Source organism: Chelatococcus sp. GCM10030263, from assembly GCF_042666455.1.
Classification (GTDB): domain Bacteria; phylum Pseudomonadota; class Alphaproteobacteria; order Rhizobiales; family Beijerinckiaceae; genus Chelatococcus.
Genome location: NZ_JBHTDB010000003.1, coordinates 565102 through 677283 on the forward strand (window position 1 = coordinate 565102; position 112182 = coordinate 677283).

Sequence of the window (112182 nt, forward strand, 5' to 3'; positions counted from 1 at the left end):
GCCGACTTCCGCCGGCCCGATCCGGCGACCATTCCCTCCAAGGCCAAGGCCTCCGGCCTCTACATGATCTGCACCATTTCCAAGCATAAAGCCGAGCGCAGGGGCTATGCCGACGCGCTGATGCTGGACTGGCGCGGCCATGTGGCCGAATGCACCGGCGCCAATATCTTCTTTGTGAAGGACGGCGTGCTGCATACGCCGACAGCGGATTGCTTCCTCGACGGCATCACCCGCCGCACGGTGATCGAACTCGCCAAACGCCGCGGCATTGCCGTCAACGAGCGCACGATCCTGCCGGAGGAGCTCTCCTCCTTCAGCGAATGCTTCATCTGCGGCACCGCCGCCGAGGTGACGCCCGTCGGCGAGATCGGCCCCTATCGTTACACACCCGCCGCCATCACGCAGACGCTGATGGAAGACTATTCGCGCGAGGTGCTGCCCAAAGCGAAGGCGGCGTAACACAATCCCGCCCTGGGCGCGCATGTGCAGCCCAGGGCGGAAAGCTAATGCGCCGGTGCGAGCTCAACCGGACGCCTTATACCGCCGACCAGGCCGAGCCGGTCGCGCCGCATCCAGCGCCACATCAGCAGGCTCGCGACAATCGCCAGGCCCGTCGCGAGCCCGATCCAGATGCCCGCTCCGCGCATGCCGAGCGGAAAGGCCAGCGTAGCGCCGAGCGGCAAGCCCAGCACCCAGTATCCCGTCGCTGCAATCATCATCGGCACGCGCGTGTCGTGCAGGCCGCGCAACATGCCGATGGCGACCGCCTGCCCGCCGTCCACCACCTGAAACAGCGCGGCGAAGGCGAGGAAGGTGACGGCGAGGCTGACGACCCGCGCGTTGGCCGGATCGCGCACATCGAGAAAGGCGCTGACCAGCACCTCCGGAATGGTGATCATGGCGGTCGCGGTGAGCAACATGAAGCCGAAGACGAGCGCGAAGGCCGTCCAGCCGGCCCGAGTCACGCCATCGGGATCGCCGGCGCCATAAGCGCGGCCGACGCGCACCGTCGCCGCCTGACCGATGCCGAGCGGCACCATGAAGGTGAGCGAGGCGATCTGGATGGCGATGGAATGGGCGGCGAGTTCCGCTGCGCCCAACAATCCCATGAGGAAGACGGCGGCGTTGAAGATCGTCACCTCGAAAGCGAGCGTCGCGGCGATCGGCAGCCCGAGGCGCCAGAACTCCACGAAACGCGGCCAATCCGCCCGCCAGATCCGGCCGAACAGGTGATAGCGGCGGAAGCGCCGGTCGGTGAGCGCGACCGTGGCAAGCCCCGCGAAGAGCAGCGTGCTCGACAGGCTCGTGGCGATGCCGGAGCCCGGCAGGCCGAGGGCCGGGAAGCCGAGATTGCCGTACATCAGGCACCAATTGGCCCCGATATTGAACAGAATGGCCGCCGCCCCGATGGCGAGCGACCACAGCGGCCGCTCCAGCGCCGACATGAAGGAGCGCAGCACGAGATAGGCGAGGAAGGGCAGCACCGACCACTGCAACGTCCGCAGATAGTCGCCGGCCGCAGCCGCGAGGTTCGGCTGCTGTCCGAAGGCGAGCAGGATCGTTTCTCCATTCCACAGAATGAGCCACGCAGGGATCGAGATGAGACCGGCCGACCACAGGCCCTGCCGTACCGTGCGGCGGACCTCGCGCACGGAATGGCGGTTGCGGCCGATCTCGCGCGCCACCATCGGCGCCGTCGCGGTGACCAGACCGATGCAGAAGATGAGCACGGCGAAATAAAGATTGGTGCCGAGCGCGCCGGCCGCGAGCACATGCGCGCCGAGCCGCCCGGTCATGATGACGTCCGTCGTCGTCATCGCCGTCTGCGCGAGATTGGTCAGGACGAGCGGCCACCCGAGCGACAGGGTCGCGCGGAGCTCCGCGCGCCAAGCCTCGCGGCCGGCCGCCGTATGGTACCCGTGGATGGTCATGCACAGGGATGTAGCGCAAGCCGGCGATTGCCGCCAGATTGAGCAGTAATGAAGTCTTTTTATACGTGTCTCAGCGCACGCTCATGAGTTTGCCGGCAAACTAATACCGCCAACGCTCCGCAGCTTCGTCGTCGCTCGCCTTGGCCGCGACCCAGCCGTCGCTGCTGCCGTCCGCCCGGTGCTCCTTCTTCCAGAAGGGGGCGGAAGTCTTGAGATAGTCCATCAGAAAGGACGCCGCCTCGAAGGCCGCCTGGCGATGGGCGGAGGCCGTGACCACGGCGACGATCACCTCGCCCGGCCGAATAAGGCCGTGGCGATGGACGACGCTTACGCCCTGCAGGGGCCAGCGGCGCTCCGCCTCGGCGACGATGCGCGCGATCTCCTCCTCCGCCATGCCGGGATAATGTTCGAGTTCGAGCGCCGCGAGCTCTCCGCCCTCGTCGCGGCAGAGGCCGGTAAAGGTCACGACGGCGCCGATATCGGTCCGGCCTGCGGTGAGCGCGCCGGCGATTTCGGCCGGATCGAAGGGCGCTTCCTGGACGCGGATGCTGGCCATGATCAGCCGCCCGTCATCGGCGGGAAAAACGCAATCTCCTGCGCTCCGGCCAGGGAGGCATCACCGCGCACATGCCGACGGTCGATGGCGGCGCGCACCACGTCGCCCTGCGCGAAGGCGGCCGCGTAGCCCTCCCCGCGGGACTTGAGCCAGCCGATCAGGCTGGCGACGGTCGTCACCTCGGGCGGCAGAGCGACGGTTTCCGATGCGAGACCGACGCGTTCGCGCAGCCAGGCGAAATAGACGAGCTTGACTTCCGACATGGTCCTTGGGGCCTCATGCTTGCCGGTTCCGTTGTCATCCCGGGGCGACCTGAAGGGTCGAGCCCGGGATCCAGAACCGATGAGGCCGGCCGAAGAGGCACGACATCGGAGTGCGCTCAATTGCATGCGCATCGTTTCTGGATCCCGGACAGCGCCTGCGGCGCTTCCGGGATGACGACAGCCCCGTTTACTGCCCGCGCCGGTCTTCCTCCAGAAGGTGACGCAGCCCGGCACGGAAGTAATCGAAGCCCGTATATAGGGTCAGCACCGCGGCGATCCAAAGGAGGCCGAGGCCGATGCGCGTGATGCCGGTGACGACGTCGTCGCCGGCGGGCCCCGCGACGAGAAAGCCGAGCGCGACGAGTTGCAGCGTCGTCTTCCACTTCGCGACTTTGGTGACCGGCACGCTGACCTGCAGCTCGGCGAGAAATTCGCGCAGGCCCGACACCAGGATCTCACGGCACAGAATGATGATGGCGGCCCACAGCGACCAGCTGTTTATGGTGCCGCCGGCGACCAGCATGAGGAGGCTCGCGGCGACCAGGAGCTTGTCGGCGATCGGGTCGAGCATGCGCCCGAGCGCCGACTGCTGTTTCCACGCGCGGGCCAGATAACCGTCGAAATAATCGGTGATCGCCGCGGCGATGAAGATCGAGAAGGCGAGCCAGCGTGTCCAGGCATCCTGTGGCCAGAACAGGCAGACGACCAGCGCGGGCACAGCCAGGATGCGCCCGTAGGTGAGCATATTGGGCAGATTGAAGGTTCGCGCGCGATACATGGGCTGCCCGTCGTTACTCTCGGTGGGATCACGAATATCCGCCGAGGTCAACGGTTTCGATGCGGCGCCATCGGCCATGCCAGTCAACCCTGATTCTCGTGAAAGAAATCGTAAACGATCTTGGCCGTCGCTGCATTGATGCCCGGCGCACGCTGCAAGTCCTCGAGAGAAGCTCGCGAAACCGCCTTGGCGGTGCCGAAATGCATCAAGAGCGCGCGCTTGCGGGCCGGACCGATGCCGGCGATCTCGTCGAGCGGGCTCTTGGTGAAGGCGCGCTTGCGCTTCGCGCGGTGCGTGCCGATGGCGAAACGATGCGCCTCGTCACGCAGGCGCTGGACGAAATAGAGCGCGGGATCGCGCGGCGCGAGCTTGAAGGGCGCCCGGCCCGTCATCACGAAGGTCTCACGGCCGGCATCGCGGTCGGCGCCCTTGGCGACGCCGACGAGCGGCACGTCCGTCACGCCGATCTCGGCGAGTGCACCGCGTGCAGCCTCCAATTGCCCACGCCCGCCGTCGATCAGCACGAGATCCGGCCAGGCGGGAAATTCCTCGTCGTCGAGCCCCTCCTCGACCTCCATCTCGCCCTCGAACCCGGTGCCAACCTCTCCCCGGCGGGGAGAGGTCGGCCGCGAAGCGGCCGGGTGAGGGAGGTCGAACTCATTATTGGAGGGAGAAGTTTCCCTCACCCCGTCACTCTCCCCGCCGGGGAGAGGGGACGCGATCTCCGATAGTGCTGCGTCCGTTGCCGACGTTGAAGCGACGTTCCCACGCGGCGCTTCCTTGAGCAGCCGCGCGAAACGCCGGTGGAGCACCTCGCGCATCATTCCGAAATCGTCCCCTGGGGTCAGATCCTCGGACCGTATGTTGAAGGTGCGATAATGCGATTTCATGAAGCCCTGGCGGCCGGCGACGATCATCGCCCCGACCGCGTTGGTGCCCATGATGTGCGAATTGTCGTAGACCTCGATGCGGCGCGGCGGCGCGGTCAAACCGAAGGCCTCCGCGAGCCCGGCGAGCAGCTTCTCCTGCGAGGAATCTTCGGCGAGCCGCCGCCCCAGTGCCTCGCGCGCATTCTTCAGCGCATGGTCGACCAGATCACGCTTTTCGCCGCGGCGGGGCGTGGCGGCCTCCACCCGCTGGCCGGCGCGGGTCGACAATGCGTCGGCGAGAAGTCCCTGCTCGGCGAGATCATGTGAGATGAGCAGCAGCTTCGGGCAGGGCTTGTCGTCGTAGAACTGCACGATGAAGGAGGCGAGCACGTCCGCCGGCGACATTCCGGCGTCCGCTTTGGGAAAATAGGCGCGATTTCCCCAGTTCTGGCAGTTCCGGAAGAAGAAGACCTGCACGCAGAACTGCCCGGCCTGGAGATCGATGGCGAAAACATCGGCCTCCGCTACGGACTGGGGATTGACGTCCTGGCTCGCCTGTACGGCCGAAAGAGCGGCAAGGCGGTCGCGATAGCGCGCCGCGCGCTCGAATTCGAGCGCTTCGGCGGCCTTCTGCATCTCATCGGCGAGCGACCGTTTCACCGCCGTGGAGCGCCCGGACAGGAAGGCGCGCGCCTCGGCGACGAGCCCGGCATAGTCGGCGGGGTCGATCTCGCCTGTGCAGGGGGCTGAGCAGCGCTTGATCTGATAGAGCAGGCAGGGCCGCGTGCGGTTCTCGTAATAGCTGTCGGTGCAGGTGCGCAGCAGGAAGGCGCGCTGCAGGGCATTCACGGTGCGCGTCACGGCGCCGGCCGAGGCGAAGGGCCCGTAGTAGTCGCCCTTGCGGTTGCGCGCGCCGCGATGCTTCACCAGCTGCGGCGCGGCATGGTCGCCGGTGAGCAGGATATAGGGAAAGGACTTGTCGTCCCGCAGCAGCACATTGTAGCGCGGCCTCAGCTGCTTGATGAGATTGGCTTCGAGCAGCAGCGCCTCGGTCTCGGTCGCCGTCGTCACGAATTCCATCGCCGCCGTTTCAGCGATCATGCGCGCCGTGCGGTTGCCGCCATGGCCGATGCCGCGGACATAGGCCGCAATGCGTTTCTTGATGGACCGTGCCTTGCCGACATAGAGCACGTCGCCGGTGGCATCGATCATCCGGTAGACGCCGGGGCCGTTCGGCGCCGTCTGCCAGAAATCCCGGATGATCGCCGCGCCGGCCTTCAGCGATGCGGGAGCCTTGTCGGCGAAGCCGAGATCGATTCCCGACGCGACATCGTCCGCCTCCTCAGGGGATTCCACGATGAGCGCTTCGTTCCGCGCTTCCTCGCCGGGATCGATTTCGCGTCCGATAGCCATGGCCATGACGTGACCCCGGACAGGCGCGAGGTCAAGGGGTGGCGCTCCTTCGCCGCGGCCCGACTTGATTTTCAGCGCCGAACGTTGCCGATAGGCGTCCCTGTCGATGTGTGTTTCTGAATAACCGATGGCCTGGAGAATTGATGATCTGGAAAATCGATGACTGAACCGAAAATCCTCCCCCTCCTGCCCTCGCTCTTCCGCGAACCTCTCGGCTCGCAGGCACCGTTGCTCCTCCTGAACAACGCCCACGCAACGGAACTCTCCTTTGTCAGCGCCGCGCGCATGGCGCAACTTGTCGAGGAGGCCTTTCTCGCCTGCAGCATCGGTGATGCGGATGCCCTCCTTCTCGCCTTCGATCAGGACGCGGACTACGACAGCCCGAACTTCCTGTGGTTCCGCGAACGCTTCCCGCGCTTCGTCTATGTCGATCGCGTGGTCGTCGCCCCGGCGATGCGCGGCCGCGGATTGGCCCGCATGCTCTATGACGCTCTGTTCCAGCGCGCGGCCGCGGCTGGGCATGAGCGGGTCGTCTGCGAGGTGAACAGCGATCCGCCGAATCCGGCTTCCGATGCGTTCCATGCGGCGCTCGGCTTTGCCGAGGTGGGCAAGGCGCAGCTCGCCCATTCGGGCAAGACGGTGCGCTATCTCTGCCGCGACCTGATCGTCGGTGTCCCGTTGGCGTGAGCGTGCCTTAGGCGACCTGATCCCGCACCGGCTTTGCCAGCGTTGTTGCCGCGGCTCCGGCGCTCTCCAGCTCAACGGCCTGCGCTGACGCGTTATGGCCCTGTACGACGACCGCATTCGAGGCGAATTCGATACCGTTCTGGCTAAACGCCCGGTGGAGACGCTTGACCGCCTCGCGCTGGATCATCGTCTGCTTGCCGGGCCTGACCGTGAATTTGAAGCGGCACAACAGCGCCGTCGGCTCGATGTCCGTGACGCCCTGCATCTTCAGGGGAGCGAGGAACTCCTCCGCATATTCAGGCATCTCCGCCAGTTCCACACCGACCGCCTTGGCGAGCTTGCGCGCCTTCTCGACGTCGGCGTCGCGCGCCAGCCGCAGGTTGAATTTCAAGGTGGCATAGTCGCGGCTGAAATTGGTGACGGCACCGAGCTGGCCATAGGGGATGGTGTGGAACTGGCCGTTCTGGTGGCGCACGCGCACCGAGCGGATCGAGAGACGCTCCACCGTGCCCTTGTGGCTGCCGGCCTGGATATATTCGCCGACCCGGAAGGCATCATCGGCCACGAAGAAGATGCCGGAGACGATATCGCGCACCAGCGCCTGCGAGCCGAAGGAGAAGGCGAGCCCGAAGATGCCGGCGCCGGCAAGGAGCGGCGAGATATTCACCCCCAACCGGTCGAGGCCGAGCAGCACCGCCGTCGCCACGATCAGCACGCCGAAGAAGCCGCGGAGAATGGGCATGATGCTCGACAGCCGCGACGTGACAGGCGCCCCTGCCGGCGCGCTGTCGTCGGCATGCATGCCAGGCAGGGCGAGCATGGCATGGCCGAATTTCCGCGAGGTCCACAGGCCGAGGAGCTCATAGGCGAGATAGCCGAGAAGGAGAACGGTGAGCACCATCACCATGGCCTGGTCGAAGACGCGGAACTCCTCCCAGGTGAAGATCCCGAGCACGTCCACCAACCAGGATCGCGCGAGCATCACGAGCACGGTGGCACTGGCAACCGCCACCAGCATGCGTCGGGCGACGTGCAGGGGCGAGAACTGATGCTTGCCGTGCACCGCCGATAGGTCCGCACGCCCCCTGATGGCGAATGACAGCATGCGCTCGATGATGAAGGCGATGAGAACGACCGCCATCGCCCAGAAGGCGATGTTATAGGCGTTGAACCGCAACATGCTGAGGCCGATCGTCCACAGCCCCCAGGCGACCACCACCATGACTTTGCAGGCGTTGCCGACGGCCTTGCGCCAGCCATGCGCCCCGGCAAAGAAGCGCTGCAGCGCCAGCAAGGCACCAAGCGCGATCAGAGCGCCGACCACGAGGCTCGCCGCCTGAGCGCTCGGCACCGTCATGCCGGCATCGACCGCCAGCGGCAGATATTTAGCGATGAGGAAACCGAAAGCGAAGCAGACCCCGGCGGCGAGATAGGCTTGCCGCGCCCGCGCGTCATCCGCAGCGACGAGCCGCAAGCTGGGCTCCCCCGGCCGCAGCAGGATGCGGAACGGCAGCATCCAGATGCGCCATTGCACCGCCGCCGTCACGAGCCCCACAGCCAGGAGGTCGATGAGCGCCGCGCCTTGCAGAAGCCTCCGCCCGAGCGGAACGGCAATCACCATAGTTAGCGCCAGCGCGAGGATATCCAGAAGCGCCCGCCGGGCGATCGCCCCCGCATCGGGACCTGCGGAGCCCCATGTTCGAAAGCGAGCCACGGCAAAGCGACTGAGCAGGAGCGGCAGGAAAAGAACAACGATCGCGACGGCGAGCGCCTTGGCCATGGCCCATTCCGGATCGACGGCCTGGTCGAATATCCTATCCGTCGCGGTGACGAGATCGGCCGGCGCGAAGGGCAGCGCCGCGACAATGGTCTCCAGTCTGTCAGCCGCGGTATCGAGATTGCCCCACATCCGATTGAAGCCGCTGTCGAGTTCCGCGCGCAGCGGATTGACTGCCGCCTGCTCCGGTGTCGCGGCTTCGCAGCGTATCGGGAGGACGACAGCGGCCGCCAGCAAGATCAACGGTGCGAGCCGTCGTGCCCAGCTCAATCGCGACACCCGTCCCATCATCGTCATCCCCGTTCCCGATATTGCTAAGTTGCGCTTTCACATGACGCACGCAAGCATTTCCGGCAGTCCGGGGCTCGGAATTGCGCTCAATTCCGCCGACGGGATTAACGGTTAACGCTCAACATGTTGCCTCAAGCTGGACCTGGAGCGTTCCGAGGCGTAGAGTTTAACATTCCATTAAGTGTTCAGTCGGTGATTCGGAGGCTGCGAGCTGCATGATGCAGACAAGATCGACGTCGCTCCGGATGCTTGTTATCGGCGCGATGCTGGGTCCGGTGCTCGGCGCCTGCCAGACGAATACGGTGGCGATGAACGCTCCGCCCGGCATGCCGGTCGCGCTCGAAAGCATCGAGGGCGCTCCCGACACGGTGAAGACCGAACTCACGTCGGCGCTCGCCACCGCAGCCGCCGCCCGCAAAATCGAGCTCGTTCCAAGCCAGGATGCGCGTTACCGGATCAAAGGCTATGTCACGGCCTATGACCGCCAGGACGGCCATACCGAGATCGCCTATGTTTGGGACGTGTTCGACGGCGACAAGCGCCGGGCGAAGCGGATCGAGGGCGTGAGCCCCGTGCGAACCGCGGCCGGCGGCAATGCCTGGACCGCACTCGATCAGGCGACCATCGCCGGTGTCGCCACGGCGAGCATGAACCAGGTCGCCGGCTTTCTCGCCTCAGATGCGCAGACGAGCACGGCTGCTCAGCCAGGGACGACATCGACGAGCGTTGCGGCGACCACATCCGTCACGACTTCGGGAACGTCGACGAGCGCCCTGGGGTTCGCCGACGAGTAACTGACCGGCGAATAACCGGCCACGCGTAATGGCAGAGCACCTCCAACGGCAGTCGGCCCTGCCGGCCATTTATGTTAGGATGAGACATCTTGCACGAGCATTTCGTGCACCGCTGCTATTGTTCGCGCGCGCCGTGGCTGGTATGAGCCCGGCGGGATCGAATATGTCTGCATTATGACATCAAGCGCCCCGCTCAAGTCGCGCCGCATCATCAAGCACGGAACCGGCCGTATGAAAGCCTCGATCAAGCTTGTCGCGGGCAACTCGAATCGCCCGCTCACTGAGGCCATCTCGAATTATCTCGAGGTTCCGCTCACCGCCTGCCAGGTCAAGCGCTTCGCCGACATGGAGGTCTTCGTCGAGCTGCTCGAGAACGTGCGCGGCGAGGATGTTTTCGTCGTCCAGTCGACGTCCTTCCCGGCCAACGACCATCTGATGGAGCTGCTGATCATCATCGATGCGCTGCGCCGCTCCTCGGCACGCCGCATCACGGCGGTGATGCCCTATTTCGGCTATGCGCGGCAGGACCGACGGGCGACGGGCCGCACGCCCATCTCGGCCAAGCTGGTCGCCAATATGGTGACCCATGCCGGTGCCGACCGCGTGCTCACCGTCGATCTTCATGCCGGTCAGATCCAGGGTTTCTTCGATATCCCGACGGATAACCTGTTTGCCGCCCCGGTGATGGTGCGCGACATCAAGGAACGGCTCGACCTCGACAATGTCATGGTGGTCTCGCCGGACGTCGGCGGCGTGGTCCGCGCCCGCGCGCTCGCCAAGCGCATCGATGCGGCGCTCGCCATCGTCGACAAGCGGCGCGAGCGCCCCGGCGAGTCCGAGGTCATGAACATTATCGGCAATGTCGAAGGCCGCACCTGCATTCTCGTCGACGATATCGTGGATTCCGGCGGCACCTTGTGCAATGCCGCCGAGGCCCTGCTCCAGCATGGCGCCCGCGAGGTCTATGCCTACTGCACCCACGGCGTGCTCTCGGGCGGCGCGGTTGCGCGCATCGCCTCCTCGCAGCTCAAGGAAATGGTGATCACCGATTCCATCCTGCCGACCGAGGCGGTCAAGGTGGCGCGCAACATCCGCACCATCACCGTTGCGCCGCTGCTGGGCGAAGCGATCGGCCGCACCGCGACGGAATCGAGCGTCTCCAGCCTCTTCGACTGACATGAGCTGAGGATTGCGGGAGGCGAAGCGGCCATGGCGCATCTCGCCGACGACCGGGCCCTTGTCCTCCTCTCCGGCGGTCAGGATTCGACCGTCTGCCTCGGCTGGGCGCTCAACCGCTATGCCCATGTCGAGACGATCGGCTTCGACTATGGCCAGCGCCACCGCGTGGAGCTCGCCTGCCGGCAAGTGATCCGCGAGCGCCTCGCGGGCGGGATCTGCGGTCCGGGCGAACTCGGCGAGGATCACCTCGTCCAGCTCGATGCGCTCGGGGCGATCTCCGAAACGGCGATGACGCGCGACGTCGCGATTGCCACGGACGAGACCGGCCTTCCGACCACCTTCGTGCCGGGCCGCAATCTCATCTTCCTTTCCTTTGCCGCCGCCCTCGCCTACCGCCGCGGCTGCCGCCATATCGTGCTCGGCGTCTGCGAAACGGATTTCTCGGGCTACCCGGATTGTCGCGACGACACCATCAAGGCGATGCAGGTGGCGCTCAATCTGGGGATGGACGCCCGATTTGTCCTTCAGACGCCGCTCATGTGGCAGGACAAGGCGGCGACCTTCGCGCTCGCCGAGAAGATCGGCGGAGCCCGCTTCGTCGACCTCGTGGTCGAGGAGACCCACACGTGCTATCTCGGCGACAGATCGCTGCGGCACCCTTGGGGCTACGGCTGTGGAACCTGCCCCGCCTGCAGCCTGCGCGCCGCCGGCTGGGCACGCTGGCAGGGCGAAACGCCCGCTGATTGATCCGAACCGGATTTTCGCATGAACACGCTTGCTGATGCCTCCATCGCGCGCCGACGCCTCGTCGAGGGTCTTGTCGCCCTCTGTCTGTTCGGCCTGACGATACCGGCCGCCAATTGGCTCATCGGTCATCTCGGCACGACTTGCGTGCCGAACGGCCCATGCCTCATTCCCGTTGCACCGGGTATCGATGCGCCGAGCGGCGTGCTGATGATCGGCCTGGCGCTCGTGCTGCGCGACATCGTGCAGCGCCGCCTCGGCGCGGGGATGGCGCTTGCGGCAATCATCGCAGGGGCGGTGATCTCCGCCTTCCTCGCGCCGCCGGCGATCGTGATCGCCTCCACCCTCGCCTTCCTGCTGTCGGAACTCGCCGATTTCGCGGTCTATACACCCCTGCAGCGCCATCGCTTCGTGCTCGCAGTCGCGCTATCGAGCCTGGTCGGCCTCCTGGTCGACAGCGCCGTCTTCCTCTTCATCGCTTTCGGCAGCCTGGATTTCCTCGCCGGCCAGGTGATCGGCAAAGCCTGGATGGTGCTCCTCGCCATGCCCATCGTGCATTGGCTGCGCCGCCGCGACGCGCGGCTTGGCCTCGTCCCGGCCTGAAGGCTCGCCGCCGCGGGCTTTGCTTTCCTGCCGATCGGCGCTATAAGCGCGGCGCGCCCGCCAGACACCCCTGGAGGCACGGGCGCGCTCTCAGGACCGGGTGCAATGGCGCCCACCGGGACGGCGAGGCCGCGCGATGGCGCGGCTCTTTTGCGTTCCGACCACCATGTAAGGACCGTCAAGCCATGACCGATACGAAACAGATCAAGGCTGTGGCGCGCGAACGGGTCGGCAAGGGGGCCGCCCGTGCCGTTCGTCGCCAAGGCCAGGTTCCCGCCGTGATCTACGGCGCCGGCCAGCCCGCCACCCCCGTGGCACTCGATTTCAACGAGACGAAGCGCCTCATCTTCGCCGGCCATTTCCTCACGTCGATCTTCGAGATCGATCTCGATGGCGAGAAGACCCGCGTCATCCCGCGCGACTACCAGCTCGATCCTGTCAAGGATACGCCGGTGCATGTCGACTTCCTGCGGGTGACCAAGGATGCGACGATCAGCGTCGAGGTGCCCGTGCACTTCATCAACCAGGCTGCTTCGCCCGGCATCAAGGCCGGCGGCACGATCAATATCGTCCATCATGCGATCGAGCTGATCGTACCGGCCGATGCCATCCCGGAAGCGATCGAGGTCGATGTCACGGGTCTCGAAATCGGCGCCTCGATCCACTTGACCGACGTGAAGCTCCCAGCGGGCGCACGCGCGGCAACGAACGAGCGCGATTTCACGGTGGCGACCATCGTCGCGCCGGCCAAGCTCGACACCGAGGCGGCGGTTGAGGCTGCCGGCGCCGAAACGACGGCCGAGTGAGAGCCGCATGCGGAAGGGATTGCCCTTCCGCAAACGGTTGACGAGGGAGGAAGCGGCCCGCCGCCTCCTCCCCTTCATGCAGCACCAGGCAGGCCTCCGGATGCCCTGATGGGCCCCGTCCGACCACGCGAGATACGCCATGCTCATCTTCGTCGGGCTCGGCAATCCCGGAGATCGCTACCGGTTCAATCGTCACAACATCGGCTTCATGGCCGTGGAGGCGATCGCCCGCGCTCATTCCGCCGGGTCCTGGCGCCAGCGCTTTCACAGCCTCGTCGCGGAAGCGACCATCGCCGGCGAGCGCGTGCTGCTCATGGAGCCGCAGACCTACATGAACGAGTCCGGCCGGGCGGTCGGCGAGGCCGCGCGCTTTCTCAAGGTGCCGCTCGAGCAGATCGTCGTCTTTCACGATGAGCTCGATCTGGCGCCCGCCAAATTGCGGATGAAGACGGGCGGCGGCAATGCCGGCCATAATGGGCTGCGCTCCATCACCGCCCATCTCGGCAATGATTATCGCCGCGCCCGGCTCGGCATCGGCCATCCCGGCGACAAGGCGCTCGTCCTGAACTATGTGCTCAACGACTTCGGCAAGGGTGAGATGGCCTGGGTCGAGGATCTGACGGCAGCGATGGCCGAGCACGCCGGCCTGCTCGCCAAGAGCGAGGACGCGAGTTTTCAGAACAAGGTGCATCTCGCCATGGATGCGCGCGGCTGGACGGATGTGAAACGCGTGGGCGAACGCGACGCCGCGAAGGAGTAGGATATGGGTTTCAAATGCGGCATCGTCGGCCTGCCCAATGTCGGCAAGTCGACGCTCTTCAACGCCCTGACGCAGACGGCCGCCGCGCAAGCGGCGAATTACCCCTTCTGCACCATCGAGCCCAATGTCGGCGAGGTGGCTGTGCCCGATCCGCGGCTCGACACATTGGCGGCGATCGCCACCTCGGCGCAGATCATTCCGACGCGGCTCACCTTCGTCGACATCGCCGGGCTGGTGCGCGGCGCCTCCCAGGGCGAGGGCCTGGGCAACCAGTTCCTCGCGAATATCCGTGAGGTCGATGCCGTCGCCCATGTGGTGCGCTGCTTCGAGGACAGCGACGTCACCCATGTCGAGGGCAAGATCGACCCGCTCGCCGATATCGAGATCATCGAGACCGAGCTCATGCTCGCCGATCTCGAAAGCCTCGAGCGCCGCCTGACCACGCTCGACAAAAAAGCGCGTGGCGGGGATAAGGAGGCCAAGGAGAGCCTCGACCTGATCAACCGTTCGCTCGTGCTGCTGCGCGAGGGCAAGCCCGCCCGGCTGGTGGAACGCAAGCCCGAGGAAGAGAAGCTCTTTGTCGGCCTCGGCCTCCTCACCTCCAAGCCCGTGCTCTATGTCTGCAATGTCGAGGAAGCATCCGCCGACAAGGGCAATGGCTTCTCCGAGAAGGTCATGGAGCACGCGCGCCAGGAAGGCGCCAAGGCCGTCGTCGTCTCCGCCAAGATTGAGAGCGAGATCGCCGTGCTGCCGCCCGAGGAGCAAAAGGACTATCTCGATGCCATCGGACTTGTCGAACTCGGCCTCAATCGGGTGATCCGGGCGGGCTACGAGCTTCTCGGTCTCGTGACATTCTTCACCGTCGGTCCGAAGGAAGCTCGCGCCTGGACGATCACCCGCGGCACGCGCGCGCCGCAGGCGGCGGGCGTCATCCACACGGATTTCGAGAAGGGCTTCATCCGCGCCGAGACCATCGCCTATGACGACTATGTCGCCGGCAAGGGCGAGGCCGGCGCGCGCGATGCCGGGCGCCTCAGGCTGGAAGGCAAGGATTATGTCGTCGCCGACGGCGACGTGCTGCACTTCCGCTTCGCCAACTGACGTGGTGCAGCTCCATCGCCGCCACGACTGGAACCTGACGCCGCGCGACGCTATCGCGCTGCAGCAGCGGCTCAGGGGCGACGTGATCCTCGACCGGCCGCTGGATCTCACCGCCATCCGCCTCGTTGCCGGCGTCGACGTCAGCGTGCGCAATAATGTCTCCCAGGCGGCTGTCGTCGTCGTGAGCTTTCCCGATCTCACCCACGTGGAGACGGTGCTGGCGCATATGCCGACGCCTTTCCCCTACGTGCCCGGCCTCTTGAGCTTTCGCGAAGGCCCGGTGCTGGAGGAGGCCTTCGGCAAGCTGCGCCACCGACCGGACGTCTTCATCTTCGACGGTATGGGGATTGCGCATCCGCGGCGGCTCGGCATTGCGAGCCACATGGGGCTGTGGCTCGATTTCCCCACCATCGGTTGCGGCAAGACGCGGCTCTGCGGGCAGCACGACGAACCCGGCCGAGAGAAGGGCAACGCCGCCCCGCTCGTCGACAAGGGCGAGACCATCGGCGTCGCCTTGCGCACGCGCGCCGGCACGAAGCCCGTCTATATCTCGCCGGGCCATCTCTGCGATCTCGCCTCGGCCGTGGAAATCACCCTCGCCTGCACGCCGAAGTTTCGACTGCCCGAGCCCATCCGCCTGGCGCATAACGCCGCCGGAACCTTAAGCTGACGTCCGGCTTGAGGCTGTTGGTCAAGTCGCCGTAGCACCTGCACCGCACCGGTTCCCGTTATTGGATCTCGCCTGCACAGCAGCCGGTGACCCTGATCGCCGGCGACGCGCGGGCCATCGACGACTTTTTGCCCCCGGAAAAACGGAGAGGGCTGAAGAATAGGAAAAAAATCAACTGAAATATTCGCTAATTTTTTAGTATTTGCAAGTCATTGACCAATCTCTCACCTCAATGCCATCATAGGCGGCATGAAGTGGCAAAAATACTTTGTCGTCAATCTCAGCGCAGAGGACGTTCATGCCTGCAAGCATGTGACAGCCTGGAAGATCCGCTACGGGATACCGTATCATCGCTGCTTTTCGCTGGGAGTGCCAAGCCGAAGTGATTGTCTGCCGCTATATCCTCTCACCAGCGGATCATTCGCCGAAGCCGACTACTTTTCCAAGCTCATCATCGTCTCTCATGGAAACGAATGGTCGATCAACTACTGGACGCCGCCCGAACTTGCTCAACATCTATATGCATGGGGCTTGCGGCAGGTCGGCTTGATATCGATCAAGTCGTGCCATGCTGGCCGGGGCAGGTATCTCGACGAGCTCGCCTGCGGCCTCGCCTTCCAAAGTATCGGCTTCGGCTGGCTCATTGGCTATCGCGGCTTCAGCAGGCTGGAGGGCCCTTCTCTGGGGAAGGCCTACGAGGTGACGAGTGAAGAGGACGCCTTTTGCCGCAGCCTCGGCATCAAACTGCCGGATCCGCTGCGCATCCGGACTGTGCGTGGCAATGTCGCAGTGAGCAATCCGTACAGCCCCCGTTTCATGTGATCCGCGAACGAGCGAACTGGCTGCTAATGCTGCGCAAGTGGAGCAAATATTTCATTTTGAACCTATCGATGTACGACCGCCAGACGGCCGCGCACGCCTATTGCTGGAGCCGTCGTTACCAAGTCCCGGTGGAGCGCATCTTCGTCTTGGCGAGCCGATCGCGAGGAACCGGCCTTCTCCGGTCCTCGCCCCTGGCTTCGGTCGACCTGAGATCGAAATTGATCGTCATAGGTCACGGCAATGCCTCTCTGATCGAGGGATTGAACGTGCAGCAGCTCGCAGACAAACTATGTCAATACGGACTGGCCGAAGTCGGCCTGATATCGCTCAAAGCGTGCTATCTCGGCATCGGCCCCTTTCTCAATCAGTTCGCGGGCGCTCTCGATGCGCGTGGCATGCGATTTGGTTGGCTCGTCGGCTACAGGGGACGCGTCCGGATGGTCAGGGGCCCGTCTGGCCTCGTCAATCACGAGGCGGTGGGCGAGGAAGACGTCGCTCTGCATCAGTTTGGGCTGAAGAATTCGGATTACGACCGGGTCAAGATCGTCCGTGGCAATGCCGATATTCTCATCCCAGGTAGCCGGCGCTTCGGCCGCCAGCCGCAGACTTTGGACGAGCATTACGTGCTGCGCAGCATCACCTAGCCCTCTAATGAGCCGACGGCGCTCAGTCCACGGCTGTCGTTCCCAGTCGCGGAAAAGCCCTTTAGACTTGGGCAACCGGCCGGCACGGCACAGGGCGCCTTGCCGGCCTTATCATGATGCAGAGCAAGGCTGACGGTCGACATGTCCCTTCTGTTCTTCGAAGATTTCATCCCCGGCAGCGCTATGACCTACGGCGCTCGAACGGTCAGCGCTGCCGATATCATCGCCTTTGCCCGTGAATATGACGCCCAGCCGATGCATCTCGGTGAGGCCGAGGCGAAAACCTCTTTTTTCGGAGAGCATATCGGCTCCGGCTGGCATCTCTGCTGCCTCACCATGCGTGCCATCGCCGATGAGCTTCTCGCGAAGGCGCATTCCATGGGCTCTCCCGGCATCGAGCAGGTGGAGTGGCTGGCGCCGCTGCGTCCCGGTGACAGCATCACCGTGCATCAAGAGGTGTTGGAGACGCGGGCATCGCGAAGCCGGCCGGAGATGGGGCTCGTGCGCTTCCGTTTCACGGTCGTGAATCAGAACGCAACACCGCTGATGCGCCAGACCAACTGGATCATCTTCGGAACACGTATAGCCCCACCAGCAATCCCTCGGCAGCCGGAGGAACGCAAGCCGGTCGCCGCCGACAGCCCATCCGCATCGACAGTCGTTGAACCCCAACGCTATTTCGACGAGCTCGAGGTCGGCGCGACACAGGTGCTGGGCGACTATCTCTTCACGGCCGAGGACATCATCCGCTTCGCGCGCGCCTTTGATCCCCAGCCGTTTCACCTCGACGAGGCGGCAGCCCGCGCGAGCCATTTCGGCGGGCTCTGCGCCTCCGGCTGGCATACGGCCGCCGTCTGGATGAAGCTCATGGGGGCGTGCCGCAGCGTCGCTGCCGTCGAGGCGATCGCGCGGCGGGGGCACGCCGCCCGGCTCGGCCCCTCACCCGGGCTGCGCCATGTGAAATGGCTGAAGCCTGTCTATGCCGGCGATCGCCTGACCTACAGCACCGCTATCACCAACAAGCGACCATCGGCCTCGCGGCCGCAATGGGGGCTCGTGTTCCATCACAACACCGCCCATAACCAGCTCGGCGAGCAGGTCTTCGCCTTCGACGGCGTGGTTTTCTGGGAGAGGTCGGTCGAACACCCGGCTTGAAACTGCCAGCCGCTATTTCGCGCGACAGACGATCAGCAGCGGTTGCGATGCCCGCTTTGGCAATGAGCGGCATTGTCGTTCAGTGATATGGGCGCGATGTTGCCGCCTACGTATCGCTTAAAATGACGGGCTGCCGATGAGATGGACCGGCTACTATCTCATCAATCTCGATGCGGATGACGATCGGACACGGGAGACAGCCGATCAATGGCGCGAAAAATACGCTATCGATCGGGAGCGATTCTTTGCGCCGCAGGGCCAGCTTTGGCCGCCGGCACAAGCCAGCGGCGCCCACAAGCTCTATTCGCCGCTCATCCGGCACCGCTCGCTCGCACCCCTTGATCGCCAGGCAAAGCTCATCATCGTCGGTTGCGGCCAAAGAACGTTGACGGTTCCCTGGGCGACCACGGCCCTGGCGCGGGAGCTCCATGGATGGGGCATGCGGGAGGTTGGGCTCATTGTCATGCAGACCACCTTCACGAAGCCGATCCGTTACGTTCATGACCTCGCAATGGCGCTCAACGAGCGTTCGATCGGCTTCGGCTGGCTGGCGGTCTATCAGATTTGCCGGCGCTGTCGGTGTGCTCGTCGCGATCCGGCTCAGATCGTCGGCCGCCCGGCCGCTGCCCTGCGCGGCAACATCATGACGCCCGAAGCGGATAAGTGGTATTTCCCGAAGTACCGATAAGGAAACGGGGCACGCAGGGGAAGCCTGGTCCCTCGTCCTAATGTCCCTCGAAGGCCATCAGCGTGCGCACGGTCACATCCATGCCGCGCAGCCTCTCCGCGCCGCCAAGGTCCGGCAGGTCGATGACGAAGACGGCGGCGACCACATCGGCGCCGAGGTTACGCAGCAGCTGGACGGCACCGGCCGCGGTCCCGCCGGTCGCGATGAGGTCGTCGACGAGAATGACACGGTCGCCAGGCGTGATCGCATCGCGGTGCATCTCCATCTCGTCGATGCCGTATTCCAGCGAATAGGCGACCCTGACGGTCTCGTGCGGCAGCTTCCCTTTTTTGCGAATGGGGACGAAACCGGCCGAGAGCTGATGCGCGACCGCCCCGCCGAGAATGAAGCCGCGCGCCTCGACGCCGGCGATCTTGTCGATCTTCGATCCCGGCCAGGGCTGCACGAGTTCATCCACCGTGCGGCGGAAAGCGCGTGCATCGCCGAGAAGCGTGGTGATGTCGCGAAAGACCACACCCGGCTTCGGATAGTCCGGAATGCTGCGGATGGTCGATTTCAAATCCGTCATGAGGCGCTGGTCCATGCCGTCCCCTGTTTCGGGCCAACCGCCCGCTTCATGTAATCAAACGCTCGAGGGCGCGAAAGCTGCGCCTCGAATGGAGCAAATCGACTGGCGATAGGCAATGCGCAATCCGCCACGCCCGTCGTCAGCCTGTTGGGGCTCCTGCGCCGAGAACCCGGCCGGCGACAACGGCGAGTTTGGCGAGAAGGACCGGATCGCGCGACGCCGGCGCGGTGATGACGGCATGTTCGAGGGCGCGATCGGATCCAGCCGGGCACGCCTCACGCTCGGCCGGAAGATCCCGTGCGAGCCGAGCAATCAGCCGGTTGGCCTTGTCGCCGTTCGCCCGCAGAACATCGATCACGGTCGTGACGTCGACGGCTTGATGGTCGCCGTGCCAGCAGTCGAAATCCGTCACCATGGCAACCGTGGCATAGGTGATCTCGGCCTCACGGGCGAGCTTGGCCTCCGGCATCGCCGTCATGCCAATCACGTCATAGCCGGCCGCTTTGTAGCCCAGCGATTCGGCGAGCGAAGAAAACTGCGGCCCTTCCATGCAGACATAAGTGCCACCCTCGACGACGGCGATGCCCTCGGCCAGCGCGGCAGCCGCGATCCGCCCCTTGAGCCGCGGGCCGACCGGCTGGGCCATCGAGACATGCGCGACGCAGCCCGCTCCGAAGAACGAGCTCTCGCGCCGGACGGTCCGGTCCACGAACTGGTCGACGAGGACGAAGGTGCCGGGCGCGAGCTCCTTGCGGAAGGAGCCGCAGGCCGACAGCGACACGAGATCGGTAACACCGGCCGCCTTTAGCGCGTGGATGTTGGCGCGATAATTGATGTCGCTCGGCGAGAAGCGATGACCCCGGCCATGGCGCGGCAGGAAGACCACCTCGGTCGCACCGAGCCGCCCACGGCACAGCACGTCCGACGGCTCGCCCCAGGGCGTCGTGACCGCTTCCTCGCGCAGATCCGTGAGGCCGGGAAGGTCGTAGATGCCGGAACCGCCGATGATGCCGAGAACAGTCCTGGCCATGGAGCCTCACTTGCCTTTTCGGGAGTGATTCCCCCGCGCCCCGGCGATCGCGGAAGGCTAAGGCTCCCGCCCTCAAAAAGCATATGGCCGGGATGAGCCCGGCCATATGGTTCTATTCCGTTCCACGCGTCTGGCCGCAACCCTCAGGCATGCGCCTTTTCGTCGTGCAGTTTCGCCCAGATCCGCTTCTTGGTGAAGTAGACGAGCCCGGCGAAGATCAGAAGGAAAACCATGACCTTGAAGCCCATCTGCTTGCGGGCTTCCATATGCGGCTCGGCGGCCCAGACCATGAAGCTCGCCACGTCGCGGCTGTATTGCTCGACCGTCTCAGGCGCCTGTGCTTGTCCGTCCGGACCCTTCGGATATTCCACCTGGCCGTCGTTGATCGGCTTCGGCATCGCAATGCGATGGCCAGGGAAATATTCGTTGTAATGCTGGCCCGGATTCAGCTCGAATCCCTGCGGCGGATCCTTGTAGCCGGTCAGGATGGCGTGGATGTAATCCGGCCCCTGCTCCTGATACTGGGTGAAGGCGTCGAAAACGAACCAGGGAAAGCCGCGCTCATAGGTGCGCGCCTTGGCGAGCAGCGAGAAATCCGGCGGCAGGGCCCCACCATTGGCGGCACGCGCCGCCTGCTCGTTGGGGAATGCCGGCGGAAAGCGGTCGGCCGGCCGGCCCGGGCGCTGGAACATGTCGCCGGCATCGTTCGGACCGTCGGTCACCTGATACTCGGCCGCGAGCGCCTTCACTTGGGCCTCGCTGAACTCCGGACCGCCGGGCTCCGACAGGTTGCGGAAAGCAATCAGGCTCAAGCTGTGGCAGGAGGAGCAAACCTCGCGATAGACCTTGAAGCCGCGCTGCAGCTGCGCCCGATCGAAGGTGCCGAAAGGCCCGGAGAAGCTCCACGACTCCCGCGGCGGATGCGGCATTTCTTCGGCGGCGCGTACGGGGGTGATCGCGGAGATCGCGGCCATCGCCGCCAGCGCACCGACGATGAGAAGACCAGGCTTCGACATATCCCTCACAATCCCTCGGCGATGGCCATCGGCCGCCCCAATTGACTCGTCTCGCTCAGCCGCAGCGCAGGGCTGCTGCGGCCGGACTGCGTTGCGCAGCAGCCGCACGATGCCACATCGGCTCATCCCTTGGCGCTCCGCCCGGCCGCGGCGCCCGCCGCGACCGCCCCTTCGCTGCGGCCCGTCGCCAGCACGGCCTCGGCGATCGAGTTCGGCACCGGCCTCGTCTTCTCGAAGAGCCCGAGCGCCGGCAGGAGGATCAGGAAGTGGATGAAGTAATAGGCGGTGAGCAGCTGGGCTGCGATCACATAGCCGCCCTCGGGAGGCTGGGAGCCGAGATAGCCGAGCCCGAGGCAGACCAGCACCAGCACCCAGAAGAGCTGCTTATAGATCGGGCGATAGACGGCCGAGCGCACCTTCGAGGTGTCGAGCCAGGGCAGGAAGGCGAGCACCGCAATGGCGCCGAACATGGCGATGACGCCGCCGAGCTTCGACGGGATCGAGCGCAGGATGGCGTAGAACGGCAGGAAGTACCATTCCGGCACGATATGGGCCGGCGTCACCAGCGGATTGGCCGGAATATAGTTGTCCGCATGGCCCATGTAGTTCGGCGTGTAGAACACGAACCAGGCGAAGACCAGCATGAAGCAGACCATGCCGAAGGCGTCCTTGACGGTCGCATAGGGCGTGAACGGCACGGTGTCCTTCCGCAGGTCCTTGACCTCGACGCCGGTCGGATTGTTCTGGCCGACGTGATGCAGCGCCCAGATATGCAGCACGACGACGCCGGCGATCATGAAGGGCAGGAGATAGTGCAGCGAGAAGAAGCGGTTCAGCGTCGGGTTGTCGACCGAATAGCCGCCCCAGAGCCACGTCACGATCGGCTCGCCGACCAGCGGCAGCGCCGAGAAGAGATTGGTGATGACGGTCGCACCCCAGAAGCTCATCTGTCCCCAGGGCAGCACATAGCCCATGAAGGCGGTTGCCATCATCAGCAGGAAGATGATCACGCCGAGGATCCACAGCACCTCGCGCGGCGCCTTGTAGGAGCCGTAATAGAGGCCGCGGAACATGTGGATGTAAACGGCGATGAAGAACATCGAGGCGCCGTTGGCGTGCAGGAAGCGCAGCAGCCAGCCGTAGTTCACGTCGCGCATGATCTGCTCGACGGAATTGAAGGCGAGTTCCGCACTCGGCGTGTAGTGCATGACGAGCACGACGCCGGTGATGATCTGCACGATCAGCATGAAGGAGAGAATGCCGCCGAAGGTCCACAGATAGTTGAGGTTCCGCGGCACCGGAAAGGCGATGAAGGACGAGTGGATGAGCCCGCCGAGCGGCAGCCGGCTCTCGAACCACTTCATGAAGGCGCTTTTCGGAACGTAGGTCGAATGTCCGCTCATGGCTCTCTCAGCAGGCTCTCTCGGCTTCAGCGCTTCTGCGGCATCTCAACCGATACGTACAGTCGTATCGGAGATGAACTCGTAGGCGGGGATATGCATGTTCTCCGGCGCGGGTCCATGGCGCACGCGGCCTGCCGAATCATATTGCGAGCCGTGGCACGGGCAGAACCAGCCGTCGTAATCCCCCTGCTGGCCGAGAGGCACGCAGCCGAGATGGGTGCAGATGCCGATCATCACGAGCCAGGGCTCCTTGCCCTTGGCCGAGCGGTTCTCGTCGGTGGCGGGGGCCTCGGCGGGCAGGTTCTCGTTGCGCGCGACCGGGTCGATGAGCTGGTCCAGCGACACCGCCTTGGCTTCGCTGATCTCCTGGGCGGTGCGGTGACGGATGAACACCGGCTTCCCGCGCCATTTCACGGTGATGCTCTGCCCTTCGGCGACCTGGGAGATATCGACCTCGACCGTGCTCAGGGCGAGCGTCGACGCGTCGGGGTTCATCTGGCTGATGAAGGGCCAGATCGCTGCTCCCAAACCGACGGCGCCGACCGCCCCGGTTGCGATATAGAGGAAATCCCGCCTGGTCGGCTCGGAACTTGCTATCTCAGCCACAATGGCTCCCCAGTCCTTCACATTCCGGTCTGCCCGGCTCCGTATAGGCAAACCGAGGCTCCAGCGCCACCCCCGGCAAGGCCGGGATCGACGCCTCGAGAGGCTTTTCCGGATCGAGGCTTCCCGCGGCCCGGACCCTCACCGGACAAGCAACAAACACGGCGCGACCATGGCCGCAATGCGACCCGGAGTCGCCCATGAGGTCACGATGCGGCGGCTCTTTGGCATGGTTCCAGAAGCATGTCCATAGGCCGAGCCGTCGCAGTCCCGCCGCTCCGCGGCGCCGTGTCGCGCAATAAGCGTGCCGGGTTTATTCCACCAGCTCTTCTGACATCGTCTCGGCGGCTTCCGAGGCCAGAAATCCGCCCGACTGGCGGTGCCACAAACGCGCATAGAGCCCGCCGCTGGCGATGAGTTCCTCATGCGTCCCCTGCTCCACGATGGCGCCCTTGTTCATGACGACCAGCCGGTCGAGCGCGGCGATGGTCGACAGGCGGTGCGCGATGGCGATGACGGTCTTGCCCTGCATGAGCTGCGCGAGCTGGCTCTGGATGGCCGCCTCCGCTTCGGAATCGAGCGCCGAAGTGGCCTCGTCGAGCACGAGGATCGGGGCATTCTTCAGGAGCACGCGGGCGATGGCGATGCGCTGGCGCTGGCCGCCTGAGAGCTTCACCCCCCGTTCGCCCGCATGCGAATCGAGGCCACGCCGGCCGCGGTGGTCCTCGAGCCCGGCGATGAAATCCTCCGCCTCCGCGAGTTCAGCCGCACGCTTCACGGCTTCGTCGGACGCATCCGGCCGGCCGTAGCGGATATTGTCGCGGATCGAGCGGTGCAGCAGGGACGTGTCCTGGGTGACGACGGCGATCTGCGCCCGCAACGAATCCTGGGTGACCTCGGCGATGTCCTGCCCGTCGATGAGGATGCGCCCGCCTTCGAGGTCGTAGAGCCGCAGCAGCAAATTGACGAGCGTAGACTTGCCGGCTCCGCTCGGGCCGACGAGGCCGATCTTCTCGCCCGGCTTGACCACCAGATCGAGCCCGTCGACCACGCCGGAGCTGCGCCCGTAGTGGAAGCGCACGCGCTCGAAGCGGATCTCACCGCCGCTGACGACGAGCTGACGGGCGCCCGGCCGGTCGACCACCCCGTGCGGGCGGACGATCGTCTGCATGCTCTCCTGCACCGTGCCGACATTGTCGAACAGGCTGCGCACCACCTGCATCACCCAGCCAGACATGGTCATGATGCGCAGCACGAGCCCGAGCGAGGCGGCAACTTCGCCGGGCGACATCCGCCCAAGCGACCACAGATAGATGGCCGCGCTCGTCGAGACGACAAACAGCGTCGCATTGAGGAGCGCGAGGGCGACGCTCGCGCCCGTCATCAGCCGCATCTGCACGAGCATCGTGCGGGTGTGGTCGGCGATGGCGTCGCGCACGGCCGAGCGTTCTTCCGCATCGCGCGCGAAGAGCTTGACCGTCAGGATATTCGTATAGGTGTCGACGACGCGGCCGACGAGATAGGACCGCCGGTCCGCGACCGCTTGCGACCGGGCCTGGGCGCGCGGCACGAAATACCAGAGGAGCGCGACATAGAGCCCGAGCCAGACGACCACCGGCAGGGCGAGCAGCAGGCCGATATGGCCGAACACGGTGACGGCGGTGAGGGCATAGACGGCGACGAACCAGAGATTGTCGACGATGCCGGTCGCGATCTCGCGCAACGCCGGCCCCATCTGCACGATGCGGTTGGCGAGGCGGCCGGCGAAATCACCCTGGAAATAAGCGAGCGAATGGCGGAGCGTATAGAGATGCGCCCGCCAGCGGATCATGTTTGTGAGCTGCGGCACCACCACCTGATCGACGAGAATGTCGTTGATCGCCGTGAACAGCGGCCGAAACACCAGGATGAGCGCCCCGCCGGCAAGCACGATGGCGCCGCTTTCTGCGAAGAACTGGGCGGGCGTCGTCCCTGTCAGCCGATCGACCAGCCAGCCGACGATCAGAAGGAGGGACGAATCGATGACGGAAATGACGAGTGAGCTGAGAAGAACGAGCACCAGCCAGCCGCGCACCGGCCTGAGGTAATACCAGGCGAAGGCGAGAAAGCGGCCGGGCGGCATATAGGTGTCGTCGAAGGGCGCGAAGACGTCGACCCGCCGCTCGAACCAGCCGAGGCACCTATCCAACCAGGTTTTGAGCACGTGACGATCCTCGACTTGGCCCCGCACCCATACGGCGGCCGCGGCGCCGGCGAAAGCCGACCAGAATACAAGGGCCGGCCCGAATGAACCAGTACGGCACCCGGTGAGAGCGCGGGAGCCCCGATCGCGGCCGCCTTCCATCATCCGCTTGACGGGCGCTGCCAAGGCGTGCAGGGCGATGTCATGACCCGCACCCCATCGGCCCCCGTCGATCTCGCCCTCTACCAGCCTGACATTCCGCAGAATGCCGGCACACTTCTGCGGCTCACCGCCTGCCTCGCCGTCCCCGCCCATATCATCGAGCCGGCCGGCTTTCCCGTCAGCGATCGCGCCTTTCGGCGGGCCGGAATGGATTATCTCGACCATGTGGCGCTGACGCGGCATGCGGCCTGGTCAGCCTTTGAGAACTGGCGGGCAGCGGCGGGCCGGCGGCTGGTGCTCGCCACCACCCGTGCTGCAACGCCCTATACGGCCTTTGCGTTCCGGACGGGCGACATCCTGCTCGTCGGCCGCGAGTCGGCAGGTGTGCCCGACGCGGTGCATGCGGCCGCGGATGCCGCGGTCGCCGTGCCGATGGCGCCCGCCTTGCGCTCGCTCAATGTGGCTGTGGCCGCCGCCATGATCCTGGGCGAGGCGTTACGTCAGACGAACGGCTGGCCGGCAGCCGGGGAGACATCGAGATGACCGACAGGATCATCACCGACGAGGAATGGACGCAGGCCCGCCTCTGGTTCGAGGATCTGCGGGACCGGATCTGCGCGCGGATCGAGGCCCTGGAGGACGCCGCGACCGGTCCGTTCTTTCCGGAAGCGGATCAGCCCGGCCGCTTCGACCGCAAGCCCTGGCGACGCACCGACCATACGGGCGCGGACGGCGGCGGCGGCACCATGGCGATCCTGCGCGGACGGGTGTTCGAGAAGATCGGTGTTCACGTGTCCACGGTCTATGGCGAGTTCGCCCCGGAGTTCCGCCAGCAGATCCCGGGCACGGAAGCCGATCCACGCTTCTTCGCCTCAGGCATCTCGGTCATCGCCCATCCCTGGAACCCGCATGTGCCGGCCGTGCACATGAACACCCGGCTCGTCGTGACCAGCAAGAGTTGGTTCGGCGGCGGCGCGGACCTGACACCGATGCTGGAGCGGCGTCGCCGCCCGTCGGATTCCGACGCTGTCGCCTTTCATGCCGCATTGCGCGCAGCCTGCTACGCCCATGCGAGCGTCGCCCCTTATGCGCGCTACAAGAAATGGTGCGACGACTATTTCTTCCTGCCGCACCGCAACGAGCCGCGCGGTATCGGCGGCATCTTCTACGATCGCCATTGGTCGGGCGACTTCGCCGCCGACATGGCCTTTACGCGGGCAGTCGGCGAAGCCTTTCTCGACGTCTATCCCCGCATCGTGGAGGCCAATGTCGCCACCGCCTGGACCGCCGCCGACCGGGAGGAGCAGCTCGTGCGCCGCGGACGCTATGTGGAGTTCAACCTGCTCTACGACCGCGGCACGCTCTTCGGCTTGAAGACGGGGGGGAACGTGGAGTCGATCCTCTCCTCGATGCCGCCGAGCGTTCGCTGGCCTTAAGATTTGCGATTGGCCATCCCCGGAGGTGGTAGGCCCGAGATCAAGAACGATGCCTTCGATCGCCAGCCGACCGTCACCGCTCAGCAACTTAACCGCTTGGGCCGGGCACCGGCATCGGTTCTGGATTCCGGGCTCGCGCCTGTCGCGCGCCCCGGAATGACGGCGATACGGTGTCGGACACGTCATCCCGGGGCCGAGCAGCGCGAGGAGCCCGGGATCCAGAAACGTTGTCGCGCATCAAAAGGGCGCAATCTGCCATACTCTGCTGGGCTTCTGACTTCGCCCCGCCGGCGTCCCGAAACAGCAAAAAATCAGTCGGCGCTCGGCAGGCAGCGGATGGTGAATTCGATGCGGCCGTCGTCGAGCTCCCGCCAGTTCTCGACCTCGGTCATATAGGCCGCCTTCGGGAAGCGCTCGAACCATTCACGCGCCTTGGCGCGGGCGGCCTCGCGCGGCAGGGTGAAGGTCTCCCTCCGCCAGGGCGAGTTGGTCGCGTCGCGTTCGCGCCGCTGCATGACATCGCGCCGCGCCGCGAGGCGCAGGGCGACGTCGGAGGGACGCTGAACATTACGGGCCATGGTCGGGTCCGGTTACGGCTTTCGGGAGCGGGCCACTTCCCCAATCTACCGCCGGTTGGCTCAGGAGGCGAGTCGCGGATTAGTCTTGCGACGATTCGGCTGATGTTTCGTACGCCGCTTGGCGGAGGAAGGGCAGCGCAGCCTCTCGCCCGGACGGGCAGTCGGCATCGAGCCACAGCGCCCGCGCCCGGGCGAGGATGCGGCCGACGGCGGGGCCCTTGTCAATGCCGAGGGCGAGCGCGTCCCGACCCGACAGCGGGAAGACGGGCGGTGCGGCCCCCGCGCGGTAGGCGCCGAGCTGATCCCGGCCGCCCTCCGTCAATTCCGGGCGAGGCTCCCCGGCAAGAACGGCGAAGGCGTCGGTGAGCGGTTGAAGGCCGCGGATGACGGCAAGCCGCCGGACATCCCTCCCGTCAAGCCGCTCGGGCAGACCGCGCAGATGCGCGGCGAGATCGGCGAAGGCGGTGAGCCGCGTGTGCTCCTCATTGGAGAGCCTCAGCCGCTCCTTGAGCCGCGCCGCATCTTCGGAGGTCGAAACGGCAAGCGCGCCGAGCCGCAGCACCGCGTCGCACACACCGCCCGCGGCCTTCTCACACGCAGCGACCCGGTCGAGCCGCCCGAGTTCACCGACGCCGGCCAGGATCCGCGTGAGATGGCCTGCTTCGGCCATGGCCGCGAGCGTCTCGGCGGCGCGCCGGGCCACGAGCAGCTTCATCAATTCCGCGCGGATGCGCTCGCGCGACAGGCCGTCGAGCCCCGCCCGCTGGCGGATCGTCGCGGCGAAGCCTTCACGATCGAGCGGCCCCTCTGCGTAATCGGCATGAAAACGGAAGAAGCGCAGGATGCGCAGATAATCCTCCCGGATGCGCTGATCCGGATCGCCGATGAAGCGCAGGCGCCGCGCCGCGATGTCGGTGAGACCGCCTACGAAGTCATGGATGCGGCCGTCGCGGCTGAGGTAAAGCGCATTCATCGTGAAGTCGCGGCGGCGCGCATCGGCGGCGAAATCGCGCGCGAAGGCGACTGTTGCGTGCCGGCCGTCGGTGGCCACGTCCTCGCGCAGCGTGGTGACCTCGTAGGGCGTGCCCTCCACGATAACGGTGACGGTGCCGTGGTTGAGCCCCGTCGGCACGCTCTTGAGGCCCGCCGCCTTCGCCCGCCGGATCACCTCGGCCGGTGGCATGGTGGTCGCACAATCGACGTCGTTGACCGGCCGATCGAGGAGCGCATTGCGAACGGCGCCGCCGACGACGCGGGTTTCCTCCCCGCCCCCGTCGAGGGCGTCGAGAAGGCGCCTCAGAGACGAGCGGGCGAGCAGGGCCGCAGAGGCCGCCTCCGGCGTCATTCGAAATGACCGGGCACGAGAACCCCGTTCTCGATGTGGGTCGGCACATAGGCTCCGGTGTTGCGCTCGGAGACAAAGCCCGTATAGACGATCCCGGCGATCACCACGGAAAGCCCGGCGAGCACGAGCCACGGAACGTTCCCGTCCCAGGCGTGGCGCGTGAAGGGATTGCGCCGGCGCAGCCCGAGATAGATCGCAAACAACAGGAACGGTGCCAGAAACAGCACCAGTCCTTCAAAAAATGCTCTGCTCATGCCTCGCCATAAAGTTTCTCGTAGAGGTTTCGGATGATACGTGCCGTGGCTCCCCAGATATGGCGATCGCCATAGGGCATTGCATAGACCTCCCAAGGGCCTCCCGGCCCATCGCGCATATGGCGCTGATGATTGCCGACATCCATGAGAAACCGGAACGGCACCTCGAAGACCTCGGCCACCTCGGCGGGATTGGGAACGAGCGTGAAGCCGGGCTCCACCCAACCGACCACCGGCACGACGCTGAAGCCGGTCCCCGTCCGCAACGTGTCGAGATAGCCGAGCGGTTCGACATGGCGGCGGGCGAGGCCCACCTCCTCTTCCGCCTCGCGCAGCGCCGCGTCGAGCGGCGAGCCGTCCCCGGCGTCGACGCGCCCGCCGGGAAAGGCGATCTGTGACGCGTGCCGCCGGAGATGGGCGGCTCGCTGGGTCAATAGCACGGTGACCTCGTCGGGCCGGGCGATGACCGGCACGAGCACCGCCGCCGGCCGGTCTTCGGTGAGGCGCTCGCGCGGCACGGGCTTGCCGGTGAGCGTCTCGCCGGCGCGTCCCGCGTTATCCGGGTCGGGCGGCACCGGCCAAAGCCGTGCACGGACGAGCGCCAAGAAGCTGGCGCGGTCCAGGATTTCCGGCTGCGCGGCGTCAGCCATCGTCAAGACCTTGAATTTCCACCACCGGCGCGATCGGGAAGAAGGACGTGCCGGACGCGACGCCGAACGTCGCGACCCCGGCGACCTCCCGTTCCTCGGCCTGCGCCACGAGATCGTGAACGAGCGCACGCGTCATCCGTGCCCAGAGATCGCCACGGATCTTCACATAGGGTTTGAGGCCGCCATCCGCCGCGACATCGAAGCGCAGGGGATGGTCCGGCCCGATCGCGGCGACATCGTCCACATTCGTCCGCACGTGGATCACGCCGGCTGCGTCGCTCGCCATCTCGACGACCAGGAACGGCACGTCCTCCACCGTGATGCCGACGCATTCGACGGGCGTGACGAGCACATATCTGTCCGGATCCTTGCGCAGGACGGAGGAGAAGAGTTTGACGAGCGCCGGCCGGCGGATCGGCGAGCCCTGGTAGAACCAGGTGCCGTCGACGGCGATGCGCATGTCGATCGCGCCACAATAGGGTGGGTTCCAGCGCTCGACGGGCGGCGTCTTCCTGCCGCCCCCGAGACCGTCAAGGCCCTGCAAGAGGGGGCCTTGTCCTGTCGCATCCTGCATTCCAGCCCCAACTCGGCCGCAGTCTGAATCCATTTTCAAGCGTTGCGGCCTAATTGTCATATAGGTGCCGTTGCCGATCGGTCTCGGCTGACCGATTTAACACAAGCGGCGATCGAGCTCATTGTGATCTAATGGCCTCGCGAAGAGTCTGAAAGTCGGAAATGACCGTGTGATGAAAGATGCTCCGCTCGCGGCATCGTGCTTGCATGGTCCTTGATCGGCACTCCGCTCTACGACCAGAGTAGCTGATCGGGGCATGAAGGAGATGAAGAATGACGGCAGGGACACGTTCTGAGGCCGCTGCCTTTGCGCCGACGACCATCGACGAAGCTGTCGTGGCCGCGGCCGAAACGGCGCTCGAGTCGATCGGCAAGGCCAAGACGGCGATCGGCTCCGTGATCTTCGGCCAGGAGAATGTGGTCGAACTGGCCTTGGTCACCATCCTGTCGGGCGGCCACGGTCTGCTCGTCGGCGTGCCCGGCCTCGCCAAGACGAAACTCGTCGAGGCGCTCGGCACCGTGCTCGGCCTCGATGCGCAGCGCGTACAGTTCACGCCCGACCTCATGCCGTCGGATATCCTGGGCAGCGAGATACTCGACGAAGCCGCCGACCACAGGCGCAGCTTCCGCTTCGTGCGCGGGCCGATCTTCGCCCAGTTGCTGATGGCGGACGAGATCAACCGCGCGAGCCCCCGCACCCAGTCGGCGCTGCTGCAGGCCATGCAGGAGCACCATGTGACAGTTGCCGGCGAGCGCCATGACCTGCCGCGGCCCTTCCACGTGCTCGCCACGCAGAATCCCATCGAGCAGGAAGGCACCTATCCCCTGCCGGAAGCCCAGCTCGACCGCTTCCTCCTGCAGATCGACGTCGGCTATCCCGACCGCGCGGCGGAGCGGCGCATCCTGGTGGAGACGACGACCGCCGAAACGGTAGCCCCGTCGACCGCCATGACCGGCGAAGGACTGCTCAATATTCAACGCCTGGTGCGGCGCCTGCCGGCCGGCGACAGCGTCGTCGAAGCGATCCTCGACCTCGTCCGTTCGGCGCGGCCCGGCGAAGGGCCGGCGGAAATCACCGATCTCCTGGCCTGGGGTCCCGGTCCGCGCGCGAGCCAAGCGCTCGTGCTGGCGGCGCGGGCGCGGGCGCTGGTCGAAGGCCGGCTCGCCCCCACGCTCGACGACGTCGCGGCGCTTGCCGAGCCCGTGCTCAAGCACCGCATGGCCCTGACTTTCGCTGCACGGGCGGATGGCGAGACGATCACGGGCCTCATCGGGCGGCTTGTGAGCCGGCTCGGCTGAGGAGCCCGGAATGGCACGTGTCAGGATTCTGCCGGTAGAGGAGCGGTCGCCGGGCCGGCAGGAAGCCGACGCGTCGCTCACGCTCGCCGAGCGACTGCCTCGTATCGTGCTGGAAGCGCGCCGCGTCTCGGCGACGGTCGCCCATGGCATTCACGGCCGCCGCCGCGCCGGCACGGGCGAGAGCTTTTGGCAGTTCCGCCCCTTCACGTCCGGCGAGGCGATGGCGCGCATCGACTGGCGCCGCTCGGCGCGCGACGATCGGCTCTATGTGCGCGAGCGGGAATGGGAGGCAGCCCAAAGCGTTTGGCTGTGGATCGACCGCTCGGCGTCCATGGGCTTCGCCTCGACCCTGGCCGCCGCCTCGAAAATCGAGCGCGCGCTCGTCGTCGGCCTGGCGCTCGCCGATTCGCTCGTTGGTGCGGGCGAGCGGGTCGGCCATATGGGCGCCATGCAGCCGCGTGCTTCGCGCCGCATCGTCGAACTCATGGCCGAAGCGCTCGTCGCCGACCGCGGCGGCTTGACCGCCGATCTGCCGCCGCCGCAGGCGCTGCCGCCGCTCAACGAAGCGATCGTCATTAGCGATTTTCTCGTTGCGCCGGAGAAGCTGCGCGGCGCCGTCGAAACCATTGCTGCGCGTGGAGCGCGCGGCCATTGCGTCATGATCATCGATCCCGTGGAGGAAACCTTTCCCTTCGCCGGACAGGCCGAGCTCGAGGACCCGGAAGGCGGCCGCCGCCTCAGGGTGGGCGATGCCGCGGCCTGGGGTGAGGACTACCGCAAGCGCATCGCCACCCATCGCGAAGCCGTGCGCGCCGTCCTCGCGAGCCGCGGCTGGACGCTTTCGCTGCATCACACCGATCAGCCGGCGAGCGCCATCCTGCTCCGCCTCCTCAACCTCATAGCGACGAGCCGCGGCGCCTCGGCGCTCTCTCCACAGGTAGCGAGGGCTTAAAGCCATGTTCGGTCTGCCGCTCGCCTTCGCCGCTCCGCTGGTGCTTGCCGCGCTTGCCGCGCTGCCGGCGATCTGGCTCCTGCTGCGCGTCACCCCGCCGCAGCCGCGGCGCATCGCCTTTCCGCCGCTCGCCATTCTCGCCGACATCCTGCCGAAGCGCGAAACCCCGGCGCGCACGCCCTGGTGGCTGCTGCTGCTCAGGCTCGTCATCGCCGCCCTGCTCATCCTGGCGGCCGCCGGACCGGTGTGGAATCCGCCGGTCGGCGACAGCGCGGCGCGGCAAGGTCCGGTGCTTCTCCTCGTCGACAATGATTTCGCGGCAGCCAACGACTGGCAGCAGCGCCTGGACGTGGCCAATGGCGTGATCGCCACGGCGGCGCGGGACGACCGCCCGGTCGCGGTCGTCGCCCTCGGCGGACCGGCGACGACGGATGTCGCCATGAGCGATCCCGGCCAGGCGCAGGAGCGCCTGCGGGCGATCGCGCCCCTGCCCTTCTCCAGCCAGCGCGGCGATCATCTCACGACCATCGGCGCTTTCCTCCAGGCGCAGCCGGAGGCCGATATCGTCTGGATCACGAGCGGCATCCGGGTGGACGAGGATCGCTTCGTTGAAGGGCTCGCGGCGATCAAGGGCGATCATCCGATGACCATTTACCGACGCGATGCCGCCTCGCCCTTCGCGCTCGCGGGCACGGACAATGTCAGCGCCGGCTTCGACGTGACGGTCGTCAGGCCGACCGGTCAAGGGCGCGACCGCGGCACGCTGCGTGCCGCCGACCTGAAGGGCCTGCCGCTCGGCGACACGCCTTTCTCCTTCGCCCCCGGCGCCACCGAGACGACGGCGCGCTTCACGTTGCCGGTCGAGATCCGCAACGCCATCGCCCGCGTCGAAGTCGTGGACGAGAATTCGGCCGGCGCCGTGTCGCTGGTCGGCGACGACGGCAAGCGCCGCAGCGTCGGCCTCGTCTCCGGCGCGAGCTCGGACGTCGCTCAGCCCCTGCTCGCCCCGACCTATTATGTCGCGCGCGCGCTGCAGCCCTTCGCCGAGCTGCGCGAACCGCGCGGCGGCGTGGCCGAGGCGCTCGATGCCCTCATCGAGCAGAAGGTCTCCGTGATCGTATTGACGGATGTGGGCGTGCTCGACGGCAATACCGTCGAGAAGCTCACGCGCTACGTCAACGACGGCGGCGTCGTGGTGCGCTTTGCAGGCTCGCGGCTTGCGGCCGGCAATGACGCGCTCGTCCCCGTTCGACTGAGGCGCGGTGGCCGCAGCCTCGGCGGCTCGCTCTCCTGGGACTCGCCGAAGACGCTCGCGCCTTTCGGCGAGCAGAGCCCCTTCCATGGCCTCGCCATCCCGTCGGACGTCAGCATCCAGCGCCAGATCCTGGCCGAGCCGGACGGCAATCTCGCCAGCCGCACCTGGGCGACGCTTTCGGACGGTACGCCCATCGTCACCGCCGAGCGCCGCGGCGACGGACTCGTCGTGCTGTTCCACGTCACCGCCGATCCCGCATGGTCGAACCTGCCGATGTCGGGCCTCTTCGTCGAGATGCTGCGCCACATCGTCCAGCTCTCCGGCGCGCCGAGCAAGGCGGACGTCAATCCGGAGCAAGCGGAGACCGTGGCCCCGTCGCATATTCTCGACGGTTTCGGCGTCTTCACCGAGCCGCCGGCGACCGCCAAGCCCGTGGCGCGCGGCTATTCCAGCCGGGCCACCCCCGATCACCCGGCCGGGCTTTATGGCCCGAACGAGGCCCTGCAGGCCGTCAATGTGCTTGCCCGCCAGGACCGCCTGCACCTGCTCGACGTCGCACCCCTTGCGGCCGATGTGCGGGCGATCTCCCGGCCTTCGGCAATCGACCTGCGCGGCAGCCTGATCACGGCAGCGCTCCTGTTGCTGGCGCTCGACACGCTGATCGCCGCCTGGATGGGCGGCCTTCTCGGCCGGCTCGGCGGCCGCCGCCCGACGCGGCCGCAACCGACCGCCGCCCATACCGCAGCCCTCCTCGTTCCGCTCGCGTTGGGAGCCGCGCTCGCTCTCATCGGGCCGGCGCCCGCCCACGCGCAGGGTGCTGCGCCCCCGCCGGCGGCCGGTGCCGCGGCGCAACCGACGCCGCCGCTCCGCCAGCAGGATATCGAATCCGCCCTCCACACGCGGCTCGCCTATGTGATCACCGGCGATCAGCAGGTCGACGCAACGAGCCGCGCCGGCCTCGTCGGCCTCTCCGATGCGCTCATCGCGCGCACCACCTTCGAGCCGGCCGAACCGATCGGCGTCGATCCGTCCCGCGACGAGCTCGCCTTCTATCCGGTGCTGTACTGGCCCGTCGTGGCGGGCCGGCCGCTGCCCTCGCAAGCGGCGCTGCGCCACCTCGACACCTTCATGAAAAACGGCGGCACGGTGATCTTCGACACGCGTGACGCCCTCACGTCGGGTGGCGGAAGCTCGCCCGAGACGCAGCAGCTCAGGCGCATGCTGGCGACCCTCGACATTCCCGAGCTCGAGCCGGTGCCGCCGGATCACGTGCTCACGAAGGCATTCTACCTGTTGGACAATTTCCCCGGACGCTATGGCAGCGGCCAGACCTGGGTCGAGGCGCTGCCTCCGGCCACCGATGACGGCACGCGCCGGCCGGCGCGTGCCGGCGACGGCGTCTCGCCGATCATCATCACCAGCAATGATCTTGCAGCGGCCTGGGCGATCGGGTCGGACGGCATGCCGCTCTATCCCGTGCTCGGCGCCGACCCGCGCCAGCGCGAGATGGCCTATCGCAGCGGCATCAACATGGTCATGTACGCCCTGACCGGAAATTATAAGGCCGATCAGGTGCATGTGCCTGCCCTCCTCGAACGGCTCGGGCAGTAGGAATCGACATGCTGAGTTTGAGCTTCTCGCCGCTCGTGCCGATGGCCGTAATCTACGGCCTCGCCGTGCTCGTCGTGATCGCGGCCGTCGTGGCCATCATCGCCCGCGGCCTCACAGCCGCCGTGCGGGCGCTCGCACTCGCCCTCCTGCTCGCCGCCCTCGCCAATCCGGCGCTCGTGCAGGAGAACCGGGAAAAGGCCAAGGACATCGTCGCCCTGGTGGTCGATCGGTCGGGCTCGCAGCAGCTCGGCGACCGCCGCGCGCAGACCGACGCCGCCGTGAAGGCCCTCGAAGATCGCCTGAGCCAAGTGCCCGACATCGAGACGCGGGTGGTCGACGTCACCGATGGATCGGGCGACGATGGCACGCGCCTCTTCACCGCGCTCGGCCGATCGCTGGCCGACGTGCCTGCCGAGCGCGTGGCCGGTGCCCTCATGGTCACCGACGGGGTCGTGCACGACATTCCCGGCAGCGCCGACCAGCTCGGCTTCAAGGCCCCGATCCACGGGCTGATCACCGGCCGGCCGGACGAGCGCGACCGCCGGGTGGCCCTCATCGAGGCGCCGCGCTTCGGCATCGTCGGCCGCGATCAGATGCTGCGCGTCCAGACCTTCGAGCGGGGCGGCACGGGCACCATGCGGCTCACCGTGCGCCGTGACGGACAGACGCTGCTGACGCGGGACGTCGTCGCCGGCGCGCCGATTTCGGTGCCCGTCCGCATCGAACACGGCGGGCCCAATATCGTCGAGGTGGAGGTCGATGCGCTTCCCGGCGAGCTCACCACCGCCAACAACCGCACCGTTGTGACCATCGAAGGTGTCCGCGACAAGCTGCGCGTGCTGCTCGTCTCCGGAGAGCCGCATCCGGGCGAGCGCACCTGGCGCAATCTCCTGAAGTCGGACGCCAATGTCGATCTCGTCCACTTCACCATTCTGCGCCCGCCCGAGAAACAGGACGGCACGCCCATCAACGAATTATCGCTGATCGCCTTCCCGACTCGGGCCTTGTTCCAGCAGCGCATCAAGGACTTCGACCTCATCATTTTCGATCGCTACGCCAACCAGAGCGTGCTGCCGTCGATCTACTACGACAATATCGTGCAGTTCGTGCAGGACGGCGGCGCCCTGCTGGTGGCCGCCGGCCCCGAATTTGCCGGCCCCGCGAGCCTGGCGCGAACCTCGCTGGGCGAGGTGCTGCCGGCCGAGCCGGACGGCCGCGTCGTCGAGCGGCCGTTCCGGGCCGCAGTCACCAATACCGGCCAGCGCCACCCGGTCACCCGCAACCTGCCGGGCGGCAACAGCAATCCGCCCGCCTGGGGGGACTGGCTGCGCCTGCTGGGCGCGGATGTGCATGGCGGCTCGGTGGTGATGTCCGGCGCCGACAATAGCCCGCTGCTCGTCCTGCAGCGCGAGGGCAAGGGCCGCGTGGCGCTTCTTCTCTCCGACCACGTCTGGCTGTGGGCCCGCGGCTTCGAGAACGGCGGTCCGCAGGTCGACCTCCTGCGCCGTCTCGCCCATTGGATGATGAAGGAGCCGGAGCTCGAGGAAGAAGCGCTTCGGGCGAGTTCGCGCGGCAACACGATCACCGTCGAACGCCAGACCATGGCGGACCAGCCGCCGCCGGTGCGCCTCACCAGCCCGAGCGGCCAGGAGAGCGAGCTCGTGATGCGGCCGTCCGAGCCGGGGCTCTTCACCGCCAGCCTGACAGCACCGGAGCTCGGGCTCTATCGGCTGGCGAGCGGCGATCTCACCGCCTTCGTCAGCGTGGGTCCGGAGAACCCGAAAGAACTGGCTGATGTCTTCAGCGACACCGACCGGCTCGAGCCCATTGCGACGGCCACCGGCGGATCCGTGCGGCGGGTGGCGAGCGCCGGCGGCGGGCTGGACATTCCGCGCATCATGACCGTGTCCAGCGGCTCACGTTTTGCCGGCAGCGACTGGATAGGCCTCAAGCCGAGCGACAGCGCCATCATACGCGGCGTGACCGTCGTGCCGCTCGGTCTCGGCTTCGCGGGTCTTGCCTTGCTCGCCGGCGTCGTCCTGGCGGCCTGGCTGGTGGAGGGCCGCCGCACGCGCCGGGCGTGATAGCGGCTGTCCAGTTTAGGTCACACCTCGGCCGTCGCCGGCAGCAGCATGCCTTCAGCCGCCTCCAGGGCGCCCGGCTTCAGGGCGCAATAAAGGAAGCGCCGCGCATCCACCGGGCCGGGCAGCTTGAGACGGCCGGGCGGGACGATCTGAAAGCCGAAGCGGCTGTAGTAGGGCTCATCGCCGACAAGCACCACGAGGCCGTGACCGTCGGCCCGCGCGGCGTCGAGCGACATGCGCATCAAGGCGGCCCCGATGCCGCGGTTCTCGAAGGCCGGATCGACCGTCAGCGGGCCGAGCACCAGCGCCTTGGCGCCGTTCGACGCCTTGACCTCGGTGAGGCGCACGGAGCCGACGATCAGGGTGCCGACGAGCGCCGTGAAGGAGAGATGGGCAAGATGCGGCACGCCCTCGCGCAGGCGATAGGCCGTGCGTGCGAAGCGACCCGGCCCGAAGGCCCGTTCATGGAGCTTCTCGATCGCACTGCCGTCTTCAGGCAGTTCGTGGCGCAAGTTCAGCGTGAGATCGGTCATCGCGAGGTCTCGGAAGCCGTCGAAAACGGAATGGGATTTGGACAGGACGGAAGCACCGGCTGCCGCGTTGCACCGTCTCGGCGCGCGCTGCCGGTCCAGCAAGGCTTATCGTCGTCGCAGCAGTCCCATGAGGCTCACGGCCGTCGCTTCCCGGTGACATAGGGGCAAAACCGCGTGGCCTCTAGCACGCGCGGCCCGGCGCGTCCACAGTTCCAGCCGCGCAGCGGGCGTGGAATCGTGCGAGACTGTTCTCTGTGCGGAAGGAGTGAACCATGGGCGTTTTGGTGAATGGAACTTGGCAGGACCGCTGGTACGATACCGCCAAAACCGGCGGCCACTTCGAGCGCGAGACGTCCCGCTTCCGCAACTGGGTGACGGCCGACGGCGCGCCTGGCCCGAGCGGCGAAGGCGGCTTTACCGCCGAGCCCGGCCGCTACCACCTCTATGTCTCCCTGGCCTGCCCCTGGGCGCACCGCACGCTCATTCTGCGCAAGCTGAAGAAGCTCGACGACGTGATCAGCCTGTCGATCGTCGATTCCTTCATGGGATCGGACGGCTGGAGCTTCAGCGATGCGCCGGGCACCCTGCCCGACACCGTCCACCATGCGGCCCATCTCTACGAGGTCTACGTAAAGGCCGATCCGGGCTATTCCGGCCGCGTCACCGTGCCGGTGCTGTGGGACCGCCGACGCGCGACGATCGTGAACAACGAATCCGCGGAGATCATCCGCATGCTCAACACGGGCTTCGCCGCCTTCACGGATGTCACCTACGATCTCTATCCGGAAGATCTCCGGGCGGAGATCGACCGCACGAACGCCTTCGTCTATGACGCGATCAACAACGGGGTCTACAAGGCGGGCTTCGCCACGACCCAGGCGGCTTATGAGGAGGCATGCAAGGCTCTCTTCGCGGCCCTCGATGACATCGAGACGCGTCTGTCAGGCCAGCGTTATCTCGTCGGCTCCCGGCTGACCGAGGCCGACTGGCGGCTCTTCACAACGCTCGTGCGTTTCGATGCCGTCTATGTCGGGCATTTCAAATGCAATGTGAGGCGCATCGCGGACTACCCGAACCTGTCGAGCTATCTGCGCGAGCTCTACCAGATCGACGGCATCGCCGAGACTGTGAACTTCGATCATATCAAGCAGCACTACTACCGCAGCCATCGCACCATCAACCCGACCGGCATCGTGCCCATCGGGCCTGAACTGGATCTCGCAGCCACGCATGATCGCGCGCGGCTCCCCGCCGAAGGCTCGCCTTTCACCACAGCGGGCTGATGACGGCGCCCTCACCGATTTCCTTTAGGCGGCGGCGCGTGGCCTGCGAGGTGTCCGCCGGCAGGGCATCCAGCGGAAAGAAACCCGTTTCGACGATCTCCGCATCGCGCGCCTTCGGCGTGCTCTGGACGAAATGTCGCGCTACGAAAACCGCCACATGGTCGCGGCTCGGCGCGCGTCCATTGAAAAAGACGCCATGCAAGGCGGGCGGCTGCGTCAGCGTGATGTTGCCCTCCTCCTGAAGCTCCCGCGAGAGCGCTTCGAGCAGGGTTTCGCCCGGTTCCACCCCGCCGCCGGGCAGATGCCAGCCCTTCACGTAACTGTGGCGGACGAGGAAAACCGCATTCCGCTCGTCGATGACGGCAGCCCGCACCCCGAGCGTCAGCCCCCGCGACAAACGCCAGTACAAATGCATCAGGCGGTAGATCAAGGTCAAAGCTGCCCATCCACTTCGGTCGAAGCCAACTCAACCCACCACATTCTATGCAGAGATCGCATAGCGCCAGCATCCGGTTCGAGACATTATTTCTCTATATTTAAATCGATTTGATTCACAGACGATATTGCGACGCAGCCATTGCACGAACGGGCATTCATAGCGTTGAATTGGTGATATTTCGGTCAACAGATGCCGATGTTCGGCAGGGACTCTCGCGGTGCGGGTGCCCTGCCGATGGTTGTCGCTGTGGTCAGCTTCGGCCGATCATCGGCATCTGCTCAGACCGCGCTCACGGTCCCCAGTTTAGGGTTTCCTAGACTGGGGACTTCTCACAGGCAAGCAGCCGTTGTACGACACGGAGCCTGATCTTTCGCGACTCTCCCGCAAGATCTGGCAAGCTTGACCTGTGCGGCGCGACGGCCGCCAACATGATCGAGCCATTGGCCTCGGGAATTGGTATTTTCGCCGCGCATGCTTCTTGCTCACATCTCCGATCCGCATATTGGTCCCCTGCCCGCGCCGAAGCTGCGCGAGCTCATGGGCAAGCGCTTCACGGGCTATGTCAATTGGCGTCGCGGCCGGGCGGCGATCCATGACATGCCCCTGCTCGACCGGGTGCTGTCCGATCTCGCCGCGCAGAATGTCGACCATGTTGCCTTGACCGGCGACATCACCAATATCGGGCTCGCCGCTGAATTCCCTATCGCACGCGCCTTCCTCGAGCGCCTCGGCACGCCCGACCACGTCACCTTCGTGCCCGGCAACCACGACGCCTATGTACGCGGCTCGCTGAAGGCGCTGACACGTTCCGTCGCGCCTTGGATGCAGGGCGACGACATGAAGCAGGACGCATTTCCCTTTGTGCGGCGGCGTGAGGGCGTGGCGCTCGTCGGCCTGTCCTCGGCCGTGCCGACGCTGCCCTTCGTGGCGAGCGGCACGCTCGGCGCCAAGCAGCTCGAGCGCTTCGCCACCATCATGACCGCACTCGGCCGGGAAGGGATCTGCCGGATCGTCCTGATCCATCACCCGCCCTATTACGAAGGCGCCAAAGCCGGCCGGCAGCTCACCGACTCCGACGCCTTTCAGGCGATCATCGCCGCGACCGGGGCCGAGCTCATCCTGCACGGGCATAATCACCGCACCTCGCTGGTGCGCATCAAGGGGCCGAAAAAGCCGGTGCCGGTGCTCGGCGCGCCCTCCTGCTCGGCGATCCGCGGACTTTTCACCCATCGCGCAGGCTACCACGTGATTAGCGTTGAGCCGGACGGCCCCGAGACACGCTTCGTGGTGCGCACGCGCGGGCTCGACGCTTCGAAGACCACCATAGGGCCGGTCGGCGAAATCGCCGTTTCCTGAGCATCGACGTTCTTACCCCGCCCTCGCAAGGCGGAATTTTCGGCTTTGCGCAAGCGATGTCCTGTCAACGCTCCCGCATTGCCACCTAAATCGACGTCGGTCCGAACAGCCGCTCCAGAAACGCGGGCACGGGCATACCGGATGCCAGAAACCACAGCACGGCTTGGAAGATGGCAGCGCCGATAAGCCCTCCGAAAAGGAAGGTGAAGATGATGTCGCCCCAATCGAACCGCCGGGCGGGACGCGCGGGTGGCACCGCCGCGGCAGCCGGCTCCTCCGTCGGGAGCTGAGCCGCCGGCGCTGGCAGCGCGTGCTGCCGGTCCGGGCCCTCATCGGCCGGCGCGAAGACCATACGGCTGTTGGAAAGCGCCCGTTCACGCTCGACCAGACGGCGGGCGACGTAGTCGGTGACCGCGGTGGCGATGACCTCCACATCTTCGCTTATTGCGACGACGACGCGTCCACGACGGGTATCGACCTCGAAGCGGTAGGTGCGGCGGTCGCGCTCCATCTCGACGAAGGCGAGAACGTCGATGTAGCAGCGCGGCCGGTCGCCCGCGACGATGCCGTGGTCGAAGAGATCGACCTCGGCGGGAATCTGGGCGAAGATCGCCTCCAGCCGCGCCTGCAGGAGGTCGAGCCGCGCGAATTCCTCCTCGCGCAGGTCCGCGACGATGCCCGCCCGCTCCACGTCGTCGAGCCGCGCCCTGCGCACCGCCTCGCGCAGGTCATGAGCCTTCTTTTCGGTCGGGTCCGACACGCAGCAATGCCCTCGTGATCTCGACAGTCCACCGGCGAGGCGCCGCCTCGCCTTCCCCTTTCGCGCGTTGCATCTTATAGGCTTGAGGTCGGCTTTGGTTCCCCGCCGCCTCCATTGATGTCGCGCCACCGGCGCCCATGCAAGCCTGAAAGACCGAGCGATGGATGCACCCTCCTCCACATTGCCCGCCAGCGCCCTCAAGGTCCAGGAAGCCGCCGAGAGGCTCGGCCTCCCCATCGCCATTCGCATCATGAACGAGCCGACGCGCACGGCGGACGAGGCCGCCGCCGCCTGCGGCACGACCGTCGCGCAGATCGTGAAGTCGCTCGTCTTCGAGGGGGCGACGAGCGGCGATCCCTATCTCCTCCTCGTTTCCGGCAAGAACCGGGTGGACGAGAAGGGCGTCGCCGCCATCCTCGGCGAGGGTCTCACGCGCCCCGACGCCGACCGGGTGCGCGCATGGACCGGCTTTGCCATCGGCGGCATCCCACCCTTCGGCCATGCGACGGCGCTGAAGACCTATATCGACGAAGATCTCATCGCCTTCGACGAGGTCTGGGCGGCCGCCGGAACCCCCTTCAGCATCTTTGCGGTGTCGCCGAAGGCGCTGGCCGAGGCGCTCAACGCGCCGGCGATCCAAGTCGCCTGAGGCGGTCGAGGAGCGGTCGCTCGCCCCAGCGATGGGCGGCGAGCGCGAGCGCCACCGCGGCGAGATAGGCGAGCGCGACGAAGCCCCAGGGCCCGAGAAGAGCGCCGAGTGGCGTCCGCGCCTCAAGCTGCCCCAATGCGCGAATGGCGAAGGGATGCAGCAGATAAAGCGCGTAGGAGGCATCGCCGAGCGCAACGAGGAAGCGTTCGAAGACCGGCGGCCGGCCCGTTTCGCGCCCGAGTACGGCGGCCGCGACGATAAAGGCGGCCGGAATGCCGTAGCCCAGGAACTGCGGCACGACGCCGCCATCCGCGGCCGAAAGGTCCAGATGCAGCAGGAAGAAGCCTGCAGCGATAAGGGCAAGCCGCAACAAGCCCGGCAGCCGCAGCCCCTGCGCCCGGAGGAGCGCGAGCCCCATGCCCAAAGCGAATTCGAGCACGATGGTGTCGCCCCAGAAGCCGAGCGGTAAAGGCCAGGGTCCGAGATAGCGGTTCCCGGCCACAAGGAGGGCGAGACCGGCCGAGGCCGCCGCCACCGCCCAGCGCCGCGGCAACGCAATGGCCGCCGCGAAGACGAAATAGAAGAGCATCTCGAAATTCAGCGTCCAGCCGAGCGAATAGACCGGCTGCACGAAGCCGTCGGCGCGCATGAAGGGGATGAAGAGATAGGAGGCGATGATCTGCCACAGGCTCGGCGCATCGCTGTTCAGCACGCGCGGCGCAATCAGCGCAACGGCGAGATAGATCGTGGTCGCGATCCAGTAGAGCGGCACGATCCGAATGAGCCGCCGCGTCAGGAACACACGCCGGGCACCGACGCGGCCGAAGAGATTCGCCGAGGCATGCACCATGACGAAGCCGGAGATGACGAAGAAGATGTCGACGCCGGAAAGCCAGGGCAGAAGGTCGCCGCGCGTGAAGGCAAGGCCGAGATGCGCCGCCACCGCCTCTGCATCGTGCTGGGCATGGTGCACCACCACCATGGAGGCGGCCATGGCGCGCAGCATCTGGACGAGGAGAAGCCGTTCAGCCGGACCCTGATCGGGCTTGCCGGGCGGGGCGATCATGGGGCGACGTCGATGACGTGGAAGAAGGAGCCGGAGACGGGGCCGACCTTGTGGCCGGCCGGCCCGAGCGCCTGGCCATAGGCGTCGGTAATCTCGGCGAGCGCGGCGCCCTCTCCGGCGGAGAGGACGCTGGCATAGTGGAATTCGTGGCCGCGCGCCGTGGCGCCGGCCGGCGCGAAGGTCGTCGCCGCCGTGAAGGTCGCGCGGCGGTAGCCGAGATGGAGCTTGCGCTTGGCAAAGCTCGTGGCGAGCGGCAGGAGCCCGGCCATGGCGTGGCTCGCGCCGGTTGCATCCACCAGCGCTTCGCCGAGCACCATATAGCCGCCGCACTCCCCATGCACCGGCCTTGTCGTCGCAAAACGGCGAAGGCCGTCCAGAAACCGGCTATTAGCGGCGAGACGCCCGGCGTGCAGCTCGGGATAGCCGCCCGGCAGCCAGCAGACGTCACCATCGGCGGCCGGCGCCTCATCGGCGAGTGGCGAGAAGGGCAGGATTTCCGCGCCGGCCGCCCGCCAGCCCGCGATCACATGCGGATAAACAAAGGAAAAGGCGGCATCGTCGGCGATGGCGATGCGCTGTCCGGGCGGCGGCACAGCGGGCCGGGAGCCCGTCGAACCCGCAGAGATCTGCGTCGGCTGCGCCAGGGCGACGACGCGATCGAGATCGATATGTGCCGCGACGAGGTCGGCGAGCGCATCGAGCCGGGCGTCCAGGGCTTCCGTCTCGCGCGCCTGGACGAGGCCGAGATGCCGCTCCGGCAGCGCCACCTCACCGCGCGGCAGGGCGCCGAGAACCGGCAGACCGATCGCCTCGATCGCCTCGCCCGCCAGCCGCCGGTGGCGCTCGCTGCCCACCTTGTTGAGGATGACGCCGCCGATCACGATGCGTGGGTCGTAGCGCGCAGCCCCTAGCGCCATTGCCGCCGCCGACTGCGACTGGCCGGAGACATCGAGCACGAGGATCACCGGCCAGCCGGCGCGAGCCGCGATATCGGCGCTCGATCCGGTATGCCCCGCGGGTCCCGGCACGCCGTCGAAGAGCCCCATCAGGCCCTCGGCGACGACGAGGTCGGCGCCCGTCCCCTGCTGACGGAGCAGCGCACCGAGCAGATCCTCGCCCATGGCCCAGCTGTCGAGATTGACGCCCGGCCGGCCGGCGGCGCGGGCGTGAAAGGCCGGGTCGATATAATCGGGCCCACATTTAACCGGCGCGACGGCGAGGCCCCGCCGGGCGAGCGCACGCATGAGGCCGAGCGCAACAGTCGTCTTGCCGGCGCCGGAGCGCAGCGCCGCGACGAGGAGGCCCGGCGTCATTCGTCCGCCCCGTCCTGCGACGCATCCGGCGCGATGCCGGAACGCAGCTGTTCGCGCAAGCTGACGATCGCCCCGATGGCCACGATGGCTGGCGCCTCGAGCCCGGCTTCCGTCGCATCGGCCACGGCGCGGGCGAGCGTCGTTTCGACGACGCGCGCATTCGGCAGGGTCGCCGAGGAGACAACGGCGACCGGCGTTGCGCCGTCGGCGCCGCCCGCCATCAGCGCCGCGGTAATGCGCGGCAGGTTGGCGAGCGCCATATAGAGCACGATCGGCTGGCCGAGCCTCGCCAGCGCCGCCCAGTCCGGATCCTCGTCCGAGCCTTCGGCCGCGTGGCCCGTGGCGAGCACCACCGCCTGGTTGGTGCCGCGGGTGGTCGCCGGGATCTGGACGCTTGCAAGCCCGCCGAGCCCGGCCGTGATGCCGGGGATGATGCGATAGGGCACGCCCGCTGCAACGAGCGCCAGCGCTTCTTCGCCGCCACGGCCGAAAACGAAGGGATCGCCTCCTTTGAGACGTAGCACCCGCTTGCCTTCGCGCGCCAAGGCGATCAACCGCCGGGTGATGTCGGCCTGCTGTGGCGACGGCTTGCCGCCGCGCTTGCCCGCATATTCGAGCACCGCCCCGGCCCGCGCCAGCGCGAGCACGCGCTTGTCGACCAGTGCATCGTAAATGACGATATCGGCCTCGGCGAGCGCATTGACCGCATGCAGCGTCAGCAGGCCGGGGTCGCCCGGCCCCGCGCCGACGAGCCAGACCTCTCCCGGCCGGAAGGGCGGGGTGAGGGAACGCAACCCGCCGCCGTTCTGTTCGCTATCGAAGTTGGTGTCGGTCATTTAGCTTTTGACGACGGCTCGCCCGTAGGACCAATGTCCACCGTCATGGTCGGGCTTGTCCCGGCCATCCCGATGCGGAGAGCGACAGCGTCAATCCGATCAGGACCCTGGGTCTCTTCAACCGAAAAACAGGCAAGCCCGATTTCGGCACAAGGCCGGGGATGACGGAGTGTTTCTGGCGTCTCGCGAACGGCTCTACCCTCAAGATGACGCGACGGCAAGGAGGCGCTACAGAACTTGCCATGAAGGACGATGAAACGTCTGGCTCACGGCCTGATCTGCGCCGAGGCTGGACGACGGGCACCTGCGCCACGGCCGCGACGCGCGCCGCCTATGAGGCGCTCGTGACGGGCCGCTTTCCCGATCCCGTGACCGTGCGCCTGCCCGGCGGCGGCGAGCCGGCCTTTGCGCTCGCCACGCAGCGGCTGATGGACGATGCGGCGGAGGCCGGCATCGTCAAGGATGCGGGCGACGACCCGGACGTGACGCACGGCGCCCTCATCCTGTCCACTGTGCGGCGTGGCACTCCCGGCAGCGGCGTCACTTTCCGGGCTGGCACCGGCGTCGGCACGGTCACCCTGCCCGGCCTGCCGCTGCCGCCCGGCGAGCCCGCCATCAATCCCGTGCCGCGCGCCATGATGGCCGGCGTGATCGAGGAAGCCGCGAAGGCGCTCGCCGGTCCGACCGACATTGTCGTGGAGATCGCGGTGCCCGGCGGCGAGGCGCTGGCAAAGAAGACCATGAACCCGCGGCTCGGCATTCTCGGCGGCATCTCCATTCTCGGCACGACGGGCATCGTCGTGCCGTTCTCCTGCTCGGCCTGGATCCATTCCATCTACCGCGGCATCGATGTCGCGCGCGCTCTCGGTATCGACCATGTGGCCGGCGCGACCGGCGCCACCTCGGAAAAGGCCGCGCAGCAGTTTCATGGCCTGCCCGAACAGGCGCTGATCGACATGGGCGATTTCGTCGGCGGGATGTTGAAATATCTCCGCCGCCATCCCGTGCCGCGCGTCACGGTGGCGGGCGGTTTCGCCAAGATGACGAAGCTCGCGCAAGGCAGGCTCGATCTCCACTCGCGCGCCGGCGAGGTAGATCTCGACTGGCTCGCCGGCCTTCTCGCAGCGACCGGCGCCCCGGCCGATCTCATCGCCCATGCGCGGCGGGCCAATACCGCGCTCGAAGTGCTCAATGCGGCGAAAGCCGCGGGCATACCGATCGGCGAAGCGATCGCCCGCCATGCCTGGACGACGGCCGCCGCCGTCCTCGCCGGCAGCGGCATGATGCTCGAAATCCTCGTCTTCGACCGCGACGGTGGGCTCGTGGGGCGATCGCCATTTCAAGCGGTAGAGTAGCCGTCCCGCGAAGAGCGCGGTTCGCCCCCCAGCGCTGCCTCACCTCTCCCCGGCGGGGAGAGGTCGCGCCGCAGGCGCGGGTGAGGGGTCACCAGGTCGCACGTCTTTCCAATGCGACAAGGATCGTTTCGAGCACAAGTCGATGTGCTCGTAGATCTCCGCATTCGTGACACGAAGGATCTCGTAGCCCGCAGCGCGGAGCATCGCTTCGCGCCTGTGGTTGGAGGCGAGTTCTGCGTCCGTCGAAGGATGTGTTTTTCATCGACGATGTCCCCCTCACTCAGCCCTTCGGGCCGACCTCTCCCCGCCGGGGAGAGGTGGGCGCGCGCTTTATCCCGCCTCCCCACCGCGAAAGCGCCGCACATAATGCGCGCCATAAAGCGCGCTTTCGGAAAAGTCTTGGGCCGCGAGTGCGGGCCCGACGAGGATCGTCGCCGTGCGCTCCACCGGCTCGGCCGCCATGGCGGCTGCGATGGTGGACAGCGTGCCGCGGATGATGCGCTCGTCCGGCCAGGTCGCCCGCGCGACGATGGCAACGGGACAGTCCGGCCCGTAATACGGCGTCAGCTCCGCGACGACGCGGTCCAACACATGGATCGAGAGATGGATGGCGAGCGTCACGCCGGTCGCGGCGAAAGCCGAGAGCTTTTCGCCCTCGGGCATGGCGGTGGCGCGGCCGGAGGTGCGTGTCAGCACGACGGATTGCGCGACCCCCGGCAGCGTGAGCTCCCGTCCGAGCGCCGCCGCAGCCGCCGCGAAGGCCGGCACGCCCGGCGTGATGCTGTAGGGAATGCCGAGCCGATCGAGCCGGCGCAACTGCTCGCCCATAGCGCTCCATATGGAGAGATCGCCGGAATGGAGCCGCGCCACATCCTGGCCGGCGGCATGGGCCTCGGCCATCGCGGCGATAATGGCGTCGAGCGCGAGCGGCGCCGTATCGACGATGCGCGCGCCCTCCGGGCACCAGCTCAGCACCTCGCGCGGCACGAGCGATCCTGCATAGAGGCAAACCGGACAGCGCGCCACGAGATCGCGCCCGCGCACGGTGATGAGATCGGCCGCGCCGGGCCCGGCGCCGATGAAATGGATGGTCATGACTTACCGTTTCTTCGCAAGCGCGCAGGTGACAACCGCCGTCGCGACCCGCGCCTGAATGAGGTCCGCCCCGGTGCCGGCGCCCGCCAGCGCTGCCGCCTCCGCCACGGAGGGCACACCCTGCGCCGCCTCGCTGCGCGCCGAATGCGTGGCGCAGCCAGGGGCCGCGCGCTGCATGTCGTCCCGGCTCACTGCCATGAGCGGCAGAGCCCGCATGGCGGCAAAAACCTCAACGGCCGGGCTGTGCTTCGCCTCGGGCACGGCGATCGCGCCGACCACCGCCACCGGCATGCCGGCCGCCGCGAGCGTCGCTGCAAGCGCCGCGTCAAAATCCTCAGCCGTCGCCGCTTGGCGAAAGCCGAAGCCGGCGACGATATCCCCGACTGTGCTCACGACTTGCGCGCCCGCCATTGCACCACCGGCCGTGCCGGCCGCCAGCCCTGGAAGCGGCCGATGGGTTCCGCCCGCTCGATGCCGATGCGCGTGAGCTCGCCGCCATGGAGTCCCTGGCCGGCCACGAGCGCCGCCTCCCCTTCGAGCGTCACCGCATGGGCGACGAGCCGCCCGCCGGCCGGCAGCGCCGCCCAGCAACGGGCGATGAGGCCCTCGCGGCTGGCGCCGCCGCCGATGAAGATTGCCTTCGGCGGTGCGAGCCCGTCGAGCACCTGCGGCGCCTCGCCTTCGACGACCGCAAGCTCCGGCACGCCGAGCGCTTCGGCATTGCGCGTGATGCGGCCGGCGCGGTCGTTGCGCGCCTCGACGGCAATGGCGCGCAGCGAGGGATGGCACAGCATCCATTCGATGGCGACCGAGCCCGAGCCGGCGCCCACGTCCCACAACAGCTCGCCTTGGCGCGGGGACAGGGCGGACAGGGCGAGCGCGCGCATTTCGCGCTTGGTGATCTGCCCATCATGCTCGAAGAATCCGTCATCGACCCCGCTGGCGAGGGGAATGACGCCGGCATCGGGTGCGGCGATGACCGTGAGCGCGATCGTGACGAGCGAATCGATATCCTGCAGCGCGAAGGAGGCGGCGACGCCGGTGCGCACCCGCTCCTGCGGCCCGCCGAGGCGCTCCAGCACCGTGACGCGCGAGGCGCCAAAGCCGCGGGCGGAAAGGAGCGCCGCGATCTTGCCCGGCGTCGTGGCGTCCCAGGCGAGCGCCAGGATGCGCGCGTCCGGCTGCAGCAGGGGAATGAGTCGGCTGAGCGGCCGGCCGTGCAGCGAGACGGTGGCGACATCCTGCAGCGCCCAGCGAAGGCGGGCGGCGGCAAGACTGAAGGCAGAGGGCTGTGGCAGCACCGTCATATCCGCGGCAGGCACAAGGTCGGCCAGTACGCTGCCGATACCGTAGCAGAAGGGGTCGCCGCTCGCGAGGACGGCCACCAGCGTGCCACGCCGGGCGAGGATAGCGGGAAAGGCATCGGAGATCGGGCTCGGCCAGGAGAGCGCCTCCCCCTTGACGAGGCCCTCCACCAGCGCGAGATGACGCCGGCCGCCGACGACGAGCCCGGCCCCGCCGATCAGCCGGCGCGCCTCGGCGGTGAGCCCGGCGATGCCGTCCTCGCCGATGCCGATGACGGCAAGCCATGGCGACGCGACTTGGGAAGGACCCGACGACATGGCCTTAAAGCTCCTGCTGCTCGGCGGCACCACCGAGGCGAGCCGCCTCGCCGCCCTGCTCGCCGGCCGGCCGGATGTGGCGCCCATCCTGTCGCTGGCCGGGCGCACGCGCGACCTCGCCCCCTCGCCGATCCCGCGCCGCATCGGCGGCTTCGGCGGCGTGGACGGGCTGATACGCTTTCTGCAGAACGAAGGCATCGCGGCCGTTGTCGACGCCACCCATCCCTTTGCCGCACAGATCTCCGCCAATGCGACCAAAGCTTGCACCGCGCTCGACCTGCCGCTCGCCCGCCTGACGCGCCCGGCGTGGACGTCGCAAGCCGGCGACCGCTGGCAGGAGGTCGCGAGCGCCGAAGCGGCCGCCGCAGCCCTCGGTGAAGCGCCGAAGCGCGTGTTCCTGACGGTCGGGCGCCTGAGCCTGCACGCTTTCGCGGCAGTGCCGCAGCATCATTATCTCGTGCGCACCATCGACGCGCCGGATGGGCTCGCCTTGAATGTCACACTCATCCAGGCGCGCGGCCCCTTTTCGGCCGACGCCGAGGAGGTGCTGATGCGGCGCGAAGGCATCGAGATCCTTGTGACTAAGAACTCCGGCGGCGAGGCGACTGCGGGCAAGCTCGTCGCGGCACGGCATCTCGGGCTTCCCGTGATCATGGTCGCCCGGCCGGACAAGCCTGCCGTGCCGACATTCTACGCGCCGGAAGAGGTGATGGGGTGGCTGGAAACCGCAGCCGCATCCAACCTCCCACTCGAGGGGGGAGGTCGGTCGGCATAGCCCTCCCCCTCGAGGGGAGGGTGGTGGCGCCGCGTCACACCTCATGCCCCACCCCATAGCTGCGCGGCGTATAGACAGCCGGCCCGACCGGGCGCTCGATCACACGGGTCTGCGACGAGCCGACGATGACGAGGGTCGCCATGTCGGCCACCATTCCCGCCGCCTCATCGAGCCGGCAAATGGTGATCGCCTCATCCGGCCGCCCGACCGCACGGGCGAAGACGACCGGCGTCTCGGCCGCACGGATCTCGCCGAGCGCCGCAAAAGCCTCCGCGAGGCGATGCGGCCGGGCGCGCGAGGCGACATTGTAGAGCGCGAGCACGAAATCAGCCTCGGACGCCAGGCGAAGGCGCTTGAGCACGACATCCCAGGGCTTCAGATTGTCCGAGAGCGACACGGCAGCGAAATCATGGCCGAGCGGCGCCCCCAGGCGTGCCGCGGCGGCCAGCATCGCGGTGACCCCCGGCTCGACGACGACCTCCAGCGCCCGCCAAGCGGCGGGGCCAGCCTCGATGGCCTCGAAGACGGCAGCCGCCATCGCGAAGACGCCGGGATCGCCGCCCGAGGCGACCACGACGGCGCGCCCCTCGGCGGCGAGCGTCAGCGCATGCTGCGCCCGCTCCAGCTCGACCCGATTGTCGCTCGCATGCAGCACGCGGCCGGGCTTCGCAGGAAGGCGGGCGAGATAAGGTCCGTAGCCGACCACGTCGGTGGCCGCGTCGAGCGCGGCGCTCGCGGCGGGCGTGATCCAGCGCTCCGGCCCCGGCCCGAGCCCCACCACGGTGAGCCGCCCCGTCACGGCCGCCTGCCCTCCCCCGGCACCAGCACCATGGCGAAATAGGGCGCGGTCTCATCGGTGACAGCTTCGAGCGGCAGGATGCGCTCTTCGCTCATGGTGCCGCGCTCCACATAGACCGCGCGGCTGCCAAGTCCCGCCGCCGCGAGCGCCCGCCGCACCTTCGGCAGGTGCCGGCCGAGCTTCATGATGACGGCCGCATTCGTTGCCTGGAGGCGGTCGGTCAGCATCTCTTCGGACAATGTGGCCGGCAGCACGGTGAGGATGTCGTCACCCCAGGTGATGGGGGTTGCCGCACGCGTCCAGGCGCCGGCCATGCCGGTGACGCCGGGCACCACCTCGATCGGCCAGCGGCCGTAGAGCCGCCGCCAAAGATGCATGAAGGAGCCGTAGAAGAAGGGATCGCCCTCGCAGAGCACGGCAACGCTCGCGCCCGCCTGAAGCTCGGCGGTAATGGCGGCCGTGCTCTCCTCGTAGAAGGCCGCGAGCTGCGTTCGGTATTCCTCCGTATGCGGCGCGATCTCCGTGGTCAGCGGATAGACGAGCGGCATCTCGCGACAGTTGCCGGAGAAGAGGCCGGCGGCGATGGTGCGCGCATGGCCCGGCCGGCCGCGCTTGGCGAAGAAGGCGACGACCTCCGCCGCGCCGATCACCTTCGCGGCGCGCAGCGTCATATAATCGGGATCGCCGGGGCCGACCCCGACCCCGTAGAGCGTGCCGCCATTGACCGCCTCGCTCACTCCGCATCCCTCGCGAGTGCATTGACCGCCGCCGCCGCCATGGCGCTGCCGCCCTTGCGGCCGGCAACGATCAGCGCGGGCAGGCGCCCGTCGGCCATCAGCGCCTCTTTCGACTCGGCCGCACCGACGAAGCCGACCGGCAGTCCGATGACGGCGGCCGGCGGCGCGACGCCCTCGTCGAGCATTTCGAGCAGGCGAAAGAGCGCCGTCGGCGCATTGCCCACGACGACGAGCGCGCCGGCCAGTCGCGGCCGCCACAGCTCCATGGCGGCGGCCGTGCGCGTATTGCCGAGCTTGCCGGCCAGTTCCGGCACGGCCGGATCATCGAGCGTGCAGATCACAGCATTGTCGGCCGGCAGGCGTGCCCGCGTGATGCCGTTCGCCACCATCTTGGAATCGCAGAGTATCGGCGCACCGGCATGCAAGGCGGCCCGCGCCGTCCTGGCGAAATCCGCGGACATGCGAATGTCGCGCGCCACCTCCACCATGCCGCAGGCATGGATGATGCGCACGGCGACCCGCTCCTCGAGCAGCGAGAAACGCGCAAGATCCGCTTCGGCGCGGATGATGGCGAAGGAACGCCGGTAGATCTCGGCGCCGTCGCGAATGTAGTCCCGCTCAGCCATCGGCGGCCTCGAACATGCTGCAGAGTTCCTTGTCGGTGAGACGCACGAGCGTCGCCGCGCCGCCGGAGGCGGTCAAGCGCGCGAGACCGGCGGCGGCACGCGCCGCGTCCATGTGAACGAGCGGCCTAGCACGGGTCGAGCGCCCGCGCACGAGGCCATAACGGCCATTTTCGCCGATGAAGGTCAGCGCCGCGTCAGCCGGCCGGGCGCAGCCCTTGGCGCAGCCGGAGATGTGCAGGTTGAGGCCGGCGGCTGCAAGGGCCGGTACGGTGGCGGCGATGAGCGCCGCGTCGGCCTGAGTGGCGGTCTCGCCGCTCGTGCAGGCCGACTTGCCCGGACAGGCGGCGATCGCAAGCCGGGGATCGCCGGGATCGGTGATGAAGCCGGCGGCTGTGGCGTCCTCCAGCGCAGGCGCCATCACTGCGCCGGCGCGGCCGGGAATATGGATCTGCCGCCACGGCCCGAAGCGCATTTCGCCGATACCGTATGCGTCGGCAAGGACCGCAAGCCGGTCGAAGCCGTCAGCCGTCATACGCCCGAAGGGGGCGGCGACCGTGAGAACGCAGCGGTCATCAAGTGGCCATAGGCCGACAACCGGGGGGCCTCCCCGGGAGACCTCCCCCTCCGCGCAGGCCGAAGGGCGCGCGTTCACCTCTCCCCGGCGGGGAGAGGTCGGGCGCACAGCGGCCGGGTGAGGGGGTGATAGGCTCATGCAGGGAGAAACGTTCCCCCTCACCTCAGCATTTTCCCCGCCGGGGAGAGGGGACCACTCGCCCGCTCGGCGCGCCCGCTCCGCGGCCGCTGCGCTCTGGCCAGAAGCATCCAGTCCCGCACGCGCGACCAGCCGCGCCCGCGCCGCGGCGTCGAGTTCGCGCATCCGCCGCGCGGAGCCGGCAACGGCGACAAAAGCGCGGGCCAGCCGCTCGGCTGTCGCCGGCAGCGCATCGGCGGCGCAGAAGCCGATCCAAGATGGGCCATCGCCGCTGTCGAGCCCGATGGCCCAGCGGTCACCCCCGCCATTGCGCTCCGCTCGAAAGCGGACATCCGCGGCGACATCGTCGAGCGCCACCGCCCCGCCGTCGTCAACGAGCCACAGGAACTTGTCGGGAAGGGCGGATCCGTCCCCGGCTCCTGGACTGGTCGCGGCGATCCCGTCATCCCCTCTCCCCGCTTGCGGGGAGAGGGTTAGGGTGAGGGGGGAAGCCGGGACAGCTGGAGAACAGTACCCCTCACCCGTCCGCTTCGCGGCCGACCTCTCCCCGATGGGGAGAGGTAAACCAGCGCCCTTCCCAAGAAGCGTGGGAAAGCTTGTCAGCGCGGCCTCCAGCGCACGCGCCGGACCGCTCGCATCGCAGACTGCGGTGGGATCGAGCCCGGTGAGCGGGCTCACCAGCATATTGCGCATGGCCTCCGCTTGCGTCGTGGCATCGAGAAGGCCGGCCGCGGCAAGGCTCGCCTGTGCATCGTCGAGCGTTTCCGGCTTGAGGCCCCGGAGCTGCAGATTGCCGCGGCTCGTCAGGTCGACGAGGCCGTTGCCGTGGCGCCGCGCGACATCCGCGACGGTGTGTGCCTCTTCGGCGGTGAGCCGCCCGATGCGCGGGCGGATGCGCAGCAAAAAGCCGTCGCCGGTCGCCATTGGGCGGAGCGCGCCGGGGCACCAGCCGCGGCGCAGGGATGCTTGCGTTGGCGCGCTCATTCCGCGGCCTCCGCCGGTTCGCCCAAGGCATTCGCCAAGCGCGCGAAGACCGAATTGCGCCGCGGCTGCCAGAGCCCGCGCCGCAATGCCTCGCTGAAGCGTGCGGCCATCGCCTTGCCGGCTGACGGGTTCACGGCCATCACGCGGCTCCACACCGCCTCGTCGCCGAGATAAGCGTCGAACACCGCCTCGAATTGCCTGGAGGTCACCACATCGGTCGTTGCGGCGAAGGCATAGAGCGCATCGACCCCTTGCGCGAGCTCGGCGGCGCCGCGATAGCCGTGCCGGAGCTGGCCCTCGATCCAGCGCGGATTGGCGAGCCGGCCGCGTACGATGCGCGCGATTTCCTCGCCCATGAGGCGGGCGCGCGGCGCTTCGGGCCGGCTGGTGTCGAGATGGATCAGGGCGGGCGAGGCTCCGAGCGCCGCGGCTGCGGCCGCGAAGCCGCCGACGAAATCGGCCACATCCTCGGTATCGAGTGCGTCGCGCTCGCGATCGTCCTGGGCGTGGACGAGCGCATCCGCCGCCTGCACGCGGGCGCGAAAAGCCGCGGCCGCCGGGCGCGCGCCGCCATCGGCCTGAAGTGCATAGGCGCCGGCCGCGAGATAGGCCTCGCCGAGCCCGGCGCGGCTCTCCCATTCCCCATCGAGCACGGTGCCGGAGACGCCCGCGCCATAGGTGCCGGGCGCGCCGGAGAAGATGCGGTCGAGGCTCGCGCGACGCCGGCGCGCCGCCGCCAGCGGATTGACGTCATCGCCCTCGTCGAGCGCGGCGATCGCCTGCACCGCCTGATCGAAGAGCGTGATCTGCGCCGCGAAGGCATCGCGGAAGAGGCCGGAGACGCGCAAGGTCACATCGATGCGCGGCCGGTCGAGCTTCGGCCCGGGCACGATCGCGACGCCTGTGACACGGCTCGACGCATGATCCCAGGTGGGACGCGCGCCCATCAGCACCAGCGCCTCGGCGAGATCATCGCCCCCGGTGCGGAGCGTCGCCGAGGCCCAGAGGTCCATGACGAGGGCGCGTGGCCACTCGCCATTGTCCTGGAGATAGCGCCTGAGCACCTCGGCCGCCGCCCTCTCGCCCACGACGAGTGCGGTGCGCGTCGGGATGGACCGTGGGTCGAGCCCGGTGAGATTGCGCCCGGTCGGCAGCACGTCGAGCCGGCCGCGCGTCGGCGCGCCCGCCGGGCCCGGCGGAACGAAGCGCCCGTCGAGCGCCGCGAGCAGCGCCTGCCGCTCGGCGCCCGGCGCGGCAGCCAAGCGCAGCGCAGCTTCCGCCCACGCCTCCCCTGCCATGGCGGCCATGGCGGCCGCCGCCTCGGCGAGCGGTGCCTCGCCGAAAACATGAAGCCCGTCGCGAATGGCGAATTCCTTGAGGTCGCAGAGCCAGGCATCGAGCGCGGTGATCAGCGCCTCGTCGTCGGCCGCCTCCGCCCCGCATTCGGCGGCGAGCCCGCTCGCCCGTGCCTTCTCGACGATCGCCGCCCTGAGCAACAGCTGGCGCTTGCCGTCGAGGCCGTCGGCCGCGGCATATTCGTCGATCAGCGCTTCGAGCTCGGCGGCCGGACCGTCGAGCCCCGCCTCCATGATGGGCGGCGTCAGATGGCCGATGGTCACGGCGCCAATGCGGCGCTTGGCGACCGCCGCCTCCCCCGGATTATTGACGATGAAGGGATAGATCACCGGCAAGCCGCCGGTCAGCACCTGCGGCGCACAGGCGGGAGATAGGGCTACCGTCTTGCCCGGCAGCCATTCGAGCGTGCCGTGGGTGCCGAGATGGACGATGGCATCGAGGACTTCTGTCTGGGCAAGCCAAGCATAGAAAGCGCAATAGCCGTGGCGCGGCGGCAGCGCCGGGTCGTGGTAGCTCGCCTTGCGCTCGGCGGTGCGGCCGCGCTCGGGCTGCAGCGCGATCACCACATGGCCGGCACGCAGAACGGGGAAGCTGAAACCGTCGTTGAAGGCCGGATCGTCCTGCGGCTGCCCCCAGGCGCCGATGACGGCCTCGCGAAATGGGGTGGACGTGCCGGCGAGCCACTTTTCATAAGACGCGAGCGAGAGCTGCGCCCGTTCCCGGCCCGCTTCGAGCTGCGGCAGCACGGCCGTCGCGTCGACAGTCTCGACCGCATAGCCGGCCTCGCCGAGGAGCTTCAGAATGCCGGCCGTGCTGCGCGCCGTGTCGAGCCCGACCGCATAGCCGGTGCGGCCACCGCGCGAGGGATAATCGGCGATGACGAGGATAAGCCGCCGCTCGGCAGGGGGTTTGCGCGCGAGCTTCATCCAGCCCGCGGCACGATCGGCGACGAGCGCGATCTGATCGGGGTCGGCTTGATGGCGGATATGCGCGAATTCGAGCGCCGGATCGCGCTCGGTCTCCGCCTTGAAGGAGATGGCAGTCGTCGCGATGCGCCCGTCGATCTCCGGCAGGGCGATATTCATGGCAACATCGGCGGGGCCGAGCCCGCGCGGGCTCGCCTCCCAGGCCTCGCGGCGCGCACCGGCGAGCACGACCTGCAGGACCGGGCAATCGGCGCGGTCGAGCACGCTCGTGCCGTCCTCACGCAGCGCCGAGAAGGCGGTGGTGTTGAGGATGATCGTCGGCCGGTGGCGAGCGATCAGGTCCTCGACCACCGCGATCGCCGCCTCGTCCTTGAGGCTCGTTACATAGACCGGCAGGGGCATGAGCCCCCGTGCCGCGAGCGCCTCGCCGAGCGCGTCGATGGGCGCGGTATCGCCCGCGAGATGGACGGAACGGTAGAAGAGGATGAGCGCGACGGGGGCTCCCCCTCTCCCCGCTCGCGGGGAGAGGTCGGCCGCCAAGCGGCCGGGTGAGGGGCGTTGATTTTCCTGTTGAACTCCCCCCTCACCCTGTCCCTCTCCCCGCAAGCGGGGCGAGGGGACCAAGCCGTGAACGTCACGCGCCTGTGAGGGCGCGTCCCCCCCCTCCCTACCCTCCCCCACGAGGGGGGAGGGAAAGGCGGCCGTAGTGCCTTCTTCGTTAGCGAGCGAAGCAACACCCGCCGCAGGCACGGGCTGCAGCGGCCGAACGGCGAGCGCCCGCCCGAGCCCATTCGCCATCAGCCTGAGCGCCTGGCGCAGATTGTCGACGCCGCCAGCGCGAAAATAGCCGTCGAGCCCCGCATAGGTCTCGCCGGGAACCGTCGAGAGTTCTTCGAGCCGCGGGTCGGGCCGGTCGTCGCCGGAAAGCGCCGTGAGCAGTGCGCCGCGGCGGCAGCAGCTTGCGGCGATCTGGTCGAGGCCATAAGCGAGATAGTCGCGCCCGCCGAGGCAGCGCAGCAGCACGACGCGCGCATGGTTGATGACGGCCTCGACATAGAGGTCGACGGAGAGCGGATGGCGGAGATGCTTGAGGCTCGCCAGCCGCAAGGTCGGCAGATGCGCCTGCTCCAGCCCGTAAGCGACGGCGAGCGCCGACAGATCCGTGTCGGTGAAGGAGAGCACGACCATCTCGGCCGGCGACTGAGCGAGATCGACCGGCGTTTCCGCCTCGTCGAGCCCGACCGTGGTCACCGGCAGGAGATGCATCGCCCTTCCCTCAGCCCGTGATCGCTGTGGTGATCGCCGCGCGGTCGAGGCCCTTCTGGCCGATCACCACGAGGCGGCCGAGGCGCGCTTCGTCCTGGCGCCACGGCCGCTCGAACTGCTGCTGGAAGCGTTCGCCGACACCCTGCACGAGAAGCCGCAAGGGCTTGCCCGCAATCGCAAGGAAGCCTTTGATGCGCAGGATGTCGTGCGTCGCCGCGGCCTCGCGCAGCCGGGCGACAATGGCTTCTGCTGCCCGCTGTTCGGGGATTTCCACGATGAAGCTGTCGAAGTCGTCGTGGTCGTGCTCGCCCGCCGCGTCGTGATGCGAGTGACGGGCGTCGAGATCGCTCTCGGCGGCGGCATGAAGGCCGAGCAGCACCTTGGGGTCGACCACGCCGTCGCGCGTGGTGATGACCTTCACCGCCCGCGGCACCGTCTCGGCGATCTCGGCGCGCACCCGCGCCTCGTCCTCCGGGTCAAGGAGATCGGACTTGTTGAGGATGACGAGATCGGCCGACAGAAGCTGGTCCTCGAACACCTCCTCGAGCGGATTGTCGTGATCGAGCGAAGGGTCGGCAGCCCGCTGTCTGGCGAGTTCCTCGGGATCGTCGGCAAAGCGCCCTGCCGCCGTCGCCGGGCCGTCCACCACGGTGATGACGCCGTCCACGGTGACGCGCGAAGAAATCGCCGGCCAGTTGAACGCCTTCACGAGCGGCTTCGGCAAGGCGAGCCCCGACGTCTCGATCAGGATATGCTCCGGCGGCCGCTCCTTGCCGAGGAGGCCTTCGAGCGCCGGGATGAAATCGTCCGCCACAGTGCAGCAGAGACAGCCGTTGGCGAGCTCGACGATGTTGTCCTCCGGGCAGGCCTCGACGCCGCAGCCCTTCAGGATCTCGCCGTCGATGCCGACGTCGCCGAATTCATTGACGATCACGGCGAGCCGCCGGCCGTCGGCCTGGCCGAGCACATGGCGCAACAGGCTCGTCTTGCCCGCGCCGAGAAAGCCCGTGACGATGGTGCAGGGAATTTTCGCGCTCGCCGCATCGGGACTTGTCATCGCGGTTCATCCATCGGTTTGAAATCGAGCGGCGGCACGCGCGCCACGACGCTCTTGCGGAAGGGCAGCGGGCGCTCGCGCCAGGGTATGATGCCGTCGGCGGTCGCCGCAAACTGGCGCGCGGCCGTGACGATGTCGTCGACATTGCCGTCGGCGTCGAGATCGCCGACGACATAGGTCCATTTGCCGGGCGCAGCGAGCGCCACCGTGCAGGGCCGACGGCAGACGGAGAGGCAGGCGACGGGCGTGACCGTGACCTCCGCGTCGGCTGCTAGACGGTCCGCGAGCCTGGCGGCAAGCCCGGGCCCCGGCTCGTCATAGGCCTTGCCGTCCGCATCCGCTTCGGCGATCGGCCGCCGGCAGGTCACGCAGACATAGAGCGTGACGCCGGGCTGTGCGGCGCTCATGACGCGTGCGGCTTGAACCGCTGCCAGAAGAAGCCGACGGCGACGGCGACGCTCGCCCAGAGCGCGGCATTGACTACGAGCGAAGTGGCCGCGAAGGCGCCGGCGAGTTCGGCCGGCGCGCCGCTCGCATAGACCTCCGGACGCGGTGCCCCGATCACATGCGGCGCGAGCAGCAGCAAGAGGCCGGCGGCCTTGGCCCAGAGCCCTGGCGTGCGGATGAGAAGCCAGAGCGCGGCGGCAGTGGCCACGGCGGTCCCCATCCACCAGATCTGGCGGGCGAGCAGCGGCGCGGCGGCGCTGCCCGGCAATTCCGGCGCGAGCCCCAGCGCCGGCGCGAGCCCGGTGGCGATGAAGGCGGCCGCCGCCCAGGCGAGCGCACGCCTCCCATCGATCGGATCGCCCGAGAGGACGAGGCCGGCCATGAGAATGAGGGCAAAGCCGATCGCCGTCACGACGGTCGCGAGGCTCGTGAAGGCGGTCCGCTCCAGGCCGTCGGTCGGGCTCCAGCCCGCCTCGTCATGGGCGCCTTCGCCATGGGAATGCGCGAGAATGATGGTGGCGCCGGAAAAGCGAAGACCCGCCGCCGGATCGAGCGATGCATGTCCCGCCGGCTTTTCGAAGGCTTCCCCCGCGAGGATCAGCGGAGTCGTGGTGAAATGCTGTAGGACCGCAATCGCAAGTCCCGCAACAAGGCCGGCCGCAAGTGCGACCGCCAGCACGCGATTGAGCATGTCGCGGTCAGTGGCAGGGAAAGCTCAGCGCATGCCGCGTGTCGTGTGCGGCATTGTGGATCGCCTCGGAATGGGCGAAGCCCGTCACGAAGACGAGCGCGACGCCCATCGCGAAGGCAACGAGCGCGATCTTGAGAGCATCGGTCCGCGAACCGGCGCGGGTCTCGGCATAAACTTGCATGATAACCTCCTTGGCCGCCCCACCGGCAGCCGCCCGAGTTGACACAGGCGAAGGCAGGTCTCCTGGCTCACGGTTCGCCGCCTCGTGCCGCCTTCCCGGACCCTCGGATCCAGTGGCATCGTGGCGCGAGACTTACCGCTCACAGTTGCGGGGGCAGCTCCGGCATTGGGTCATCGACCCGCACCGGAATTCCCTTTCAACCTCTCGCGAGGACCTTCGCGGGCTCAGCTAGACGTGGTCTCGCCGCAAAAGTCAATCAGGCCGCATATCCTCGATCAGCCTGTCGCGGTGGAGGAGCGCTGGAAAGACGCGCGTCCACAAAAGCGCGATGAGGATGGTGCCGGCGCCGCCGACGACGACCGCCGGAACGACACCGATGAAGGCCGCGAGCGTCCCCGATTCGAACTCGCCGAGCTGGTTGGAGGCGCCGATGAAAACGGTGTTCACGGCCGCCACGCGCCCGCGCATGGCATCGGGCGTGTCGGCCTGCACCAGCGTCTGGCGCACGAAGACGCTGATCATGTCGGCTGCACCGAGCACGGTGAGCGCGCCGAGCGAGAGGAAGAAATTGGTCGAGAGCCCGAAAACGATAGTGGCAAGGCCGAAGATCATCACGGCCGTGAACATGCGATATCCCGCACGCCGCGCCAGAGGCCTGTAGGCCAGAAGAAGCGCCATGGCGGCTGCGCCGACCGCCGGCGCGCTGCGCAGCAGCCCGAGCCCGACCGGCCCGATACTGAGGATCGTCGCCGCATAGATCGGCAGGAGCGCGGTCGCGCCGCCGAGCAGCACGCCGAAGAGATCGAGCGTCACGGCGCCGAGAATGACCGGCTTGGCGCGAATGAAGGTGAGGCCTGCGATCAGCGTCGCCCAGTCGACCTTCGGCGGCGGGACCTTTTCGGCGCGCAGGCGGACGGCGGCCATGCAGATAGCGGCGCAGGCGAAGAGCAGGCCCGCGCCGGCCAGCGCGACCTCGGAGCCCGCCACATAGAGCAGTCCGCCGATCGCGGGGCCGGTGATCACCGCGACCTGAAAAATGGACGATCCCCAGGCGATCGCCCGGCCGAAGAGCTCCCGCGGCACGAGATTGGGCAGGAAGGCCTGGCTCGCCGGCTGATAGAACGCGCGCGAAACGCCCATGAGGACGACGAGCGCATAGATCGGCCAAATGACCGGCGGCTTCATGAAGGCAAAAGCGGCGAGCCCGAAGGCGATGACCGCATTGAGCCCGTAGCAGGCCAACATGATGAGCCGCCGGTCCACCCGGTCGGCCGCATGGCCCGTGACAAGGACGAGGCTGATGACCGGCAGAAAGGCGGCGAGCCCGACGAGCCCGAGCGCGAGCGCGCTGCCGGTCAGGTCATAGACGAGCCAGCCGACGGCGACATCGGTGATCTGCTGGGCGACGGACCCCGAAAACCGCGAGCCGAGAAACCACGTGAAATCCCGTTGTCTGAAGATGGTCCACGGGGAACTCGGAGAAATCGCCGTCATCGGTCCTGCATCGGCCGTGGGAAGTTACATGAGGCAAAAGGCCGGCACCGCTGCCGGCCGTGCAGCGGTGCCATGACGAGAGGTTGGTCGCGGCTTAAGCCGCCGTCTTGCCGGTGATGCGGTCGATTTCGGCGAGGTCCTCGGCCGACAATTTCCAGTCGACCGCCGCTACATTGGCCTCCACCTGCTCCGGCTTGGTCGCGCCGGCGATGACGCTCGTCACGATCGGCCGCGCCGCGAGCCAGCTGAAGGCGAGCTCGAGCAGGCTGCGTCCCCGGGCTTCCGCGAAACTGCGCAGTCCCTCCACAACCGTCCAGGTCTCGTCCTTGAAGTAGCGGACGGCATAGCGATCTTCGGTCAGCCGCGTGCCGCTCGGCGGCGGCTGGTCGCGATGATATTTGCCCGTGAGAAGGCCGCTAGCCAGCGGGAAGAACGGCAGAAGACCGAGGCCGTAGCGTTCGGCGGCCGGGATGAGCTCGGCCTCGATGCCGCGGGTGATGAGGTTGTATTCGTCCTGAATGGACGTGAAGCCGGTGAGGCCACGGTCGCGGGCCGTCCAATGGGCCTCGACCACCTGCCAAGCCGGCAGGTTGGAGCAGCCGATATAGCGAACCTTGCCGGAGCGTATGAGGTCTTCGAGCGCGCGCAGCGTTTCCTCGATCGGCGTCAACGGATCCTGCGTATGCAGCTGGTAGAGGTCGATCCAGTCCGTCTTGAGGCGCTTCAGGCTCGCCTCGACCGCCTGCATGATGTAGCGCCGCGAGCCGCCCTTCAGCCCCCGGCTCTCATCCATGACCATGCCGAACTTGGTGGCGAGCACGATCTCCTTGCGCCTCTCGCCGAGAATCTCGCCGAGCTGCGTCTCCGAGCCACCGCGGTTGCCGTAGATATCGGCCGTATCGAAGAGGGTGATGCCCACATCGATCGCCTTATGGACGACGCGGCGCGTCGCCTCGACATCGAGGCGCCCGCCGAAATTGTTGCAGCCGAGGCCGACGAGCGAAACACGAAGGCCGGAATGGCCGAGATTGCGGTATTCCATGGCATCCTCCGATGGAGCCGTTGCGGGACGCATGCCGGCGCGGCCGGCTGCGGCAGGAAAATCGCGAGCCTTGTCTGTTCGTTTTAAGCGTCCCCTTCGCAAGGTGGTATGCGAATCGGGAATAGCGCTGCGCTTGGCTGAGCGGCCTTCGCGCTCATGCGGCCGCGGCCGGCCGCAAGCGGGCGCTCATCACCCAGCTGACAAAGGTCATGATCGCGACACCGATGACGATGCCCGTCAAGCGGTTGATCGGCGCCTCGATGCTGTCTGGCGGCCCCGAGCCGTTGATCAGCGTGACGAGGAAGGCAAGGCCTGCCTGCGTGCCCACATAGGCGTGCGGATGCGGGCTGAGATGGAGCCGGCTCATCAGGAAGATGCCGGCTGTCAGCGCGAAGGCCCACCACCAGAAATTCGCCGCATCGATGATGATGACGAGAAGGCCGAGGCAGCCCCCAAGGATACAGCCCATGATGCGCTGCAGTCCGCGCAAGCGCGTGCCGACGATGTCGGCACTGACGATAACAAGGCTGGTGATCATCACCTGCAACAGGCTCGGAAGATTGAAGAGCGCCCAGAGCCACGCGATCAGGACGATAGAGAGGCCGGCACTGAGCGCCTGATGCCGGGCCACGTCGTGGCTGACGGTCACCGCCACCGGCTCGAGACGGAGATGGGCCAGCGGCGTGAAGGCAAAGCTGAGCAGCGTCGCCACCACCACGCCGGTGAGGATCTCGTAGAAGCGGTACCAGGCGAAGTCGTGCAGTTCGGTCGGCTCCGTGATGCTCGTGGCGATGAGCATCAGGATGCTGACGGCGCCGAGAATCCAGGCGTAGCTGTAGCGGCTGCGAAAGCGCCAGTAGGTGCCGACGGCGGCGGCCATGAACATGACCAGCGCCTGCAACACCGGAAAGCCCTCGGTCGCGATGGCGAGAACATAGCCGAGAATGCAGCCTGCGACCGTGCCCGCGACGCGCAGAACGGCTTTCGTGGCCAGCGCGGAAGGGTCGACATTCGCGACCATATAGGCGGTGATCGCCGCCCAATAAGGCTGATCGAGATTAGCCGCGATCGCGATCAGTGTCGCGAAGAGGCAGGCGAAGCCGGTGATGAGGCCTTGGCGCGTGATGGCATCCATCGCCGCCTCTCGCCTCAAAAGAACACGAGAACGCGGGCATCCGCGCCAAGATAGAAGCCGAGATCCTCCGGCCAGTTGTCGAGCACGAGTTCCACCGGGAAGCGCCGCGGCAGCCGCACCCAGTCGGTGGCCGGATCGACATAGGGCACGGTGAGGGGTGCGTTCTGCGAGCGGGCAACCCCCGGGGCGATGCTCGTGACGCGCGCCCTGTGCAGCACCCAGGGCTGCGAGCCGAGCGTCACCCAGGCGTGCTGGCCCGGGCTGAGGCGCGCGAGATGGCGTTCCGAGAGATTCGCAATAATGCGTCTATCGCTGTTCGTAACGAGGGTCATGACCGGTGTGCCGACCGCGAGATAATCGCCGATCCGCGTCCGGAAGGGCGCGACCCGTCCCGCCTCCGGAGCCGTCACTGCCGTTTTTGAAAGCTGGTAGCGGGCGCGGTTCAGCGTCGCCCGCGCCTGCTGCACGCTTGCGATATTGACGGCGATGGTCTGGCGCGCGATCTCGACATTGGCCGCCGCGGCAGCCGAGCGTGCCGTCGCGGTGGCAAGATCGCGCGTTGCGTCATCGATGGCTTGACCCGAGGCGAACTCCGAGCGCGCGAGATTGCTCACGCGGTCGAAAGTCTCCTTGGCATTGGTCTGGCCGGCCTGGACGGCGGCGAGATCGGCTTCTGCCGCTGTCAGCCGGTCGCGGGAGAGCGCGAGCGTCGCCTCGGCATTGGCGAGCGCTGCGGTGGCCTCATCCACAGCGAGCTGGTAGGGCGTCGGATCGATCGTGAAGAGCCGCGCGCCCTTGGTGACGGTCTCGTTGTCCTTGACGGCGAGTTCAGAGACCGGCCCCTCGATCTCGGCAGAAAGCGTGACCAAGTCACTGGTGACATAGGCGTCGCCGGTATAGGCGAACACGAGCACCGACAATTCATAGAGGGCGAAGAGCGCGATCGCGGCCCCGAAGACGGTGCGTGCCGGCCGCTTCATCAGCCAATCGATCATCATCGCCCCGAAGCTGTGCCGTTGCGATCATCTTAGGTGATCGCAACGGTACCCGGCAACTGGCCGTCAGCGCACGAGAATGGCGCGGAAGTCGTTCACATTGGTCAATGTCGGGCCGGTGATGACGAGCCGGTCGAGCGCGGCGAAGGCCGAATAGGCGTCGTTCCTGGCGAGATGCCCGGCGAGGTCGATCCCGCGCGCAGCCGCATCGGCGGTGAAGGAACCGTCTATGAAGGCACCGGCATTGGTTTCGGAACCGTCGATGCCGTCCGTGTCGCAGGCGATCGCCGCAACCTGGTCAAGACCGGCGACGCCAAGCGCCAAGGCGAGCAGGAATTCGGCGTTGCGCCCGCCGCGGCCCTGCCCGCGCACCGTCACCGTGGTCTCTCCGCCCGAGAGCAGCACGCAGGGCACCTTGGCCGGCATGCCGTGTTCGACGACGGAGCGGGTGACGCCGGCCATGACGGTCGCGACCTCGCGCGCCTCGCCTTCGAGCGCATCGCCGAGGATGAGCGGCGTCAGGCCGAGTTCCCGCGCCTTCGCGGCAGCGGCCTCGAGCGCCATGAAGGGCGTCGCCAGCATATGCATTTCGCCGGGTGGGGGGACGTCCGCGACCACATTGGCGCGGATCGCGGCCTCCACATGGGCCGGCACTTCGATAGCGTATTGGCGCAGGATGGCGAGCGCCCCTTCTGCGTCGGAGGCCTCCGGGACGGTTGGGCCCGAGCCGATGCTGCGCGGATCGTCGCCCGGCACGTCAGAGATGAGATAGGTCACGAGCCGTGCCGGCGCGGCGGCCGCCGCAAGCCGCCCGCCCTTGATGGCGGAAACGGCCTTGCGCACGCGGTTCATGACACCGATCGGCGCGCCGGATTTGAGCAGCGCCTTGTTGAGGCTCTGCTTGTCGCCGAGTGTGAGGCCCGGCGCCGGAAGCATCAGCAGTGCCGAGGCGCCGCCCGACATCAGACACACGACGAGATCGTCCGGCCCGGCCGATTGCGCCAGCGCGAGAATACGCCCGGCCGCCGCCATGCCCGCCTCGTCCGGCACGGGATGGGCCGCCTCGACCACCTCGATGAAGCGGGTCGGCATGGCGTGACCGTAGCGCGTCACGACGAGGCCCTCGCAGGGCCGGCCCCACTCGCGCTCGAAGGCGGCCGCCATGCGCGCCGCCGCCTTGCCGGCGCCGATGACGATCGTGCGGCCTTTCGGCGGCTCCGGCAGCCGCCCGGCGAATTTGCCGTCCGGATAGGCCGCATCCAGCGCCGCGCCAAACAATGCCTCGAGGATCGCCCTGTCGTTCACCGCACGTCTCCTGCACCCAGTCCCGCTCGCCGGCGGCCTGCCTCGAAGGCAACTGCTAGATGAGGCTGCGGACGCCGTCCAGGGGTGCGGTGGCCCGGTGCTCCTCTCCCCAAGGCGGCTGACGCATGATACGTCTTCATTTCTAAAAACATGAGCCGCCGGTCCGCGGGTCGGCGGCAGCCTATCCGCAGCGGGAACGAGCCATGAAAGCCATCATCGTCGGCGGCGGCATCGGCGGCCTCACCACCGCCCTCATGCTTGACGCACGCGGCATCGATTGCGCGGTCTACGAGCAGACGGCGGCCATCCAGGAACTCGGCGTCGGCATCAATGTGCTGCCGCACGCTATCCGGGAGCTCGCGGCGGTCGGCCTCATGGAGCGGCTCGACGAGGTGGCGATCCGCACCTATGAGCTGTTCTACCTCAACCGCCATGGCCAGGAGGTGTGGCGAGAGCCCCGCGGGCTCGATGCCGGCCATGACGTGCCGCAGTTCTCCATTCATCGCGGCCGGCTGCAATCGGTCATTCTGGAGGCCGTGCTGGAGCGGCTTGGCCCGGCCCATGTGCGCACCGACCGCCGGCTGATCGCTTTCGCGCAGGACGCGGCGGGTGTGACGGCACAGTTCAGCGACCGTTCCGGCGCGGCGGTGGAAACGGCGCAAGCCGACATCCTGATTGGAGCCGACGGCATTCACTCTGTCGTGCGCCGGGAGCTTTACCCGGACGAGGGCGGGCCGATCTGGAACGGGCTCGTGCTGTGGCGGGGCGCGCGCGAATGGCCGCGCTTCCTCACCGGCCGCTCCATGGTCATCGCCGGCGGTCTGGCCTCCAAGATGGTGGTCTATCCGATTGCCGATGGATCGACCTCGGAGACGGCGCTCACCAATTGGGCCGTCATCGGCAAGCTCGGCGACGCGGCAAGCGTGCCCGCGCGCGAGAACTGGTCGCGTCCCGGCCGATGGGAGGATCTCGCGCCGAATTGCGCCGGCATCACCATGCCGCATGTGGATATACATGCGCTGATCCGCGCCACCGAGACCTTCTGGGAATATCCGCTCAGCGACCGCGATCCCCTGCCGCGCTGGTCGCATGGCCGGGTGACGCTCCTCGGCGATGCGGCCCATCCCATGTATCCGGTTGGCTCGAACGGTGCCTCGCAGGCCATTCTCGACGCCCGTTCGCTTGCCGATCAGCTGGCGAAAACAGATCCGGTCGCGGCGCTTACCGCCTATGAGGCCGAGCGCCTGCCGATGACCGCCGACATCGTCCGCTCGAACCGCAAGGGCGGCCCAGAGGGGGTGATCGACGTGGTCGAGGAACTCGCGCCCGATGGCTTCGCGGATGTGGAGGCCGTGCTCAGCTATGCCGAGCGCGAGGCGATCGTGCGCGGCTACGCGCAGCGCGCCGGCTTCGCGGCCAAGGGCCGGGCCGCCTGACGCGCCGCTCACCCCTCCCGCCGGGGAGAGGTGGGGAGTGCCAACTCGGGCATGGCTTCTGACGACACGATGCTCACGGCAACCGCCGCTCACCTCTCCCCGGCGGGGAGAGGTCGGCCCGGAGGGCCGGGTGAGGGGGAAGATCGTCAATGAGGAATACGATCCTCCGGGCTCGGCGCCTCCGCTCCGACGAGACGACCGCTGAGGGCAAGCTTTGGCACGCCTTGCGCAACCGTAACCTCGGCGGCCGCAAGTTCCGCCGGCAGCACCCGATCGGCGGTTGCATCGTCGATCTCGCTTGCCTCGATGCCAAACTGATCATCGAGATCGATGGCGCCACCCATTCGACGGATGCAGAACTCGCCTCCGACCGAAGGCGCGAAGCGATCCTCCGTGCCGCCGGCTATGAGATCCTTCGTGTCACGAACACGGAAATCTACGAGCACATCGACTTTGTGCTCGAAACAATCCTCGCTGCACTGGAAAGGCGTGCAACCTGGTGACCCCCTCACCCGCGCCTGCGGCGCGACCTCTCCCCGGCGTGATGAGGTGGGAAGTGCCAACTCTGGCACGGCTTCTGACGACACTGATGCTCACGGCAACCGCCGCTCACCTCTCCCCGGCGGGGAGAGGTCGGCTCTAAGGGCCGTGGGAGGTGCCCTATCCGTCGATCATCTCGATCACGAGGCTGTTGAGCACGCTGCCCGGCACGGCGAGGCCGTCGAGCACGGACAGGTGATGGGTATCGGCCACGGCGAGGAGCCGAGGCGAGAGATCGGCCCAGGCCTGCGCCATATCTTCCGACTGGCGGTGAAAAGCAGCGGGCTCCAAAGCCCCGACCGCGAAGGCGAGCCGCGCCCTGTTCCGCCAGGGGACGCCGAGCAGGCTGAGCCGCGCCGCTTCGGCCTCGTCGAGCCGCAACGCTTCGTTCATGGAGGTGTTGATGAGCGGCACCAAGCCGAAGATACCGGAAATCGACAGCGCGCCCGCGATGGGCTCCGCCGGCAAGCCATAGGCCCTCCAGTCGGTCGCGAGATGCAGCGCCGCAAGATAGCCGCCGGCCGAATGACCGCTGACGACGATGCGGCGGCGCTCCGCGGGGGTCAGCACGTCGCGGTAGAGCTTCACGAAAGCGGCGATCGCCGCGTCGCGGATGCGCGCCAGGGTCACGTCCGGGCAGAGCGGATAATTGAGCACCGCGACGGAAAGGCCCTGGCGGAGGAAGGCATCCGCGACCCAGCTCGTCTCAAGCTTGGAAAGCGCCCGCCAATAACCGCCATGGATGAAAATCACCGTGCCGCGCGCATCGGGCGCCCGAAACAGATCCATCACTTCGCGCGGATGCGGGCCGTAGGCGATGTCCGCGATCGGCGGATGGCGGCGGCGGGTGGCCTCCGCACGGGCCGGCCAGCCGGCCATGATCGCCAGCGCATCGGGCACGGCGACCCGCGGATTATACTGGTACTCATGCCAATCCGCGTCGAGTGCCCCGACCTCTGCCTCTCGCTCCCCCATTGACCGCCCGCTCACATCTGGCCGGCAACGGCGACAGCCACGACCGCGGTCGCCGCTTCGGCCTGCGCCCGCTGGCGCAGCGCAAAGCGCTGCAGCTTGCCGCTGGAGGTCTTGGGCAATTCGTCGACGAAGACGATCTCGCGCGGGTATTTGTAAGGCGCGATCTCGGCCTTCACATGCTCCTGGAGACACTTGACCATGGCGGCATCGCGCGCCTCGCCCGGGGCGAGCACCACATAGGCTTTGACGATCGCGCCGCGATCGGAATCGGGCGCACCGACGACGCCACATTCGACGACGGCGGGATGGGTGAGAAGGCCAGCTTCCACTTCCGGACCTGCGATATTGTAACCGGCCGAGACGATCATGTCGTCCGAGCGCGCCTGGTACCAGAAATAACCGTCCTCATCCATGAGATAGGTGTCGCCGGTCATGTTCCAGCCGTTCTGGACGAATTTGCGCTGGCGCTCGTCGGCGAGGTAGCGGCAGCCAGTCGGCCCGCGCACGGCGAGCCGGCCGATGGTCCCGGGCGCCACCTCGCGCCCCTCCTCGTCCACGACCTTCGCCTCATAGCCCGGCACTGCCTTGCCCGTCGCGCCGGGTCGGATCTCTTCCTCACAAGCGCTGATGAAGATATGCAGCATCTCGGTGCCCCCGATGCCGTCGATGATCTTGATGCCCGTCGCCTCCAGCCAGGCTTCGAAGGTTTTCTTAGGCAGGCACTCGCCGGCCGAGACGCATTTGCGCAGTGTTGCGATGTCATATGCGCCGCGCTTGCCGAGCATGGCGCGATAGGCCGTCGGCGCGGTAGAGCAGATCGTCACCTTGAAGCGCTCGATCGCCGCGAGAAGCTCGTCCGGCCCCGCCTTTTCCAGGACGACGAAGGAGGCGCCGATCCGCATGGGGAAGAGCACGATGCCGCCGAGCCCGAAGGTGAAGCCGAGCGGTGCGGAGCCGATGAAGCGGTCCTGCGGCAGCGGCCGCAGCACATTGCGCGAGAAGCCGTCGCAGATGGCGAGCATGTCGCGGTGGAAATGCATCGTGCCCTTCGGCTCGCCCGTCGTGCCCGAGGTGAAGGCGATGAGGCAGACGTCGTCCGCGGCGGTCTCAACCGCCGCAAAGTCCGGGCTCGCCCTTGCCATGAGGCTTTCCAGCGCGTCGGGCGCGCCATCGCCCCAATAGACCAGGCGCCGCAGCTCGGTCACCTGAGCGGCCGCCTTCTCCATCTCTTCGGCGAGCTTGTGGTCACACAGCGCGAGCGCGATCTTCGCCTTCCGGATCGGATAGACGAGTTCCTTGGCGCGCAGCAGCGGCATGGTGGCGACCACGACGCCTCCCGCCTTGAGCACGGCGAGATAGGTCGCCACCATCATCGCGTTATTGGCGGAGCGCAGGAGCACGCGCCCTCCGGGCACGAGGCCGAGATCCTTCACGAGAACGTTGCAGATGCGGTTCACCCGCTCCTGCAATTGCGCGTAGGTGAGGTTCACCTCGGGCGAGAACAGGCAGGGCGCATCCCCCCTGCCCTCGGCGACCCAGCGATCGAGGAATTCCACCGCGCAATTCAGGCGCTCGGGATAGTGGAACTCCGGGCGGGTGAAGATGATGTCCGGCCAGAGCTCGCGCGGCGGCAGGCTGTCCCGGGCGAAGGTATCGACATGCGCGGTGTGAGCCATCGTCGTCTCCCTGATCGACAGGCCACGCGCCCCTTTTTTTTCGCGCGGCCCGCGAGCCACCTCGGCCGGCGCCGGACCGGATACGAGGCCGCAAACCCGGACGGAATCCCCACTTGCCCGGCGGCACTTGCGGCTTGCCAATTTTATTTTAATCTTGAACTATCGGCTGGCAAGCTCTTTTGTCCCAAAGGATTGCTCGACGAACGGCCCGTGTGGAGACATGATCCCCCTCCCACGGCAGAACGGCAGCGGAGACGTATAAGCCGCAGGGGAACGGATCAGCGGGAGATTGGTCAGATGAAGAAGAGGGTATCTCGTTTCGGCCTCGTCGCGGCGGCCGCAACGGCTGTATTGGCCGGGCAGGCGCTTGCCGCCGACAAGGTCAAGGTCGGCGTGATCGTCTCGCTGTCCGGCCCGTCGGCCGTGCTCGGCCAGCAGGCACGCAACGGCTTCGAACTCGCCGTCAAGGATCTCGGCGGCAAGCTCGGGGGTCTTCCCGCCGAAGTCACGGTGGTCGACGACGAGTTGAAGCCCGACGTCGCCGTCACGCGCGTCAAAGGCCTCCTCGAGCGTGATCAGGTCGATTTCGTGGTCGGCCCGATCTTCTCGAATGTGCTGATGGCCATCGTGAAGCCGGTGACCGACGCCAAGACCTTCCTCATCAGCCCGAATGCCGGGCCCTCGGTTCTCGCCGGCAAGAACTGCAGCCCCTATTTCTTCGTGACGTCCTACCAGAACGACCAGGTCCATCAGATCCTGGGCAAGGTGGCGCAGGACCGCGGCTACAAGCGGGTCTACCTGCTCGCGCCGAACTACCAGGCCGGCAAGGATTCGATGGCCGGCTTCAAGCGCGACTTCAAGGGCGAGATCGTGGCCGAATCCTACGTGCCGCTGAACACGCTCGATTTCCAGTCGGAGCTCGCCAATATCGCGGCGCAGCAGCCGGATGCGATCTTCACCTTCATGCCCGGCGGCATGGGCGTCAATCTCGTGCGCCAATATCGGCAGGCGGGGCTGACGATCCCGGTGCTGTCGGCCTTCACGGTCGACGAATCGACCCTGCCCGCCCAGAAGGATGCAGCCGTCGGCTTGTTCGGCGGCTCGAATTGGGCGCCGAATCTCGACACGCCGCAGAACAAGGCCTTCGTCGCCGAATATGAGAAGGCCTACAACGAGGTGCCGGGCAGCTATGCCTTTCAGGCCTACGACGCGGCGCTTCTCATCGACAGCGCGGTCAAGAGCGTCAAGGGCGATCTCGCCGACAAGGATGCCCTTCGCGCCGCCCTCATGAAGGCCGATTTCAAGTCGCTCCGCGGCGACTTTAAATTCAGCGCCAACGGCTATCCGGTCCAGGACTTCTACCTGACGAAGGTTGCGAAGCGCCCGGACGGCAAGTTCCAGACGGAGATCGTCGAAAAAGTCTTCGACGACTATGCCGACCCCTATGTGAAGGATTGCGCGCTGACGAATTGAGGCTGAGCCGGTTGCGAGGAGCCCTCCCTCTCCCGGCCACGGAACTCGGGGCTTGCCGGCTTCCCCTTCATCCTCGCGCAATTCGGATAATCCGACTTGCGTCACGCAAGTGACAGACGGGACGACGTTTCACCTCTCCCCGGCGGGAGAGGTGACCAAAACGGCCTATGCAATTGCCCTCTCTAGAGCAAGTCGTCTGCTGCGGACTTGCTCCGCTTGAAAATAGACGAGAAAATTCACCGGCTTGGATGGAAGCAGGTGATTCCATCCAAGCCGGATTTGCTCTAGGGGGAGCTGGGCGCAGCCCGCTGTCAACGGTCCAATGGATCACTCATGCCCTTGAGCCTCATCCTCGTGCAGATGCTGAACGGCCTGCAGTTCGGGCTCATCCTGTTCCTGATCGCGGCAGGCCTCACGCTCGTCTTCGGCGTGATGGACTTCATCAATCTGGCCCACGGCGTCCAATACATGGTTGGCGCCTATCTCGCGGCGATGTTCACCGCGCTCACGGGCAACTTCCTGTATGGCCTGCTGCTGGCGCTGCCGACGGCGCTCGCCTTCGGGCTTTTGCTCGAGCTTCTCGTCTTCCGCCAGCTCTACGAGCGCGATCATCTCGACCAGGTGCTGGCCACCTTCGGCGTCATCATCACGCTGAACGAGGGCGTCAAGATCCTGTGGGGCGCAGCGCCCTTGAGCGTACCGATGCCGGAAATCCTCTCCGGCTCCATTCCGCTCATCGGCGGCCTCAATTATCCCGTCTATCGTCTCGCCGTCATCGCGGCGGGCCTCGGGGTCGGGCTCCTGCTCTACGGCCTCGTCCACCACACGCGCGTCGGCATGCTGGTGCGGGCGGGCGCCTCGAACGCACCGATGGTGTCGGCCCTCGGCGTCAATATCCGCCTGCTCTTCACCCTCGTCTTCGGCTTCGGGGCGATGCTCGCGGGCTTTGCCGGGGCGATGGTGACGCCGATCCTCTCGGTCGAGCCCGGGATGGGCGACAATGTGCTGATCCTCGCCTTCGTGGTCATCGTCATCGGCGGCATCGGCTCCCTGCGCGGCGCCTTTCTGGCAGCCCTCCTCATCGGGCTCGTCGATACGCTCGGCCGAACCATGGCGCCGATGCTCCTGCGTGCCATCCTCGACCCCTCGACCGCGAGCCAGACGGGCCGCGCGATTGCGCCCATGCTCATTTATGTGCTGATGGCTGTCACGCTCTGCATCCGCCCCGCCGGCCTGTTTCCGGCCAAACGCTGACGAGTTGACGATGACGGAGGCCGCCCGCCCATTGACCGAAGTGAGCACTGAGACGGCGCGGCCTGCGCCGAGTCCTCCGGTTCTGCGGCGCCTGATCGTTCCGCTCGTGCTGTTCGTCGGCCTGGCGGTCGCGCCGTTCTTCGCCACCTATGGCGCCGAGAGCTTCATTCTCTCGCTGCTGACGCGCGTCATGGTGCTCGGCCTTGCCGCCCTGTCGCTCGATCTCCTCATCGGCTACGGCGGGCTGATCAGTTTCGGTCACGCGGCCTTCCTCGGCATCGGCGCCTATGCGGTCGGCATCCTCTCCGCCCATGGCATCGACGACCTTTTCGTGCAGCTTGCCGTGACGCTCGCCGCATCTGCGGTCTTCGCCGCCGTCACCGGCGCGATTTCGCTGAGGACCCGCGGCGTCTATTTCATCATGATCACGCTCGCCTTCGGCCAGATGCTGTTCTTCCTGGCGACGTCGCTTGCGTCCTACGGCGGCGACGACGGCATGAGCCTCGCCCGCCGCAGCCTTGTCTTCGGCCATGCCATCCTGGAGAACGACCTCGGGCTCTATTATCTCGCCTTCGCGCTCCTTTTCGCCCTCTACGGCCTCTGCCGCGTGATGGTGGCCTCGCGCTTCGGCCGGGTGATCCGCGGCGCACGCCAGAATCCGGTGCGGATGCAAGCAATCGGCTTCTCGCCCTATCGCTATCAGCTCGTGCTCTACATCGTCGCCGGCATGATCGCCGGCGTCGCCGGCCTCCTCATCGCCAATACCAGCGAGTTCGTGAGCCCCGCGGTGATGAGCTGGCAGCGCTCGGGCGATCTCATCTTCATGGTGGTGCTCGGCGGCATGGGCTCGCTCCATGGGGCGATCCTCGGCGCCGTCGCCTTCCTCCTCCTGGAAGAGGTGCTGGCCGATATCACCGAGCATTGGCACATCATCTTCGGGCCGCTGCTCATCCTCGCCGTTCTCTTCATCCGTGGCGGCTTGACGCCGCTGATCGAGAGGACGCGGCCATGACGGGGGCGCTTCTCCGGCTGGAGCGCCTCGCCAAGAGCTATGGCGCGCTGAAGGTCACTGATGATGTGACGCTCGATGTCCGCGAGGGCGAGCTGCACGCCATCATCGGGCCGAACGGCGCCGGAAAGACCACGCTCATCCATCAGATATCGGGGCTGGCGCGGCCCGATGCCGGCCGCATCCTTTTTGCCGGCGAGGACATCTCGCGGCTGACGATGGCTGAGCGCGTGCACCGCGGCCTGGCCCGCTCCTTCCAGATCACCTCCATCCTGCCGGGCTTTTCGGTGCTGGAGAATGTCGCGCTCGCCGTGCAGGCGCAGTCCGGCTCGAGCTTCCGCTTTCTGCGCAATGCGGCCCGGGAGGACGCCTTGAACGGGCCGGCGCTCACCACGCTCGCCCGTTTCGGACTGGCGGAGCGGGCGCACCGGCCCGCGGGCCTCCTCTCCTATGGGGAAAAGCGCCAGCTGGAGCTTGCCATCGCGCTCGCCACGCGGCCCAAGCTCCTGCTGCTGGACGAGCCCCTGGCCGGGGCGAGCCACGAGGAAACGGCACGCCTGATTGCCACCTTGGCGAGCCTCAAGGCGAGCGTCGCGATCCTCCTGATCGAGCACGACATGGACGCGGTCTTCCAGCTCGCCGACCGCATCTCGGTGCTGGTCTACGGCCGCGTCATCGCATCGGGCAGCGCCGAGGAGATCCGGAGCAATCCGGAGGTGCGCTCCGCCTATCTCGGCGAGGAGGCGGCCTGATGCTCGCGGTGCGCAATCTCCAGGCCGCCTACGGGCCCGCGAAGGTGTTGTTCGACGTGTCCTTCACCGTCGGTGCCGGCGAGGTCGTCACCTTGCTCGGCCGCAACGGCATGGGCAAGACGACCACGATCAAGGCCATCATGGGCCTGCTGCGACCGGCCGGCGGTGCTGTCAGCTTCGACGACCGGCCGATCACGGGGCTCCCCGCCTATCGCATCGCCCGCCAGGGCATCGGCCTCGTGCCGGAAGGCCGGCAGGTCTTCCCGACCTTGACGGTCGAGGAAAATCTCGTCGCCACCGCGTCGCCGGGTCGCGCTGGAGAGCGGCCCCGCTGGACGCTCGCCGAAGTCTACGCGCTTTTTCCGCGCCTCGAGGAGCGCCGCGGCCATCTCGGCAATCAGCTCTCGGGCGGCGAGCAGCAGATGCTCGCCATCGGCCGGGCGCTCATGACCAATCCGCGCCTCCTCGTCCTCGACGAGGCGACGGAGGGCTTGGCACCGATGATCCGGCAGGAGATCTGGGCTTGCCTCAAGCGACTCAAGCAGGAGCGCCAGGCGATCCTCGTGGTCGACAAGAATGTCGATGCGCTCGCCGCCTTCGCCGACCGCCACGTCGTCATCGAGAAGGGCACCGTCGTCTGGACGGGAACGAGCGCCGATCTCAAGGCCGACACAAGCGTCAAAGACCGTTTCCTGCATGTCTGAGTATCGAGGAGGACCAACATGACACTCGCTGAAACCGCCGGCATTACCCGCGCCCAAGAAGGTCTGGACGGCATCGTCTGGAACATCCTCGGCCAGACCTATGTGCCGAAGGCGCGCACCGCCGACAGCTTCGCCTGGCACGCCACCTTCCCGCCCGGCACCTTCGTGCCGCCGCATATCCATCCGGACCAGGACGAATATATCTACATGCTGGAAGGCGAGCTCGACTTCTGGCTGGAGGGCACCAACCACAAGGCGGGCCCCGGCGATCTCACCCGCCTGCCGCGCGACAAGCCGCACGGCATCTTCAACAAGTCCGAGCGGACCGTGAAATGCCTCTTCTGGGTCTCCCCGACACAGAAGCTCTTCGAGCTCTTCACCAAGCTCAACAATGTGCCCGATCCGGCGGAAGTCGTGCGGCTGGCGGAGGTGCACAACATTCACTTCCTGCCGCCGGAAGCCTGAGGCTGGGCCTCTTCCGTGTGAAACGCTCGGGGCGGGGCTGCGCGGCCCCCTCTCACGCGAGCTCGCGCAGGCCCTCGATGAAACGTCGCTGCTTGGCCATTTCGGCGGCGAGAAAATCCATGAAGGCGCGCACCCGCGCATTGTGGCGCAGGTCGGGATGGGTCAGGAGCCACAGCTCGGCGGCGAAATCGCGATGGGGCGGGGCGAGCCGCACGAGCCCCGGCCGGGCATCGCCAATGAAGCATGGCAGATGGCCGACACCGAGCCCCGCTTCGACGGCCTCCGCAAGGCCAAGCACCGTATTGACCTTATAGACGATGTTCTCCGGCGCGACATGCTCCTGAACAAAACGGACAGCCTTGAAGCTCGCCATGTTGTCGCCAAGCGATACCCAGGGGCGGTCGAAGAATTGGGCGCCGTCCTCGCTCTCGACCGGCTCGGGAAAGTCGCTGGCGCGTCCGTAGAGCGCCCAGGCGACCTCGGCAATGCGCCGCCCGACGAGCGTCTCCGGTGGCTTGTCGGTGGCGCGGATGGCGACATCGGCATCGCGCCGCGACAGGTTCAGCGCCTGGTTCGTCAGGACGATGTCGAGCCGCACCTTTGGATAGTGGTCGCGAAAGCGGGCGAACAGCGGCGTAAGCAGGTTCACCAAGAGGGAGTCATTGGTCGTGACCCGCAATTCCCCCGCCGGGACGATCTCCCGGCCGGCGAGCTTGCGCGTGATGGCCGTGATCTCGTCGTCGACGCGCTCGGCCACGGCGACGATCTCCTCGCCGGCCGGCGTCATGCTGTAGCCCGTGCGATGCCGCTCGAAGAGCTTCACGCCGAGCGCCTGCTCGATCTGCCCCAGGCGCCGGAAGACGGTTGAATGATTGACGCCGATCTGCGCCGCGGCCGCCGGCAAGCCGCGCGCATCGGCGACCGCCTTGATGAGGCGAAAGTCGTCCCAGGCGAGATTTTTGATGGCTTCGGCCACGGCAGCGCCTCCCATTCGCAATGCACATTCCGGAATAGCACAACCTGCATTGCACATACGCAATGAAAACCGGATGGCGCCCGGAACAGATCGGCTTATCTCTAGGGCCATCGAAGGGCGAACTGATCGCCCTGGGGGCCGCAGCGGCTCCCAACGGAGGACATGCTATGGTCCACAACGGCATTCACCACGTCACCGCGATCGCCGGCCCAGCGCGCCGCAATGTCGACTTCTACACGCGGGTGCTCGGTCTTCGCCTCGTCAAGAAGACGGTCAATTTCGATGATCCCGGCAGCTATCACCTCTACTACGGCGATGAACATGGCGGGCCCGGCACGATTCTGACCTTCTTTCCCTGGGAGCATGTCGCCCCCGGCCGCCTCGGCATCGGCGAGACGCAGGAAACCGTGTTCCGCGTTCCGGAAGGCTCGATCGGCTACTGGACGCATCGCTTCGTCGATAAGGGCGTTGCACACCAGGCGCTGGAGAAGCGCTTCGGTGAGACGGTGCTTTCCTTCAAGGATCCCGACGGCATGCGCCTTGCCCTGGTGGGGCTTCCCGGCATAGAGGCCGAACCTGCCTGGACGGGTAGCGACGTGCCGGCCGAATATGCCATCCGTGGCTTCCACAGTGTGAGCCTGCTGCTGGAAGACGCCGCACCGACGGGCGCCATTCTCACCGACGTCTTCGGCTTTGCCGAGGCTGCGCGGGAAGGAAGCCTCGTCCGCTACACAACTGGCGACAAGGTGCAGGGCGGCATCGTCGATATCCGCATTGCGGGCGGCTTCCTGCCGGCGCGGATGGGCGGTGGGTCGGTGCACCATGTCGCCTTCCGGGCGGCTGATGATGCCGCGCAGGCGGCGATGGTGTCGAAGCTCGCCGACAACCACGGCATCCAGACCACGGAACAGAAGGACCGCAACTACTTTCGGTCGGTCTATTTCCGTGAGCCCGGCCGTGTGCTGTTCGAGATCGCAACGGACGAGCCGGGCTTTGCGGCCGACGAGCCGGTCGAGAGCCTGGGCGAGGCGCTAAAGCTGCCGCCGTTCCTCGAGCCGCGGCGGCAGGACATCGAGGCCGTGCTGCCGGCCGTCGCCTAGTGTTGCACCCGCCCTCCCGCGGCACGCCTGCGGGAGGGCAGCCGACCTTTCGGTCGTAGAGGGCCTGTCATGACAACCCTGTCCTTCGTCCATCGTTTCGAGCCGGCGCGCGAGCCCGGCCATGCGCCGCTCCTCCTGCTGCATGGCACCGGTGCGGACGAAACCGACCTCCTGCCGCTCGGGCGCATGATCGCGCCGGGCGCGGCTCTGCTCTCGCCACGCGGCAAGGTGCTGGAGGGCGGCGCGCCGCGCTTCTTCAGCCGCCTCGCCGAGGGCGTCTTCGACCATGAGGACGTGCGCTTCCGGGCCGATGAGCTTGCCGCCTTCATCACCGAGGTGCGGGCGGCCTATGACCTCGCAGCGCCGATTGCGGTCGGCTTCTCCAACGGCGCCAATATCGCGGCGGCGGTGCTCTACCGGCAGCCGGAGGCGCTTGCCGGCGCTGTCCTGCTGCGGGCTATGGTTCCTCTGCCCGAAACACCGGCCGATCTCACGGCCAAGGACGTGCTTCTCCTCTCGGGGGCGATGGACCCGATCGTACCGGCCGAGAATTCAACGCGGCTGGCGCGGCTGCTGACCGAGGCCGGGGCGGCCGTCGAGCATCGCAACTTGCCGGCCGGCCACGGCCTGTCGCAAGCCGACGTGACGCTCGCCAAGGCCTGGCTTGCCGCTCACGGGAATTGAGAGCGGCGCGGTCCCGCAGACGCTTACTGCCACAGGCCGTAATTGGCCCACTTCGTCTGCGGGATCATTCCCCCGACATGATAATCGAAGGACACGATCTTCATATGATCGGGGGAGGCCTTGCAGGTGAAATCGTAGCGATACCAATGCCCGTCGCTGCGAAAGGCGGCGCCTTTGCCCTTCAAGACATTGCCCTTGCTTTGGGGTGACGAGATCGCGTCGGCAACCGCACGATCGGGATGATAGCCGTGCCCGTCATGGCGTATATGGCGCATGGCTTCGACGTCGCAGAGCTGTTCGAATCGCGTGGCTGGATCGAGGCGCTGCAGGCTGCGTTCCACCCGCGGGTCGAGCGCATGAGCCGGCAAGCTCGTCGAGATCATAACAAAGGCCACCATCAACGCGCGCAACTGCATCCGCCTTGTCTCCCACCCGAATCACACACGTGGCATATCACGCCGAAATGCGGCGATCTGACGGACAGATAGCCGCGACCTCGCCTTCCGCCTCCTCACCCACCATTGGCCGCGATGCGGCTCGGCAGGAGTTCGCCCGTCCTCTCGAGAACGGGATAGGCCGCAGCGGCTACGATATGGGAATTGACCAGTTTCATATCGCGCAGGAGATCGAGATGGAGTGAGCTCGTCTCAGCGGTGTCCAGCCGCCCCGCTCTGAGACGGGCGAAATGGGCATTGGTCGCGGCGCTCTCGGCTTCGCGGAAAGCCACCTTCTCCTCGGCGAGCAGACGCGCGGCGCGTGGGTCCTCGGTCATGAAGAGGGAAGCCGCCGTGCGTAGATTGACGATCAGGCGGTCCATCATGGCCGTGAGTTCCGCTTGGCCTTCTTTGGAGAAGGCGAGCCCGAGCTTCAGGCGCTTCGCCGCATGCGGCAGGAGATTGCGGTCCACGATGTCCCCGGCCTGTTCCATATTCATGGTGAAGACCAGGATCTCGTTCAGCCGGCGGTGATCGGCCTCGCCGAGTTCGTCCGGATCGATCGAGGTGAGATAGCTCTTGATGGCCGTGTTGAGGTTATCGAGCACGTCGTCGAGACGCTTCGTCTCGCTGATGAGCTTGCGGTCGCCCTTGGCGAGGGCCTCGCGCGCGCCGCGCAACATGCCTTCCAGGACATCCGCCAGCCGAAGCGATTCACGCGCCGCGCCGCCGAGCGCCACAATCGGCGTCTCCTTCGCCGCCTTGTCGAGGTAGATCGGCTTCGATGGATCGGCCGGGTCGACCGTCGCCGGCATGATCTTTTGCAGGAAGCGGCTATAGGGGCCGAGCAGCGGAAAGAAGAGGAGCGCCAGCACCAGATTGAACAATGTGTGGAAATCGGCGATGGCCCGACCGGGATCGGGCTCGAAGCTCATCATCAGACGACTGACCGGCTCGAGCACCGCAAGCGCCAGCAGCGCCCCCAGGCCGCGATTGATGAGATTGCCGACCGGTAGCCGCTTGGCGGCGAGATCCTTGCTGGTGGTCCCCTCGATGATCGGATTGATGGCCGTTCCGAGATTGGCGCCAATGACGAAGGCAAAGGCCGCATCCGGAGGAATGATGCCATTCGCCGCAAGAGACATGATGAGGAGCACGACGGCGACGCTCGAATGCATCGCCCATGTGACGACGGCGCCGAGCAGCACGTCGAGCAGGGGCACCGTCGAGATCGCCCCGAGCAGCACCCTGAGGCCAGGCGCATTCTCGTAAGGCGCCATCAGTGCGAGCAACTGATGCAGGGCCATCAGCATGAGCCCGAGGCCGATGAAGACGCGGCCGAGATCGTGCGTCTGCGTGCTCGACTCGCGACGGAACATCAGCACGCCGCACAGGATGAGCATCGGTGAGAAGGCGGCGACGTCGAAGGACAGCACCTGGACGATCAAGGTGGTCCCGACATTGGCGCCGAGCATGACGGCGAGCGCCGGCATCAACGCAACCAGCCCGCCGGCCGCGAAGCCCGTCACCATCAGCCCGGTCGCGGTGCTGCTCTGCAACACAGCGGTCACGCCCACCCCTGCGAGAAAGGCGGTGAAACGGTTGCGCAGCGCCGAGCCGAGGATCGATCTCAGCCGCGGACCGAAAGCCCGTTGCACGCCGGTCTGCACCATGTGTGTGCCCCACAGGAGGAGCGCGATGGAGCCGGCGAGATTGACCAACGCAACGGAGATGGCCATGGCCCGATCGTTCTCCTGACCATAGGGGGCGCCGTCGGACATGGCCCGATACGACGGACAAAGGAGCGTCCGACCTCACCGGGCCAAGACGCTGACGAACGATAGCACGACCAGCACCGCCACGCGGGGCGATGGCGCGCATCACTCACTCAACTTTTGTATTGTAGTGATCTCAAAGGTTCATACAAGCGCGGCCACCCGATCTCCAAGACCTTCTTGCGCAACGATCTCAACGAAGACTTGGCCGAAAAGATCCTGCCTCATGCCGGCGCGCCGCTGCACTTTCATCGAAGGCTGTGGTAGCGCCCGTGCCAGTAGAGCAGCGGATCGACGCTCTTGCCGCCGAGTCGAACCGCGCGGACGTCGCCGATCAGGATCGCGTGGGTGTGACGCTCGATCGCCTCCTCCAACGTGCAGTCGATGGCGACCATGGCATCTTTGAGCAGCGGCGTGCCCGTGGCGGCCGTCACCCATTCGGCGCCCGCGAAGCGGTCGCCTCCCCGCATTCCGTTTCGCCCCGCGAAGCGGTCAGCCAGCATCTCCTGGCCCTCGCCGAGGATATTCACGCCGAAGGCCTGATAGCGCTGCAGCATGGGCCAGGAAGACGACTTCTTGTTCACGAAAGCGCTGATACGCGGCGGCTCCATGGAGAAGGACGCGACGGAGGTCGCCGTAAAACCGGTCCGCTCCGTGCCTCGGCCGATCGTCAGCACGGCGACGGCTCCGGCGAGGGCCCGCATGGCCGACCGGAATTCCGCGGCGACTTCGACGGATGGCGCGAGGCTGGTCATGTCCGTTCTCTCGGGAACACGCAAAGGAGGCATGGGCCGCGCATGAACCGTCCGGTTAAGCGACAAGCCTGCACGTCATAGCCGCCTGAAAGGCGCTCCACCAGCGAGCAGCGCCTCTGCCGCAGCAGCTATTGCCAGAAGACGACGATCCGCCCCGGCCGGACCGGCGAGCGTCAGCCCGACAGGCGCGTCGCCCTCTGCCGCGATCGGCAGGGAAATCGCGCAGCCGTCGATCATATTGATGAGCGTCGGGTTGCGCAGCACGAGCAGATTGGCGCGCGTGAAGGCATCGTCATCGGCGAGGTCGGCGATGCGCGGCGGCAGCATCACCACGGTCGGCATCACGAGCGCATCGATGCCGGCGAGGCGAGCGGTGGCCCGGTCGACCAGCGAGCGGCGCGCCTCCACGAGCGCGATATAATCGGCTGCACTTTGGCTCGCGCCGCGCCGGATGCGGCTCGCAACGCGCGGATCATAGGCCGCCGCCCCGGTTTCCAGCAGCGCGCGATGCCAGGCGTGGCTTTCCGCCGCGGGAAATCCGCCTTTCGCGTTGATGCCGGCGATCTCGGCGAATTCCGGAAAAGCCCGTTCCTCGACGCGGGCGCCCGCTGCCGAGAGCCTTTCGAGCGCCGCCGAGAAGGCGGCGGCAATCACTGGTTCGAGATCGTCCAGCGCAACGGTCGTCGGCACCACGAGCCTGAGCCCATCGAGCGAGACCGGAGCAGCATCGACGAGAGGCTCGCCGGCCATGACGGCATCGAGGCTCGCGCAACAGGCGACGCTGCGCGCGAGCGGCCCGACCGAATCGAGCGTCGGCGCGAGCGGAACGACGCCGTCGAGCGGTACGCGCCGGGCGGTCGGCTTATAACCGACGAGCCCGGTGAAAGCGGCCGGGATGCGGCAGGAGCCGCCGGTGTCGGTGCCGATCGCCGCATGGGCCATGCCGTCGGCGACGGAGACGGCCGCACCGGACGATGACCCGCCCGGCACGCGCGCCTCGTCGCGATGCCAAGGGCTGCGCGGCGTGTCGTGATGCGGATTGAGCCCGAGGCCGGAATAGGCGAATTCCGTCATATTGGTACGGCCGATGAGGACGAAGCCGGCGCGCCGCAGGCGTGCGATGGCTGCAGCATCCCGCTCGGCAGGCGGGTTCCCCGCCAGCACGCGCGAACCGGCGGTGGTCACCTCGCCGGCGACATCGAACAGATCCTTGACCGAAATCGGAATGCCCGCGAATGGCGACGGCGCGGCATTTGCCGCCCGCAGCAGGTCCATGGCCTCGGCCGCAGCACGGGCGCCCTCGGCATTGACCTTGAGAAAAGCGCGTGCGCCCTCCCCCGCCGGATCGGCGATGCGCGCCAGGCATTCCTCGACGAGCTGCCGGCTGGTGGTCCGGCCCGTCGCGAGGTCGTCACTGAGTTGGGCGAGGGTCGGGTGGCGTCTCATCGGTCGCATGCCCCAGGCGAATCACAAGGATGGCATCGCGCAGCATGCATCATCATGTGGCCGAGAGCTTGCCCCGTCGATGCGCAAGGCCGTGGAGGCCCAAGCCGCATAGACCGGCTGGACGGGCCTCCCACCAAGATGCTCCTTCGAGCAGACGTCCTTCAGGCAATGGCGGCGGCGGGCCTCAGAGCGCCCGGCCTGCCGCGCGTATCCTGAACCCGCTTCTTGGGAGCGGGAAGCAAACCTTCGCGCTGCGCCTTCTTGCGCGCCGCCTTGCGAGCCCGCCTGATGGCTTCGGCCTTCTCGCGCGTCTTTCTCTCAGACGGCTTCTCGTAGGCCTTTCTCGCCTTCATTTCACGGAAGATGCCTTCCCGCTGCATCTTCTTCTTCAAAACTCTCAGCGCTTGATCGACATTGTTGTCACGTACGAGGACTTGCAAAATCGTTCCTATCTCATGCCAGGCACCAGGGATGAATGCGAGGTGTGGCGGCTAGGCTCGCGCCGGATTGCATCGAGCTGGAACGCCCCTCTTAGCACAATCCACGGCGGTGGGCCTATAGGGCTAAACCGCACTGCAGCCGGCTACCCTACGCGGGTCCGCCCGTCTCGCAGAACGGCTTAAGGCTAGGCGTTCACGCCCGGGCGTGCGATGATGGCGATGGGAAAGGGCGACGAAGCCCTCCCGTCAGCGCTCCGAGCATGCGGGCGCCGCTTCTGCAGTTTCCGTGGATTGCGCGGCACTGATGGCCACCACGGACGCATCACGCCCCAAGTCACGGCGGCTCCAAGTTGCGGAGGCCTCAGTCCCGGCGACGGACGCGCCAACCAAGAAAGGCATCAGACGTGCCCAAAATCTATATGTTCGAATCGACCACGAAAACCGGTCTGTGCGCCTTCGCCGGCGATTCGACCGGAAGCCAATTGCCCGAACGGCACGGCCCCTGGCGAACCACTGGAACCGTCCTGCCCAACCACGCTTTACCCCACCGGATCAAGCGCGACATCGTCGAAAAGGCGATCGAGGGCGAGGGATTCCAGCTTTGGCGGATGAAGCAGAACTGATCGCCGTCACGTGCCGACATCGGGCGTATCGAAGCAGGGTTGATCTCCTTCGCGATGCGTCTGACGTCGCCTCGGTCGATCGAAGTGAATGCCCGCCGACGCCGATTTGCATCGGTGGGTCGGACGAGGAGACCCCCTATGGGCTCAGAGGAAAGCCGCCTGCGCGCGAAAGAGCGTTTCGATAAGCTGCAGAAGAATGCCCAGGAGGGCGCCAAGGCGATGGCGGACTATGAAGCCAACAGCCGCGCAGTCCGCGCCAAGAGCGAACGGCTCAAGGCATTGCGTCTCGCCAAGGAAGCCGACGAGAAGCGCCTAGCCGCAGAGGCGCCACCGAAGCCAAAGTCCAAGCCCAAGCCCAAGCCGAAAGCCAAACCGAAAAGCCCCCCCGTCGGTAAATAGCCGCGCCGGCAATAGCACTGCGGGCCAAGCGCGCGCCTCGCGCCCGACATCGGTCCGATTGCGTAAGAACCTGCAGCGGCCGTAGAAGTGTGGCCGCGAACCCGCGGGTCGGTTCTGCCCAATATCGGCGAGAACGCCCGGCATCTCCCCCGTCCAGTTCCCATGCGCCTGCTCCCAACCGATTGATCTCCGGCTTGCGAGGGAAGCGGAACAATGCAGCTGCACAGCGTATTGACCGCTATGGTCGAGTTGCACATGGCGCCTGCAGTAGGGCAAAGTCAGCACTCTTGGTTGGACCCCGCAGCGATGCCAGGCATGGGCCGCTCGATCCGATCGGTTTCCCGCCTGGGGTTGTCCAAGACGGACTTAGGGTTGTCCAAGACGGACTTGGCCTGCCCAAGCCGAAACAGCAAGACGAACAGGAGGAACGCGCCATGATGCTGAAAGGGATTCCCTTGCTCATTGCGGCGGCCGCCTTTCTGGCGGGGGCCTGCCTCGGCTCTGGCCGCGCTTCGGCCGTCGAGATCGCCGTGTCCTGCGGCAGCATGGGCCAGGAACTCGAACTGTGCCGCCAGGGGGCGGAAGCCTGGGCGAAACAGACCGGCAATAGCGTCAGACTCGTCCCGACCCCGGAATCGGCCACTGAGCGGCTCGCCTATTACCAGCAACTCCTTGCCGGTCAGGCGCCCGATATAGACGTCTATCTGCTCGACGTGGTGTGGCCCGGCATTCTCGCCAGTCATTTCGTCGATCTGAAGCCCTACAGCAAAGGCCAGGAGAAGGAGCATTTCCCGGCGATCGTCGACAACAATACGGTCGACGGCAAGCTGATCGCGATGCCCTTCTTCACCGACGCCGGCCTTCTCTATTACCGCCGCGATCTCCTGGAGAAATACGGCCTCGGGGTGCCCGAGACCTGGGAGGACATGACCAATGCCGCCAAGAAGATCCAAGCCGCCGAGCGGCAGGCCGGCCACGACAGGATGTGGGGCTTCGTCTTTCAGGGGCGCGCCTATGAAGGGCTGACCGCCAACGCGCTCGAATGGGTCGACAGCTTCGGCGGCGGCACCATCGTCGATGCCGAGGGCAATGTCACCGTCGACAACCCCCAGGCGGCCGCCGCGCTGAAACTGGCGCAAAGCTGGATCAAGGACATCGCGCCCGAAGGCGTGCTGAACTATTCCGAGGAGGAGGCGCGCGGCGTCTTCCAGGCGGGCGATGCGGTCTTCATGCGCAACTGGCCCTATGCCTGGGCGCTCACCAATGGCGGCGACAGCCCGGTGCGCGGCAAGGTCGGCGTCGCCGCCCTGCCGCGCGGCGGCGACAAAGGCAAGCACACGGGCGTGCTGGGTGGCTGGAACCTCGCCGTCTCCCGCTACTCGCGCCATCCCGAGATCGCCGCAAGCCTCGTGATGTATCTCACGGGCAGTGCCGAGCAGAAGCGACGCGCCATCGTCGGCGCCTTCAATCCGACCATGCCCGCCCTCTACCAGGATGCCGATGTGCTCAAGGCCAATCCCTTCCTGAAGTCGCTCTACTCCACCTTCACGGATGCGGTAGCACGTCCGTCGCGCGTCACCGGCGAGCAATACAACCGCGTTTCTTACGCCTTTTGGGACGCGGTTCATGGGGTGCTGGCCGGCCAGGCCGAGCCCGAGCAGGCCCTATCGAGCCTGGAACGCGATTTGAAGCGACTCGGCCGGCGCGGCTGGTAGGCCGCGGAGCCTCCGATGGCCTCAGCCAGCCTGGACCTCGGCAGGAGCCGCGTGCGCGCGGCCTGGGTCTTCCTCGCGCCCACGCTCGTTGCGCTCGCGCTCGTCGCCGGCTGGCCGCTCGTCCGCACCATCTGGTTCAGCTTCACCGATGCGGAGCTTGCCGATCTTTCGAATTATAGCTTCATCGGCTTCGGCAATTATCTCGAATACGACGAGGGCGAATGGTACGGCCTGCTGGCCGATCCCGACTGGTGGCACGCCGTCTGGCTGACCGTCTGGTTCACGCTGATTTCGGTAAGCCTCGAGACCGTGCTCGGCCTCATCGTGGCGCTCGCGCTCAGCCAGCCCTTCCGTTTGCGCGGCATTCTCCGCGCGGCCGTGCTCGTGCCCTGGGCGATCCCGACCGTCGTCTCGGCCAAGATGTGGGCCTGGATGCTCAACGACCAGTTCGGGGTGATCAACTATGTGCTGATCGGGCTCGGGCTCATCGACCAGCCGATCGCCTGGACGGCCAATCCCGATACGGCGCTCTGGGCGGTGATCATGGTGGACGTTTGGAAGGCGACGCCTTTCATGGCGCTCCTCCTGCTCGCCGCCCTGCAGATGCTGCCGCAGGACTGCTACGAGGCGGCGAAAGTGGACGGCGTCGGCCCGGTGAAGGCCTTTTTCTACATCACCCTGCCGTTGCTGCGGCCGGCGCTCGTCGTTGCCATCATCTTCCGCGCACTCGATGCCATGCGCGTCTTCGACCTCATCTATGTGCTCACCTCGAACGCGCGCAGCACCATGTCGATGTCGGTCTATGCCCGCCAGCAGCTCGTGGATTTCCAGGACGTCGGCTATGGCTCGGCCGCCTCCACCCTGCTCTTCCTCATCACCGCCATGCTGACGCTGACGGTCATCACCCTCGGCCGGCTGGGCCGCGATGGGGATGGGCTGCGATGACGCTGCGCAGGCTGGCCGCACGCCTCGGGTTCACGCTGCTCGTCGCAGCGATCGCCCTCTTCGCCCTCTTCCCGTTCTACTACGCCATTGTCTCGTCCTTCCGGACGGGCACGGAGCTGTTCGTGCCGCGGCTATGGCCGGAGCGGCTCGACCTGACGAACTACGTGCAGATCTTCACCCAGCAGGCCTTCGGGCTGAACCTCTTGAATTCCATTATCGTCGCGGCGGTCGTGGTCGTGGTGTCGCTCTTTCTCGGGTTGACGGCGGCCTATGCGCTGGCGCGCGTGCGCTTTCGCGGCCGGGTGCCCATCATGATGCTCATCCTCGGGGTCTCGATGTTCCCGCAGATCGCGGTGCTATCGGGACTTTTCGAGCTCGTCCGGTTCCTCGGCCTCTACGACCGGCTGCCCGGACTGATGCTGGCGAACCTCATCCTGACGCTGCCCTTCACCGTCTGGATCCTGACGACCTTCATGCGCGAATTGCCGAAGGAACTCGAGGAAGCAGCGATCGCCGACGGCGCCACACCCGGCCAGATCGCGCGGCTCGTGTTCCTGCCGCTCCTCATCCCCGCCATGGTGCCGACGGGGCTCATCGCCTTCATTCTTGCCTGGAACGAGTTTCTCTTCGCCTTCACGCTGACATTGTCGGGGGAGAGACGCACCGTTCCTGTCGCAATCGCGCTCTTGAGCGGTGCCAGCCGGCAGGAACTGCCTTGGGGGCCGATCATGGCCGCCTCGGTCGTCGTCACCGTGCCGATCGTCGTTCTCGTCTTGATCTTTCAGCGTAAGATCGTAGCAGGCCTGACCGCGGGGGCTCTGAAGGGCTGACGGGGGCTCGGTCTCGTCCTCGCGAGGTACGGTTTATCAAGCGGAGCGAGCAGCGGGCCCCACGTCAACACGGCCGGCTCTGAAAAAGATCGGCTTGATCGGCCGATCAGTCGCCGGTGCAAAACGATCGGTGCATGACGACGCTCACAAAGCTTCCTGAAGCTGTCCCGGCCGCAATGCCGGACCCCAATCCTATCCCCGCAGCAGCGGCGATACTCGCCGGCCCGCCGAGCAAGAGGATCGTCGCAGCCGCCACGATGACTCCAACCGTGGCGCCCGTCCCAGCGCCCGACAGGCCGACAAGTATGGGACAGTTATTTCCCTCCTGCGGTGAAACGCATCTCATTCAAAGACAACTCGCGCATGCACCCCTATCCTCTTGATGTAGTTATTCTACAGATCCAGAGGGCAAAGGAGTGGCGTCTATCGGCCTATAGCTTGCATACAGCGCTTAAAAGGAACGATAGCTAGGATTAACTTAGGCAAAATCGCTCAGAACAGACCTGAAATTGCGCCACTTCAACAACAAGAGCTCGATTGAGACCGACCCTGCACCGATCGAATCCATTTGACTGCTTCGTTGCTACAGTGAGGCTCGAGTCCAGCTCCGCTTGCGCCTGTCCCGGTCATTGTCCCCGGCAGGAGGCCCGGGATGACGGTGGCGAACCAAGGGGTTCAATGTGATGGGGGGCGGAGCGAGACCTGACCGACGGCTCTCGCCCGCGCCAAATGGAGCCTATGCCGCCAGCGCCCGTTCGTCCCATTCCGGACCCCAGATCTGGACGATATGGCCGGGCGAGACCTCGCGAAATTCGCGCACGGGCGGCTGGTAGTTGGGCGCGCGCACGGGACTCTTCAGCTCGTCGTTGGAGATGCTGCGCTTTTCGCCGCGCCGCGCCGGATCGGCAATGGGCACGGCGGACATGAGCCGCTTCGTATAGGGGTGCTGGGGATTGTCGAACACCGCCACCCGCGGACCGATCTCGACGATCTCACCCAGATACATGACGGCGACCCGGTGGCTCACCCGCTCCACCACCGCCATGTCGTGCGAGATGAAGAGATAGGCAAGGCCCATGCTCTCTTGGAGGTCGAGCATCAGATTGACGACCTGCGCCTTAATCGAGACGTCGAGCGCCGAGACCGCCTCGTCGGCGACGATGAGCTTCGGTCGCAGCGCCAGCGCCCGGGCAATGCAGATACGTTGGCGCTGGCCGCCCGAGAACTCATGCGGGTAGCGGCTCGCCATGTCCGGCGTCAGGCCGACACGCCGGAGAAGCTCGGCGACCTGCTCGCGCGCCGCCGCCTTCGTGGCGAGGCCATGCGTCAGAATGGGCTCGGCAATCGCCGCGCCCACCGTGGCGCGCGGATTGAGGCTCGCGAAGGGATCCTGGAAGATCATCTGCATGCGCTTGCGCATCTCCCGCAGCCGCTCGCGCTTCATTTCGAGCACGTTCTCGCCGTCGACGAAGATGGAGCCGGAGTTGGGCTCGACGAGGCGCACGATGGACCGGCCGGTGGTCGATTTGCCGCAGCCGGATTCACCGACGAGCGCCAGTGTCTCGCCCGGCTTCACGTCGAAGGAGACATTTTCGACCGCATGCACCCGGCCGGAGATGCCGCCGAACAGGCCGGAATGGATGTCGAAGCGGGTGGTGAGGTTCTTCACCTCCAGCACCGGCCGCTCCATCTCGACCACCGTGTCGGGCGTCTCGATCGGCACATCGGACTCGCCCGTTGCCGTATCGACCACGGGAAAGCGCATAGGCCGGCTGTGGCCTTCCATCGAGCCGAGCTTCGGCACCGCCGAAAGAAGCGCACGGGTATAGGGATGCTTGGGCGCGGCGAAGATCTGCTCGGTCTGCCCGGTCTCCACCGCCTGGCCCTTGAACATCACCACGGTGCGGTCGGCGATCTCGGCGACCACGCCCATGTCGTGGGTGATGAAGAGAACCGACATGCCCTCCTCATCCTGCAGCACCTTGATGAGGTCGAGGATCTGCGCCTGGATCGTCACGTCGAGCGCCGTCGTCGGCTCGTCGGCGATGAGGAGCTTCGGCTTGCAGGCGAGCGCCATGGCGATCATTACGCGCTGGCGCATGCCGCCGGAGAACCGGTGCGGATATTCATGGAAGCGGGATTTGGCGGCGGGGATGCGCACCTTCTCGAGGAGGCGAATGGTCTCGGCCTGGGCCTCGGCCTGGGACATGCCGCGATGCAGCGTGAGCGCCTCGGCGATCTGATAGCCGATTGTGAGCACAGGGTTGAGGCTCGTCATCGGCTCCTGGAAGATCATGGCGATCTCATTGCCGCGGATCTTGCGCATCTCCGGTTCCGGCAGCGTCAGAAGTTCCTTGTCGCCGAGCTTGATGCTGCCTTCGACACGGCCGCTGGTCGCGCCGATCAGGCGCATGATCGACAAGGCGGTGACGCTCTTGCCGGATCCGGATTCACCGACGATCGCCACCGTCTCCCGCGGCGCGACGTCGAAGGACACATTACGCACGACCGGCCTGAGATCGCCCTCGACCAGAAAGGACGTCGTCAGATTCGATACGGACAGAACCGGCGTAACCCCGGCATGATGCTCGGCACCGCTCACGACCGCACCTCGACGCTATTGACCAATTCCACCTCTGCCCCTCCGGCTTTTGATAGGCGATAGGGATTGATGACGGCGGCTTTTGCAGCCGCCGCCACGATCATAGCCGGGAAAGCAAAAACCGCCATGGAGAAATGCGCGCCTAAAACGCGCGCCCAAAACGCGCGCCGATGACGGCCGTCCCACTTAGGCCGAAATCAAAGGCCGCCGAGATAGTCCAGCTTGCCGATCTTCACGCCATTCGCCCGCAGGATGGCGTAGGCGGTGGTGACGTGGAACAGGAAATTGGGCAGCGCGAAGTTGAAGAGATAGCTGCGCCCGGTGAAATTCACCGGCCCGCGGCGCATCTTGAGGATGACCTCGCGGTCGGCGCTGCCGTCGATATCGGCCGGCTTGATCGACTTCAGGAAGTCGACTGTCTTGGTGATCCGCTCCTGAAGCTCGGAAAGCGTCTTTTCGGTGTCGGGAAAGCTCGGGATGTCGACGCCCGCGAGCCGCGCGCCACAACCTTTGGCCGAATCGCTTGCCCGCTGAATCTGCGAGCGGAGAGGATCCATATCGGCGATCAGCCGCGATTCGACGAAATTCGCCGGATCGAAGGAGAGCTCTTTGGCATGGGCCTCCGCCTTCTCGAGCAGGGCCGAGAGATTGCCGAGATAGCGGATGAAGACCGGGATAGAGGCCTCATACATCGTGAGCGACATGCAGCTTCTCTTTCAAGGAGGAGAATCACAAAGGCACCGGTATCGAAACCGGCGCCCGACCGTCGCTTAGATGTGATGCCGCGCTCACGCTGGCAAGGTGGTGCAGGTCAATGCCGACTGAGGCGCGTCGTCCGGCGTCTGCGTCCCCTCTCCCCGCGTGCGGGGAGAGGGACAGGGTGAGGGGCCTGAAGCTCAAGCTTACGAGACGCCCCTCACCCGGTCGCTTCGCGCCCGACCTCTCCCCGCATGCGGGGAGAGGTAAACCAGCGTCGACCGACAATCCCCTTCAGCGTGCGGCAAAAGCCTTCTCGATCACATATTGCCCGGGCTCGCCGTGATTGCCCTCGATAAAGCCGCGCTCGTCGAGCATCGCCTTGATGTCGTTCAGCATCTGCGGGCTGCCGCAGATCATCACCCGGTCCTGTTCGCCATCGAGCGGCGGCAGGCCCAGATCCGCCTCAAGCTTGCCCTTGGCGAGAAGGTCGGTGATGCGGCCCTGGTTGCGATAGGGCTCGCGCGTGACCGTCGGATAATAGAGGAGCTTGGCGCTGATCTCTTCGCCGAGAAATTCGTCCTTCGGCAATTCGTGCAGGATCCGCTCCTGGAAGGCGAGTTCCGCCACATAACGGCAGCCGTGCACCAGCACCACCCGCTCGAAGCGGGCATAGGCTTCCGGATCCTTGATGACGCCGAGGAAGGGCGCCAAGCCCGTCCCCGTGCCCAGAAGATAAAGGTTGCGGCCCGGCAGGAGATTGTCCTGGACCAGCGTGCCGGTCGGCTTGCGCCCGACGATGATCGTGTCGTCGGGCTTCAGATGCTGCAGCCGCGAGGTCAGGGGCCCGTCCTGCACCTTGATGGAGTAGAACTCCAGGGTTTCCTCGTAGTTGGCGCTCGCGATGGAATAGGCGCGCAGCAGCGGCCGTCCTTCAACCGGCAGCCCGATCATCACGAACTGGCCGTTTACGAAGCGGAAGGTGGGGTCTCGTGTCGTCGTGAAGCTGAACAGCGTCGGCGTCCAATGCTTGACGGTCAGAACCCGTTCCTCGAAGAAATTGCTCATCAGACTCTGTCGCTTGCTCGTCAGCGCCGCCCAGGACCGTCTCACGACGGGCCATGAACCCAACCACCTTCAGCCGGCCTTGCGGCGCGGCCCTTATGCCTTAATGCCAGATCCAGCGCATCCTGTCTTCATTTTCACATAAATTTTTTCGCGATTGAAATGTACCACATCACCAAAATGTAGAACAGAATCGCGCACTACGGGCTCCGTCCGTCATGTGTTCGGGCGCGGCCATTTTTCAAGACCTGCCCAGCCGATCTTCGACGCTCAGCCCTTGAGGCTTCGTTCACGCGGCTGAAAATCCTTGTCTCGCGCGCCGATCCGGTCGCAGCAGCCCACGAGCCGACAGCCCAACCGCGCCGAGCAACATCATATGCGCGGCCCCCGACCAAAGACGCGCGCAAGCCGGAGCAGCAGCAAGACAACGATGGGTGATTGTGGAGGGTCTGGCTATCGCGGACGGTCGGCGATCGTCACAAGAGCTCGGCAAACCCGTCCGGCGTGACGGCGCCACCGCGCCAGACCCATTCGGCCGCCCTGAGGCCGCCGGTCTGCAGGCGCACGATCGGCTCGGGCCCCAGCGCATCGAGGAGGATGCCCATATGCCCGGGCCGCGGCGCGCGGCGCGGATGCGCCGTAAGCCCTGCCGCCGCGAGCGCCGTCCGGTCGATATCGCCCCAGAACTGGACGATGCGCGCAGCCGGCGCCGCCATGGCGAGACGCCGCGCCGCCGCAGCATCGATCCGCGGTTCGGCGGCTGGCCTGAGAGCCACAACCACCGCGTTCCAGGCGCGGCAGGGAAGATCCGCGGCCTTCGTGAAGCGTCCGATCTCGAAACCGGCGCGCCCGAGCCCGTCTTCGAGATAGGGCCCGAAGGCGTTGTCGCAGAGGACCGCGACTGGGCCCGCCGCAGGCCGCGCCCCCGCCTCGCCCAGCATCTGCGCGCAGAGCGGCCCGAGGAAGGAGAAAACGTCGATCGCGGGGTGGCGCTCGTTCACGCCGGCGACGCGGACGCCGCAGTGCCGGCAGGCCGCGAGGTCGATGTCGCTCGGCCGGAATTCCCACGCCTCGAACATGAGCGCAATGACCGCGCGCGCAGGCAGCTGCGCGATGAGCTCGGCGCCGAGCGGGCGCAAATGGCCGCTGTTGGTCACGACGTCCACATGGGCCAGGAGCCCGTCCGGCACATGGTCGGCAAGCTGGATGCGCTCGGCGACGCCCGCTGCGTGAGCAAGCGCCTCGACGGCGGCATGGGCGGTCGCGACCGACCCATGGCGGCTCGGCCGCGCCACGGCATGGACCTGGGCGGCACCGGCCAGCGCCGCGATCACCGGCGTCACGCTATAGGCCCCGGTCGCCGCCTCGGTCAGCACCGTCAGCCCTGAGAGGTCGAGGCCCGTCGCGGCAATCCGCTGCCGCATGCTGGCGACGAGCCCGGCGGGCGGGAAGCCCGAACGATCCTCGATGGCGCGCAAGACCGGCCCCCTGTTCCGCATCGAGGCTGACGGCTCCAGTCTCACTGCAGCGACTCCTGCAGGGCCCGCACGACCTGGCTCTGCATCTCGGTCGTCATTTGCGGGAAGAGCGGCAGCAGGATGCATTCGTTCCGGGCACGCTCCGAGGCGGGAAGCGACAGCCCCCGGGCGAGATCCGCATAGGCCTCTTCGAGATGGATGCACATGATGCCGCGCCGGGTAGCGATCTCACGGTCGAGCATGCGCTGCATCACCGCGAGTTGGTCGGTGCCCGGCGGCAGGCGCACGCAATAGCTCTGCCAGTTGGAGCGCGCCCAATGCGGCTCGACCGGCGGATGGAGATTGGGAATGTCGGCGAGCATGCTGCGGTAATCGTCGGCGAGCACGCGCCGGCGCTCGACGATTTCGGGCAGGCGCTTCAACTGCTGCCGGCCGATCGCCGCCTGCACATCGGTGAGACGGTAGTTAAAGCCGGTGACGGGATAGCTTTCGATGATCACCTGGGCGCTGAGGTGGCGCAGCGTATCCGGCACGCTCATGCCGTGCTGCCGCCACAGGCGAAAGAGCCTGTCATATTCGGGATTGCGGGTCGTCAGCACGCCGCCGTCACCGACGGTCAGCAGCTTGCGCGGATGCAGCGAGAAACAGGCGATGTCGCCATGCGGCCGGCCGATCTTTTGCCAGGAGCCGTCGAGGCGGATCTCCGAGCCGATGGCACAGGCCGCGTCCTCGATGAGCGGCAGCCGATGCGCCTCGGCAATGGGAAGGATCCGCGCGAGATCACAGGGCATGCCGATCTGATGCACGCAAAGGATCGCGCGGGTGCGCGGCGTGATGGCGGCGGCGATCACCGCCGGATCCATGTTGAAGGTATCGGGCAGGATATCGACGAAGACCGGCGTCGCGCCGCATTGGCGGATGACATTCGCGGTGGCTATGAAGGTGTGGCTCACCGTCACAACCTCGTCGCCCTCGCCGATGCCCAGCGCCAGCAGCGCGAGATGCAGCGCCACCGTGCAGTTGGAGACGGCGCAGGCATAGGGCGCGCCCACGAGCTCGCCGAACTCCGTCTCGAAAGCGGCCACTTGCGGACCCTGCGTCAGCCATCCCGAGCGGATGACCTCGGCCGCCGCCTCCGCCTCTGGCGCGCCGATCACCGGCACGACGAGGGGGATCACTGTGCGGCCTCCAGGGGCATGCGCTGTGTTTCGCTACGCCACCAGCCGACGAGCTCACGCATGCCGTCGTCGAGCGGCAGTTCGGCCTCGAAGCCGATCGCGTCGCGCGCGCCGGTGACATCGGCGAGCCGCCGCGGCACCGGATTGACGCTGCGCTCGGCCTCGTGGATCGGGGTGAGCTCCGGCGCGCCCATGACGCGGGCAAGAATGCCTGCGAGCCCGCGCAGCGACGTTTCCGTCCCGCTGCCGACATTGAGCGCGACATCCGAGGCATTGGATGTCGCCGCCAGAATATTGGCGCGCGCGATGTCGCGCACATGGATCATGTCCATGGTCTGGCTGCCGTCGCCGAAGATGATCGGCGGCTTGCCTGCCGAGATGCGCTCCATCCAGCGGATCAAAACTTCCGTGTATCGCCCGTGGATATCCATGCGCGGGCCGTAGACGTTGAAATAGCGCAGCGCCACATAGTCGAGGCCGTACATGTCGTTGAAAGAACGCAGCATTCCTTCGGCGAAGGCCTTCGCCGCCCCGTAGAGCGTGCGATTGGCATAGGGGTGCTGGCGCTCGGTGGTCGGGAATTCGTCCGCCATGCCATAGACCGAGGCGGAGGAGGCCATCACCACCTTTCCGACGCGGGCCTTCACGCATTCCTCCAGGAGGTCGAAGGTCGCATCGACCATGACCTCCATGGCGGCGCGCGGCTCGGCCGCGCAGTGGGTGATGCGCAAGGCCGCCTGGTGGAAGACGATGTCGGCCCCCGGCACGAGGCGCGCCATCAGCTGGCGGTCGCGGATGTCGCCGTTGATCAGTCGCACCCGCGGGCTGCCGAGTACGGCCGCCAGATTCTCGGGACGCCCGCGGACCATGTCGTCGATAATGACGATCTCGCCCGCGTCGGCCGCGACCAGAAGGTCCACGATATGCGAGCCGATGAAGCCGGCGCCGCCGGTCACGAGCACACGCCGGCCCGCGAGGCTGCGTTCTGCGTTCCCGTCAGGCCCTTCAGGCGAATTGCCGGGCATCTGAAACCTCTTCGATCTGGAAGGAAAGGCGCTCGCAAGCGCGTTTGACGGCACCGCAGACATGGGCGATCTGATCCGCCGTCATTTCGGCATAGATCGGCAGCGAGAGCGTCTCGCGGGTGAAGGCCTCTGCGACGGGGAAGCTGCCCGGGCCATCACCGAGATCGGCATAGGCCGGCTGCAGATGCACCGGCCGCGGATAATGGATGCCGGTGGCGACGCCCTCGTCGCGCAGCGCCTCGGCCATGGCGTCGCGATCACGCACACGCAACGCGTAGACATGGCGGACATGGTCGAGACCGGCGGGTGCCGGCCGGACCACGTCGCAGTCGGCGAGCAGCGCATCGTAATGCGCCGCGATATGGCGCCGCGCCTCCGTCCAGGCCGGCAGATGCCTGAGCTTCACGCCGAGTACTGCCGCCTGCACGGCATCGAGCCGATAATTGTAGCCCTTGCGCACATGGTTGTATTTGCCCGCCTGGCCCCAGTCGCGCAGGCAGCGCAGGGTCGCGGCGATCTCCGGATCGTTGGTGACGATCGCCCCGCCTTCGCCGCAGGCGCCGAGATTCTTACCGGGATAGAAGCTGAAGCAGCCGATGTCGCCGAAATTGCCGGCGCGCCGTCCATCCCGCTCCGCACCATGGGCCTGCGCGGCATCCTCGATGACGAGGAGCCCGTGGCGCCGGGCAATCGCCAGGATGGCGTCCATGTCGGCCAGGCGACCGTGCAGATGCACCGGCATGATGGCGCGTGTTCGCGGTGTGATCGCTGCCTCGATGCGCGCCGGATCGAGCGCCAGGCTCTGCGGATCGATATCGATGAGAACGGGCTTCGCCCCCGCGTAGAGAATGGCGGCTGCGGTCGCGACGAAGGTCATCGCCGTCGTGATCACCTCGTCGCCGGGTCCGATGCCGGATGCCTCCAGCGCCAGATGCAGCGCCGACGTGCCGCTGTTGACGGCCACCGCCTCGCGCACGCCGCAGAAGGCGGCGAAATCGGCCTCGAAGGCTTCGACGCGCTCGCCGAGCACGTAGTTGCCGCTGCGCATCACGGCGAGCACCGCGTCTTCGAGTTCGGCTGCGATCGGCCGATACTGCGCTTTGAGATCGACGAGCGGGATCATGAAGCCCTCCGCAGCGGCGCGAGTTCGATGGGATGCCCGCGCTGGCGGAGCGATTGGGTGGCGCATTCGAGATATTCGATCACGGCAAGGCCCGAGTGTCCGTTGGTCAGGGGAAGAGCGTTGTTCGCGATGCAGTCGACGAAATGCTCGACTTCGGTGACGAGGGCCTCCTTCACGGAAATCTGCGGCGCCCACATGTCTCCGATGCGATAGGAGACGCGCATCTCGTAGACTTGCTCGGGACTTGCCGTGACATTGACGCCACGGTCGTAGATCTTCACTTTTTCGCTCGGCTCGAGGTCGTCATAGACGATCATGCGCTGGCTGCCGCCGATCAGGGTTCGGCGCACCTTCACCGGCGCAAGCCAGTTGACGTTGAGATGGGCGATGGTGCCGCGCGAGAAGTAGAGCACGATATGCGCCATGTTCTCGCGGCTGCCGTTGAAGTGGTCGGCGCCGCTCGCGGAAATCGCCACCGGCTTGTCGTCGAGCACGAAATCCAGGATCGCGAGGTCGTGCACCGCAAGATCCCACATGACGTTCACGTCACGTTGGAAGAGCCCGAGATTGATGCGGGTCGAATCGTAATAGAAGATGTCGCCGACGATGCCGAGCGAGATGAGGTCACGGATCTTCTGGACCGCTCCCGTATAGACGAAGGTGTGGTCGACCATCAGCACGCGGTTTCTGCGTGCGGCTTCCTCGATGAGGATCGAGGCCTCTTCGGAGGTTTCCGTCATCGGCTTCTCGACAAGCACATGCTTGCCCGCGCGCAGCGCAGCGCGCGCCAGTTCGAAATGCGTGCGCACCGGCGTGGCGATCATCACCGCGTCGACTGACGGATCGGCGATCACGTCGCGCCAATCGCGCGACAGATGCGCGCTCGGATGCATCTTCGCCGCCCTCGCGAGCGCATCCTCCGCGCCATCGGCGATGGCTGCCACATGACAGCCGTCGACGCCCGCGACGGAGCGGGCAAGATTGGGCCCCCAATAGCCATAACCGATAATGCCGACACCGATGGTCGAGCCGTTCATGGCGAAATTCTCCCGGCCGCAGTGGCCTGTTTTCGTGCGAGCCAGGCGCGTGTGGCCCGACTTTCCTTTTCACGGACATCGCCAACCACGCGTGCGGGAACTCCGACGACCAGCGCGTGGTCGGGCACGTCGCGTGAGACGAGCGCGCCGGCGGCGACGAGCGCTCCCTCGCCGATGACCGTGCCGGCGATGATGGTCGCGTTCGACCCGATGGATGCGCGCCGCTTGACGAGCGTCGTCACGAGTTCCCAGTCCTCATCCGTCTGGAGGGCGCCCGTTTCCGTCGTGGCGCGCGGATAGATGCCGTTGGTGAACATGACGCCGTGGCCGATCATGACCTCGTCCTCGATCGTCACGCCTTCGCAGATGAAGGAATGGGACGAGATCTTGCAGCGCGCGCCGATGAAGCTGTTTTTCTGGATTTCGACGAAGGCACCGATGCGCGTGTCCGCGCCGATTTTGCATCCGTAGAGATTGACGAGGTCCGGCTGGACGATCGTCGCACCTCGCGCCAGATCCACATTGACAATGGCCATGGAGAAATCCCCCGGCGCCGGCATTGTTGGCCGCGCTCGATGTCACACACGCTAGGCCGAAGCTGCCGCCGTTGGAGCACCCGAATGCGGCGGATACGGCTTCGGAGAAAAGCCGTAGAGGGGCGGGGGTGTAGGCAGGATCTCTCCCCCGTCGGAGGTAGACCGGGCGACGATGCGGCGCCCGGCTACAACCTTTGCTTGCCTTGTCGCGGGGTGGGCGCGCCACCGACAATAGTCATCCTGAACATCGAAGCCGCTGTTTCGAAGCGCGCTCGTTCGCATCTCGAGGGCGCCATGAAGATCATTCTGGCCAACCGCTATTTCTATCCGGACGAATCGGCGACCAGCCGCATGACGACCAGCCTGGCGCGCGCACTCGCCGGCGACGGCCACACCGTCCATGTGCTCACGGGCCGCAAGCTGCACAACGACCCGGCGAGTTCCTTGCCGACGGAGGAAGAAGTCGACGGCGTCAAGGTGCACCGGCTGTGGACGACGCGCTTCGGCCGCGACCGACTTGCCGGGCGGCTGTTCGACTACGCCAGCTTCCATGCGAGCGCCTTTTTCGCATTTCTACGCCACGCCCGGCGCGGCGACGTCGTCGTCATCTGCACCGACCCGCCGATGCTGTCGGTGACGGCCATGGTGCCGACGCGACTGACCGGCGCCCATATGGTGAACTGGGTTCTCGACCTCTTCCCCGAGGTGGCGATGGATCTCGGCGTGCTCGGCCGAGAGAGCCTCCCGGCCCGCTTCGCTCTCTGGCTGCGGGATCTCTCGCTGAAAACGGCCGCTGCCAATGTCGCCCCCATGGACCGGATGGCGGCCTATCTCGAGCAGCGCGGCGTGCCGGCCGAAAGCCTCGCCGTGATCCATCACTGGTCGGACGGTGCAGCCATCAGGCCCATCGACGCTCGCGACTGCGCCTTGCGCCAGGAATGGGGTTTGGCCAATAAATTTGTCGTCGGCTACTCCGGCAATCTCGGGCGCGCCCACGAGTTCGAGACGATCCTCGACGCAGCCGCCAGCCTCGCTCACCGCGACGACATCGCCTTTTTGTTCGTCGGTGGCGGCTATCGGCGTCCATGGGTCGAGGAGGAGGTGAAGCGCCGCGGCCTCTCGAATGTGATCTTCAAGCCGCTTCAGCCGCGCGAGCGGCTCGCCGAATGCCTCAGCGTTCCCGACGTTCATCTGGTGACGCTCTTGCCGGAGATGGAGCCCTATATCGTCCCGAGCAAGTTCTACGGCATTGCCGCCGCCGGCCGGCCGACGCTCTTCATCGGCGATGCGGACGGCGAGATCGCACGCGTGCTCGACGAAGCCCATTGCGGTGCCGCCTTCGCCATCGGCGACGCGGAGGCGCTGGCGAGCGTCATCCGCAATCTCGCCATGTCGGTCCCACTGCGCCGCGATTGGGGCGTCAACGCCCGCCGCGTCTTCGACGAGCGCTTCACCGAGGCCGGCGGCGTCTCCGAGTGGCGCCGCCTCATCAAGGGACTCGCGCCGGCCGGCGATCGCGGCGATGCCCCGGTCGTCAGCCGCAGCCTGTCGGCTTGACGGCGATGCTGCGACACGCCCTTCTGGCCGATGCAGATCGCAAGGCGCCCGCACCGCGCCCGAGCGTCGGCAAGATCGCCGTCGTGCAGCTCGGTGCGCGCATGCATTACGCGGTTCCCCGCATTCTCGCCGCTCACGGCGAGCTCGCGCAGCTCTACACGGATATTTGCGCCAACAAGGGCTGGCCGCGTCTCGTCAAGACAATGCCGTCCCGGCTCATGCCCGCGGCCATAAGGCGCCTCGCCGGCCGCGTGCCGACCGGCGTGCCGGAAGATCTCGTCACGAGCTTTCCGGGTTTCGGCCTCGCGCTGGCGCTGCGCCGTCTCAGCGTGCGCACGGCCTCGGCCGAAACGGCCGCGGCGCTCTGGGGCGGCGAGCGCCTGTCGCGCCTCGTCGCCGGACGCGGCTTCGGCGACGCCACAGGCGTCTATGCCTTCAGCGGCGAATGCCTCGACGTTTTGGAGGCGGCCCGTTCGGCAGGGCTCTGGACCGCGGTCGAGCAGATCATCGCGCCACGGACGATTGTCGATCGTCTCGTCGCCGAAGAAGAGGAGCGATTTCCCGGCTGGCAGGCACCGACGACTCAAAACCGTTTCGCAGAAGCCTTCGCCGCGAAAGAGAAAGCCGAGTGGACGAAGGCGGATGTCGTCATCTGCGGCTCTCACTTCGTGCGCGACGGCGTCATCGCCATGGGCGGCGATCCGCGGCGCGCCATCGTCGTGCCCTATGGCATCGACCGGCGCTTTTCCATGCTGCCGCGCCGGCCGCACAAGGGCCGTCTGCGCGTGCTGACGGTCGGCGGCATCGGCCTGCGCAAGGGCTCGCCCTATGTGCTCGAAGCCGCCAAACGCCTCGCCGGGCAGGCGGATTTCCGCATGGTCGGGCCCTGCCCGCTCTTGCCTGGCGCCAAGGCGGCGCTCGCCTCCGCGCTCGAGCTCATCGAGGGTGTGCCGCGCGCGCAAATTCGCGAGCATTACGCCTGGGCGGACGTCTTCCTCCTGCCGTCGATCTGTGAAGGCTCGGCGACCGCGACCTATGAGGCCTTGGCGGCAGGCCTGCCGGTCATCACCACGCCGAACGCCGGCAGCGTGGTGCGCGACGGCATCGACGGCCATATCGTCGCGATCCGCGATGTCGAGGCCATTGTCGCTCACCTCGATGGGCTCGCGCGCGACCGCACGCGCCTGTTCGAAATGGCCCGCAACGCCAGCGCCCGCGCCGCCGACTACGATCTCGACCATTACGGCGAGCGACTCCGCTGTGCGTTAGGCCGCGCCCGCGATCTGCGGGGTGCCGAGATTGCCGCGGCGGAGGGATCCGCATGAATCAAACCGCACGCAAAAGCGATGAGCAGGCGGCACCGGGGCCCGCCGAGGACCGGCTCGCCATCGGCATGCTCGTCGGCTCGGTGTCACGCACCGCCGGCGGCGTTGGCGAATGCCTGCGCGCCTTGAGCCGGGCGCTGCATGCGCCGCCGGCCTGCCACGTCGAGGTCTTTTCCTTGGCCGATCGGGAGACGAGCCAGGATCTCCCGGCCTGGGCTCCCGTTCCCGTCAATCTGTCCACCATTGCCGGGCCGGCCGCCTTCGGCTTCGCGCCGGAACTCGCGCGCAGCGTCGAGCGCGCTTCCCTCGACCTCCTGCATGTGCACGGCCTGTGGATGTATCCCTCGGTCGTCGCGCGACGCTGGGCGGCACGGCAGCGGGCGCCCTATATCGTCAGCCCGCATGGAATGCTCGACCCCTGGGCGCTGGCCAACAGCGGCTGGAAGAAGACGATCGCGGCGCGCCTTTACGAGCAGGGCCATCTGCGCAACGCCGCCTGCATCCATGCGCTTTGCGAAGCCGAGCTCGAAGCGATCCGCGCCTTCGGCCTCAAAAATCCCGTTTGCGTCATCCGCAATGGCATCGACCCGGTGGTCGCGCCTGCAGCCGAGCCGGCCGTCTGGCGCCATGCCCTGCCGCGCCAGGCGAAGATCCTGCTCTTTCTCGGCCGGGTCACGCCGAAGAAGGGACTCGTCAATCTCATTCGCGCCTGGGATGCCGTGCGCCGGACGGGGCGGCCGGACATGTCGTCCTGGCATCTGGTGATCGCCGGCTGGTCGGCCGACGGCCATGCCGCGGAGCTCGAAAGCTTGACGGCGAGCCTCGACCTCCGGGCCAGCGTCCATTTCGTCGGGCCGCAGCACGGGCCCGCCAAGGACGCGACACTCGCCGCAGCCGATGCCTTCGTTCTGCCCTCGGTCAGCGAGGGACTGCCGATGGCGGTGCTCGAGGCCTGGGCGCGGGCCCTGCCGGTGCTGATGACCCCGCAATGCAACCTGCCGGAAGGCTTCGCTCAAGGAGCTGCCCTATCGGCCCTTCCCGACGTCGACAGCCTCGCCGCCGGCCTCGCCACGCTCTGCGGCCTGTCGAAGGAACGGCTGCGCGCCATGGGCCGGGCGGGGCTCACATTGACGCGCGAGCATTTCACCTGGCCGGCCGTCGCGGCCGACTTCGGCGCGGTCTACCGCTGGCTCACGTGGGGTGGCCCGCGGCCAGCCTCAATCGATCTGTGGTGACGGGCCCCGCGTCGGCGCTCTTGTCCCGCCACTGCCGTGCGAAGATGAGCGCCGGCAGCAGGAAGAACGCCATATGCACCCAGAGCGTGATGACCCATTGGGTGTGATGCGAGATGGTGTGCATCGCCGGCACGGCCGATAGCATATAGAGGATCTGCGCGCCGGCACGCCCCTCCATGGCCGCCGCATAGATGCTGCGCATGGCCATCGCGATCAGCAGGAATTTCACCGCGCCGAAATACCAGAAGGAGCCGAAGGCATCCGCCATGCCGGTCTCGGTGCTGCCGACCGAGGGGTCGTATTCCCGGTCATATTCGCCGGGGAAGCGCGTCATCAATGATTCCTTGAGCTCCGGTCCGAAGATCTGCGCCGGCACATAGTTGAAGACAAGAATATTCCAGTGAAAGATGCCGTAATCGAGTTCTTTCGTGCGGTCAATGGCGGCAACACGCAGGATGGCGTTACGCATTTCCGGGCCACCGTTCCTGAGGATATTCTCGAAATTCTCGACCACGTCGATATTGGTGATCGCCGACCAGACGGGGCGGCCGGCATCCCGGGTGATGTTGCGGTAATCCTCGGTGGATCCCATGGCGAGCGTGCCGGCTATAAGCCCGGTCAGCACGGCAACGCGCGGCAACGCCCGGCCGCTGTAGAACCAGAAGGCCAGCGCGAACAGCATGACGAGCTCGAGCGTCTCACCCCGCTTGCCGGTCACGAGAATGCGGTCGAGATAGAACAGGCAATCGAAGGCGACGAGGCAGAAGGCCGGCCACGAGAAGCGATGCGCCAGACACAGCAGGGCAATGGCGAGGCCATAGGTGAGGAGCCGTGCGAAGAACAGGTAGATCACCGGCAGGCCGCTGATGATCGTGCCGATGGTGACCTCTCCTGAGAGCCGGCTCAGCCTGAAATAGAAGAAAGCCCCGACGAGCGAAAAGACGGTCGCCACGATGAGAAGCTTCTTCTCGTCGAAGGTCCAGCCGATGAGCCGCATGGGCTTGACGCGCAGCGACCAGCCGATCTGACAGGCGGCGAGACAAAAGACGGTGAAGGCGATCGTCTTCGCATAGGCGCCGGCCGGCAGAAAGCGGTCGATCGCAAGACCCGGAAGCTGCGGCAGGATGAAGGCGAAGGTCATCACTGCGGCGAGAAAGGGAAACTCGTAGACTTTGCCCGGCCGGGTCATGGCCGAAAACAGCATCCAGACGGTGAGCCCGACGAGCAGGAAGGTCCAGGCCCAGTTGGCGACGAATTCGCTCATACCACGCGCTCCTCGGCCGCGACCGAGGCGACGAGCCCGTAGCGCAGCGCATACCAGCCGATCTTCAGATATTCGAGCAGCACCCGCGGACTGTCCGGATCGGCGGTGATGCGCCAGAACGGAAATTCCGGTCCGACCGGCGCCGAGAGAAAGCGGATCTGCGGCGAGGCCTGCCGGAAGCAGGCGATCGCCCGTCGCGAATGAAACCAGCTGGTGACGAGAACGGCGCTCTGCGCGCCCAGCTGCGTCAGGATGGGAGCGGCGAAGGCAGCGTTTTCCCAGGTGTTGCGCGAGGCGCATTCGATCGTGATCGCGGCGGGAGGCACACCCGACTCGATCATGGTGGCGCGGATCCATGTGCAATCGCCGTCACCGGTGACGACGACCCGAGGAGCGACACCCGCGCGGTAAAGCGCCGCCGCCCGCCAGGCGCGCCGCGGGCCATCGCCGCCGAGCACGACGATGACATCGGCGTGTCCCGGTGGCGATCTCACCAGGAGGAGTGGCTCAGCCGCCAAAAATCCCGAAAGGCCAAGGGTAAGCGTCGCCACCGCCACAATGGCGATGAGCAGGGCGAGGCGACGCAGGAACTGGAGCAGGCGCCGTGTCACACCGGCAGCCCCTGCTTGCGCCGGCGGATCTCGGCGATCTTCACGACGATCATATATTCATAGGCGGCCAGCAGCCGACAGTACACATAGCCGGCCCAGCCGTCGAGGAAGCCCCCGCAAACCACATACATGTAGAAGAAACGCAGGCTCGGCCTGAACGGCAGCCGGAAGGAGAGCTCCTTCAAGGCGCGCCGGCGCCGCGGCGGGTCCAGGCTGAAAATGTCACTCCATCGGATAGCGCCGATTGCCCGGCTTTTTATGGTTTCGCGAGCCTCGTGCCAGGAATAGCGATTGTGTTTTTCGTACCAGGCATTCAGGCCCTTGTTGAAGCTGTAGTGGACGAAATGGTTCTCCAGGCGACCGATCGGCCCGTCGACGACGCAGACCGAGTTGATCTCCCGCTCGAATGAAGCCTTCTCCGGCCGCACCAACCGCACGACCCAGGTGGGATAGAGGCTGCTGTGCTTGATCCATTGGCCCATGAACATGACCTTGAAGCGCACGCGAAAGGCCGCCTCCGGCCGCCCCGGCTGGGCAACCGCCAGCATTTCGTCGCGCAGCTCCGACGGTGTGATCTCATCCGCATCGGGAATGTAGACCCAAGGATGTTTGAAGGGGATCTCCTTCAGGCCGTAAGTATGTTGCGTATGTTCATTGTCGTAGTTGCGCTGGTAGACGCGCGCGCCGGCCGCCTTCGCAATCTCCACGGTGCGGTCCGTGCTGAAGGAATCGAGCACGACGATGTCATCGCTCCAGCTGACAGAGGCGAGGCAAGCTGGAAGAATATTCTCCTCGTTCAATGTGAGAATAAGAACCGAGATGCTCATGCTGCGCCCTCCCTGCCGGCGGGCCCATCTTTGACGGCGCGACTGCGCATACGCATGGCCCTTGCCGGATTGCCCGCTACCACCGTCCACGGTGGCACCGATCTGAAGACCGAGGCGCGCGCGCCGACGACCGCGCCTTCGCCGATCGTGACGCCGGGGCCGACGAAAGCGTCGGCCGCGACCCAGGCATGGTCGCCGATGGTGATCGGCGCATGGATCAGCGGCATGTCCGGTGCGTCGATGTCGTGACTTGCCGCGCACAGGAAGGAATACTGGCTGACGGTGGCACAGGCACCGATACGGATGCGATCGACCGCATAGCAGTCGACGCGATGGCTCAGGCAGGCGAAGGCTCCCATCTCCAGATTCCAGGGGCCCCAGATCCGCGCCGACGCGTGCACCACCGCGCCGCGGCCGATGCGCGCGCCGAATAGGCGCAGCAGCATCCGTCGCCAGCCGTGGCAGGGCTTCGGGCTCGGACGGAAGAGCACGAGCCAGACGGTTCCCCAGAGCGCCCGCGCGGCGCGATTGGCGAGGCTATGTGGCGAGGGCCGGTAAGGCCGCGCCGCCACATCGGCAATGGCCGGGAAATGCTCGCCGCTGCGCGACAGATCCATCATGAGGCGGCGCGCTCCCTGACGGTTCTCAAAAGGTTCTTGATGGGCAGCGGAACGAAGCTGCGCAGTCCCGGGCCGAGCCCTGCCGCAAGCCGCCAATCGCCGAGCGGCAGAGGCTCGGCGATCCGCGGCCGGCCGAGCGCGAGCCGGCGGATGACTTCACGATAGCGCGCCGCCATCGTCTCCACCCGATAGCGTTCATGTACCGTCTGCCGGCCGGCTGCCGACATGGCGTGCAGCATGGCGCGGTCCGCGTCGAGCCGCAGGATGGCGCGCGCCGCCGCGCGCCAGTCGCCGACCGGGAAGAGAAGCCCGTCCACGCCATCGGTGACAATGGCGTCGGTGACGCCGCCGATCTGCGAGACGACGGGCACGCAGCCCTGCGCCATCGCCTCGACCAGCGTGATCATGAAGCCCTCGAATCGCGAGGGCGCGATCAGCAGGTCATGGGCGTTCATGAGGGCACCGACATCCGCTGGCGCTACGGCGCCGACGAAGCGGACGCGCTCGCCGAATGGCGCGCAGAGCTCGCGCAGCCGGGGAAGGTCCGGGCCCGTACCGGCTATCGTCAGCGTCATCTCCGGTGGCAGCGCGCGCAGGATCGCCGGCAGCCAGAACACGCCCTTGGCACCGTCGTCGATCCGCCCGAGCGAGAGGAGCCGGAGTGGCGTGCTCGTCGCAAGCGGCCGGGCTTTCGGCAAATGCGCTGCCACGTCCGTCGCGTTGGGAATGGCGAAGGTCCATTGCGGATCGAAGCCGAAGGACTTGACGAGATCGTCACGGATGCGCGGCGATACGCCGATCGTCGCATGCACATGGTCCCGCACAGCGCGCGCCGCGGCATAGGTCGCGGGCGTGATGTTGTGCACGATCATGATGCGGGTGAGATGCGGGGCGAGATAGCGCACCGCATTGGTTTGCACCAGGTCGGCATAGACATTCACGAAAAGGCCGTCGAAGTCGCCCCCTTCGAGGGCCTCGACCAGGGCCTCGGCCTGCGCCGCCGCATCATCGCCCGGCCGGCCGGTGACGAGGCCGTGGGCGCGCTCGCTCGCCCAGGCAGGGTCGGCGGCGGCAGCATGGGCGGCGGCTCCGGTGCCGAGCCAGTTGAGATCGATGCCCGCCCCGGCGAGCCCCTCGCGCAGATGCCGGTAGACGGTGAACGTGCCGCCGAGATGGGGGAAGACGAAATAGGCGAAGATCATGAGATGCGCTTCCGCACAGGCCGCGCCTGCGGCAGCGCGGGCAAGGTCGGCTCTGCGGCCGTCGCACCGTCGCGGCGCTCCACCCGCCAATCGTGGCGCACGAACCAAGTGTGCAGGCCGACGAGCGCGATGAGGCCGAGCACCATCACGCCATCCGGCACGCCGAGGAGCGCGCCGCCGACGCCGATTCCGCCGAGTGCGAAGGAGGAAAGCACCAGCACCGCCGCCGTACTGCGCTCCGACAGCCCCGCCTTCAGGACGAGGTGATGCAGGTGCCGGCGATCGCTGACCATCGGGCTCTGACCGGCAAGGAGGCGCCGGGCGATGAGGCTCAAGGTGTCGATGGCCGGCAGGGCGCAGAGAAAGAGCCAGGCCGGCAAGGGCGCGAGACGCTCGGGCCCGGTGGCCGCGGCGATGATGAAGACGGCGATGCCGGCCCCCAGCATGGTGCTGCCGGCGTCGCCCATGAAGACCCGGGCGCGAGCCTGCCAGGGATGGCGGAGATTGAAAACGAGGAAGCCGAGCGTCGAGAAGAGCAGGACGAGCAGCAGAACCTCCTCGCCGCGGCCTGCCAGGGCGGCGCCGATTGCGAGCCAGAAGAAGGCAGACGCTGCGACCCCGCCGGCCAGCCCGTCGAGCCCGTCGAGCATGTTGAAGGCATTGATCAACCCGACGACGAAAATGAGGGTGAACGGCAGGGCGAAGATGCCGAGTTCCCAGGATCCGCTGCCGAGGATATTGCCGAGATCCTCGACGAGATGGCCGCCGGGCAGCAGGATCAGAAGCGCCGCGCCCACCTGAACGGTGAGCCGGACGGGCGCCCGCAGGTCGACGAGATCATCGACCACGCCAAGGCCGACGAGAACGGCAAGTCCGACGAGGAGCGTCCAGGGCGCCTCGGTGCCGCTGATCAGCAGAACGGTCAGCACGAAGGCGCAAAAGATCGCCAGCCCGCCGATCACCGGGACGCCGCCGTCGTGAAGCTTGCGCGCGTTCGGCCGGTCGACGAGCCCGACCGACCAGGCGGCCTTCTCGAGGACGAGGATGAGAACGACCGCAAGCAGGAAGGCGTTCATGAAATGCGTCGCGTGAAGCGGCATGATTCTCTCCGCAGCCGGCCGCCATACCGGCGATCGGCTCCTTCAATCTCCACCAAGCCTTGTCGCGCCGCGATTCAGGATTTCAGGTGAGGACGCGCGGCCGTTCGGCGGCGGTCGGCGGTATGCCAGCACCGGGGGGCGACCCGCACCCGCTTCGGCCGGGTGAGCCCTCCCCCATTTTCAGGACGGCGGCTCCACCTTCGAGGGAGCATGGAACGGCCGTGGCGTGCCTTAGGGTCACATCAGAGCGGGCCCTTGCCCGAGGTGATCAATGACCGGGCTCACTCGTTCCTTCGCCTTTTCCTGTCTGGAGCGTTACGCCGCCAATATCGCCAATCTGGTGATGACGGCGGTGCTCGCGCGCCTGTTGAGTCCCGCCGAGATCGGCGTCTTCGTCGTGGGCGGCACGGTGGTGTTGCTCGGCGAGATCCTGCGTGATTTCGGCGCGAGCACTTACCTTATTCAGGAGCGCGAGATCACGCCCGCCGGCGTCCGCACCACCTTCACGCTGACGCTCTTCCTTTCGGTGGGCCTCGCCGGCGCGATCTTCGGGGCGGCCGATTCGCTCGCCGCCTTTTACGGCGATCCACGTCTCGCACCGGTCCTCGCCATCACGGCCGCCGGCTTTCTCCTCGGGCCCTTCATCAATCCGATCCTCGCGCTGCTCCGCCGCGAGATGGCCTTCGACAAAGTGGCTCTCATCAACACCGTCGGCGTAGCGGCGAATCTCGTCACCGCGATCGGCCTGGCAGCCGCCGGATACGGCTATCTGAGCCTCGCCTTCGCCTATCTCGTTTCAGTGATCGCGACAGCGGCCGCCGCCGCCTTCTTTCGGCCACCCTATCCGGTGTTTCGGCTCACGCTGGCCGATTGGCGGCGGGTCTTGTCCTTCGGCAGCTACGCCAGCGCCACCGCCTTCCTCAACAACATCTATCAGGCCTGGCCGCAGCTCGTTCTCGGCCGAATCCTCGGCTTCGACGCCGTCGGCCTCTATAGCCGCGCGCTGATGCTGGTGCAGATGCCCGAGCGTTCGCTGCTCGCCGCTCTCCAGCCGGTCGTGCTGCCGGCGCTCGCCGCCGAGGCGAGGCGCGGCGGCGACCTCAGGGCGCCTTACATCCAGGCAATCGCGCTGGCGACGGCCGTGCAATGGCCCTTTCTCATCTGCTTGGCGATTCTGGCCGAGCCGGCCGTGCACGTCGTGCTCGGGCCGGCCTGGGCGGAGGCGGCCTCGGTCGTGCGCCTCATGGCACTCGCCTCCTTATCGCTCTTCGCAGGCTTTCTCACCTATCCGACCCTTGTTGCGGTGGGGCGCGTGCGCGACACGCTCACCTCGAGCCTCATCGTTCTGCCGCCCTCGGCGCTTCTCGTCACGCTGGCCGCCTTCCACGGTCTCGACTGGGTTGCCGCGAGCCTCTTCATCATCGGCCCCTTCCAGGCTGCGGTCAGTTTCGCCTTCATCCGCCGCCAATTGCCCTTCGCATGGCGGGATCTCGCGATCGCTCTCGGGCGCAGCGCCCTGGTCGTCCTTGGTACGGGGCTCGCGCCGCTCGCAATCGCCTGGTCTCATGACTTCGCCCCCGATCTCTCGGCCGGCGCGATCGCACTCGCCGTGGCGGGCGGCGGCGCCGGCTGGCTCATCGCACTCAGGCTCAGCCGTCATCCGCTTCTTGACCTGGTCCTGCCCCTCATCCCTGTCGCGGGCCTGAAGAGGGCCCTCGCTCGTCCCTTCCGCCGAGGTGTCGCATGGTGACGATGACCATTGCCCCGACGATCACGATCGATCGCCTGAACCAGCTCGCCTGTTTCCCGCCGGATCTGTCCCTGGAGCAGGCGCTTGCCGACTACGTCGACGCAGTGACGGAAGCCAACGCGCGCCGGCCCGTCGCCGAGGAGGTCACGGCCATCGTGCCGGTTTTCAATACCGACCCCGCAATGCTGCATGTCGCGCTCGATTCGCTGCTCGGGCAAAAGCTTCTCCCGGCGCAGGTCATCGTCATCGACGATGGCAGCAGCCGCCCCGAAACGCTCGCCTATCTCGCCGCGCTCAGGCAATCGTGCCTTGTCCAGGTGCTGACCAATCGGGACAACCTGTCGCTTGGGCCGACCATGAACCGGGCGCTGCGTGCCTGCCCGACACCCTATGCGCTGAAGCTCGATGCCGACGATGTCGCCCGGCCCGCATTGCTCGCCGCCTATGCAGCCTTTCTCGACAAAGGCGAAGCGATCGATGTGCTCGGCAGCCAGTTCACCGCCTTCGGCCACGACAGCTACACGACGACCCATCCGTCACGCATCACCCGATCCTATATCCTGTCCTCGCCGGGCTATTGGTTCGTCAACCACACGGGCGTGCTATTGAACCGCGACAGCGTGCTCAAGGCCGGCGGCTACCGCGCCCTGCGTGGCCTGGCGGAGGACTATGACCTCTGGATCCGCATGATGCTGAAGGGCTTCACGCACTTCGCCAATCTGCCCGAGAGCCTCGTCGACTATCGCGACAGTGCGACGGCCCTGCACCGCAACTTCCGGCGCGGCCACAACCGCTTGCGGCTCATGGCGCTGAAGGCGGCGATACGGCTGGCGCCCGCCTTCTGAGCTGGCGCCAGGCTGCGGCCGGCACGCGTTCCGCGACCACGGCGCCAAGCCGGCGGGCCATGCCCGGCATGCGCAAGAGATGCCCGAGCGGCGGCGCCATGGCGAGCCGTGGATTGAGGCGCAAGGCCAAGCGCAGAAGCGCACGCCCCCCGACGCGATTGCCGCGCCAGCATTGCGCCATTCCCGTCCAGAAGGCTTGTTCGGCGAGCCGCCTTGTAGCGAGCCGGTGAAGCCGATCCGCCCCCGGCAGGACGCTTCCCGGGCCGGCGAAGAAGGCCGCGAAGGCGAGCTCCCGCTGCAGGTAATCGCGCAGCAGCACATCGGGCGCCACGA

Annotated in this window: 110 protein-coding genes and 1 riboswitch (2 of these 111 cut by a window edge); of the genes, 45 read left to right on the forward strand and 65 right to left on the reverse strand. The window is 66.9% G+C overall.

All coding sequences use genetic code 11. The features are described from left to right. Positions 1-459: the 3' portion of a branched-chain amino acid aminotransferase gene (locus ACFQU1_RS07205; RefSeq protein WP_378130795.1), read on the forward strand. It extends 429 nt beyond the left edge of the window; only the last 459 of its 888 coding nucleotides appear in the window; its start codon lies off the left edge, out of view; the stop codon is at positions 457-459. Positions 460-503: 44 nt separating this feature from the next. Here ACFQU1_RS07205 and ACFQU1_RS07210 read toward each other — a convergent pair whose 3' ends face one another. The 5 genes from ACFQU1_RS07210 to uvrC form a co-directional block, all read right to left on the reverse strand. Further along, positions 504-1931 carry an MATE family efflux transporter gene (locus ACFQU1_RS07210; RefSeq protein WP_378130797.1) on the reverse strand — a complete coding sequence of 476 codons (1428 nt, stop codon included), beginning with the start codon at positions 1929-1931 and terminating at the stop codon, positions 504-506. Between the two features lie 100 nt (positions 1932-2031). Further along, positions 2032-2487 carry a molybdenum cofactor biosynthesis protein MoaE gene (locus tag ACFQU1_RS07215; RefSeq protein ID WP_378130799.1) on the reverse strand — a complete coding sequence of 152 codons (456 nt, stop codon included), beginning with the start codon at positions 2485-2487 and terminating at the stop codon, positions 2032-2034. Between the two features lie 2 nt (positions 2488-2489). Further along, entirely contained in the window at positions 2490-2750 is a 261-nt protein-coding gene (gene moaD, locus ACFQU1_RS07220; RefSeq protein WP_378130801.1) for a molybdopterin converting factor subunit 1, read from the reverse strand. A 187-nt stretch (positions 2751-2937) separates the two neighbouring features. Then, entirely contained in the window at positions 2938-3528 is a 591-nt protein-coding gene (gene pgsA, locus ACFQU1_RS07225; protein ID WP_378131600.1) for a CDP-diacylglycerol--glycerol-3-phosphate 3-phosphatidyltransferase, read from the reverse strand. Positions 3529-3611: 83 nt separating this feature from the next. Then, positions 3612-5810: an excinuclease ABC subunit UvrC gene (uvrC, locus tag ACFQU1_RS07230; protein WP_378131602.1), complete on the reverse strand. Its 2199-nt coding sequence runs from the start codon at positions 5808-5810 to the stop codon at positions 3612-3614. A gap of 159 nt (positions 5811-5969) precedes the next feature. On the opposite strand from uvrC, the gene ACFQU1_RS07235 reads away from it, so the two are divergent. Continuing rightward, positions 5970-6497, forward strand: coding sequence for a GNAT family N-acetyltransferase (locus ACFQU1_RS07235; RefSeq protein WP_378130803.1), 528 nt, complete (start codon positions 5970-5972; stop codon positions 6495-6497). A 7-nt stretch (positions 6498-6504) separates the two neighbouring features. Here the strand turns inward: ACFQU1_RS07235 and ACFQU1_RS07240 are convergent, their stop codons facing one another. Next, complete coding sequence (locus ACFQU1_RS07240; protein ID WP_378130805.1) at positions 6505-8571, reverse strand: mechanosensitive ion channel family protein; 2067 nt, start codon at positions 8569-8571, stop codon at positions 6505-6507. A 212-nt stretch (positions 8572-8783) separates the two neighbouring features. On the opposite strand from ACFQU1_RS07240, the gene ACFQU1_RS07245 reads away from it, so the two are divergent. The 12 genes from ACFQU1_RS07245 (at position 8784) to ACFQU1_RS07300 (ending at position 18531) form a co-directional block, all read left to right on the forward strand. Beyond that, entirely contained in the window at positions 8784-9359 is a 576-nt protein-coding gene (locus tag ACFQU1_RS07245) for a hypothetical protein (protein WP_378130807.1), read from the forward strand. Positions 9360-9590: 231 nt separating this feature from the next. Then, positions 9591-10535 carry a ribose-phosphate pyrophosphokinase gene (locus ACFQU1_RS07250; RefSeq protein WP_378130809.1) on the forward strand — a complete coding sequence of 315 codons (945 nt, stop codon included), beginning with the start codon at positions 9591-9593 and terminating at the stop codon, positions 10533-10535. A 33-nt stretch (positions 10536-10568) separates the two neighbouring features. Next, positions 10569-11285 carry a 7-cyano-7-deazaguanine synthase QueC gene (queC, locus tag ACFQU1_RS07255; protein WP_378130811.1) on the forward strand — a complete coding sequence of 239 codons (717 nt, stop codon included), beginning with the start codon at positions 10569-10571 and terminating at the stop codon, positions 11283-11285. Positions 11286-11303: 18 nt separating this feature from the next. Further along, positions 11304-11885: a VUT family protein gene (locus ACFQU1_RS07260; RefSeq protein WP_378130813.1), complete on the forward strand. Its 582-nt coding sequence runs from the start codon at positions 11304-11306 to the stop codon at positions 11883-11885. A gap of 185 nt (positions 11886-12070) precedes the next feature. Continuing rightward, a complete protein-coding gene (locus ACFQU1_RS07265) occupies positions 12071-12691 on the forward strand; it encodes a 50S ribosomal protein L25/general stress protein Ctc (protein ID WP_378130815.1) in 621 nt (206 codons plus the stop codon). Between the two features lie 139 nt (positions 12692-12830). After that, positions 12831-13451 carry an aminoacyl-tRNA hydrolase gene (gene pth, locus ACFQU1_RS07270; RefSeq protein ID WP_378130818.1) on the forward strand — a complete coding sequence of 207 codons (621 nt, stop codon included), beginning with the start codon at positions 12831-12833 and terminating at the stop codon, positions 13449-13451. A gap of 3 nt (positions 13452-13454) precedes the next feature. Next, positions 13455-14552 carry a redox-regulated ATPase YchF gene (gene ychF / locus ACFQU1_RS07275; RefSeq protein ID WP_378130820.1) on the forward strand — a complete coding sequence of 366 codons (1098 nt, stop codon included), beginning with the start codon at positions 13455-13457 and terminating at the stop codon, positions 14550-14552. Positions 14553-14556: 4 nt separating this feature from the next. After that, complete coding sequence (gene nfi, locus ACFQU1_RS07280; protein ID WP_378131604.1) at positions 14557-15222, forward strand: deoxyribonuclease V; 666 nt, start codon at positions 14557-14559, stop codon at positions 15220-15222. 249 nt (positions 15223-15471) lie between these two features. Next, a complete protein-coding gene (locus tag ACFQU1_RS07285; RefSeq protein ID WP_378130822.1) occupies positions 15472-16044 on the forward strand; it encodes a hypothetical protein in 573 nt (190 codons plus the stop codon). Positions 16045-16310: 266 nt separating this feature from the next. Further along, complete coding sequence (locus tag ACFQU1_RS07290; protein ID WP_378130824.1) at positions 16311-16688, forward strand: hypothetical protein; 378 nt, start codon at positions 16311-16313, stop codon at positions 16686-16688. Between the two features lie 141 nt (positions 16689-16829). Further along, complete coding sequence (locus ACFQU1_RS07295; RefSeq protein WP_378130826.1) at positions 16830-17843, forward strand: MaoC family dehydratase; 1014 nt, start codon at positions 16830-16832, stop codon at positions 17841-17843. Positions 17844-17979: 136 nt separating this feature from the next. After that, the gene (locus ACFQU1_RS07300; protein ID WP_378130828.1) at positions 17980-18531 is read left to right on the forward strand and encodes a hypothetical protein; all 552 of its coding nucleotides are present in this window, start codon (positions 17980-17982) and stop codon (positions 18529-18531) included. Positions 18532-18568: 37 nt separating this feature from the next. On the opposite strand, the gene ACFQU1_RS07305 is transcribed toward ACFQU1_RS07300, so the two are convergent. The 6 genes from ACFQU1_RS07305 to ACFQU1_RS07330 all read right to left on the reverse strand — a co-directional run bounded on the left by ACFQU1_RS07305 (position 18569) and on the right by ACFQU1_RS07330 (position 25273). Further along, entirely contained in the window at positions 18569-19099 is a 531-nt protein-coding gene (locus tag ACFQU1_RS07305; RefSeq protein ID WP_378131606.1) for an adenine phosphoribosyltransferase, read from the reverse strand. 139 nt (positions 19100-19238) lie between these two features. Further along, complete coding sequence (locus ACFQU1_RS07310) at positions 19239-20129, reverse strand: S-methyl-5'-thioadenosine phosphorylase (RefSeq protein WP_378130830.1); 891 nt, start codon at positions 20127-20129, stop codon at positions 19239-19241. Positions 20130-20272: 143 nt separating this feature from the next. Further along, positions 20273-21145, reverse strand: a complete 873-nt coding sequence (locus ACFQU1_RS07315) for a cytochrome c1 (protein ID WP_378130832.1) — start codon at positions 21143-21145, stop codon at positions 20273-20275. A 122-nt stretch (positions 21146-21267) separates the two neighbouring features. Then, positions 21268-22548 (reverse strand): cytochrome bc complex cytochrome b subunit, encoded by a 1281-nt coding sequence (locus ACFQU1_RS07320; protein WP_378130834.1) that lies wholly within the window; start codon positions 22546-22548, stop codon positions 21268-21270. Between the two features lie 45 nt (positions 22549-22593). After that, the gene (gene petA, locus ACFQU1_RS07325; RefSeq protein ID WP_378130836.1) at positions 22594-23154 is read right to left on the reverse strand and encodes a ubiquinol-cytochrome c reductase iron-sulfur subunit; all 561 of its coding nucleotides are present in this window, start codon (positions 23152-23154) and stop codon (positions 22594-22596) included. Positions 23155-23464: 310 nt separating this feature from the next. After that, positions 23465-25273 (reverse strand): ABC transporter ATP-binding protein, encoded by a 1809-nt coding sequence (locus ACFQU1_RS07330; protein ID WP_378131608.1) that lies wholly within the window; start codon positions 25271-25273, stop codon positions 23465-23467. A gap of 264 nt (positions 25274-25537) precedes the next feature. On the opposite strand from ACFQU1_RS07330, the gene ACFQU1_RS07335 reads away from it, so the two are divergent. Then, positions 25538-26038 carry a tRNA (cytidine(34)-2'-O)-methyltransferase gene (locus ACFQU1_RS07335; RefSeq protein ID WP_378130838.1) on the forward strand — a complete coding sequence of 167 codons (501 nt, stop codon included), beginning with the start codon at positions 25538-25540 and terminating at the stop codon, positions 26036-26038. Then, on the forward strand, positions 26035-26931 hold the full coding sequence (gene hemF / locus ACFQU1_RS07340; protein ID WP_378130840.1) for an oxygen-dependent coproporphyrinogen oxidase: 897 nt from the start codon (positions 26035-26037) through the stop codon (positions 26929-26931). The genes ACFQU1_RS07335 and hemF overlap by 4 nt, the downstream gene beginning before the upstream one ends. A 311-nt stretch (positions 26932-27242) precedes the next feature. On the opposite strand, the gene ACFQU1_RS07345 is transcribed toward hemF, so the two are convergent. From ACFQU1_RS07345 to ACFQU1_RS07365, 5 genes are all read right to left on the reverse strand, one after another. Then, complete coding sequence (locus tag ACFQU1_RS07345) at positions 27243-27446, reverse strand: hypothetical protein (protein WP_378131610.1); 204 nt, start codon at positions 27444-27446, stop codon at positions 27243-27245. 142 nt (positions 27447-27588) lie between these two features. Then, positions 27589-28854, reverse strand: a complete 1266-nt coding sequence (locus ACFQU1_RS07350; RefSeq protein WP_378130842.1) for a CCA tRNA nucleotidyltransferase — start codon at positions 28852-28854, stop codon at positions 27589-27591. Continuing rightward, entirely contained in the window at positions 28851-29108 is a 258-nt protein-coding gene (locus ACFQU1_RS07355) for a DUF6111 family protein (protein ID WP_378130844.1), read from the reverse strand. Before ACFQU1_RS07355 ends, ACFQU1_RS07350 begins: the two co-directional genes overlap by 4 nt. After that, positions 29105-29758, reverse strand: a complete 654-nt coding sequence (locus tag ACFQU1_RS07360; RefSeq protein WP_378130846.1) for a CoA pyrophosphatase — start codon at positions 29756-29758, stop codon at positions 29105-29107. The genes ACFQU1_RS07355 and ACFQU1_RS07360 overlap by 4 nt, the downstream gene beginning before the upstream one ends. Beyond that, positions 29751-30332: a DUF1285 domain-containing protein gene (locus tag ACFQU1_RS07365; RefSeq protein WP_378130848.1), complete on the reverse strand. Its 582-nt coding sequence runs from the start codon at positions 30330-30332 to the stop codon at positions 29751-29753. Before ACFQU1_RS07365 ends, ACFQU1_RS07360 begins: the two co-directional genes overlap by 8 nt. Before the next feature lie 272 nt (positions 30333-30604). Between ACFQU1_RS07365 and ACFQU1_RS07370 the strand changes: the two genes are divergently transcribed. From ACFQU1_RS07370 to ACFQU1_RS07385, 4 genes are read left to right on the forward strand one after another with little or no spacing between them, the layout of a single operon-like run. Then, positions 30605-31630 (forward strand): AAA family ATPase, encoded by a 1026-nt coding sequence (locus ACFQU1_RS07370; RefSeq protein WP_378130850.1) that lies wholly within the window; start codon positions 30605-30607, stop codon positions 31628-31630. A 10-nt stretch (positions 31631-31640) separates the two neighbouring features. Then, positions 31641-32582, forward strand: a complete 942-nt coding sequence (locus ACFQU1_RS07375; protein ID WP_378130852.1) for a DUF58 domain-containing protein — start codon at positions 31641-31643, stop codon at positions 32580-32582. A 4-nt stretch (positions 32583-32586) separates the two neighbouring features. After that, positions 32587-35448, forward strand: coding sequence for a DUF4159 domain-containing protein (locus ACFQU1_RS07380; protein ID WP_378130854.1), 2862 nt, complete (start codon positions 32587-32589; stop codon positions 35446-35448). Between the two features lie 8 nt (positions 35449-35456). After that, entirely contained in the window at positions 35457-37532 is a 2076-nt protein-coding gene (locus ACFQU1_RS07385; RefSeq protein WP_378130856.1) for a hypothetical protein, read from the forward strand. A gap of 20 nt (positions 37533-37552) precedes the next feature. Here the strand turns inward: ACFQU1_RS07385 and ACFQU1_RS07390 are convergent, their stop codons facing one another. After that, positions 37553-38065 carry a GNAT family N-acetyltransferase gene (locus ACFQU1_RS07390; RefSeq protein ID WP_378130859.1) on the reverse strand — a complete coding sequence of 171 codons (513 nt, stop codon included), beginning with the start codon at positions 38063-38065 and terminating at the stop codon, positions 37553-37555. A gap of 272 nt (positions 38066-38337) precedes the next feature. On the opposite strand from ACFQU1_RS07390, the gene ACFQU1_RS07395 reads away from it, so the two are divergent. Next, positions 38338-39348, forward strand: a complete 1011-nt coding sequence (locus tag ACFQU1_RS07395) for a glutathione S-transferase family protein (protein WP_378130861.1) — start codon at positions 38338-38340, stop codon at positions 39346-39348. Here ACFQU1_RS07395 and ACFQU1_RS07400 read toward each other — a convergent pair. Further along, positions 39332-39763, reverse strand: a complete 432-nt coding sequence (locus ACFQU1_RS07400) for an NUDIX domain-containing protein (RefSeq protein WP_378131612.1) — start codon at positions 39761-39763, stop codon at positions 39332-39334. The genes ACFQU1_RS07395 and ACFQU1_RS07400 overlap by 17 nt on opposite strands. Positions 39764-40258: 495 nt before the next feature. Between ACFQU1_RS07400 and ACFQU1_RS07405 the strand changes: the two genes are divergently transcribed. Then, positions 40259-41143 (forward strand): metallophosphoesterase family protein, encoded by an 885-nt coding sequence (locus ACFQU1_RS07405; protein WP_378130863.1) that lies wholly within the window; start codon positions 40259-40261, stop codon positions 41141-41143. Between the two features lie 85 nt (positions 41144-41228). Here the strand turns inward: ACFQU1_RS07405 and ACFQU1_RS07410 are convergent, their stop codons facing one another. Then, positions 41229-41903, reverse strand: a complete 675-nt coding sequence (locus ACFQU1_RS07410; RefSeq protein WP_378130865.1) for a hypothetical protein — start codon at positions 41901-41903, stop codon at positions 41229-41231. A 160-nt stretch (positions 41904-42063) separates the two neighbouring features. Between ACFQU1_RS07410 and ACFQU1_RS07415 the strand changes: the two genes are divergently transcribed. Next, on the forward strand, positions 42064-42552 hold the full coding sequence (locus ACFQU1_RS07415) for a YbaK/EbsC family protein (RefSeq protein WP_378130867.1): 489 nt from the start codon (positions 42064-42066) through the stop codon (positions 42550-42552). On the opposite strand, the gene ACFQU1_RS07420 is transcribed toward ACFQU1_RS07415, so the two are convergent. The 3 genes from ACFQU1_RS07420 to cobA are packed head-to-tail and all read right to left on the reverse strand — an operon-like array spanning position 42524 to position 45767. Then, positions 42524-43618, reverse strand: coding sequence for an acyltransferase family protein (locus tag ACFQU1_RS07420; RefSeq protein WP_378130869.1), 1095 nt, complete (start codon positions 43616-43618; stop codon positions 42524-42526). The genes ACFQU1_RS07415 and ACFQU1_RS07420 overlap by 29 nt on opposite strands. Next, positions 43615-44931: a cobyrinate a,c-diamide synthase gene (locus tag ACFQU1_RS07425; protein WP_378130871.1), complete on the reverse strand. Its 1317-nt coding sequence runs from the start codon at positions 44929-44931 to the stop codon at positions 43615-43617. The genes ACFQU1_RS07420 and ACFQU1_RS07425 overlap by 4 nt, the downstream gene beginning before the upstream one ends. Further along, on the reverse strand, positions 44928-45767 hold the full coding sequence (gene cobA / locus ACFQU1_RS07430; RefSeq protein ID WP_378130873.1) for a uroporphyrinogen-III C-methyltransferase: 840 nt from the start codon (positions 45765-45767) through the stop codon (positions 44928-44930). Before cobA ends, ACFQU1_RS07425 begins: the two co-directional genes overlap by 4 nt. A 242-nt stretch (positions 45768-46009) precedes the next feature. On the opposite strand from cobA, the gene ACFQU1_RS07435 reads away from it, so the two are divergent. Further along, entirely contained in the window at positions 46010-47122 is a 1113-nt protein-coding gene (locus ACFQU1_RS07435) for a cobalt-precorrin-5B (C(1))-methyltransferase (protein ID WP_378130875.1), read from the forward strand. A gap of 330 nt (positions 47123-47452) precedes the next feature. On the opposite strand, the gene cobM is transcribed toward ACFQU1_RS07435, so the two are convergent. Genes cobM through cbiE form a run of 3 tightly spaced genes read right to left on the reverse strand, consistent with a single transcriptional unit; the run spans position 47453 to position 49839 of the window. After that, positions 47453-48217: a precorrin-4 C(11)-methyltransferase gene (gene cobM / locus ACFQU1_RS07440; RefSeq protein ID WP_378130877.1), complete on the reverse strand. Its 765-nt coding sequence runs from the start codon at positions 48215-48217 to the stop codon at positions 47453-47455. Between the two features lie 3 nt (positions 48218-48220). After that, the gene (locus tag ACFQU1_RS07445; protein ID WP_378130879.1) at positions 48221-48610 is read right to left on the reverse strand and encodes a cobalamin biosynthesis protein; all 390 of its coding nucleotides are present in this window, start codon (positions 48608-48610) and stop codon (positions 48221-48223) included. Beyond that, entirely contained in the window at positions 48607-49839 is a 1233-nt protein-coding gene (gene cbiE / locus ACFQU1_RS07450; protein WP_378130881.1) for a precorrin-6y C5,15-methyltransferase (decarboxylating) subunit CbiE, read from the reverse strand. The genes ACFQU1_RS07445 and cbiE overlap by 4 nt, the downstream gene beginning before the upstream one ends. Between cbiE and ACFQU1_RS07455 the strand changes: the two genes are divergently transcribed. Beyond that, entirely contained in the window at positions 49838-50614 is a 777-nt protein-coding gene (locus ACFQU1_RS07455) for a cobalt-precorrin-6A reductase (RefSeq protein WP_378130883.1), read from the forward strand. The genes cbiE and ACFQU1_RS07455 overlap by 2 nt on opposite strands. A gap of 34 nt (positions 50615-50648) precedes the next feature. On the opposite strand, the gene cobJ is transcribed toward ACFQU1_RS07455, so the two are convergent. From cobJ to ACFQU1_RS07525, 14 genes are all read right to left on the reverse strand, one after another. Beyond that, positions 50649-51413: a precorrin-3B C(17)-methyltransferase gene (gene cobJ, locus ACFQU1_RS07460; RefSeq protein WP_378130885.1), complete on the reverse strand. Its 765-nt coding sequence runs from the start codon at positions 51411-51413 to the stop codon at positions 50649-50651. Next, positions 51410-52150: a precorrin-2 C(20)-methyltransferase gene (locus ACFQU1_RS07465; RefSeq protein ID WP_378130887.1), complete on the reverse strand. Its 741-nt coding sequence runs from the start codon at positions 52148-52150 to the stop codon at positions 51410-51412. Before ACFQU1_RS07465 ends, cobJ begins: the two co-directional genes overlap by 4 nt. Next, the gene (locus tag ACFQU1_RS07470) at positions 52147-52776 is read right to left on the reverse strand and encodes a precorrin-8X methylmutase (RefSeq protein WP_378130889.1); all 630 of its coding nucleotides are present in this window, start codon (positions 52774-52776) and stop codon (positions 52147-52149) included. Before ACFQU1_RS07470 ends, ACFQU1_RS07465 begins: the two co-directional genes overlap by 4 nt. Beyond that, positions 52769-54472, reverse strand: coding sequence for a hypothetical protein (locus tag ACFQU1_RS07475; protein WP_378130891.1), 1704 nt, complete (start codon positions 54470-54472; stop codon positions 52769-52771). Before ACFQU1_RS07475 ends, ACFQU1_RS07470 begins: the two co-directional genes overlap by 8 nt. Further along, positions 54469-58020 carry a cobaltochelatase subunit CobN gene (gene cobN / locus ACFQU1_RS07480; RefSeq protein ID WP_378130893.1) on the reverse strand — a complete coding sequence of 1184 codons (3552 nt, stop codon included), beginning with the start codon at positions 58018-58020 and terminating at the stop codon, positions 54469-54471. Before cobN ends, ACFQU1_RS07475 begins: the two co-directional genes overlap by 4 nt. A 10-nt stretch (positions 58021-58030) precedes the next feature. Continuing rightward, positions 58031-59077 carry a cobalamin biosynthesis protein CobW gene (gene cobW / locus ACFQU1_RS07485; RefSeq protein WP_378130896.1) on the reverse strand — a complete coding sequence of 349 codons (1047 nt, stop codon included), beginning with the start codon at positions 59075-59077 and terminating at the stop codon, positions 58031-58033. Next, positions 59074-59484, reverse strand: coding sequence for a DUF1636 family protein (locus ACFQU1_RS07490; RefSeq protein ID WP_378130898.1), 411 nt, complete (start codon positions 59482-59484; stop codon positions 59074-59076). The genes cobW and ACFQU1_RS07490 overlap by 4 nt, the downstream gene beginning before the upstream one ends. Then, positions 59481-60215 (reverse strand): CbtA family protein, encoded by a 735-nt coding sequence (locus ACFQU1_RS07495; RefSeq protein WP_378130900.1) that lies wholly within the window; start codon positions 60213-60215, stop codon positions 59481-59483. Before ACFQU1_RS07495 ends, ACFQU1_RS07490 begins: the two co-directional genes overlap by 4 nt. A gap of 7 nt (positions 60216-60222) precedes the next feature. Then, a complete protein-coding gene (locus ACFQU1_RS07500) occupies positions 60223-60396 on the reverse strand; it encodes a CbtB-domain containing protein (protein ID WP_378130902.1) in 174 nt (57 codons plus the stop codon). Positions 60397-60430: 34 nt separating this feature from the next. After that, positions 60431-60629, reverse strand: a riboswitch (cobalamin riboswitch). Positions 60630-60648: 19 nt separating this feature from the next. After that, positions 60649-61890, reverse strand: a complete 1242-nt coding sequence (locus ACFQU1_RS07505) for an MFS transporter (protein ID WP_378130904.1) — start codon at positions 61888-61890, stop codon at positions 60649-60651. Between the two features lie 94 nt (positions 61891-61984). Then, a complete protein-coding gene (locus tag ACFQU1_RS07510; RefSeq protein ID WP_378130906.1) occupies positions 61985-62932 on the reverse strand; it encodes an aldo/keto reductase in 948 nt (315 codons plus the stop codon). A 154-nt stretch (positions 62933-63086) separates the two neighbouring features. Beyond that, a complete protein-coding gene (locus ACFQU1_RS07515; RefSeq protein WP_378130908.1) occupies positions 63087-64067 on the reverse strand; it encodes an FUSC family protein in 981 nt (326 codons plus the stop codon). Positions 64068-64081: 14 nt separating this feature from the next. After that, positions 64082-65047, reverse strand: coding sequence for an HlyD family secretion protein (locus ACFQU1_RS07520; protein ID WP_378130910.1), 966 nt, complete (start codon positions 65045-65047; stop codon positions 64082-64084). A gap of 81 nt (positions 65048-65128) precedes the next feature. After that, positions 65129-66367: a glycerate kinase gene (locus ACFQU1_RS07525; protein WP_378130912.1), complete on the reverse strand. Its 1239-nt coding sequence runs from the start codon at positions 66365-66367 to the stop codon at positions 65129-65131. Positions 66368-66570: 203 nt separating this feature from the next. Here ACFQU1_RS07525 and ACFQU1_RS07530 point away from each other — a divergent pair, with 203 nt between their 5' ends. Next, the gene (locus ACFQU1_RS07530) at positions 66571-67803 is read left to right on the forward strand and encodes a flavin-dependent oxidoreductase (protein WP_378130914.1); all 1233 of its coding nucleotides are present in this window, start codon (positions 66571-66573) and stop codon (positions 67801-67803) included. 149 nt (positions 67804-67952) lie between these two features. Beyond that, entirely contained in the window at positions 67953-68306 is a 354-nt protein-coding gene (locus tag ACFQU1_RS07535; protein WP_378130916.1) for an endonuclease domain-containing protein, read from the forward strand. 157 nt (positions 68307-68463) lie between these two features. Here ACFQU1_RS07535 and ACFQU1_RS07540 read toward each other — a convergent pair whose 3' ends face one another. After that, positions 68464-69318 carry an alpha/beta hydrolase gene (locus ACFQU1_RS07540; protein WP_378130918.1) on the reverse strand — a complete coding sequence of 285 codons (855 nt, stop codon included), beginning with the start codon at positions 69316-69318 and terminating at the stop codon, positions 68464-68466. An 11-nt stretch (positions 69319-69329) separates the two neighbouring features. Beyond that, the gene (locus ACFQU1_RS07545) at positions 69330-70994 is read right to left on the reverse strand and encodes a benzoate-CoA ligase family protein (RefSeq protein WP_378130920.1); all 1665 of its coding nucleotides are present in this window, start codon (positions 70992-70994) and stop codon (positions 69330-69332) included. Between the two features lie 297 nt (positions 70995-71291). Between ACFQU1_RS07545 and ACFQU1_RS07550 the strand changes: the two genes are divergently transcribed. The 6 genes from ACFQU1_RS07550 to ACFQU1_RS07575 all read left to right on the forward strand — a co-directional run bounded on the left by ACFQU1_RS07550 (position 71292) and on the right by ACFQU1_RS07575 (position 76651). Next, positions 71292-72467: an ABC transporter substrate-binding protein gene (locus tag ACFQU1_RS07550; protein ID WP_378130922.1), complete on the forward strand. Its 1176-nt coding sequence runs from the start codon at positions 71292-71294 to the stop codon at positions 72465-72467. 339 nt (positions 72468-72806) lie between these two features. Further along, positions 72807-73721, forward strand: coding sequence for a branched-chain amino acid ABC transporter permease (locus ACFQU1_RS07555; protein ID WP_378131614.1), 915 nt, complete (start codon positions 72807-72809; stop codon positions 73719-73721). A gap of 10 nt (positions 73722-73731) precedes the next feature. Next, a complete protein-coding gene (locus ACFQU1_RS07560) occupies positions 73732-74733 on the forward strand; it encodes a branched-chain amino acid ABC transporter permease (protein WP_378130924.1) in 1002 nt (333 codons plus the stop codon). Further along, positions 74730-75482 (forward strand): ABC transporter ATP-binding protein, encoded by a 753-nt coding sequence (locus tag ACFQU1_RS07565; RefSeq protein WP_378130926.1) that lies wholly within the window; start codon positions 74730-74732, stop codon positions 75480-75482. Before ACFQU1_RS07560 ends, ACFQU1_RS07565 begins: the two co-directional genes overlap by 4 nt. Then, on the forward strand, positions 75482-76186 hold the full coding sequence (locus ACFQU1_RS07570) for an ABC transporter ATP-binding protein (RefSeq protein ID WP_378130929.1): 705 nt from the start codon (positions 75482-75484) through the stop codon (positions 76184-76186). The genes ACFQU1_RS07565 and ACFQU1_RS07570 overlap by 1 nt, the downstream gene beginning before the upstream one ends. An 18-nt stretch (positions 76187-76204) precedes the next feature. After that, on the forward strand, positions 76205-76651 hold the full coding sequence (locus ACFQU1_RS07575; RefSeq protein WP_378130931.1) for a cupin domain-containing protein: 447 nt from the start codon (positions 76205-76207) through the stop codon (positions 76649-76651). A 52-nt stretch (positions 76652-76703) separates the two neighbouring features. Here the strand turns inward: ACFQU1_RS07575 and ACFQU1_RS07580 are convergent, their stop codons facing one another. Continuing rightward, complete coding sequence (locus tag ACFQU1_RS07580; protein ID WP_378130933.1) at positions 76704-77627, reverse strand: LysR family transcriptional regulator; 924 nt, start codon at positions 77625-77627, stop codon at positions 76704-76706. Positions 77628-77794: 167 nt separating this feature from the next. Between ACFQU1_RS07580 and ACFQU1_RS07585 the strand changes: the two genes are divergently transcribed. After that, a complete protein-coding gene (locus tag ACFQU1_RS07585; RefSeq protein WP_378130935.1) occupies positions 77795-78727 on the forward strand; it encodes a ring-cleaving dioxygenase in 933 nt (310 codons plus the stop codon). Positions 78728-78796: 69 nt separating this feature from the next. Next, positions 78797-79411 carry an alpha/beta hydrolase gene (locus ACFQU1_RS07590; protein ID WP_378130937.1) on the forward strand — a complete coding sequence of 205 codons (615 nt, stop codon included), beginning with the start codon at positions 78797-78799 and terminating at the stop codon, positions 79409-79411. Positions 79412-79434: 23 nt separating this feature from the next. Here ACFQU1_RS07590 and ACFQU1_RS07595 read toward each other — a convergent pair whose 3' ends face one another. The 5 genes from ACFQU1_RS07595 to rpsU all read right to left on the reverse strand — a co-directional run bounded on the left by ACFQU1_RS07595 (position 79435) and on the right by rpsU (position 84261). Further along, positions 79435-79809 carry a DUF930 domain-containing protein gene (locus ACFQU1_RS07595; protein WP_378130939.1) on the reverse strand — a complete coding sequence of 125 codons (375 nt, stop codon included), beginning with the start codon at positions 79807-79809 and terminating at the stop codon, positions 79435-79437. A gap of 113 nt (positions 79810-79922) precedes the next feature. Further along, positions 79923-81584 (reverse strand): Na/Pi cotransporter family protein, encoded by a 1662-nt coding sequence (locus ACFQU1_RS07600; RefSeq protein ID WP_378130942.1) that lies wholly within the window; start codon positions 81582-81584, stop codon positions 79923-79925. Between the two features lie 284 nt (positions 81585-81868). Then, positions 81869-82375: a flavin reductase family protein gene (locus ACFQU1_RS07605; protein ID WP_378130944.1), complete on the reverse strand. Its 507-nt coding sequence runs from the start codon at positions 82373-82375 to the stop codon at positions 81869-81871. 75 nt (positions 82376-82450) lie between these two features. After that, positions 82451-83821, reverse strand: a complete 1371-nt coding sequence (locus ACFQU1_RS07610; RefSeq protein WP_378130946.1) for an amidase — start codon at positions 83819-83821, stop codon at positions 82451-82453. Between the two features lie 161 nt (positions 83822-83982). Further along, positions 83983-84261, reverse strand: coding sequence for a 30S ribosomal protein S21 (gene rpsU / locus ACFQU1_RS07615; protein ID WP_378130948.1), 279 nt, complete (start codon positions 84259-84261; stop codon positions 83983-83985). A gap of 404 nt (positions 84262-84665) precedes the next feature. On the opposite strand from rpsU, the gene ACFQU1_RS07620 reads away from it, so the two are divergent. The 5 genes from ACFQU1_RS07620 to ACFQU1_RS07640 all read left to right on the forward strand — a co-directional run bounded on the left by ACFQU1_RS07620 (position 84666) and on the right by ACFQU1_RS07640 (position 88773). Next, a complete protein-coding gene (locus ACFQU1_RS07620) occupies positions 84666-84884 on the forward strand; it encodes a hypothetical protein (protein ID WP_378130950.1) in 219 nt (72 codons plus the stop codon). A gap of 138 nt (positions 84885-85022) precedes the next feature. After that, the gene (locus tag ACFQU1_RS07625; RefSeq protein ID WP_378130952.1) at positions 85023-85283 is read left to right on the forward strand and encodes a hypothetical protein; all 261 of its coding nucleotides are present in this window, start codon (positions 85023-85025) and stop codon (positions 85281-85283) included. 434 nt (positions 85284-85717) lie between these two features. Next, positions 85718-86998 carry an ABC transporter substrate-binding protein gene (locus ACFQU1_RS07630; RefSeq protein WP_378130954.1) on the forward strand — a complete coding sequence of 427 codons (1281 nt, stop codon included), beginning with the start codon at positions 85718-85720 and terminating at the stop codon, positions 86996-86998. Between the two features lie 15 nt (positions 86999-87013). Further along, positions 87014-87943 carry a carbohydrate ABC transporter permease gene (locus ACFQU1_RS07635; RefSeq protein WP_378130956.1) on the forward strand — a complete coding sequence of 310 codons (930 nt, stop codon included), beginning with the start codon at positions 87014-87016 and terminating at the stop codon, positions 87941-87943. A 2-nt stretch (positions 87944-87945) separates the two neighbouring features. Then, positions 87946-88773: a carbohydrate ABC transporter permease gene (locus tag ACFQU1_RS07640; protein WP_378131616.1), complete on the forward strand. Its 828-nt coding sequence runs from the start codon at positions 87946-87948 to the stop codon at positions 88771-88773. A 736-nt stretch (positions 88774-89509) separates the two neighbouring features. On the opposite strand, the gene ACFQU1_RS07645 is transcribed toward ACFQU1_RS07640, so the two are convergent. The 10 genes from ACFQU1_RS07645 to ACFQU1_RS07690 all read right to left on the reverse strand — a co-directional run bounded on the left by ACFQU1_RS07645 (position 89510) and on the right by ACFQU1_RS07690 (position 99513). Beyond that, complete coding sequence (locus ACFQU1_RS07645) at positions 89510-91375, reverse strand: dipeptide ABC transporter ATP-binding protein (RefSeq protein ID WP_378130958.1); 1866 nt, start codon at positions 91373-91375, stop codon at positions 89510-89512. Further along, positions 91372-91503, reverse strand: a complete 132-nt coding sequence (locus ACFQU1_RS07650; protein ID WP_378130961.1) for a hypothetical protein — start codon at positions 91501-91503, stop codon at positions 91372-91374. The genes ACFQU1_RS07645 and ACFQU1_RS07650 overlap by 4 nt, the downstream gene beginning before the upstream one ends. A gap of 69 nt (positions 91504-91572) precedes the next feature. Next, a complete protein-coding gene (locus ACFQU1_RS07655; protein WP_378130962.1) occupies positions 91573-92079 on the reverse strand; it encodes a DUF1993 family protein in 507 nt (168 codons plus the stop codon). A gap of 286 nt (positions 92080-92365) precedes the next feature. Then, a complete protein-coding gene (locus ACFQU1_RS07660) occupies positions 92366-93139 on the reverse strand; it encodes a ferredoxin--NADP reductase (RefSeq protein ID WP_378130964.1) in 774 nt (257 codons plus the stop codon). Positions 93140-93612: 473 nt separating this feature from the next. Further along, positions 93613-94635, reverse strand: a complete 1023-nt coding sequence (locus tag ACFQU1_RS07665) for a hypothetical protein (RefSeq protein WP_378130966.1) — start codon at positions 94633-94635, stop codon at positions 93613-93615. Positions 94636-94655: 20 nt separating this feature from the next. Continuing rightward, positions 94656-95792, reverse strand: coding sequence for a DegT/DnrJ/EryC1/StrS family aminotransferase (locus ACFQU1_RS07670; RefSeq protein WP_378130968.1), 1137 nt, complete (start codon positions 95790-95792; stop codon positions 94656-94658). After that, positions 95789-96817, reverse strand: a complete 1029-nt coding sequence (locus ACFQU1_RS07675; protein WP_378130970.1) for an SDR family NAD(P)-dependent oxidoreductase — start codon at positions 96815-96817, stop codon at positions 95789-95791. Before ACFQU1_RS07675 ends, ACFQU1_RS07670 begins: the two co-directional genes overlap by 4 nt. Further along, the gene (locus ACFQU1_RS07680) at positions 96798-97940 is read right to left on the reverse strand and encodes a DegT/DnrJ/EryC1/StrS family aminotransferase (protein ID WP_378130972.1); all 1143 of its coding nucleotides are present in this window, start codon (positions 97938-97940) and stop codon (positions 96798-96800) included. The genes ACFQU1_RS07675 and ACFQU1_RS07680 overlap by 20 nt, the downstream gene beginning before the upstream one ends. Continuing rightward, positions 97937-98977 carry a Gfo/Idh/MocA family protein gene (locus tag ACFQU1_RS07685; protein ID WP_378130974.1) on the reverse strand — a complete coding sequence of 347 codons (1041 nt, stop codon included), beginning with the start codon at positions 98975-98977 and terminating at the stop codon, positions 97937-97939. Before ACFQU1_RS07685 ends, ACFQU1_RS07680 begins: the two co-directional genes overlap by 4 nt. Then, complete coding sequence (locus ACFQU1_RS07690) at positions 98974-99513, reverse strand: acyltransferase (RefSeq protein ID WP_378130976.1); 540 nt, start codon at positions 99511-99513, stop codon at positions 98974-98976. Before ACFQU1_RS07690 ends, ACFQU1_RS07685 begins: the two co-directional genes overlap by 4 nt. Positions 99514-99807: 294 nt before the next feature. Between ACFQU1_RS07690 and ACFQU1_RS07695 the strand changes: the two genes are divergently transcribed. From ACFQU1_RS07695 to ACFQU1_RS07705, 3 genes are all read left to right on the forward strand, one after another. Continuing rightward, positions 99808-101070, forward strand: a complete 1263-nt coding sequence (locus ACFQU1_RS07695; RefSeq protein ID WP_378130978.1) for a glycosyltransferase family 4 protein — start codon at positions 99808-99810, stop codon at positions 101068-101070. A 101-nt stretch (positions 101071-101171) separates the two neighbouring features. Then, positions 101172-102395 (forward strand): glycosyltransferase family 4 protein, encoded by a 1224-nt coding sequence (locus ACFQU1_RS07700; RefSeq protein ID WP_378131618.1) that lies wholly within the window; start codon positions 101172-101174, stop codon positions 102393-102395. Further along, positions 102392-103630, forward strand: coding sequence for a glycosyltransferase (locus ACFQU1_RS07705; RefSeq protein WP_378130980.1), 1239 nt, complete (start codon positions 102392-102394; stop codon positions 103628-103630). The genes ACFQU1_RS07700 and ACFQU1_RS07705 overlap by 4 nt, the downstream gene beginning before the upstream one ends. Here ACFQU1_RS07705 and ACFQU1_RS07710 read toward each other — a convergent pair. From ACFQU1_RS07710 to ACFQU1_RS07735, 6 genes are read right to left on the reverse strand one after another with little or no spacing between them, the layout of a single operon-like run. Further along, on the reverse strand, positions 103587-104894 hold the full coding sequence (locus ACFQU1_RS07710) for a hypothetical protein (RefSeq protein ID WP_378130982.1): 1308 nt from the start codon (positions 104892-104894) through the stop codon (positions 103587-103589). The genes ACFQU1_RS07705 and ACFQU1_RS07710 overlap by 44 nt on opposite strands. Then, entirely contained in the window at positions 104891-105505 is a 615-nt protein-coding gene (locus ACFQU1_RS07715) for a YdcF family protein (protein WP_378130984.1), read from the reverse strand. The genes ACFQU1_RS07710 and ACFQU1_RS07715 overlap by 4 nt, the downstream gene beginning before the upstream one ends. Beyond that, entirely contained in the window at positions 105502-106332 is an 831-nt protein-coding gene (locus ACFQU1_RS07720) for a glycosyltransferase family 2 protein (protein WP_378130986.1), read from the reverse strand. The genes ACFQU1_RS07715 and ACFQU1_RS07720 overlap by 4 nt, the downstream gene beginning before the upstream one ends. Beyond that, positions 106329-106952 carry a putative colanic acid biosynthesis acetyltransferase gene (locus ACFQU1_RS07725; protein ID WP_378130988.1) on the reverse strand — a complete coding sequence of 208 codons (624 nt, stop codon included), beginning with the start codon at positions 106950-106952 and terminating at the stop codon, positions 106329-106331. Before ACFQU1_RS07725 ends, ACFQU1_RS07720 begins: the two co-directional genes overlap by 4 nt. Beyond that, a complete protein-coding gene (locus tag ACFQU1_RS07730; RefSeq protein WP_378130990.1) occupies positions 106949-108154 on the reverse strand; it encodes a glycosyltransferase family 4 protein in 1206 nt (401 codons plus the stop codon). The genes ACFQU1_RS07725 and ACFQU1_RS07730 overlap by 4 nt, the downstream gene beginning before the upstream one ends. Continuing rightward, entirely contained in the window at positions 108151-109254 is a 1104-nt protein-coding gene (locus ACFQU1_RS07735; protein WP_378130992.1) for an MraY family glycosyltransferase, read from the reverse strand. Before ACFQU1_RS07735 ends, ACFQU1_RS07730 begins: the two co-directional genes overlap by 4 nt. Positions 109255-109525: 271 nt before the next feature. Here ACFQU1_RS07735 and ACFQU1_RS07740 point away from each other — a divergent pair, with 271 nt between their 5' ends. Together ACFQU1_RS07740 and ACFQU1_RS07745 are read left to right on the forward strand one after the other, a co-directional pair. Next, entirely contained in the window at positions 109526-111004 is a 1479-nt protein-coding gene (locus tag ACFQU1_RS07740; protein ID WP_378130994.1) for a lipopolysaccharide biosynthesis protein, read from the forward strand. Then, positions 110998-111849, forward strand: a complete 852-nt coding sequence (locus tag ACFQU1_RS07745) for a glycosyltransferase (protein WP_378130996.1) — start codon at positions 110998-111000, stop codon at positions 111847-111849. Before ACFQU1_RS07740 ends, ACFQU1_RS07745 begins: the two co-directional genes overlap by 7 nt. On the opposite strand, the gene ACFQU1_RS07750 is transcribed toward ACFQU1_RS07745, so the two are convergent. Then, positions 111806-112182, reverse strand: the end of a protein-coding gene (locus ACFQU1_RS07750) for a glycosyltransferase family 2 protein (RefSeq protein ID WP_378130998.1). It continues 655 nt past the right edge of the window; 377 of the gene's 1032 nt are visible here — the last part of the coding sequence; the start codon falls outside the window, past its right edge; its stop codon occupies positions 111806-111808. The genes ACFQU1_RS07745 and ACFQU1_RS07750 overlap by 44 nt on opposite strands.

Bases quoted from the DNA above. Each gene is read 5' to 3' on its own strand.
- ACFQU1_RS07630 (WP_378130954.1), top strand. From the start codon at position 85,718: ATGATGCTGAAAGGGATTCCCTTGCTCATTGCGGCGGCCGCCTTTCTG.
- cobW (WP_378130896.1), bottom strand. From the start codon at position 59,077: ATGACAAGTCCCGATGCGGCGAGCGCGAAAATTCCCTGCACCATCGTC.
- ACFQU1_RS07585 (WP_378130935.1), top strand. From the start codon at position 77,795: ATGGTCCACAACGGCATTCACCACGTCACCGCGATCGCCGGCCCAGCG.
- ychF (WP_378130820.1), top strand. From the start codon at position 13,455: ATGGGTTTCAAATGCGGCATCGTCGGCCTGCCCAATGTCGGCAAGTCG.
- ACFQU1_RS07500 (WP_378130902.1), bottom strand. From the start codon at position 60,396: ATGCAAGTTTATGCCGAGACCCGCGCCGGTTCGCGGACCGATGCTCTC.
- ACFQU1_RS07545 (WP_378130920.1), bottom strand. From the start codon at position 70,994: ATGGCTCACACCGCGCATGTCGATACCTTCGCCCGGGACAGCCTGCCG.
- uvrC (WP_378131602.1), bottom strand. From the start codon at position 5,810: ATGGCTATCGGACGCGAAATCGATCCCGGCGAGGAAGCGCGGAACGAA.
- ACFQU1_RS07575 (WP_378130931.1), top strand. From the start codon at position 76,205: ATGACACTCGCTGAAACCGCCGGCATTACCCGCGCCCAAGAAGGTCTG.
- ACFQU1_RS07560 (WP_378130924.1), top strand. From the start codon at position 73,732: ATGACGGAGGCCGCCCGCCCATTGACCGAAGTGAGCACTGAGACGGCG.
- ACFQU1_RS07415 (WP_378130867.1), top strand. From the start codon at position 42,064: ATGGATGCACCCTCCTCCACATTGCCCGCCAGCGCCCTCAAGGTCCAG.
- ACFQU1_RS07530 (WP_378130914.1), top strand. From the start codon at position 66,571: ATGAAAGCCATCATCGTCGGCGGCGGCATCGGCGGCCTCACCACCGCC.
- ACFQU1_RS07590 (WP_378130937.1), top strand. From the start codon at position 78,797: ATGACAACCCTGTCCTTCGTCCATCGTTTCGAGCCGGCGCGCGAGCCC.
- ACFQU1_RS07660 (WP_378130964.1), bottom strand. From the start codon at position 93,139: ATGAGCAATTTCTTCGAGGAACGGGTTCTGACCGTCAAGCATTGGACG.
- ACFQU1_RS07235 (WP_378130803.1), top strand. From the start codon at position 5,970: ATGACTGAACCGAAAATCCTCCCCCTCCTGCCCTCGCTCTTCCGCGAA.
- ACFQU1_RS07435 (WP_378130875.1), top strand. From the start codon at position 46,010: ATGAAGGACGATGAAACGTCTGGCTCACGGCCTGATCTGCGCCGAGGC.
- ACFQU1_RS07520 (WP_378130910.1), bottom strand. From the start codon at position 65,047: ATGAAGCGGCCGGCACGCACCGTCTTCGGGGCCGCGATCGCGCTCTTC.
- ACFQU1_RS07550 (WP_378130922.1), top strand. From the start codon at position 71,292: ATGAAGAAGAGGGTATCTCGTTTCGGCCTCGTCGCGGCGGCCGCAACG.
- ACFQU1_RS07310 (WP_378130830.1), bottom strand. From the start codon at position 20,129: ATGGCCAGGACTGTTCTCGGCATCATCGGCGGTTCCGGCATCTACGAC.
- ACFQU1_RS07355 (WP_378130844.1), bottom strand. From the start codon at position 29,108: ATGAGCAGAGCATTTTTTGAAGGACTGGTGCTGTTTCTGGCACCGTTC.
- ACFQU1_RS07610 (WP_378130946.1), bottom strand. From the start codon at position 83,821: ATGAGACGCCACCCGACCCTCGCCCAACTCAGTGACGACCTCGCGACG.
- ACFQU1_RS07265 (WP_378130815.1), top strand. From the start codon at position 12,071: ATGACCGATACGAAACAGATCAAGGCTGTGGCGCGCGAACGGGTCGGC.
- pth (WP_378130818.1), top strand. From the start codon at position 12,831: ATGCTCATCTTCGTCGGGCTCGGCAATCCCGGAGATCGCTACCGGTTC.
- ACFQU1_RS07330 (WP_378131608.1), bottom strand. From the start codon at position 25,273: ATGCCGCCCGGCCGCTTTCTCGCCTTCGCCTGGTATTACCTCAGGCCG.
- ACFQU1_RS07400 (WP_378131612.1), bottom strand. From the start codon at position 39,763: ATGCATTTGTACTGGCGTTTGTCGCGGGGGCTGACGCTCGGGGTGCGG.
- ACFQU1_RS07730 (WP_378130990.1), bottom strand. From the start codon at position 108,154: ATGATCTTCGCCTATTTCGTCTTCCCCCATCTCGGCGGCACGTTCACC.
- ACFQU1_RS07725 (WP_378130988.1), bottom strand. From the start codon at position 106,952: ATGATGGATCTGTCGCGCAGCGGCGAGCATTTCCCGGCCATTGCCGAT.
- ACFQU1_RS07215 (WP_378130799.1), bottom strand. From the start codon at position 2,487: ATGGCCAGCATCCGCGTCCAGGAAGCGCCCTTCGATCCGGCCGAAATC.
- ACFQU1_RS07470 (WP_378130889.1), bottom strand. From the start codon at position 52,776: ATGGCTGAGCGGGACTACATTCGCGACGGCGCCGAGATCTACCGGCGT.
- ACFQU1_RS07350 (WP_378130842.1), bottom strand. From the start codon at position 28,854: ATGACGCCGGAGGCGGCCTCTGCGGCCCTGCTCGCCCGCTCGTCTCTG.
- ACFQU1_RS07635 (WP_378130956.1), top strand. From the start codon at position 87,014: ATGGCCTCAGCCAGCCTGGACCTCGGCAGGAGCCGCGTGCGCGCGGCC.
- ACFQU1_RS07285 (WP_378130822.1), top strand. From the start codon at position 15,472: ATGAAGTGGCAAAAATACTTTGTCGTCAATCTCAGCGCAGAGGACGTT.
- ACFQU1_RS07505 (WP_378130904.1), bottom strand. From the start codon at position 61,890: ATGACGGCGATTTCTCCGAGTTCCCCGTGGACCATCTTCAGACAACGG.
- ACFQU1_RS07535 (WP_378130916.1), top strand. From the start codon at position 67,953: ATGAGGAATACGATCCTCCGGGCTCGGCGCCTCCGCTCCGACGAGACG.
- ACFQU1_RS07320 (WP_378130834.1), bottom strand. From the start codon at position 22,548: ATGAGCGGACATTCGACCTACGTTCCGAAAAGCGCCTTCATGAAGTGG.
- ACFQU1_RS07260 (WP_378130813.1), top strand. From the start codon at position 11,304: ATGAACACGCTTGCTGATGCCTCCATCGCGCGCCGACGCCTCGTCGAG.
- ACFQU1_RS07385 (WP_378130856.1), top strand. From the start codon at position 35,457: ATGCTGAGTTTGAGCTTCTCGCCGCTCGTGCCGATGGCCGTAATCTAC.
- ACFQU1_RS07405 (WP_378130863.1), top strand. From the start codon at position 40,259: ATGCTTCTTGCTCACATCTCCGATCCGCATATTGGTCCCCTGCCCGCG.
- ACFQU1_RS07665 (WP_378130966.1), bottom strand. From the start codon at position 94,635: ATGCGGAACAGGGGGCCGGTCTTGCGCGCCATCGAGGATCGTTCGGGC.
- ACFQU1_RS07675 (WP_378130970.1), bottom strand. From the start codon at position 96,817: ATGCCCGGCAATTCGCCTGAAGGGCCTGACGGGAACGCAGAACGCAGC.
- ACFQU1_RS07305 (WP_378131606.1), bottom strand. From the start codon at position 19,099: ATGACGGATTTGAAATCGACCATCCGCAGCATTCCGGACTATCCGAAG.
- moaD (WP_378130801.1), bottom strand. From the start codon at position 2,750: ATGTCGGAAGTCAAGCTCGTCTATTTCGCCTGGCTGCGCGAACGCGTC.
- ACFQU1_RS07315 (WP_378130832.1), bottom strand. From the start codon at position 21,145: ATGTCGAAGCCTGGTCTTCTCATCGTCGGTGCGCTGGCGGCGATGGCC.
- ACFQU1_RS07250 (WP_378130809.1), top strand. From the start codon at position 9,591: ATGAAAGCCTCGATCAAGCTTGTCGCGGGCAACTCGAATCGCCCGCTC.
- ACFQU1_RS07380 (WP_378130854.1), top strand. From the start codon at position 32,587: ATGTTCGGTCTGCCGCTCGCCTTCGCCGCTCCGCTGGTGCTTGCCGCG.
- hemF (WP_378130840.1), top strand. From the start codon at position 26,035: ATGACCGACAGGATCATCACCGACGAGGAATGGACGCAGGCCCGCCTC.
- ACFQU1_RS07650 (WP_378130961.1), bottom strand. From the start codon at position 91,503: ATGGCGGTTTTTGCTTTCCCGGCTATGATCGTGGCGGCGGCTGCAAAA.
- ACFQU1_RS07510 (WP_378130906.1), bottom strand. From the start codon at position 62,932: ATGGAATACCGCAATCTCGGCCATTCCGGCCTTCGTGTTTCGCTCGTC.
- cobN (WP_378130893.1), bottom strand. From the start codon at position 58,020: ATGCATCTCCTGCCGGTGACCACGGTCGGGCTCGACGAGGCGGAAACG.
- ACFQU1_RS07425 (WP_378130871.1), bottom strand. From the start codon at position 44,931: ATGACGCCGGGCCTCCTCGTCGCGGCGCTGCGCTCCGGCGCCGGCAAG.
- ACFQU1_RS07295 (WP_378130826.1), top strand. From the start codon at position 16,830: ATGTCCCTTCTGTTCTTCGAAGATTTCATCCCCGGCAGCGCTATGACC.
- ACFQU1_RS07735 (WP_378130992.1), bottom strand. From the start codon at position 109,254: ATGCCGCTTCACGCGACGCATTTCATGAACGCCTTCCTGCTTGCGGTC.
- ACFQU1_RS07710 (WP_378130982.1), bottom strand. From the start codon at position 104,894: ATGAGCGAATTCGTCGCCAACTGGGCCTGGACCTTCCTGCTCGTCGGG.
- ACFQU1_RS07210 (WP_378130797.1), bottom strand. From the start codon at position 1,931: ATGACCATCCACGGGTACCATACGGCGGCCGGCCGCGAGGCTTGGCGC.
- ACFQU1_RS07395 (WP_378130861.1), top strand. From the start codon at position 38,338: ATGGGCGTTTTGGTGAATGGAACTTGGCAGGACCGCTGGTACGATACC.
- ACFQU1_RS07345 (WP_378131610.1), bottom strand. From the start codon at position 27,446: ATGCAGCGGCGCGAACGCGACGCGACCAACTCGCCCTGGCGGAGGGAG.
- ACFQU1_RS07335 (WP_378130838.1), top strand. From the start codon at position 25,538: ATGACCCGCACCCCATCGGCCCCCGTCGATCTCGCCCTCTACCAGCCT.
- ACFQU1_RS07495 (WP_378130900.1), bottom strand. From the start codon at position 60,215: ATGCTCAATCGCGTGCTGGCGGTCGCACTTGCGGCCGGCCTTGTTGCG.
- ACFQU1_RS07565 (WP_378130926.1), top strand. From the start codon at position 74,730: ATGACGGGGGCGCTTCTCCGGCTGGAGCGCCTCGCCAAGAGCTATGGC.
- cobM (WP_378130877.1), bottom strand. From the start codon at position 48,217: ATGACCATCCATTTCATCGGCGCCGGGCCCGGCGCGGCCGATCTCATC.
- ACFQU1_RS07695 (WP_378130978.1), top strand. From the start codon at position 99,808: ATGAAGATCATTCTGGCCAACCGCTATTTCTATCCGGACGAATCGGCG.
- ACFQU1_RS07370 (WP_378130850.1), top strand. From the start codon at position 30,605: ATGACGGCAGGGACACGTTCTGAGGCCGCTGCCTTTGCGCCGACGACC.
- ACFQU1_RS07570 (WP_378130929.1), top strand. From the start codon at position 75,482: ATGCTCGCGGTGCGCAATCTCCAGGCCGCCTACGGGCCCGCGAAGGTG.
- ACFQU1_RS07365 (WP_378130848.1), bottom strand. From the start codon at position 30,332: ATGCAGGATGCGACAGGACAAGGCCCCCTCTTGCAGGGCCTTGACGGT.
- ACFQU1_RS07245 (WP_378130807.1), top strand. From the start codon at position 8,784: ATGCAGACAAGATCGACGTCGCTCCGGATGCTTGTTATCGGCGCGATG.
- ACFQU1_RS07475 (WP_378130891.1), bottom strand. From the start codon at position 54,472: ATGAGCGCGCCAACGCAAGCATCCCTGCGCCGCGGCTGGTGCCCCGGC.
- ACFQU1_RS07600 (WP_378130942.1), bottom strand. From the start codon at position 81,584: ATGGCCATCTCCGTTGCGTTGGTCAATCTCGCCGGCTCCATCGCGCTC.
- ACFQU1_RS07705 (WP_378130980.1), top strand. From the start codon at position 102,392: ATGAATCAAACCGCACGCAAAAGCGATGAGCAGGCGGCACCGGGGCCC.
- ACFQU1_RS07360 (WP_378130846.1), bottom strand. From the start codon at position 29,758: ATGGCTGACGCCGCGCAGCCGGAAATCCTGGACCGCGCCAGCTTCTTG.
- cbiE (WP_378130881.1), bottom strand. From the start codon at position 49,839: ATGTCGTCGGGTCCTTCCCAAGTCGCGTCGCCATGGCTTGCCGTCATC.
- ACFQU1_RS07375 (WP_378130852.1), top strand. From the start codon at position 31,641: ATGGCACGTGTCAGGATTCTGCCGGTAGAGGAGCGGTCGCCGGGCCGG.
- ACFQU1_RS07605 (WP_378130944.1), bottom strand. From the start codon at position 82,375: ATGACCAGCCTCGCGCCATCCGTCGAAGTCGCCGCGGAATTCCGGTCG.
- ACFQU1_RS07740 (WP_378130994.1), top strand. From the start codon at position 109,526: ATGACCGGGCTCACTCGTTCCTTCGCCTTTTCCTGTCTGGAGCGTTAC.
- ACFQU1_RS07700 (WP_378131618.1), top strand. From the start codon at position 101,172: ATGCATTACGCGGTTCCCCGCATTCTCGCCGCTCACGGCGAGCTCGCG.
- ACFQU1_RS07420 (WP_378130869.1), bottom strand. From the start codon at position 43,618: ATGATCGCCCCGCCCGGCAAGCCCGATCAGGGTCCGGCTGAACGGCTT.
- ACFQU1_RS07720 (WP_378130986.1), bottom strand. From the start codon at position 106,332: ATGAGCATCTCGGTTCTTATTCTCACATTGAACGAGGAGAATATTCTT.
- ACFQU1_RS07540 (WP_378130918.1), bottom strand. From the start codon at position 69,318: ATGGGGGAGCGAGAGGCAGAGGTCGGGGCACTCGACGCGGATTGGCAT.
- ACFQU1_RS07240 (WP_378130805.1), bottom strand. From the start codon at position 8,571: ATGACGATGATGGGACGGGTGTCGCGATTGAGCTGGGCACGACGGCTC.
- ACFQU1_RS07390 (WP_378130859.1), bottom strand. From the start codon at position 38,065: ATGACCGATCTCACGCTGAACTTGCGCCACGAACTGCCTGAAGACGGC.
- cobA (WP_378130873.1), bottom strand. From the start codon at position 45,767: ATGACCGACACCAACTTCGATAGCGAACAGAACGGCGGCGGGTTGCGT.
- queC (WP_378130811.1), top strand. From the start codon at position 10,569: ATGGCGCATCTCGCCGACGACCGGGCCCTTGTCCTCCTCTCCGGCGGT.
- ACFQU1_RS07515 (WP_378130908.1), bottom strand. From the start codon at position 64,067: ATGGATGCCATCACGCGCCAAGGCCTCATCACCGGCTTCGCCTGCCTC.
- ACFQU1_RS07685 (WP_378130974.1), bottom strand. From the start codon at position 98,977: ATGAACGGCTCGACCATCGGTGTCGGCATTATCGGTTATGGCTATTGG.
- ACFQU1_RS07490 (WP_378130898.1), bottom strand. From the start codon at position 59,484: ATGAGCGCCGCACAGCCCGGCGTCACGCTCTATGTCTGCGTGACCTGC.
- ACFQU1_RS07455 (WP_378130883.1), top strand. From the start codon at position 49,838: ATGGCCTTAAAGCTCCTGCTGCTCGGCGGCACCACCGAGGCGAGCCGC.
- pgsA (WP_378131600.1), bottom strand. From the start codon at position 3,528: ATGTATCGCGCGCGAACCTTCAATCTGCCCAATATGCTCACCTACGGG.
- ACFQU1_RS07625 (WP_378130952.1), top strand. From the start codon at position 85,023: ATGGGCTCAGAGGAAAGCCGCCTGCGCGCGAAAGAGCGTTTCGATAAG.
- ACFQU1_RS07690 (WP_378130976.1), bottom strand. From the start codon at position 99,513: ATGGCCATTGTCAATGTGGATCTGGCGCGAGGTGCGACGATCGTCCAG.
- ACFQU1_RS07680 (WP_378130972.1), bottom strand. From the start codon at position 97,940: ATGATCCCGCTCGTCGATCTCAAAGCGCAGTATCGGCCGATCGCAGCC.
- ACFQU1_RS07655 (WP_378130962.1), bottom strand. From the start codon at position 92,079: ATGTCGCTCACGATGTATGAGGCCTCTATCCCGGTCTTCATCCGCTAT.
- ACFQU1_RS07595 (WP_378130939.1), bottom strand. From the start codon at position 79,809: ATGGTGGCCTTTGTTATGATCTCGACGAGCTTGCCGGCTCATGCGCTC.
- ACFQU1_RS07745 (WP_378130996.1), top strand. From the start codon at position 110,998: ATGGTGACGATGACCATTGCCCCGACGATCACGATCGATCGCCTGAAC.
- ACFQU1_RS07300 (WP_378130828.1), top strand. From the start codon at position 17,980: ATGAGATGGACCGGCTACTATCTCATCAATCTCGATGCGGATGACGAT.